This window comes from Deltaproteobacteria bacterium (genome assembly GCA_040223695.1).
GTDB lineage: Bacteria > Desulfobacterota_D > UBA1144 > Nemesobacterales > UBA2774 > JAVKFU01.
On record JAVKFU010000019.1, the window covers coordinates 1 to 115,343 of the forward strand.

A 115,343-nucleotide genomic window follows, 5' to 3' on the forward strand; every position below is an offset into this window, starting at 1 on the left:
ATTGGGATATGACCTCGTGTCGTATCATACGGAAGGAAAACCGGTAAGGGGAGACGGTAATAACCTAGTGGTTTATGAAGGCGTAACCTATTTATTCGCGAATGAGGAGAATAAGAACGCATTCGAGAAGAACCCCGAAAAGTATCTTCCCGCCTACGGGGGATGGTGCGCATTCGGAGTCTCCGTAAACAAGAAGTTTGTTGGCGACCCCCAAGTCTGGAAGATCGTTGACGGAAAGCTCTACCTGAATCTGGATAAAAATATTCAGAAAGAATGGAACAAGGATATACCTGGAAACATAACCAAAGCAGATGCAAACTGGACTGAGATAAAAGACAAGTCCCCTGCCGATTTGTAAAATATCTAGAAACATCAAACGGGCGCAAATGACAGTGGATCTGCGCCCGTTTGAAATCATAATCAGCATGCAGGAAGTATTATCCGAATCTATTGGTTTAATAAAATAAATGGTACGATGTATAAAATCGCATTATTGTAAAGACTCAATCTTGGTATGGTGAATAAAAGTAATAAAGCTAAAGACAAAAGAACATCTGACGACGCTCTAAGAGAAAGTGAGCTACGGCAGTCCTTAATTCTTAAATCAATTCCCGTCGCTATGTATGCAACCAAGGCTTATGGAGACTTTGGCGCCCTCTATATAAGTGAGAACATCAAACATATAACCGGGTTTGAAGCCGATAAATTCATTGCTGACAATAAGTTTTGGCACTCTAGAATACATCCCGAAGATAAGCAACAAGCATTAGACGAGATGCAAGAAGTTCTTTCAAAGGAGAACTTTGAACTTGAATACAGATGGAAATGCGCTGACGGTACATACCGTTGGTTCCTCGACAAAGCCGTCCTGATAACCGCGGAAAACACCGAGCCTAAGGAAATAGTCGGCACTTGGCTTGACATTACAGATCGAAAAGTCGTCGAGCAATCGCTTAAAACACTGGTAGAAAAGACCGCTTCTGTAACAGGCGTTGATTTTTTCCGCGTACTTATAAGGAATATGGCATCCTCCCTGGATGTAAAATACGCGTTCGTTTCCAAATGTATTAATTCAAATAAGAAGAAGGTAAGAACGCTTGCTTTCTGGAGCAAATCCAAATATGGAGAAAATTTTGAATACGACTTAGAAGGAACCCCATGCGAGAAGGTAATTTCGGGTGAATTTTGCTGCTACAACGAAAAAGTTGCCGAACTCTTCCCCGCTGACGAGGACCTGAAGAAATTTGACGCTCAGGGCTACTTAGGGATCCCGCTTAGTAACAGTAAAGGAAGCGTCATAGGTCATCTAGCGGTATTTCATGATAAGCCGTTTAAGGAAATCTCGAAACACTTTTCCATATTACAATTATTCGCGATCCGTGCAGGCTCTGAACTGGAGCGTATGATTGCTGAGGAATCACTCAGGCTCAGTAACAAGCAACTTTCTAAAAAAAGTAAACATGAAGAGATTATAAACTCCGTCACTAAAAGCGTTCACCAATCTATAGATATACAAGAAGTATATGAAAACGCGGTTGAGTCGCTGATAAACAACCTGGAAGACGTGGATAAAGTATCCATCTACAACGTTGAGGGGGACGAGGCCGTAATCAAAGCATCGAGGGGTACACCTGACTGGTATATTCAAAGGGCGGGGAGAGTCCCCTACCCCAAAGGTTTTACCTGGAAAGTGATCATCGACGGTACCCCACGGTATTGCCCTGATACGGAGAAGGACGAGTTCATCGGTCCGTCGGGGAGAGAATTAGGAATAAATAGTTACTTATCTATGCCCATAAAATTCGAGAATAAAAACATAGGAGTTATAAACTTAACCTCACTCAAGAAGAATTCTTTTGATAAAGCAGAACTGGAGTTAATGGAAATAGTATCCAATCAAATCGAAATAGCAGTCAGTAACGCAAAGCAGGCCGACGACCTTGAAAAAGCATTGAACGAGCTGAACAAGCTAAAGAAGAGACTCGAGTCGGAGAATATATACCTTAAAGAAGAGATAAAAACCGAGCATAACTTTGAAGAAATAATTGGTGAGAGTAAAGTTCTAAAAGAGGTTCTGCGTCAAGTCGAGATGGTTGCAAATACTGATTCAACTGTACTAATTAGAGGAGATACAGGAACGGGGAAGGAGCGAATCGCAAGAGCCATCCATAATCTCAGTTCGAGAAAACAAATGACTTTAATTAAAGTGAACTGTCCCGCGATTCCTTCCGGTTTAATTGAAAGTGAATTATTCGGGCATGAAAAGGGCGCGTTCACTGGAGCGCTCACTAGGAAAATAGGGAAATTCGAGCTCGCGGACGGAGGCACTATATTCCTTGATGAGTTGGGGGACCTGCCACTTGATGCGCAGGCCAAACTCCTTAGAGTACTTCAGGAAAGGGAGTTTGAGCGGGTCGGAAGTAATGAGACACGTAAAGTGGATGTCCGGGTAATAGCCGCGACTAACAGAAACCTGGAGACCGCGGTAAAGGAAGGGAAATTTCGTGCGGACCTGTATTACCGTTTAAACGTGTTTCCAATAACTCTTCCGGCGCTCAGTGAACGCAGAGAAGATATTCCCGTTCTTACCATGTACTTCACACAAAAATATGCAAATAAAATGGGTAAAGAAATAAAGTCAGTTAGTGAGGAAGATATCGAGAGTTTGAAGAATTATTCCTGGCCGGGAAACATCAGGGAATTAGAAAATATAGTTGAAAGGGCAGTCATTGTTTCAACGAATGAAACACTCAATATAGATAAAACCCTTGTTGGATCATTACCTGAACCTACATCAAGGGAGGATGAATCTTTATCTTTGGAAAGCCTTGAACGTGAGCATATCATAATGGTATTGAATAAATGCAACTGGCAAATTCACGGAGAGAAGGGAGCCGCTCACATACTGGGTATAAATCCTAGCACGCTCAGAAGCCGGATGGGTAAATTAGGCATAAAAAAGGAAGTAAAACTACTCTAGTAAAACCATATAATTATGAAATAACGCAATTCCTCGATATGTCGTAAGTATCAGTACGCAGAACTTAATACTAACTTGTAAACCTCATCAACAAAATCCTATGATCCCAGCCACTTAAAGCAGGATTGCGCCGCTTTACGATATCTGGCACAGCCCTTGCACATATTAAATTGTAAAAACATTTAAATCACGTGCGAGGTTGCCGAAAGTGCTAAGAATCACATTAACATATCTGGATTTAGAAACTACAAGATTGAGACTGGACGGAAAATTGGTCGGTACATGTGTATCAACTTTAAAAGATGAATGTTTGATCCATAAGGATAAAAAAAACAAGACTGTAATATTGGATTTCGCGGGAGTTTCTTATATTGATCCCAATGGAGTAAAAATGCTGGAGAGTATAAATGACGAGAAGTTGCGGATCGTTAATTGTCCGATGTTTATCGAGAAGCTCCTGGAAAATCTGATATCAGTGAAAAAAGGAGATGTGATATGAGTAATGATAGCTTGATCGATCCTATACAAAATAACCGGCAATTAGCTTACAACTATGACTCGATTAGTAGCGGTGAAGCCTCTATATTCGAATCGTCTGAGAAGGAGTACCCGGATGATATTACATTTATAGATTATAAAGAGTTGTTTGATGAGGAACTTGTTACACGCTATCTCGAAAATGAAGATGAAGAGGCGTTTAATGAAATCGTTGATCGCTATGGCTGGAAGATTCACAGGCTTGCGTTCAGAATTACGCATGATATGAGAAACGCTGACGACGTTCTTCAGGAGGTCTTTCTCACACTAGTGGAAAAGCTCCATACCTTTCGTCAAGAGGCAAGATTCTCCACCTGGCTATATAGAGTTGCTACAACGGTGAGTTTTCTTTATCTCAGGAAAGAAAAAAAATACCAGCAGCAATTAAGTCTGGAGAATTTAGAAACATATGATAAAACCGGATATGCGCATGGAGCAGAACTACAAGATTGGAGCTCTATACCGGATGATATCGTAATGAGAAGAGAGCAGAAGGGAAAAATAGAAAAAGCGATTAGCGAGATGCCTGAAATAAATAGAGTAGTATTTCATCTCAGTGATTTAGAAGGACTTACCAGTGTGGAAATCGGGGAAATATTAGGGATAAGCCTATCCGCAGTTAAATCCAGGATTCGTAGGGCGAGACTGTTTCTTAGAGATAAATTGTCAGACAATTTGTACAGGGTATGAAATTGATTTGGTCAATTCGAAATTGGGAGGGAATAAAGACGAGATGAACTATGAGAAAGGAGTTGCCACTATGAATCCCGACAGGGCCGAGTCGCGTTCAGAGCATTCAAGTGAAGAGCGGGACTTGAAATTATTGCTTGCGCAGATTTCTCTGGGCAACGAAGAAGCTATGAGGAAATTTTATAAAAAAACGGTCAGGCTTGTATATGGAATGTCACACAGGATAATCTTCAACGCCGAAGAAGCTGAAGAAGTAGCGCTTGAGGTATTCATGTATATATGGAAAAACGCGTCTCAATATGACCCTGAGCTGAGTCAACCGTTAAGCTGGCTTCTGATGATCACAAGGAGCCGCTCGATCGACAAAATTAGAAAAAACGCCAGGACGGTCAGTATAAACGAGCATATCGATGAAAATATGATAAAGGGTAAAGGCACCCCCGAGGACTCATGCATTGCCGGCGAGAAAAGAATGCTTGTCCGAGGCGCAATATCTCAGCTTACCCCTAAACAGAAGGAAGTAATCGAGCTATCATATTATCACCAGTTCAGTCACAGCGAGATAGCGGAAAGAGTCGGAATACCCGTAGGATCGGTAAAGAGCACTATCAGAGTTGCAATGGTTAAATTAAAGAATATAATTAAAAATGCGGGAGTGGAGTCGGAACATGTCACAAAAATACACTGACGAAGAAATTCAGAATTTAGCTGCTTCCTACGCTCTAGGCGTGTTGAGTGAAGAGGAAAAAGCAGAGTTCGAAGCCCTGCTAAAAGACGAAGTCGCGGCGAACGCCCATCTTCAATACTTCAAAGATATCGTGAACGACATTTCCTATAACACCGAGCCCTTGAAAGAGCCGGAGGGTTTAGAGAAACGCTTACTCGGTCAAATTGAAAAAAAAAAGAGAGTGAGTGAGGAACAAAGCGGATTTCTATACGTAAGGGCAGACGAAGGAGAGTGGGCCGAAGTCGTCAAAGGAGTTAAGGTAAAACAGCTTTATGAGGACCCTGAACGTAAGTATGCTACAGTGCTTGTAAAAATGGACGCCGGAGCTACTTTTCCCGACCACGTACACACGGAAGCCGAAGAGTGCTATGTAATAGAAGGTGACTTACACACGGGGGGAAAGGCTTTCAGCAAGGGTGATTATATCAGAGCCGAAGCGCACAGCGTTCACGATAGTATATATTCAGAAAACGGTTGCCTTCTCCTTGTCCAGTCTTCCGAAGAAAATGAAATGTTGCCCGCCACATAAGTTCCATTTTGTAAACTCGACATAAATAGATTTTGCATAGTAATATTTTAACTCCCAGACAGTGGGGCTCCCTTTGGTGAAAGTCCTTAATAACCGCCAGGCTCACCTTATATAAATTTCTTTTTTCACCAAAAGAAGTGATCCAAGGCCGGTATATCCACGTAATCTAGGGAAAACATATTCATAACCCGGTCGGACATGAATAAAATTTATAAGGAGGCAAGAAAAATGAGAAAGCTATTAGCAATCGCGGCTTTGAGTCTAGCGCTCGTATTACCGTCTGTATCATTCGCCGACATACATGCTTTTGGTGTAAAAACTCCGGTAGTTAAATCCGAAGTTAGTAGCCAGGCAAAAGGCGGCAAGGTAGAGAAGGATTTTATCAGTTTCTACATTAGCCCTAAAGGCGAGAGTGTTGAATCGAACTCGAAGGTTTCCGATAATTCGAGTGAAGACGACAGTTTTACAGTTTTTGGCGTCAGGCTGTCTTCTACCCAAAAATCATAACCCATACCCCCCGGAGGGAAGCCGCGCCTCTTTTGAGAACCGGCTTCCCGCCCCTCTTTATAAATATCATAATTAAGAATCCGTTCCCATCTTTTATACGCAAGATATATCCGCCATCAAAAATGCCAATGGCAACTTAGCCCTTATTACCCAAATTATTACTCCTTTGGACGATTATTATTTTTAAAGATCCAAATTGTAAAAATCAGCGTATACATATGTGAAAAAAAACAGAGGAGGTGCTTAAATGCACAAGATATTTAAAAAGTTTTTAATGCTGCCTGTAATGGCGGCAGTTTTTACAATAGCCGGATTAACCGCATATGCCGACACTACCGTAATGGTAGGCGGCGAGGCGATGTATCCGACAAAGGACATCGTGGACAATGCCGTTAATTCAGCCGATCACACAACACTTGTAGCCGCGGTTCAGGCTGCGGGATTGGTAGAAACGCTTAAAGGTCCGGGACCGTTCACAGTGTTTGCTCCGACGAATGACGCGTTCGAGAACCTTCCGGACGGAACGGTCGAGACCCTTCTCAAGCCGGAGAATAAGGACACGCTGACCAAGGTGCTTACCTATCATGTCGTGCCCGGTCGTCTTACGTTCGATCAGCTTGCTGAAAAAATTAACGCAAACGACGGAAAGGCCGAGCTGAAAACCGTAAGCGGCGATACGCTGACAGCCTGGATGAACGGTCCTCACAACATCCTTATCAAGGATGAGAAAGGAAACGTGGCGAGTATATCAACCTACGATGTAATTCAGTCAAACGGAGTTATTCAGGTTGTAGATGCTGTTCTTCTGCCAAACTAAAAAATTGGTTCATAAAAAAGGGGCGCTTTCGTTCACATCGAAAGCGCCTTCTTTAAAAACAAAAAATTTCGAGGAGATAAGTTATGAGCAAGAAAGTAATACAGGTAATAGTAGTATCGGTCATTTTTAGCGTTGGCTTAATCTATTTTCTTACACAAAATAAGACTTCGACAGGCTCCGTAAAAGTGGTTGAGGCTACTGCTGAAAATATTGCGGACGATAATCTGCCGGAGGGCGTGATAGGGCTAACGAAAGAAGAATGGAAGAAGAAGCTGACCCCGTCTCAATATAAAGTAATTTGGGAGAAAGGCACGGAGAAGGCTTTCTCAGGCGATCTTATCTATAATGAGAAAAAGGGTGTCTATGTTACGGCCGGTTGTAAAGAGCCTGTATTTCATTCCGACAGTAAGTACGATTCGGGGACCGGATGGCCAAGTTTTTGGAAGCCCGTTTCAGCAGACGCAGTTATACTAAAACCCGACTACGATCTGGGGTTCGAGCGCACGGAGGTTTTAAGCAAATGCGGCGAGCATTTAGGGCATGTGTTCAACGATGGGCCTGAGCCGACGGGCCTCAGATATTGCATAAACTCAGCGGCACTCGAGTTTGTAGAGGAATAATCATATCCAATCGCCACAATATTTAGACTGTTAAACTCAAGCCGAAGCACATAAGTGTATCGTTAACCATCCGCAAGATTCCCCTTCTCATCATAAATTTAATTTGTAAACGGCTGTCCGTCCGGGCAGCCGTTTAATATATTATCAATTAATACTTTCTAATATAGATAGCATATATTAATTAAATTCGTACATGAATGTGCTCCAAGCCTCTTTTGTCTCCGTATATATATGCGAATTTAAAATCAAAGGAGGTAAGAATTATGAGCATTTCACGAGTATTAACAGTGTTTACATTATTAATAGCGGGTTTGTTTATTTCCGCTATATCCTTTCAGCCGATAGCGGAAGGCGCTAATCACAGAGAGGCGCCAATCACCGCAATAGACGACGAGGCTGATATTCCGGATGTGTTTGCATTTGTAAGTTACGATCCGGAAGATCCCAACGCTTCCGATAAAGTTACGATGATCGTAACCTACGACCCTTTTCTGGAGCCGGGAAACGGCCCTACTTATTTCCCGTTCGACCCGGAGATACTTTACGCGATCAGGGTTGATAACGACCATGACGCGGTCGAAGACATAGTCTTTGAGTTCCGGTTTCAGAACGAAATCAGGCTTCCGAACGTTTTTACAGCATACGTAGGCGCTCTTGGCGGTGTTAACGCGCCGGATAATGCTCCCGACGATCTGGACGGGAATCCAACAGCCGGGCAGCCTGTGGTGCCGCCTGCGATAACAGCCCTTGACGGTCCCGGCTCTGAGGGACTCGGCCTGAGACAGTCCTACACCGTAACAATGGTAAGGGGCAAGGAACGCACGGTTCTTAAAAAAGTAACGGGCGGTCCTCTTTTTAAAGTTCCGACAAACGCCGGACCCAGGACAATGCCTGATTATCCTTCACTCTTTGAGCAGGGCGTATATGAAGTTGAGGACGGCATTAGCGTTTTTGCCGGAACGGTTGATGACCCTTTCTGGCTTGACCTCGGAGCCGCGTTTGACTCGTTTAACTTCAGAACACAGGGATTCGTTGTTCAGGGAGTGCTGACAGACGAGCAGGATGCAGACGACTTTAATAATTACGCATCTGACGAATTCTCAGGCTATAACGTAAACGCGATAGCTATCGAAGTTCCTATAGAACTTTTGACGAGCGACGGGGAAAAGCACGCTGCATCCGAACCTGAATCCACAATAGGCATGTGGGGAACAAGCTCCAGACCGACGAGGAAATTTTTCAGAGGTCCGGGAGAAGCACCCCAGCTCTCAAAGAAGTTCACTCAGATTCAGAGAATGGCCAACCCTTTAATCAATGAGCTTATTATAGGGATCGGTTTTAAAGATGAATTCAGCATGTCTCAGCCTGAAAATGATTCAATCTTCCAGGACTTCTTTCTCGATCCGGTGATTGCCCGTGTATTAAACTCCGTATATGAGGCGTTATTCGGCCCTAATATTCTGCCTATACCCGATGTTCCGAGGCTCGATCTTATTCCATTGGTTCAATATGCTCCGCCAATAGCGCCCGAAGGAACGTCTGCGGGACCAATCGCTGACCTGTTGAGATTAAACACTGGCGTTCCCCCGACACCGCCCGACCAGCAGAGCAGGCTGGGCTTTCTCACCGTACTCGACGAAGATGAGACCAACGACGACCCTGCAGGATTCCCTAACGGGCGTCGTGTGGTTGACGATGTTATTGACATAGTATCTCGCGCTGCGGTAGGTGTGCTGAATCCCGACTTCAACACCTTCCCGCATAACAGAATTGGCGACGGGGTTAATGTTAATGATATTCAACCGTACAGAACTTCATTTCCTTACCTGAATTATCCACACGACGGACGGAACAGCCGTCACGTCGATCCGGGTGAGTTCGGATGTACGGGCACCGATGATGGTGTATGCCCTGTAGATTGACAATTCAAATCATGGCGAAGGGAGGGTACGAACCCTCCTTTGCCTGATTCTTTTAAGCGGCAGAATAATAAACAGGAGGTTAGAAATGGTAAGGGCGTTCACATTTTTGCTTTGGTTCTTTATAGCAGTCCCATTCACTACTAATTATTCCCACGCGCACGAAGGCGGACATTCCCTTGAGGCCGTGAATCAGAAAGTCAGAACGAGTCCCGCGGACGCCAAGATTGAGTTCTACAAAGAAAAAATTAAACAAAACCCGGATGATTATTACAACTATGTGAAGCTCGGAGAGGTATATATCCAAAAAGGCAGGGAGGTCGGCCGGATAGCTCCTTACAACGAGGCTGAAGAAGCGCTCAATAAAGCGCTAGAGCTCTATCCCGAGGCTTACGCCTCATACATATATTTGGGGCAGATAAGCTCCTACAAGCACGACTTCCATAGAACGATTGATCACGCGAAAAAAGCAATAGAGTTAAGACCCGAAAAGAGCACGCCGTACGGTGTTCTGGGCGACGCCTATCTGGAGCTCGGAATGTATGAGGGTGCGGATAGGGCTTACGAAATAATGTCCAGACTGGACCCCGGCTTTTACTCATTAAGCCGTATCGCTCAGATAAAAGAACTGAACGGAGACAGAGAAGGGGCAATCAGGGCTATGAAAAAATCCATCGAGCTCGCCCGGAGGCAAAACTTGCCCGAAGAAAATCTAGCCTGGTCCAAAGTCATGCTTGGCTCCATGTATTTAAACACTGGGGAGCTCACAACTGCCGAGGAATATTACAAGGAAGCCCTTCTGATTTACAAAGACTACTATCTCGCGCTCGAGCACCTTGCCGAGGTAAATGCCATAAGAGACAATTTCGATAGGGCCGCCGAACTCTATGAAGAAACACTCACGATGAACCCGAAACCTCAATTTTATATCGCCCTTGGAAATATCTATGAAAATCTGGGCGACCAAGAAAGAGCCGACAGCCTGTACACGAAGGCCGAGAAAAGATATGAGGAGATTATTCACGACGGCATAAAAGGGCATTCAAGAGAGCTCGCCCTCTTCTACGCAGATAATAATAAAAATCTGGATCACGCATTGGAGCTTTCGTTGCACGACTCTGAAAATACTGAAGATATTTATGCCTATGACACTCTGGCCTGGGTCTATTACAAGCTCGGCGAGCTCAACAAGGCTGAAGAAGCTATAAACAAGTCGTTAAGGCTAGGTACCGAGGACGCCCTTCTCTACTACCACGCAGGAATGATTTACTACAAACTGGGGAATATGGAGGAGGCAAAGAAATACTTACAGCTTGTCCTGGTGACGAATCCGAATTTCGATAAGAATAAGACGGGCGAGGTAAAAGCGGTGCTCGCGGAAGTGAACGAATAGATCTCTTAATTTTATTGCCGGAGATTCATCGACTGATAAAACCGGTATACGGAAAGGCTACGAAAGCGCCCGTGAAGCTAATCGTGTTATTTTTTTGTCAGCCCATATAATGTTTCGGCATCCCGTCCTTTTGTAACTGGAGTATACGGGTGCTTCTGTATTATGTCACGCAAAAAACTCACCGGTCAGGGTTTGACAGATCATATCAGTTCATCTGTTCTGAAAAATCCGCAATAACGGGTTTAACAAGCCTCTCCAAATCCTGATAGCTCATCTTTATCGCGTCGGTATGGGTCCCGGCATTAAAAACGATTTCTTCATCTTCCGACAAGGCTTTTGCCACATAAATGGGCAGATCGTACAAATTCCCAAAAGGCGGCATAGCTCCTACCTCACAGTCAGGGAACATTTTTCCAAACTCTTCTTCCTTGGCAAGCTCAACATGTTTTGCAGACATTACGTCTTTAAGGGCTTCTAAGTTTATTTTTCGGGAAGCCGGTAAGACCGCCATTGCATAGCCTTCATCGGCCTTCACAATCACCGTTTTAGCCAACTCCTTACCCGGTACGTGCACCAAAGCAGCTATTTCCTGCGCGGTATAAGCCGGAGAATGAGAAATTACCTTGTACTTTATTCCGTTATCATCCAGATAATCTTTCAAGCTTTTAAGTACGCTCATTTTATTCCCCCCTTAATCCTCTTCCTTATATAAATATTATATCAAATACTGTTCCGGAGTGGAACACAAAATTATAGATGGAATTTAGCATCAATTTCCCGATTGGATGTCAAATATCGTAAAATCCTACGGAATTCGGAATATATTAAAGCGTATGGATGAACCGCTGTTCATGAAAAACTGCGTGTCTGACCTGACTGTGACCCTTAAGCCATTATTGCTCCGGGTTTGGTAGTTTCGATCTTTCTAGGTGCTTTCTTACCGGCGCCAGGAATAAATCCCTGTATGCAGGTTTGCATGAATCTACAATCACAAAGTCTTTACAAAACGAGATACAAGGGTAAAATATGAGTGAGCGCTCACTCATACATGCGGGTATTGCAATGAAACGAATAACCGGTAAGAACGACCAAATTTTTTCGCTGTTTGAATCCGCCTATAGACCGTTTTTTATCCTGGCGACAATATCATCATTATTTTTTATGACAATCTGGACGGCTTTCTATACTTTTCGACTCAACCTGAATTTTGAAAATATATCCCCGGCTATGTGGCACGCCCACGAAATGTTATTCGGCTATACAATGACAGTAATAGCGGGCTTTATATTAACCGTTGAGAAGTACTGGTTAGGGGTGGTTATAAACAAAAAATCGGTACTCATTTCACTGGTGGTTCTCTGGATACTTGCGAGAGTATCGATTTCGCTGACTTTTATTGCCGGTTTCCCCTGGAAAATCGGGGCGGTAGTGGACTGCCTGTTCCTTATTATTCTTACTATAAGAGTAGCGTATCCGATAATAGGCGCTAAAGCCTGGAGCAAAACGGTCCCGTCCGCTCACCTGGCCATCATAACTGCAGGCAATATTATATTTTATCTGGGTCTGTTCGGGATATTATCAAACGGCCAATATTTGGGTGTGTACTCGGCCCTTTTCGCAATCATATCGTTCATTCTAATTATGGGGCGGAGGATGATACCAATATTTATCCGGAACGGACTAAAGTTCAAATTCGACCCCAGGAACTGGCGTGCTATCGATATGCTGGGCATTGTGTTCTTTGTTCTGTTTTTCGTTACGGAGTTATTTTCCCCAAACGGCAAAATCGCTTCAGTAATTTCGGGAATACTGGTTGTAATTTTTTCGATCAGATTATACGGATGGTATTCGGGCAAGATATGGAGCAAGCCTATGCTCTGGGTCCTTTTTGTCGCTTACACCTGGATTGTGATCGGGTTCGGACTTAAATTCCTCTCCCTCTATTTTAATATCCCTGGCTTTCTATCCGTTCACAGTTTTACCTACGGGGGTATAGGCGTTATGACTATCGGATTCATGGCCCGTGTAACGCTGGGACATACGGGAAGAGATGTATTTGACCCTCCGAAAATAGTGTTCTGGATTTTTGCCGCTTTACTTGCCGGAGCAATCGTAAGAGTATTCTTTCCGCTGATTGACAGAGGCCATTATCTGATTTGGATCGGCGTCTCGCAATTATTATGGATATTATCGTTCCTTATTTTCGCGATTGTATTTTTCCCGATGCTCTTTACACCCGCATTAGAGAAAAAGGCATGATTATTATAAAAAACGCAAGCAATTACATTCAAAGTACACCTCTACGCAGCGATTTGTATTTCGGGATTCAGGCATTGAAAGATATTCTCCTAAGCCCTACGTAGTAGATTCTAATCCCGCCTCGCCCGCAATTAGCGTTTCATATTACAAGTGATTTATTTAGAGCTTCCCAGGATGTGCATTTGATTCAACATATGGGATTTATCCGAAGGATTCTGCCATAAGGCTCATGCCCCTTTCCTCCACTCCAGCAGCCGGTTATTGACGGGCATCTCGTGGTCTTTGACGAGTTTTAATCCCTCTCTTTCAGCAAGGGAATTCACCCACTCGAAATCACGGATAGCGCTTTCGGGGTTCTGACTCCGGAGCCAGGCGTCGAACTTTTTATTGCTCTCGCTCGTATATTTGCCGTCGTAGTTAAACGGCCCGTATACGCAGAGCGTCCCGCCGCCCTCAAGTCTCAATCCTATGCCCTCAAGCATACACTTTATCCGGGGCTTCCCCATAATGTGGAGCGTGTTCGCCGAAAAAACCGCGTCCGCCTCCTCTACAGGCCAGAGGGCGTCGGCAACATTAAGGACAACGGGCTCTTTTATGTTGGGGAGATTCGCCTCATCGAACCAAAGCTTCATACCGGAAATATTCTCGGCCAAATCCGAGGGCTGCCATGTGAGGTGTGGGAGATTGGCGGCAAAGTGGACCGCGTGCTGTCCCGTGCCGCTTCCGATTTCAAGCACGAGAGAGGAGTCCCGAAAGGCTTCCTTTAAAACAGCGAGTATCGGGCCCTTATTATTTTCACATGATTGACTGAAAGGCTTTTCCATTATTGTAACGAGGGCTTTACTGACCGAGCTTCTTTTCCCTTTTCGATTCGATTGCCCTCTTCACGGCATCAAGCTCGAATTTACGCAGTCTCGTGCTCGAAGGGGTAATCTCGACAAGCTCGTCCTCGGCTATAAACTCTATAGCCTGGTCGAGTGACAACGGTCTCGGAGGCCTCAATACGACAAGTGTCTCGGCCGTCGAGCTTCTCATGTTGGTGAGTTTCTTCTCTTTTGTGATATTGACGTTCAGGTCGCCGCTCCTGTTCCTCTCACCCACGACCATGCCTTCAAACACTTGAGTGCCGACATCGACAAACAGCTCTCCTCTATCGACCATCGAAAGACAGGCGTAGGTAGTCACCTTCCCGCTTCTGTCCGAGACAAGCGCCCCTGTCGAGCGCTGAGGAATCGGGCCGTACCAAGGCTCGTATCCCTCGAAGAGGGCGTTAATAACACCCGCGCCCTTCGTAATTATTTGAAACTGGCTTCTGAAGCCGATGAGACCCCGTGACGGAATAAGAAACTCGATATCCACTCTTCCGTTTCCGCTGTTGTGAAGGTTGACCATCCGCCCCTTCCTCGAAGATATGGTTTCGGTCACGGCTCCTACATAGGCCTCGGGAACATCGACGAATATGCGCTCTACAGGCTCCGTAACTGTGCCGTTATCGAGCTTCGTCAGCACCCTGGGCTTTGAGACCATAAACTCGTACCCCTCTCTTCTCATCATCTCGATCAGAACGACCATCTGAAGCTCTCCGCGCCCCGAGACCTCGAAGGCGTCGGCCCTTTCCGTATCCTTTACCTGTATGGCGACGTTCCCGAGCATTTCTCTCAAGAGCCTGTCCCTCAGATGACGGGAGGTCAGAAATTTCCCCTCCTTACCGGCAACGGGACCGTTGTTAACATAGAAAATCATCGATATTGTGGGTTCATCCACGGTAATCCGCTTGAGGGGCTCGGGGTTTTCAACGCTCGAAACCGTATCGCCTATCTTCACCTTGTCCTCACCCGCAATTGCGGCTATTTCGCCGGCTTCGACCCTTTCGACGGGTGTTTTCTGCAAACCGCTGAATGTGTAGAGAACCGAAATCCTGATCGGCGTACTTGAGCCCTCTCCGCACAGTGTGTAGCCGCGGTTCGCCTCGAGCGCGCCGTTCGTGAGACGCCCGATCGCGATCCTGCCCACGTAATTATCATACTCAAGGTTTGTAACCAGAAACTGCGTAGTGTTGCCGTCCCCTACCTCGGGACCGGGTATCGCGGATACTATCGTCTCAAAAAGATGAACAAGGTCGCCCGACTCCTCTCCCAGGCTCCGCCTGGCCACACCGGTTTTTGCATTCGTGTATATTATCGGAAATTCGATCTGGTCATCCTCGGCATCGAGCTCGATAAAGAGGTCGTAAACCTCGTTAATCACCTCCTCGGGACGCGCGTCGCTTCTGTCTATCTTATTGATTACGAGTATGATCGGGAGCTTCTGTTGAAGCGCTTTCTTCACGACAAACCGGGTCTGCGGAAGCGGCCCCTCGCTCGCGTCCACAAGCAGGAGCGCCCCGTCAACCATGTTGAGACTCCTTTCCACTTCGCCGCCGAAATCTGCGTGCCCCGGAGTATCCACTATGTTTATCTTGATGCCCTCATAGAGGACTGCCGTATTCTTGGCCATTATGGTTATCCCGCGTTCCTTTTCAAGGTCCATCGAGTCCATGATTCTCTCTTCCACAACCTGGTTCTCGCGGAACACGCCGCTTTGTTTGAGCATCGCATCCACAAGCGTGGTCTTGCCGTGATCGACGTGCGCGATAATAGCTATATTTCTTATATTCTCATTCCTCATAAAACCCTGTTTCTCCCGTGAAATAATTACAGCCTCTATAGCTGTAAGCGCTTAAATATACACTACCTTAAATAATATGCATGAAGATTTGGAATTAAAGCGGATCAGAGCTGCTGCGGTTCCCCCTCCCTGAATCCGCATACAGTAGTTAAGCCTTCTATAGTAAGGAGGCGATATTTAAGTCTGCCCGATAGTTTGCTGTTTTAATTAATTACATTCCCACCCAGACTTACAAAAACAGGACGAAAGTTATAAGCAACATACAAACCAAAGTCCAATTGTATAGAGTCAAATAATAATTTAATTTAAAGATTGTGGATAACGGCAGCTCATTTGAAAAAGATCTGAAGCTGGGACAGCTTACAGAACGTCGCGGCGAATGTATTAACGTTCTGAGGCGTTCTACAAGAATTCCCTATTACAAAAAACTGAAGTACGGGCTTCTGGATTATAAATCCTCCGCCGATTCCCGTATTCTCAGATTCAGCGGTTTTATAGTTAATATTTCCGAGCACGGCGTCGGAATCGAGGGAAGCAGAGGATTTCCCCCGAACTTTCAATTAAGCGTCAGCCTGTACACAGGGGACAAAACTGTGAGATTAGAAGGAACAATTAAGTGGTTATATCACTCCAACCTGGAAAAATGGTACATGGGAATTGAAATTATCAGCCGCCAGGATGAAATAAAAAAGATATACAAAAACATAATGATGACAGAAGGCAGCGAATTATAAATCGTCGCCAGAGCCGCTTATACGCAATACAAGGCCATCAAGAACCCGGCACGCCCTCGCCGATCTCCGCAAACTTGGCTTTTAATTCGGCTACCCGTACCTTGGATTCGGATAATTTCTCTTTTTCCATCTTATAGAAATTCCTGAGAGGGACAAGAGAGTCCATAACCTGTATCTTTATTCCGCTGAAATCCCTTTCGAGCTGTGAGCTCACTCCGGAAATGAGCTCTTCAATCAACGCGTCCACCTTTTGGCTGAACTCTTTCATCGCATCTCCTCTCTTCTTAGGGAGAATGGCAAAAGCGGTGGCCATAAGGGCTACCGTAGCCAGTATCCCGGTTATATCGACAATAAGGGATGAAAAAGCTGAAACCACAGCTGCGCCGACAGCCAGAGAGCCGACCTGAACGCCCAGAACAGACGCAACTGCGCCTCTCGCGGAATCAACCAGATTACCTCCGAGACTTGCCGGGTCTACGGCTTTTCTTTTGCTCTCAAGCTCGGACCTGACAGTGTCCACGAGCCTCGTTCTGTCGTACATAAACCCCGCACTCACACCCGAGGAATCAGGCTTTATCGACTTATTATAAAACTCTATGCTGCTGTCAAGAAGGCTCCTTGCGGACTTTTCAGTCCAGATCACCATGGCGTCGAGGTCCTTTTCAAGCTCCGCCACTGTCTGGCGGGAAACCCGGTACTCGAACTCTTTGGCTATTTTCTTCTTGCTCGTGAGCTTGAGGATGTTGCTGAACCTTATAAGCTCATCTATGTACTCAATACCTCTCGTTTTAAATTCGAGAAGCCTGCTCCTTATCCTCTCTGTAAACTGCGCGGAATTATTCACTATCTCTTCCTTCATCGAATCAAGCTTCTTCTCGAATTCGGCCAGCTTCTGCGTATCTTCGGTTATTTTTTCAATATGCCCGTCGAGAATATTTTCCGCCTCCGCGCATAAATTTATGGCAATATCCGAGGTGCTCCCGATTTTCATCCGTATGCGCTCTTCTTCGCCCAGTGTATTGAATATATACTCCTCAAGCTTCTCAAATCCGCTTCTCTCGTATAAGGCGGAATCGGAAGAGTGCATCGCCTGAGAGGCAAGTCGTGCCGAGACAGGTATAACAAGCGGCTTTATGCCGAACTTTCGCTCCAGTTCCTTTTCGGTGTGTTGTATCAGCGTCTCAAGCTCGTCCCGGTCTCGTGCGATATCGATCTTGTTTAAGAGGAAAACTATATTTTTTAACCAGTCCTCCCTGATAAATTTTATAAGCTTCGCTTCGCTTCCGGTAACCGCACGTTCCGCCCCGATCGTGAAAAACACGATGTCGGCCTTCGGGATAAACTCCTGAGTAAGCTGCTCGTGCTGCTCGATCGTAACGTTTGTGCCGGGGGTGTCAACTATAAAGAGCCCCTTTAACCTGTCCTGAGCGAGAGATATGACACGGTTTCCATTTTCAATGTGTTCTTCCTCATTGTCCCCGTATCTAATTATGATTATTGTATCGGTAGTGGGGGTTATGCCCTCGGGGAGCACCTGCTGTTTAAGAAGGGTATTGATTATGGAAGATTTTCCCGTGCTGAACTCGCCGATGAAAACAAGAGAGAAGAGGTTCTCCACGCTCTCCTGTACCGATTTTAACTTTCCCTCAAGCTCCGGATCGGATAATTCCTTTATTTCAATAAATAAGGACTTGAGCAGTAATTTTTGCTCCAGAATAATTTCTGAGTATTTCTCTTCCAATATTTGCATAGCAATTCAGTACTCAATTATAACCAAGAAACCATATTATTGATATTTAAGGCCAACCGGGAGCGGAAACCCGCTACAACCTCTGGATAATCCATACTTGTAATACTCAAAGCAGGCAGTAAACTGAGTTATATAGGGTAATTGGAAGAACGCGTACCGAGAGCTTGAATACTACAAATATAAAAAATTCAATTTTAATCCTGCTGGCCGGTATAGTTTATATAGCCGCTGTATTCCCTGCGCTCACTATCTTATACAGCTCAACAGCCTATGCTTCCGGGGAAAAAAACATGAGCAATCAAAACCGATTGAAAGACGAGAAGAGCCCCTACCTGCTTCAGCATGCCGATAATCCGGTTGACTGGTATCCGTGGGGAGACGAGGCTTTTGAAAAGGCTCTGAGGGAAGATAAACCGATACTACTGTCAATAGGATATTCGACATGCCACTGGTGCCATGTAATGGAGCACGAGTCGTTCGAAGACCCCGAAGTGGCCAGGCTGATGAATGAAACCTTCGTGTCTATAAAAGTCGACCGGGAGGAAAGACCCGATATAGACAACATCTACATGACGGTATGCCAGATGCTCTCAAAAGGAGGGTGCGGATGGCCGCTGAACATTGTGATGACCCCGGACAAAAAACCCTTTTTTGCGGCTACCTATATACCCAAGGAGGCCCGGTTCGGACGGGTGGGAATGATGGACCTGGTCCCCAGGATTAAAGAAGTCTGGGAGAAACAAAGGGGCGAGGTTCTAAAATCCGCAGACAATATTACGGCTGCGGTAAAAAAAGCGACGGATGTGTCTCGGGACACTCAGGGCAGAGAACTCACCGGAGGAACGCTTACCGTAGGCTATAATCAGCTTTTAAGCAGATTCGATGAGACAAACGGCGGTTTCGGCACCGCTCCCAAGTTTCCCACGCCTCACAATCACCTGTTCCTGCTCCGGTACTGGAAACGCACCGGGGACGAACAGGCGCTTCAAATGGTTGAAAAATCTCTCAGGGAGATGCGTCTCGGCGGAGTATACGACCACATCGGCTTCGGTTTTCACCGATACTCCACCGATCCCAAATGGTTTCTCCCCCATTTTGAAAAGATGCTCTACGACCAGGCGATGCTCGCTATGGCCTACACCGAAGCCTGGCAGGCAACCGGGAAAAAGGAATATGAAAAAACAGCGAGGGAAATATTTGAATACGTGCTGAGGGATATGACTGCGCCGGGAGGAGGTTTTTATTCCGCCGAAGACGCGGACAGCGAGGGCGAAGAAGGCAAGTTCTATGTGTGGACAGCGGAGGAAATCAGGGAAGTTCTGGGGAAAGAAGAAGCGGATTTGATTATCAAAACATACAGTGTCGAGGAGTCCGGAAACTTCAGCGAGGAAGCCTCGGGCGAGAAAACGGGCGAGAACATACTTCACCTCAAAGAACCTCTATCCGAAGCGGCCTCGTCCTACAGCGTCAGTGAAGAGCGGTTCGAAGAAAGAATAGAAACCGCGCGTAAAAAACTGTTCGACGCGAGAGAGAAGAGGGTGCATCCCCACAAGGACGACAAGATTCTTACAGACTGGAACGGCTTGATGATAGCCGCCCTCTCCGGGGGAGCAAGCGCTTTCGACGACCCTCGGTACGCAGAGGCCGCCCGCGGGGCAGCAGACTTTATATTGAAGGACATGCGGGACGAAAACGGCCGGCTTCTTCACCGTTACAGGGAAGGGGAAGCGGGCATTCAGGCAACCATCGATGACTATTCTTTCTTCATATGGGGACTCCTTGAGCTCTACGAGAGCACGTTTGAAATAAGGTATTTAGAAGCCGCCCTGGAGCTTCAAAAAATAATGACGGAACTCTTTTGGGACGATGAAAACGGGGGCTTCTATTTCACATCGGAAGACGCTGAGGAGCTGATTGCAAGACAAAAGGAGATCTATGACGGCGCTATTCCTTCGGGTAATTCAGTAGCCATGCTCAACCTGCTTAAAATTTCGCGTATAACGGGCGACCCCTCTTTTGAAAGTATGGCATCGAAGCTCGGAATCGCTTTTTCGCAACCAATCGAGCAGGCCCCAAGCGCATATACGCAGCTGCTGGCGGGTCTCGACTTCGGAATCGGCCCCTCATACGAAGTAGTTATCGTAGGAGAACCGGGCACGGAAGATACGAAAAAAATGCTGCGAGCTCTGAGAAAGGAGTATGTCCCGAATAAAGTAGTCCTTTTCCGTGAAGCGAATGATAAAAGCGAGATCACTAAAATAGCGGAGTTCACCAAAGGCCAGTCGGCGATGGACGGAAAGTCCACGGCGTACGTTTGTCTGAACCATATCTGCAAGCTCCCTACCGACGACATAAATAAAATGCTCGAGCTCCTGAATGAAACAAATGCCGAAGGGGAAAAATAACTGTCGAAACCCTTTTGATTAAATGTATTGATTTCATGTAAAGCGGCCTTATAATTAGGGCTTCTTTATAGTTGAATTGGAAGCGTTATCGCAAAAAGTCTGTGTTATAGTATAAGTTTGGTAAAGTAAAGAGTAATAACAGATGGAGGATACGTTAATGCCCAAAAGAGGGAAAAGGAAAATTAAGGATTTGGTGGATATGCTCGAAGATCCCGAGAACTCCGGTTACATAGGCGGAGATTATGAAGACATGATGGAGCTTCTGGAGCAGGAGTTGGCAGATTCTGAAGATGAGGACGATCAGGAAGTAATGGAATGACCGACGGCATCCTTTTGAATCTCCCCCCGTTTTAAATAAACCATAAGTACAGAAATGGCCGCAGGAGTGATCCCGGATATTCTGCTTGCCTGCCCTAAAGAGCCCGGACGAACCTTTGAGAGCTTTTGAACTATCTCCTTCGACAATCCGGGGATGTTGTCATAAGAAAAGCTTTCCGGGATGCCGAGGCTTTCGAGTTTCCTGAACTTGTCTATTTGCTCAATCTGCCTTTTAATATACCCCTCGTATTTAACTTCCATTTCAATCTGCGTTACATAGTCTCCATCGGGAATTTCCTGCCCGTTGTTTGCCTGGAGGAATCCCAGCTCCCTATAAGAAATTTCGGGGCGTCTGAGAATTTCTTTCAGGGACTGTGGTTTCTTTAAAGGGGAGGAGCCGAGTTTTCCGAGAATATCGTTTACTTCTGAAGTCGGCATTACCTTTATGCTTTCCAGTCTGAGAAATTCTTTTTCAATAATATCCTTTTTGTTGGAGATCCTTCGGTAATTTCCCTCGTCCAAAAGCCCGAGCTCGTAACCCTTTCTGCCGAGCCTTATATCGGCGTTATCCTCTCTCAGAATCAGACGGTACTCCGCGCGGGAGGTGAACATCCTGTAGGGCTCGTCCACCCCTTTTGTTACAAGGTCGTCGATCATAATGCCTATGTAGGCTTCCGAGCGGTCGAGCACGAAAGGCCCCATTCCCTTTACGCGAAGAGCGGCGTTTATGCCTGCAATCAGCCCCTGGCTGGCGGCTTCTTCATATCCGGTCGTGCCGTTTATCTGTCCGGCGAAATATAGATTCTCCACAATCTTGGTCTCAAGAGTGGGCTTAAGCTGCGTAGGGTCAACGTAGTCGTATTCCACGGCGTAGCCGGGCCTCATGATTTCCACTTTCGACAGCCCCTCAATTGTCCTCACAAGCTCGTACTGGACCTCGAGAGGAAGACTTGTCGAGATGCCGTTGGGATAAATCTCATAGGTGTTCGAGCCCTCGGGCTCGAGAAAGATTTGATGTCTCTCCTTGTCCCTGAATTTGACGACTTTATCCTCAATCGACGGACAGTACCTGGGACCCACTCCCTTTATCTCCCCTGAGTAAAGCGGGGATTTATGGAGATTATCGGTTATCACCTTATGAGTTTTTTCATTGGTATATGTGATGTAGCAGGGTATCTGCTCCCTTTCCATCCGGGCGCTCGAAAATGAAAACGGCTTCGGGTTTTCGTCACCCGGCTGGATCTCCAGCATATCCCAGTCGATCGTTCTCCCGTCGAACCGGGGGGGCGTGCCTGTCTTTAATCTGCCGACCTCGAATCCGAGGCTTCCGAACGAATCCGATATGCCTGTCGCCGCAGCTTCTCCAGCGCGGCCGGAAGAGATCTTCGCCGCACCTATGTGAATCAATCCGTTAGGAAAGGTGCCCGGTGTAACGACGACGGCGTCCGAGAAGAAATGCTCGCCCAGCGTTGTTTTCACACCCGCGACCCTGCCGCCCTCAACCACAAACCCTTCGGCCATCCTCTGTTTAATATCCAAATTCTTCCGGGACTCGAGGGCGGTTTTCATGTAAGTCCTGTAGGCCTGCCTGTCCGCCTGAATTCTTGTCGCCTGCACGGCGGCTCCCTTCCTGGTGTTCAGTCTCCTGAACTGTATCGCGGCATGATCCGCGGCCTTTGCCGTCTCTCCGCCGAGCGCGTCTATCTCCTTTACAAGATGCCCCTTGCCGACGCCCCCGATCGAGGGATTGCAGGACATAAGCCCGATGGTATCTATGTTCGCTGTCAGGACAAGCGTCCGGCATCCCATCCTTGAAGCGGCCAAAGCCGCTTCGCATCCGGCATGACCGGCGCCGATAACTATTACGTCATACTTTGTCGGGTAACTGATACTCAATCTATAAACTCCATTCGACTGGAAACATAGAATTGTAAATACTTAAACGGTGAGCGTCAATTAATTTAATCCTGCTTTGGATTAGACGCATTATAGATGGTAAACTGTTTTTTCTTTTTCACTAGGAGGTAAGGCGGTGGAGCTTTCAAAGACAAGAGAGATATTTGAAAAAGTCGACAGGAAAATCAAGGAGAACCCCCGGGAATACACGGAGCTTGGAGCGGTTTACAAATTTATTTTAGACGGACCTGACGGAGGAACCTGGGTCATAGATCTGAGAAAAGACACAGTAGGGGTGAGAGAAAGCGATGAAGAAGCAAATTGCACCTTTGAGGCTCAGGACATTCATTTTATAGAGCTGTTCAACGGGTCCCTTCCGCCCGAAAACGCCTTCATAACGGGAAAGCTCAAGCTCAGCGGAGACGTCCTTCTTGCAGTGAAATTCGGAGAATTATTAAAAAGGTAGCAGATTCCCCGCTCATAAACCGTTAATTAACCAGTAACGCTAACCAGGGTATTGGATGAAATGGTTTCAGTCCCGAGGGGGCGGCGAGTTAACAACCATGATAGAAAAACCGGACCGAGTCTACATAGAAGAATGCGTAAGAGAGCACCCGGTAACAGAAAAAATACTATCCAGGCTTGAATCCGTACCCGTAACTTTTATTGAAGATCACAGAAATATAGGGAAGGAGAAAACTTTTTCCGAAAGGGCCGGTGAAGATAAAAATTGCCTTGCGCTCGCCTATAAAAAGGGGGAGCTTGTAAAAAGCATCGGCAGAATGGAAGACGGCCAGTTCTACCTTTTTCACGAGACGGACTGCAGATACGACTGCGAATACTGTTACCTCCAGTATTACTTTCAGACGAAAATTCCGGTTATATACGTAAACAGGGACGAGGTGCTGAGCAGAATCGAGGATATACTTAAAACCTGCGAAAGCCCCTATTTTCACGCAGGAGAGGTCTCGGACGCCCTGGCCTTCGATGACCTCACCGGATTTTCGCTCGATGTGGCGGAGCTCTTTTCTAGATACGAAAACGGAACAATAGAATTCAGGACAAAGAGCACTAAAATAGAGAATTTGATATCTATCGACAATCCGCCCCGGAATATTATCCCCTCGTGGACATTCAGCCCCCGGAAAGTAGTGGAAACGATTGAACATAAAACCCCTTCCTTCGAGCAAAGACTCAACGCGGCAAAAAAGTGCCAGGAATCGGGTTATACGATCGGCGTGAGACTCGACCCCGTGGTAAGAGTGGAAGGATGGGAAAGGGATTACAAGCAAATGGTAGAGACACTGCTCACGACGCTCGATCCGGCAAAAATAAACTACATTTCTCTCGGGACGCTCAAGCACAACAAGATGCTTTTCGAAGCAATAAAAAAGCGGTTTCCCGACAGTCCCGCGGTCCTGGGAGAGATATTCCCTTCAAGCGACGGCAAATACAGGTATCTGAAGTTCCTCAGGGTAGAGCTGTATAAGAAAATGATCTCGTGGATCAGGGAGATTGATTCGAATTTAAAAGTAGAGCTCTCTTTGGAGCCAAAGGAAATACATGAGCTTGTCTTTAACACGAAATAGTTGTGCCAACAATAATAAAATACTTAAAACGATATTAAATATCGTTTTAGTATCCGTAACTCTTTAATCTTTCGGCAACCCGAGCCGAGAACGACTTTAGCTCGGGGTTTTTAAGGTATGCAAAGCCCCTTGTCTTGTTAACCTTGCCTGCGGACTTTTGAATTTCCGGTGCGCCTGCGTCAAGTCCGCAAAAATCAACCAAATGGTTGAGTATCGCTACCGGGTTCTCGAGAAAATCCTCATATCTGATCTCAACGGCGCCCTCTTTCAGGCTGGAAACGTGCCTGCGCGCTTCCTCAACATATTCTTCCCACATCAAAAGCCCCTCCTCAAGAGAAGCTCCCCTCAAATCGGTAAACACCCTCTCCGCGCCTATAAATTTGCGTACGAGATAGTACCTGTAGAGAGATTTGAACTTTCTGTGTCTGTCCTTCAGTCTAGAAAGCCCCTTTCTCCTCCGCGTCTTTAGACTGTTCACTATATCGAGCGGGTGGCGAATTATGTGTATTACCTTTGCGTCGGGGAAAATATCGAGCCACAAAGGCAGGATAAAGGTATTCCGGGGGTCCTTCCACCCCCATGGAATATCGAGCTTCAAAGGATTACGGTATTTTATATATTTCCGCAGTCCTAAAAAAGAAATAGCGTCAGGCGTACCCATAGTGAATCTTATAAATTCGCCGTAGAGAGCCCTGGCCTCTTCATCGGCGAGCAGGTACCTGATTGTGCCCGGATTTTCCAGCCCCCCGCTGCATTGTGTTAATAGCCAGTCATTTATATTCCTGAAGAATAAGGCTTCGTGGTTATGTGTAAGGTTGCTGCCTACAAAAAGACCTAGGTCGGCGAGCATCCGGGTCAGCATGCTCGTCCCCGAGCGGCTCATTCCGATTATTATCACTGGCGGGATCGCGTTCATTTCCTAACTGAAATTACACCATATAGCCGGCAATAACAATGCCTGTGAATGGGGAATTTACAAAGTGTGAAGCGAGTGTTTGGGACACGGAGTGCGGCGGTTGGTCCTTTATGAGTAAGATTATAAATTTATCGCGCCAGAAAGCTTCTCAGGATATCTCCCATTTCGGAAGTCGCGAGTTTTTCCAGGGCCCTTTTCTCAATTTGCCTTATACGTTCCCTGGTCAAATCGAATCTCCTGCCTATCTCATCCAGTGTGTAAGTGGAGTCCTGATCTATTCCGAATCTTAGTCTGATAATTTCTTCTTCTCTGGGGGTAAGAACATTGAGCGCGTCCCTTATTTCATGCGTGAGCGCAGTGCTCGCCATTACCGAGTCCGGAGCGGGAGAGCTATCATCGGATATGAAATCAAGCAGTGTCGTTTTTTCTCCGTCAAGAATCGGAGTATCCAGACGAGCCGCGTCATTCGTGGACTCGAGAATTCTTTTTACGCCCTCTACGGATATTCCCGCTTTCGCGGCAACCTCGCTCGGCAGCGGTTTTCTGCCCATCTCCTTATGAAGCATCGAGCTTATTCTATATACCTTGCTCGCCTGCTCAAGGACATATACCGGAACCCTGATGGTTCTTGTCTGATCAAGGAGCGCCCTTGATATGGCCTGATGTATCCACCAGGAGGCGTATGTAGAGAATTTAAACCCCTTGGTGTGATCGAATCTTTCGACCGCTCTCATTAGTCCGACGTTTCCTTCCTGAATAAGGTCTGTAAGCGGAAGCCCTCGTCCCATATACCTTTTTGAAATGCTGACAACGAGCCTTAAATTGGCCTTTACGAACCTCTCCTTTAAATCCATAGCGCGATCCGAGTAAGCCTTGACGAACGCCATCAGGCTTTCGATTCTTCTTCTAAGCCCTTCCTCGGTAAGCTTGGCGGCGCCTTTACTCTTTTTAGCAGTAAACTTATGTTTATTCTTGACTAATTTTTCAATGTTTGAGGTTAATTCCCTCGACCGTGTTTCACATTTTTTGATCTGAGCGGAAACTTCAATTTCCTCTTTCGCCGTGAGGAGCGATTCTACAGCCATGTCCTTGAAATATACGTAGAGAAGCCTGAACTGTTCGTCGGGAGTCCATTCTTGCTCCTGATCCTCAACAGCGGAATTATCTTCTATATCATAGCTGAATCCGGAATGATCGCTTATGTCGTCGTCCGTGATTCCTATGGAGTTAAACGAATCCTCGTCGTGCTGATGAAAGCCGTCAATGTTGTTCATTTCCGAAACGTCATGCTCCACTTCTCTAAATTTTGCCGATTTCATGCTCACACCTTTTTCCACACCCTAAATAGCGCATCCTATGTCTATGTTGTGTGTGGTATATTTTATAAAATGTCCCTCGAAAAAAGAGGTCCTAACCCTATAATTATAAGGATACCATCTCAGCTTGTCAAGTATTTTCTTCGCACATGCAAAAAAACCCCCGCAGGCTAAATTTTACAATGATTTAAGAATATAACAACCGGGTGTTAAGACTTATATACGCATAAGCTAACAAATTTAGGGTGTATCGGGGGTTGTAGCGGGCTGGCCCTGATTTTTGGCTTTCTCCCAGGACTCGTTAACGGCCGTAGACTGGCTTAAAGTTTCGACATACGCCTCTTTTCCCTCTCTCCGCTTAAAAACCGCCGATTGACTCCAGGCCTGCTCTATACTGCTGAATTTACCGATTTTGACAAGGTTCCATTTTTCCCCTTTAGAGTTCTCTACCTGCACAGTGTACGCATTATAACCTTTGTCCTTGTAATGCTTAACAGCCTCCCGGGCGTCTTCGGATCTCGCGAAAGCGGCTATCTGCAGTGTATAGCTGCCGCCGGACCCTTGGGTTTGTGTTTTTTTGTCTGTGTCCGTTTCGGCAGGATCGCTCCCCGGATCTGAAAAGGTTTCCTCCGCGCCCTCTTCCCCGTCACCGATTCTGCCGGTAATCCCCTCCGGATCGAGGGAAGTCAAACCGCTGTCCCCGCCATCGTCCGGATCATCTATATTGCTGGAATTGTTGGACAAACCCGACTCCAGTTTCTCGCTTATAATAACGGCGGGTTCTTTTGTTGCAATACCATCCTGAGCAGGATAGACCTTAACATTTCCCTTCAAAGCTTCTTCTTTTTTTTCACTGTAATCCTTTGGTTTCTCCCCGGTGACTGCCTGTTTAGCCTGATCCCCTCCGCCATTTATAATACCGAAATCGTCTAGCTTCGTTCCGATATAAACCCCTACCCCAAATATGATCAGAAACGAGAGAAAAGACCAGAACCCGCCCGAGCCGCGGCTTCTCCTTCCGGAATCGGTAATTATAAGTTTGGGTTTTAACTTGCTCATATGAGTCTTTGTATCTTCGTGCCGAAGGGGGGATTTGAACCCCCACGAGCTCGCGCCCACTGGATCCTGAATCCAGCGCGTCTACCAAGTTCCGCCACTTCGGCGATTTTAAACGATAATCGCCCCTTAACCCCTTTCAGCCATTATATTATCACACATCCCCAAAACCCGCCAGAGTTTTCACTCGCCGGGGAATGTCAATTCTAAAAACTGTATCGCTCAGGCTGTTCCTCCAATATCGATTGGCTTGAATTTTTTGCTGCTAACCTTAATTTCTCGGTTAAAAGGGCAGATGTTTTCAAGACTCGGGGAGAATACCGGCCAACCAGCTTAGAACTTTTCAGTCATTTATATTGCCCCAGGATAAGATACGCGCCGGAACGATTTTTATGACGGGAAGACCCGCCTGATCAAGCCTCATTTTTCTGTACTGATAGTATTTACCGCAGAGAGCTCTTAGGGAATTCTCGTATTCCTCGCCACTTTCCAATATCGAAGCCCTGCCTTTAATAATAATGTAGAAGAGCCTTTTCCAATCTTCAAAATACCGATCGATAACAACTGACACATTTGGGTTAACGGATATGTTTTTTATTCTCCCGAGCTCCGCAATCCGGGGTGTTTTCGGCTTTTTATCTATCGGCGTGTAAAGACAAAGGCGGTCATAGGCAAAACAAACAGGTATAACGGCCGGCGTTCCCGAATCATCCGCGGTTGCCATTCTGGCAATCCTGCTTGATTGAATAATTTCCTTCTCCCTGTCCGTAGGCTCCGCAATCAAGGTTCTTTTTCTCTACTCGACTTTAAATCTTGAATTATGATTTATCTATTTTATAATACCTTGTTTTTTATATCGAAAGTTACGCTGTTTTTGATTCATGTGAGATCCGATGGACAATGCGAAAATTTTTAGCGGTACTTCGAACGTATTGCTGGCCAATGCGGTATGTGAATACCTTAACGTTCCCATGGGCGAATCCGAATTAAGAAGATTCAGCGACGGGGAGATTGTGACCGAGATATCGGAGAGCGTCAGGGGATCACACGTTTTCATCGTACAGTCAACATGTCCCCCCGCTAATGAAAATATTATGGAGCTTCTTATAATAACCGATGCCCTTAAGAGAGCGTCGGCAAGGGCTATCACAGCTGTAATACCTTATTACGGTTACGCAAGGCAGGATAGAAAAGTCCGGCCGAGAGCCCCCATTTCAGCCAAGCTCGTAGCCGATCTGGTAACTATAGCCGGTATAAGCCGCGTCGTAACGGTTGACCTTCACGCGGGGCAGATTCAGGGGTTTTTTAACATACCCGTTGACCACATTTACGCGACTCCGATATTTATCAAATACATAAAGGAAAAATTCGACAAAGATGATATAGTAATAGTTTCTCCGGACGCAGGTGGAATGGAAAGGGCCAGATCGTATGCAAAAATACTCGATTCAGGACTTGCTATGACGGATAAAAGACGTCCTAACCCCAATGAGGCGGAAATAATGAACGTAATCGGGGATGTTCAGGGCAAATCCGTGATCCTGGTCGATGACCTCGTGGACACCGCCGGAACTGCAATCCAGGCGGGGAAAGCCCTTCTCAGGGAAGGGGCAAAAGGTGTTACGCTGTGCTGTACGCACGGAGTTCTCTCGGGGCAGGCCATAGACAAGATAGACAAATCCGATATCGAGGAAGTAATAATAACAGATACTATTCCACTGACAGAAAAAGCTGCCGGTTGTGAAAAAATTAAAGTAATCAGTATTGCTGACCTTCTCGGTGAGGCAATTAAGAGAATCGCAACAGGGGAATCGATTAGCAGCTTGTTTAATTAAAAATCGAAGGAGCTTGATAATATGGCGCAAAGCAATTTGGAAGTAAAAACAAGAAAAAGAATGGGTAAAAGCGGGGCCAGGGAAATAAGAAAAGAGGGCAATATTCCCGGAATACTTTACGGAAAAAGCACGGAGCCCATTCCGATAGTGGTGAATCCGGCCGCCCTGAAAGAGGCTCTGTCAACGGAAGCCGGGGAAAACACCCTGCTGGAAATTGACATCAAGGACGGCTCTGAGAAAACCAAAAGACTATCGCTTCTTCGCGAGATACAATATGATTTTCTCACAAGCAAGCCGATTCATTTCGATTTCCAGGCGCTCGACATGAACAAAACTATCACCGTGGACGTTCCCGTTCATATCGTCGGAAGGGCAAAGGGAGTCAAGGAAGGAGGCGTTCTAGAAGAAGTAATGAGGGAAATACCGGTGGAGTGTCTGCCGAAAGATATTCCCAACGCATATGAAATAGATGTTACTGATCTGGATATCGGTGATTCGATACATGTGAGCTCGCTCAAGGTCTCCGATGATATCAGTATTTTAAGTGAAGATGAAGAGACAATTGTTACAGTGCTGGCGCCTAAGATGGAAATAGAGATTGAGGCAGAAGAGGCTGCGGCTGAGGCAGAAGAGGCTGCGGCTGCGGCTGAGGCAGAAGAAGGAGAAGAGGGAGAGGCTGAGGAAGAGGCTGAAGAGGCAGGCAGTGAAGAATAATTAGCGGAAATGATATTAGTAGCGGGTCTGGGAAATCCGGGAAGCGAATACGCTTCCACAAAACATAATATCGGTTTTCTGGCTGTGGACGAAATAGGAAGTAGGGTAGGGATAGAATTAAACAAGAAAAAGTTCTACGGCAGTTACGGGAAGGGTTTTTTCAACAAAGAAAAATTGATTCTTCTTAAACCGGAGACATATATGAACCGGAGCGGAGAATCAGTTTCCAGCGCTGCTAACTTCTACCACATTCCGAGTGAAAAGATCATTGTCGTACACGATGAGATGGACCTGCCGACCGGCTCTGTCAGAATAAAGGCCGGCGGAGGGAGCGCAGGACACAAGGGGATTAACTCTATAATTCAAAGGATCGGAGACAGGGAATTTATCCGTGTCAGAATCGGCATCGGCAAGCCGGAGGAGAAATCCGGGGGAGCCAGTCATGTGCTTGCGCGGTTCGAAAAAAACAAAAGGGATATTGTTCAGGACTCAATATTAAGAGCAGCCGACGCAGTGCTTGACATTATTGAGAACGGCGTAGAAAGAGCGATGAACAAATTCAATACAAAAGCGGATAAACCGGAAAACGAAAATAATGAATAAAAATATTCTCATTAAATTAAAGGAGGTATGACCAAATGGGAGAAGTAATCGCAGCCCTCTTGGGGATTGTGCTTGGCGTCATAGTTTTAGGTTACGCCTTTATCGTATACAGGGAGATTAAAACCCTTCCGGAGGGCAATGAAAAAATGAAGGAGATCTCCTCTGCAATACACGAGGGGGCAATGGTTTTTCTAAACAGGGAATACAGGATAATAGGGATATTTGTACTCGTCGTTTTTATTCTATTAGGATTCTTTATAGGCTGGAAAGCGGGTATCGCTTATCTCGGCGGTGCTGTCTGCTCGGTTCTTGCAGGATTTTTCGGCATGAAATCAGCAACTAAAGCAAACGTCAGAACAGCGCAGGCCGCGGCTACTGAAGGGCAGGGAAAAGCCCTTGCTGTAGCGTTCAAGGGTGGAAACGTAATGGGCCTTTCCGTTGCGGGCCTCGGTTTGCTCGGTCTTTCGATTGCCTTTACCTTTGGTATCGGATTCCCGGACAACCCGGATGACGCTCTGGGACTCGCGGCTTTCGCCCAGAGATTCGCGGGAGTAATCGGAGGCTTTGCCATGGGCGCGAGCTCAGTGGCTCTCTTTGCCAGAATAGGCGGCGGTATTTTCACGAAGGGCGCCGACGTAGGCGCCGACCTTGTCGGGAAAGTCGAAGCCGGAATACCGGAAGACGATCCCAGAAACCCCGCCACCATAGCGGATAATGTCGGTGATAACGTGGGAGACGTCGCGGGAATGGGAGCAGACCTGTTCGAATCCTATGTGGGTGCTGTTATCGCGACTATTGTTATCGCCGCGGGTTACGGCAGAAACGAAATAGCGCTTATGTCGATCCCGATAATTCTTATAGCGGTCGGAAGTTTAGCCTCGATAATCGGCTCCAAGAGCGTTGAGTGGATGAAAGACCTGGAGCCACAGCTCGTCCTCAGACGCGCCACCTTCTACGCAGGGGGTATCTATCTGGCCCTTTCGCTGATCGTACTGCTCATAGTCGGTCTCGTTGACGGTATAGGCGGTTACATCATCTGGATCTGGCTGGCTTCGGTTCTCGGACTGCTTGCGGGTATCGCTATAGGATTATTGACTGAATACTACACGTCGGGCTCGCCGGTAAGAAAAATCGCCGAGGCGTCCCAGACAGGTGTCGCAACAAACATTATTGAAGGGCTTTCAGTCGGAATGGTAAGCACGACGCTCCCCGTAATCACAATCGCCATAGCAATCGGTCTTTCATACGCGTTCGCAGGCCTCTACGGCATAGGTATCGCGGCTGTCAGCATGCTTGCCACGATCGGAATAACGATGTCGGTTGACGCTTACGGGCCTGTTGCGGACAACGCGGGCGGAATTACGGAAATGGCAGAGCTTGGCACGGACGTAAGAAAAATCACCGACAAGCTCGACTCTCTCGGAAACACGACAGCGGCTATAGGAAAAGGTTTTGCAATCGGCTCCGCGGCTCTCGCGGCGCTTGCTCTTTTCGCCGCCTTCACTAAAGCGGTCGGACTCCAGTCCATAGACCTTACCAACAGTCATGTTGTTACAGGCTTACTCCTGGGCGGAACGGTTCCGTTCCTACTCGGCGCGCTCACGATGGGAGCCGTGGGTAGAACCGCGCAAAAGATGGTTGAAGAAGTAAGAAGGCAGTTCAGAGAGATCACCGGACTCCTCGAAGGGGAAGCAAAGGCAGACTACGCGTCATGTGTTGCAATCAGCACTGACGCCGCGCTCAAGGAGATGATTATTCCGGGAATTATAGCGGTTGTGGCGCCTCTTGTCATAGGCCTGATTTTAGGGGCTGAAGGACTGGGAGGATTCCTCGCGGGGGCAATCGTAACCGGCGTAATGCTCGCGCTTATGATGGCGAACTCAGGCGGTGCCTGGGACAACGCCAAGAAATATATAGAGGAAGGCAATCTGGGTGGAAAGGGATCGGACGCTCACAAGGCGGCGGTCGTGGGCGATACGGTAGGCGATCCGTTCAAAGACACATCCGGACCTGCAATGAATATTTTAATCAAGCTCATGTCTATTGTATCGCTTGTCATTGCACCGCTATTAATTTGAGTAGAACAGCAAAGGGCACGGCTGCGCATACGGCAATATCCGTGCCCTTGAATTTAAATTAACAATTGGAATATTGCAGGTAAAATATTGCGGGTTACAAAATCTGTCGCTTTGAGTTTAAAAGACGTTAATAAGCTCAGGGCCGCAAAAGACCAGGACAGGAGGTAAGAAACATGGCGGTCAAGCCAAAGTTTTACGAAACTCTTTATGTAGTAAGACCCGATATCAAAGAAGAAGAGCTCTCCAAGATACAGCCAAAAATTGAGGATTTAATCTCATCGAACGAGGGTGAAATTTACAAATCCGATAAATGGGCTCAAAGAGAGCTTGCATACGAGATTAAGGATCACACGAGGGGCACTTATTATATAGTGGTTTATAAAGCGCTTCCCGGCGTGGTAGCAGATGTAGAAAAACATCTGAGGTTCTATAATAATGATGTTCTAAGATTTATGACTGTGAGCATAACCGAGGATGCGGCGAACAAGGGGAAACCATCCCCGGAGGAGAAAAGTCAGGAAGAAGAGGAAGAAGCAGCTTCCGAGGAAAAAGCCTCCGAAACTGAAGCCGAGGAAGGAGGAGCCAGCTAATGGAATCACCGAGAGACAGAAGATATTTTGCGAGAAAGAAAATATGCAGATTCTGCACGGAACCGATTGAGATGGACTATAAAAATACCGACTTAATGTCGAGGTTTATAACTGATAGAAAAAAGATAGTGCCCAGAAGAAACTCCGGCCTCTGCGCGCGTCATCAAAGACAGCTGGCAACAGCGATTAAAAGGGCTCGTTTTATGGCGCTTTTGCCTTATACCGTGCTTCATTAATCATCTTGGCTCGATAGTTACAGAACGGATTAGCGGTTTTTATCAGAATGATCTGGAGGTTTAACAACTATGAAAGTCATACTAACTTCCGATGTGCAGGCAGTGGGAAAAGAGGGGGAAATTAAGGAAGTCAAGGACGGACTGGCGAGAAATTTCCTCCTGCCCAAAAAGCTCGCAGTAAAAGCCACGCCGGGAAATATCAAAACCTGGGAACAAAAAAGCATAAAGCTCAGGAAAAAGGAAGATCAGGTCAAATCCGAGGCAGAAGCCTTCGCGTCCAAACTCGAGGGAAACAAAGTTACAATCCCGGTTAAAGTGGGAGAGGAAGAGAAAATATTCGGTTCCGTCACGACGCAAAGCATTTCCGATGCCCTGGGGGAGCTTGGTTACGAAGTCCCTAAGAAGCACGTAGACCTTGAGAGTCCTATAAAAGCTCTCGGATCACATGAAGTAGTTATTAAGCTCTATCAGGACGTGAGCGCAAAGATAACGGTAGAAGTTGTGGAAGAGAGCCCGTAGCTCGAACCCGCACAGCACGATTTTTCAGAAAACAATTACGCTTCACGGCTGCCGCTTATTCCCTGATATAAAGCAACTTACTGCTGACTCAGTATATCCTGATAGGTTATTTTTTCATATCCTGCCGGCGGCTGAAACTCGCCCGACGGTATATCCTGCTTTTTAACGCTGACAATTTCCTCGATGACAACGGTATCGCTATCGGCTGAGCGGTATACGGTCTTCATCGGATAACCGTCCTCATAGATTTCCTGAATGATCTTATATTCATTATCCGAAATAGTAGCGGAGCCGCCTATATTCTGGCTGATTGCTTTCACGTCGTTCATGAGCTTCGACATTTTTTCCATATCGACCTCATCCCCGAATCCCGGCTCCTTGCTCACCCAGTACTCGGTTTGAATCTTGCCGTTATCGTATATTTCATATTTGTTGGAATCGTACCCTGCAATTTTTTGGGTATCGCTTGTTTTCTTAAGTTTTATATTTCGAGCCGATTTCGTATCGTCTTTTGTTTCCGTCATAAAAGACTCAATGTACCTTAGATACTCATCCCTGCTCAGAATTATATATAGTTTTTTCTCATCATTTACGAAAATGATATGCCCGGTATTCAGATCAAAAATTACGGCGGGAGAATAAGGCTGGCCGTTTTCAACCTGTTTCAACTTATTATCCTGAACGTACAACGTCATTTTCTGCTTATCCGGAGCCCCCTCCTCGTATATGATTTGCTCCATTACAAGACCTGAATACGCTTTTTCCACCAACCCTCCAAGAGTAAAAAAAGCCGCCAACACAAATAATTTGAGAAATTTCATATGCCCACGCATTCAAATTACCTCCACTGAAATTGTAAATAAATCCCCTCGCCAGCTCAAAATAAGATAACCTATAAATCTTTACATAGCTACAGAAACCTCGGCCCTACTGCGCGTTTACTCCGATATTGTATATAATAATTTCTATTGACGCTCAATGAATCTGTGATAGAGTAAACGGGTCAAGCGAGCGATCGCAATTTTTACGGAGGTAAACCATTTATGGCTGAAATTAAAAGCAAATTTGCGCCGATCGGGGAAAAAGAAGTCACAAAAGCGATCGTAGAAGGCTTTGCAAAGGAATTCAACGAGTATATCGAGAGCGACGTCATAGTCGTTGGCGCGGGTCCGAGCGGTCTTGTCGCTGCGAAGGACATTGCCAAGCACAAATACAAAGTTCTTCTGGTCGAAAGGATGAATTACCTGGGCGGCGGATTCTGGATCGGCGGGTATCTTATGAATAAGGTTACGGTCAGAGAGCCCGGCAATGAAGTTCTGGATGAAATCGAGGTCCCGTACGAAGAAGTAGAAAAGGGTCTTTACGTAGCCGACGGGCCTTATGCGTGCTCCAAACTCATAGCGATGACATGCGAGGCAGGGGCCAGAATACGCAATATGACCATGTTCGACGACCTCGTGTACAGAGAAAACGGCAGGGTTGCGGGCATCGTAATGAACTGGACGCCTATTGCCAACATGCCCAAGGAGATCACGTGTCTCGACCCCATTGCTATAGAGTCGAAACTCGTCATCGACGCGACAGGTCATGACGCATATCTCGTTTCAAGACTTTCTCAGCAGGGACTATACAAGAAACTGCCCGGACACGGCTCGATGTGGGTCGAGAAATCGGAAGAAGCGCTGGTGGAGTACACGGGGGAGGTCCATCCCGGCCTTATCGCATGCGGAATGGCGGTTAACAGCGTTTACGGACTGCCGAGGATGGGGCCCACCTTCGGTGGAATGCTCCTCTCGGGCAAAAAAGCGGCGCAGGTAGCAGTCGATATTCTCGAGAAACAGCAGCAGGCAAGAGCTTAAGCTAAATCATAAAAGGGGGGAGTAATTACCGCTTCCCCTCCGATACTTCATCCGGTCAATTTCTGAAACTCGTTAAGACATTTACCACATAACCTGCCCTTGAGCTGAACCTTCAAGACCTCTTCCTGCCAGTGTGAATTGTACAGACAGCACGAGGGGTTATCACAGAATTCAGCCCCGGTAGCTTCGTAGAAAACCGCCTGAAGAGCGTAAGAGCAAATGATGGGTGTTATTTTGGGGTCTCCGTACTCGACAAACCTCCCCTCATACATGCGGTCGAGCTCATCCGTATCTTTACCGCTTTGTATTAAAGCGCCTTTAATAAAATAATACTCCCTCGGCTTTGCCGGAGCCTCCACCACGCCGGAGGTTGAAATAAGGGCCGGATTGCCTCCGAGCAGAACCCTTGCATGATATCTCCTGCTCTCGAATGTACCGAATAGACGGCCTGTGAATATAACATGCAAGAATCCTTTCCCCCATTCATCGGGGACTTTATCGGCCAGGGCTTTATGGAAAATTCTCTGAAGCCAGAGGCCGTCGTAGAACTCACCGAGATTACTTTTCTTACCCGTAATTTTGTCTATTTCAGATAATGCCTGCTCCCTGGCCGCACGTCCGATCTCATCTTGCGGTGCGGAGATATCATGAATCCTGGAAGCGGCAAGCAATTCAGCCACGCGGTAGGAACTCTCCTCAGAAAGAAGAAGGAAATCGAAAAAATTCCCGCGGCTAAAAGCGGGAACCCCGAACCTTTCCAGATGATCCAGAGTGTTTTGTATATTAAGCGGCGCTGAGGGGAAATCGGTATAGATATATACTTTCGGTACTCGATTCATCGGGGAAACATCACTCTTGGTTGCGAAATAATTAATCGCCCTGAGATATTTCTGCAATGAGCTCTATTTCCACAGGGGAGTTCATGGGCAGCTCGGAAACACCGACGGCAGCCCGGGCATGGCGCCCGTCGTCACCGAATACCTGAAAGAAAAAATCCGATGCTCCGTTAAGCACATTTGCCTGGTTATGAAATCCGGGAGCGCTGGCTACATAACCTGTAATCTTGACTATCCTTTTTATACTTTCCAAACCGCCCAACTCCATGCTCATTACCGAGAGGGCATTTATCGAGCAAACCCTCGCGGCCCTCATGCCATCCTCAATCGATACTTCCGCCCCTACTTTTCCCTCTAATATAAGCTCTCCGTCCGCAAGCGGGAGCTGACCGGACACAAATATCAGGTTGCCGGTAACCGAGGCGGTTTTGTACGAGCCGAGCGGGGTCGGCACATCGGGTATTTGAACGCCCAGCTCGCGCAGTCGATCCTCAACCTTCGCCATCTTGCTCCTCAAACTTAAGAGCAACGTAAATTGTACTGGATCCTCGCTTTACCAGGAACAGAACATTCTGCCCCGCGCTTACGGAATCCATGACTTTTCTGTAATTATCGAGGTTTGCTATCCTCTTTTTATTTATTTCTAGAATAATGTCACCCTGTTGAAGCCCCGCCTCCGCGGCAACGCTTCCCCTTTGGACATTCGTAATGATAACGCCTTCAGAAAGCTCTGTCCTGAACATACGCTGGACCTCAGGCGTTATTTCCTGGACTATGAGTCCGAGGTTCTGTTCAACGGCTCTTTCCTTCAGCCGGCTTGAGCTCTGGGCGACTTCGTCAGGCAGCTCGCCGAGCTCGATTTTCAGGGTCTTTTCTCTCCCGTTTCTAAGCACTTTCAGTTTGGTCTTCGTGCCGGGAGCATATGACGCTACAGACTTTGGAAGCTCGGGCATATTCTGAATTTGACTTCCGTTAAACTCGACAATTACGTCCCCTCTTTTAAGCCCCGCCTTTTCAGCCGGCCCCCCAGGAGTAACATCAGCCACCAGGGCGCCTCTTGGCTCATCCAGGTCTATGCTTTCCGCAATCTCAGGCGTAACCTGCTGTACATACACGCCGATCCAGCCGCGAACCACCTTACCGCTCGACCTGAGCTGAGCAACGACGTCTTTTGCCATATTGATAGGAATCGCAAAACCGATACCCTGCCCGCCCGCTATAATCGCGGTGTTTACACCTATGACCTCGCCGTTAAAGTTGAACAGAGGCCCGCCGCTGTTTCCGGGGTTGATGGCCGCGTCTGTCTGCAGGAAATCGTCATAGGAACCCAGCCCGAGCGATCTTCCCTTTGCGCTGATAATTCCCGCCGTTACAGTGTGCCCGAGTCCGAAGGGATTACCAATGGCGAGCACCCAGTCTCCGATTTCGAGTCCGTCCGAGTCGCCGAAGCTAACAGCCGGCAGCTTGGCTTTTGGTTCTATTTTGAGAAGAGCCAGGTCCGTTTTAGGATCAGTTCCTATTACTTCCGCTTCATAGCTGTCTCCGTTCTCAAATATAACCTTGATATCCGTCGCCCTCTCTACCACATGGTTATTAGTAATAACGTAACCGTCTTCGCTGAATATAAATCCCGAGCCGAGCCCCCTGCCCTTGAATTCCCTCTCGGGTATATCTCCGAAGAATTTCTCGAAGAATTCATTGAAAGGATCGTTCTCTCTGCCCGGAAAGGGGGATTCGGAAGAAAAGCTTCTTCCTTTAGAAACGCTTGTTGTGCTTATATTTACTACTGAAGGACTCAGCTTCTTAACCAGCGGCGATAGAGAATTAAAACCGTTCTGCTGACCGTCCGCCGATTGCTGAAACCCCAGAAAAGATAATGTCACAAGAATCGAGACTATTAATATTCTTGCCGATCTTATCATGGCTTGAATACCTCCGACCATAAAAATTGATAGTTTGTTCGGGGGAACAATGTTCTCCTTTATTCCCTCGATTTTTGTATGAACCCCGGGGTGGATAAAATTCGAATTCCCCGAATTATTTTTAAAATTATAACTGAAGATTCATTTTCATGTGGAATTAACTTAAGTAGCTGCAGGTGTGTAATGACAATAATAATCCGGCGGCAAAGCTACGGTTCTATATCGGTTCCTTGAGCATGCTGTCCCAGTACTTTAAATGCAGCTTATTCGAGTAAAAACGCATCACAAAATTTCTCAACGAAGAAATTACCCTGCTGTCGGCGAAAGCTACTTTGCCCATCATGCGTGATTGATCCTGGATTTTTTTAACACGCGGCTTCCTCCTCGAAACATAACTTTCAAGCGCGTGAGCGACATACCTGGAATCGGTCCTTGCCAGCTCTTCAGCCAATACGGCGGCGGATTCAATCGCCATAGAAACACCGCCTCCCGCTGTGGGCAATACCGCATGCGCCGAATCCCCCACTAGAACGACCCTGCCCCTGTACCACTCCTCCATTCTCAAATCATTGTACTCCGTGTGATAAATAGCGTCAGGATCATCTATCTCTGCGAGCAAATCGGGGACTATTCCCCCGAAGTCCTTAAAATTCTCCTCGATGCGTCCTACACGGTTTTCAACAGGATCAGGCACGCCCCTAGGGCTGCGGATACTCGTAAAAACGGACAGGCGACCCCTGGTGGGCCAGATGCCTAAAAATTTACCCGTCCCCCAGTACTCCGCTATCTGCGCGGATTTAAGAAGGCCGGATTTTACCCAGAAACTCCATCCCGTCATGCCGCTGTATGAAAGCGGTACCTCTCCAAATATCATATTTCTTGTTTCGGACCGCACACCGTCGCATCCGACTACAAGGTCGTAAATCTCTTCAGTCCCGTCGCTGAAGACTGCAAAAACTTCCTCGCCCATTTGCTCGATTTTCTCAACTGTCGTGTTCATGCGTATGGCCGAGGGATCGACAGCTTCCCTCAAAACGTTAATCAGCTCAGGCCTGTATATGCTTATCATCGGCCCGTATTTCTCAGTGACCTTCTGAACGGAATAAGAGTGAAGCATTTCGCCCTTCTCGTTCCTGACGTTATAAGTCGAAAACGGGAGGCCCGCGTCGATAAGGTTTCTGTAGACCCCGAGCCCCTTCAGCACTCGGCTGCCCGAAGGCCAAAGGACTATAATATATCCGACATTCCCGTATTCCGGGATACGTTCCACTACGGTGGGCTTGAATCCCCTCTGCTGCAGCAAGCCCGCCAGGGTTAGACCGGCTATACCGCCGCCGATTATTAGAATGCGCATTTCGGGCCCGTACCGTACAGCAGGGCCACTTCCTTTGAGCTCGTTTAATTTCATTTATAACTTCCGTTAGACGGGCGTAATCGCCATCTCCATTGTATTCGTAAAATTCAAATTTTGAATTAAGACTGAGACTTAATTATACCAGCAAATTATTTTTTTAGTATCAATACTGCGGCACCTCGCCTCGTGTATCGCCGCAGATTTCAAGCTCCAGCCCGTCCGGATCAAGAAAGTGGTATGCCTGCACCTTCCCGTCTTCACCTATCTTTTCTTCTATGAAATTAACGCCCCTTTCCTTCAAAATATTGCCGGCCTTCTCAACATCGTCAACGCCGAAAGCGATATGATTCACGCCTCCTGCGGATCCGCCATCCGAGGCTTTTCTGTTTTTATCCTCGGTCATCGCCAGAATAACTTTCGACTTTGTCCCTATAAAGGTTTTTTTCTCGCCCCCTTCCGTGCGCCCGTCCCTGATTAGCCTCAAACCGAGGACTCCGGTATAAAACTCAACCGCAACGTCCATATCACTGACTACAATCGCTATGTGATCTATATCCTTGACGATATCATTTCCGCCTATTATGTTACGAAGCCATTTCATTTTTACACCCGGATGCGGCCGGAATATATTATCTTACACCGAATTTTTTTACCAGAATCAGGCCGATCCCAATCACTACAATGACAATGAAAACACCCATAACCAGATAACTTCTCGTTACCGAGTAAATAAAACTGGAATTGACTTCCACTACTTTTTCAAAAATCTCGTGTTCGTTTACCACTTCATTGTGCTCGGCATCCTCTAATACAATCTGAACGGAGAGGAGAAGAGACTGAAACCCGCTCTCAAGCGGCGTAACCGTCCATGCCCATTTCGTACTCAATTCTTCCCCTGAAACCTCTTTAATCTCCAGACCTTCGAACATAGCTTGCCCACCACCGTCGACGGCGGAAGAGGAATCCGAAAGGGACCTGACGTCGAACTCCTTGCCTCTTAACCGCACCCCGACGTCCCGCCCCAATTTAAAATGATTAAATCCTTCGGTGCCGTTCTCCTTGATGCTTTCCGACAAATCACTTATGAACGAGTAAGGAAAGTCCGCCTCTATGATATAAGTCTTGCCGACGCCCATTTTCCCGGGCACTTCAAAAATAATGCGTCCCGGAGCCAGTTTTCTCATGACGCTTCTAATATTTTTGGCCAGACCCGGAGGGGGCGTCGCAAGGTCCCTTACCGCCGGGGGCAGTGGTTCGGAAACGGTTTCAACGGTTTCAACCGCTTCAATTGTCTCTTCCACTCTCTCTTCTTTTTCCTCCGCCGCGGTTTCCCGCCCCTCAGGCGAAGCATCTTCAATACCGGTAACCGGCGTTGGCAAAACGGGCTGATCGGTTTGAATTATAATGCGTACCCTTCTGTTCTCTCTCAGGGACTGCTCGTCGAGACCACCTGCGAATTTATCAGTTTTCCCCCTTCCACTTGCTGTGATCCTTCCGGATTCTATCCCCCGATCAATCAAAACCCTCTTTACCGACTGCGCCCTTCTCTCTGAAAGGCCGAGATTGTATTCAGCTTCCCCCGTAATGTCCGAATAACCTTCCACGACTATGTCGAGCCCGGGATTGTTCTTTAATTCATCGATTTTTAATTTGAGAGCCTCTTCGTCCGCAGGGGGAAAATCATCTTCATTAGAGTCAAAATATATATCGATAGCCCCCCGGGCGCTCTCCGCCGAAGCATACGGCACAGCGGTTATGAGCCCTGTCTTCACTAGATATATGCATAAAAGCACAACCAATAAGAAGACAATTTTGAAACCCTGTGATTTAAAAAATTGTATTGATGGACTGTCCATCCCCCGCCTCGATCGAACCGGATATTTTTCATATCGGGCAAAAAAATAATCCTTACCATTATCTCACTTTAAGTCGTCTATTGTCAATAAAGCCGCCCTGTTCTCTCGATCAGTTTACACTCGTCCTGTGAATTATCCCGACGAGCATGGAGCGATTCCCTTGACAGGCAAATCCAAATACGCACCCCGCGGAGTCAAGCCGGTATTAAGAAAAGCGCATGACGAATCTAAATAATATGTATGAGCTGAATTAAAATCCAGCTACAATTACAGGTGTTATACTACTATTAATTACATATTATCATGCTTAGGCATATATAAAGATTGGTTGAAACATTATGGGAACCGAGTACCACCTGACCGTACATGATTCCATCTCCGGGATAGACAAAGATCAGTATAACGCTATAGCCGACGCCCGGAATCCTTTTCTCGAATACGAATTTTTGGAAGCGCTGGAAATATCGGGCTCTGTCGGGCCGCACACTACCTGGGACCCGCGCCACATCATTCTGAGGGATAAAGACAGGATAATAGGAGCCATTTCAGCATACATCAAGCTTGACTCCTACGGCGAGTATATTTTCGACTGGGAATGGGCCAGGGCATTCGAGAACGCGGGGATCAGCTATTACCCCAAAATAGTCGTGGCCATCCCGTTCACACCGGCTACGGGTGCGCGGATACTCGTCCATCCCGAATACCCCTTTAACCAATGCGCCGAAACCATGGTCAAGAGCCTGATCAGCCTCTGCGCTCAGGAGAACTGCTCATCGATTCATGTGCTTTTTCTAACCGAGGACGAGCGTGTGTTTCTGGAAAAAAGGGGATTTCTTACAAGAAAGACGCATCAGTACCACTGGAAAAACCGTAACTATAAATTATTCGAGGATTTTCTCTCCGATATCCGTTCCGGGAGAAAAAAACAGATAAGAAAAGAGAGAAAATCCCTGGCTGAAGAGGGTCTGGATATCCGCATCATTGAAAAGGACGACATCACAGAGGAGCACATGAATGCGATCTGGGATTTCTATAGCGATACGCATTCGAGAAAATGGGGAAGCGCGTATCTCAACAGAGAATTCTTCGACCTCATGTACGAAAACTACCGGCACCGCATAGTTCTGCTTATGGCGAAATCCGGCAATAAATGGGTGGGCGGCACCTTTAACATAGTTAAGAACGACAGACTATTCGGACGCTACTGGGGGACGCTTTATAACTACAGGAATCTCCATTTCGAGTGTTGTTTCTATGGATTAATAGATTATTCTATAAAGAAGGGGATAAATGTTTTTGAGGCCGGGGCTCAGGGGGAGCATAAATTTTTAAGGGGTTTTGCGGCGGTGCCGACTTACAGCTCACATTTAATCATGGATGAGACGGCAAACAAGGCTATCGGAGATTATCTGCTGCGGGAAAGGGAATACACGGACAACCTGATAAGGAAATACAACATGCAGTCGCCCCTTAAGTACTTGTACGGCAAGTAGAAAAATTAAAATGCGTGCATAGATTACATATTGTGAATTTAAAAGCACGTTAAGGCGATAATATCAGGATAGTAAGGAATGGGAGACAAAAAAATAACGCCGGAGGATCTCGAGGGAGAACTTCTTACTGAAGAGCGGGTCAGATTAAAGCGACCCGACATGTATAGAATTTTGCTGTTAAACGACGATTATACGCCCAGAGAGTTTGTAGTCTGGGTTTTGATGAGGGTATTTTACAAGGGCCAGGAGGAATCGACGAGAATAATGCTTGAAGCACATACTTCCGGTAAAAGCGTAATTGGAGTTTATACATACGACGTCGCGACCACAAAAATAGTGCAGGTTGACAAGCTGGCCAAACAATACGAGCATCCGCTCCAGTGCATACTGGAAGTAGAGAGCGGCGGTGAGGAAGAATGACGCTTTCAAAAGAACTTGAGGAAACACTCAAAAGGGCATACGAGCAGGCCAAGGTAAGAAGGCATGAGTTTATAACTCTTGAGCATATATTGCTGGAGCTGACCTACGACCCCGACGCGTCGGACGTACTGGCCGGATGCGGGGTCGATCTGGAAAGGTTAAGGTCGAACCTTGAGCAGTTCATAGAGGAAAACATGCCCCCTGTCGATTCCGAATACCTGTCGGACCCGCAGTACTCGGCGGGAAGCCAGTTCGTTCTCAGGCTGGCCGCGATGCACGCCGAGTCGGCGGACAAGTCCCAGATAAACGGCGGCAACATTCTGGTCGCGATGTTCAGGGTCGATGAATCCCATGCTGTGTATTTATTGAACGAGCAGGGCATAAACCGCTATGATATCGTAAGGTACATATCGCACGGGGGCGCGACATACGGCCAGCAGGAAAAATCCACGAGCATAGCAAAAACCGACGCACAGACCGAGCAGATACCCAAAGACCCTCTGTCCGAATACTGCTCGAATCTCGTTAAAAAGGCCAGAGACGGTAAGCTCGACCCCCTGATCGGCCGCGAATCGGAGATCGACCGCACGATTCACATACTGGCCAGAAGGCGCAAGAACAATCCGATCTTTGTCGGTGACGCAGGAGTGGGAAAAACCGCTATCGCCGAAGGGCTCGCGCTGAGAATAGCCGAGAATACAGTCCCGAACGCGCTTGAGGGCACGGATATATACGCCCTCGACATGGGCTCGCTGACTGCCGGCACCCGTTACAGAGGCGACTTCGAGGAGAGGCTCAAAGCCATAATCGACAATGTGAAGGGCGATGAGAAAAAAGTACTGTTCATCGATGAAATACATACCGTAATAGGCGCGGGAGCCGTTTCGGGAGGTACTCTCGACGCTTCAAACATGCTCAAGCCCGCTCTGGCGAACGGCGAAATACGCTGTATCGGAACGACCACGCTCAAGGAATACAGGAGCGTTTTTGAGAAAGACCACGCGCTCGCGAGGAGATTTCAGCGGATAGACGTCTATGAGCCGAGCCAGGATGAATGCGTCAAAATACTGCAGGGGCTCAAGAAATACTACGAGGATTTTCACAAGGTCAAATATTCCACCCCCGCGCTCAAGGCGGCCGTCGAGCTATCCGCAAAATACATGAACGACAGGAGGCTCCCCGATAAGGCGATTGATTTAATCGACGAAGCCGGGGCCGACGTAAAACTCAGAGACTACGAGTCGGAGATAAAGCAGGTAACGGTCAAGGACATAGAAGCCCTTGTTTCAAAGATAGCCAAGATTCCTTCACGCACCGTAAAGGTCGATGACAGAAACAGGCTCAGGACGCTGGCCGCCGATCTCAAGAAGGTTATTTTCGGTCAGGATAATGCTGTCGATAAACTGGTCACCGCTATTCAGATGTCGCGCTCGGGTCTGAGCGAGCCCAATAAGCCAGTCGGGAATTTCATGTTCGCCGGCCCTACAGGGGTAGGCAAAACGGAGCTTGCGAAGCAGCTCGCCGAGGCGCTCGGCATAGAGTTTATACGCTTCGACATGAGCGAGTACATGGAGAAGCATACCGTCTCCCGGCTCATCGGCTCTCCTCCGGGGTACGTCGGGTACGACGAGGGCGGGCAGCTCACTGAAGCGGTCCATCAAAACCCGCACGCGGTTCTGCTACTGGATGAAATCGAAAAGGCGCATGAGGACATCTACAATGTACTGCTTCAGGTAATGGACCACGCGACGCTTACGGACTCTAACGGAAGGAAAGTGGACTTCAGGCAGATAGTGCTCATTCTCACGACCAACACCGGTTCGAGGGAGAGCAGCCAGAGAACAGTCGGATTCGAGAAGGATGAATATGAAGACAAGAGTGTCCAGGCTATAGAGCGCTACTTCAGTCCCGAATTCAGAAACCGTCTCAACGCCACGCTCCATTTCAACGCGCTCACCAAAGGGGTGGTTGAAAAGATTGTGGACAAAATGGTCGGGCAGCTCGCGGACAGGCTCAAGGCAAAGAAGGTCACTCTCGAGCTTACGCCCGAGGCGAGGTCGTACATCGCGGACAAGGGCTACGACAGGCAGCTCGGCGCGAGGCCGATCCAGCGTCTCATAGACAGCGAAATCACTCAGAAGCTAACTCACGAAATCCTGTTCGGCAACCTCTCCACCGGCGGAGGAGAGGTGAGGATTGTAGTTAAAGACAACGAGCTTGGGTTTGAGTTTGGGGAATAAATATTAAAAATGAATAAAATCAGAGTAATACCGAAAGAGACTATGGAAGCTAAAGAGTGTATATCTATACTCAGAAAAGAAAATGGAAAAATAATAGGATTTTCAGAATCCGAACGCCAAGGTACAGAATCATCTGCAATGCTTGAAAAAGATGGCACTATCTCTTCATCATTGAAAGGAAAAAGCCCACAAGGCGAGCAGGATACCCTACTTGCAGGTCAGATATTAATTAATGTGTTAAACCGTTCTGGCGACAATTGGTCACAACCAGAGCGCGTTGGCGATGATGATGTTGCAGATTGTGTGGCATACGATCTAGATAATCCCAAAAAAATAATTGAGATACAGGTTGTTAGAGTTGTAATAGAGCAAAAATTCTGGAAAAAATTATCAACTAAAGGGGAAGTAAACAAAAAAGGAAAACCATTACTATTCGAGTCGGATATAAAAACTTCGATTGAAATGAAAGCATCTGAAGCCAAAATTCCAAGCAGCTACCGTAAAAATATCGTGCTAGCACTGGATGCTACCCGATTAGCAGGCCACACATTCCGCCCGGTTGTCAACCAATTCTGTGATAACTTTTCGGAATATGCAAAATCACTAGGCTTTCACTCCATTTGGATTGTCGGGCTTTGGGAGGTTTTAACTTTCCGATTAGACCTAAACCCATCCAATAACTCAACAGAGAATCTTGAACAAATCAACAAAGGAAAATCAGCCAATGAACCTAGCAAATTCAAGGTTTAAAACTAGCCCTGTCATTTTTCTTTTTTCATTGATCTTATTCTTAATAATTTTCAATCACACTTTCGCCCTCGAAAGCCCGATTGAAATAGCCCAAGGCTCCAAATCGAGCGGCAATGCGGTTATGAAAGAGATCGAGAACGGCCGCGACTTTAAAGGCATGAGCAAAGAGGAAGTAATTGAGGCGATAGGGGAGCCGTGGCAAAAAGACACTACGCCCGAGAAGGCCAGATATGACGAAAAATGGATTTACAGCTGCGAGACGCAAATGGGGCTGAACTATGACTGCGTTTACCTCTATTTCATGGGCGGCCGGGTGGTTAAAGCCGACGTTCTCTAGCTAAAAGAATTACTTTCCGCATGAGCCGGTTGCCAAACCGGACTTCATTCCGTATTGCATACGGAATATAGCAGCCTGAGCCTCAGCCGGGCAATTGCAATAATTACCAGAAATGGCATTCTAATCTATATATTATGTTCGTATTTTCAAGATTTAACTTGTACCGGGAGAAATCATGAAAAAATGTCCGAAGTGCGGTATTGAATTAAAAGAGAAGGTCATAGGGCCGGTAAATGTGGATGAATGCGAGTCGTGCAAGGGAATCTGGTTCGAGAAAGGCGAGCTGCACGAAGCCGAAGAGGCCGTAGATGAAAACCTGAACTGGTTCGACTTCGACATATGGAAGCACCCTGAAAATTTCAAGTCCAAAGAGACCGACCTCAAATGCCCGGTTTGCGACCTTAATACCCTCAACATCGAATACGGGCACACAGGAGTCGAGGTAAATTACTGCCGGAGCTGCCACGGCATCTGGCTCGAAAAGGGCGAATTCCCCAAAATCATAGAGTCTTTCGAGGACGAGATCGCGAATAAGACCTTTTCCGATTATCTCCACGCGAGCATAGACGAAGCCAAGGAAATCGTGACGGGTCATGAATCATTTATGTCGGAATGGAAAGACCTGTCCTCGATACTAAAGTTAATGCAATACCGACTCTTCGTAGAGAAGCCGAAATTAATCGAAACATTGACCGAGCTCAACACCTTGAATCCATTCAAATGACCGAATCGGCTAAACGGAAAACTGCTATATCGTTCCGGACCGGTTAATTTTCGAAAATGGAAGGTACAGCCTTGGGACAACGAAGCGGAGTTTCGCGCCAACAATAAAAATAAGACCCTGCTGAATACAAAGTAATCTCCTTAAATCTACCGGTATATGTACCTGAACAAATTAGACAGAAATCGGTGTATAGTTTTTTAAGACTAAAATCAGGGAGGAAAGCTATGAAAATCGACCTTTACACGAAAGTAATGCTCACGCTCATCGCGATAGGGCTCTGGGGAGTCCTCCTAAAGCCGCTTTTTATAACCGAGCCTGTAATTGCGTCAAACGGCATAACGGATGTGAACATACAGAGAATTGGCGGGAAGAGCGTCGATAAAAGAACCCTCAACGTCAATATCAGGAAAGTGGGAGGATTCGACGTAACAACGCCGAATCTGCCCGTGAAAACGAAATAAGCAGTCTAGAGCAGCGGATCTAATACACCGGACATTTTATCGTTGCTTACTTCCCCGCTCCCGTCGTAAACGACTTTGCCTTCTTTATCATATAGCGTTACGTGGGGTATGTAATTTTTATAATGACGGTCGCGCAGGTCTTTCTGCTCTTTGGAAAGCGGGGAGTTCAGATCGACAACAATAAAATCCACCTCGCCGTTGTATTTTTGATACAGCTCGACTGTCCTTCTGGCCTGACGCTTGGAGTTATAACACTCGCGGTGATAAAAAATCACATAGGCCGGTTTGCCATTTTTAATCTCGCCGTCAGACATATTGTCCCCGGTTATAAGCGGGCCGTCGTCGGAATCGCTTGAGTAATTCAGGTCGGGGTTCAGTTTGAGGCCGGTAGCCGGGAATCCGTTCGGTACGAATGCAAATAACGCAACGACCACCAATACTGCCGGGAAGACCTCCGCGAGTTTCATGATATTCATCTGTTTTCCCCCCGTCAGTTAAAGTTTGTTTACAAATAATATACGCCAGGAATCCTGGCACGGTTTCATTCGGTTATCTATTACTTACTTAGAATTCTTTATGTTTACGATAAATTCATGAGAGTAGAGCAGTATTCCAACTTTATGTTATTCTATTGATTCCTTTAAATTCCTGCGTATTATCAATCAATCTGACTATGAAAAACAAGAGCGGAGCAACAGACTCAAAGACCCGGATAGCCTCCAATATAAAGGATAAGGACCTTATAAGCGTCAGAAGGCAGGAGCTGGTGAACGCCGCTGTCGAATTATTCGTGAAGAAGGGGTTTCACAAAACCACCGTGCGCGAGATAGCGAAAGAATTCGGCATGAGCATGGGCGCTCTCTACGACTATATCAGGACCAAAGAGGATATATTATTTCTCGTCTGCGATTATATATTTAAAAGCGTAAGCGAAAAACTGGAAAGCTCTCTTGTAGGCAAAAAGGACCCCAGAGAAAATCTTAAAAACGCCATACGAGATTATTTTACGATTATCGATGAAATCCAGGATTACTCGCTGCTTTTATATCAGGAAACGAAATCTCTGAACCGCAAGGAAAGAAACTATATACTCTCCGCTGAAAACGATTTAACCGGGATATTCGAGAACATCATCGTGCAGGGAATCGAGGAAAAAGTATTCAATATCGACAGAAGCACCGCAAAGATAGTTGCTCATGACATAATGGTACAGGGGCAGATGTGGGCATTCAGGCGCTGGGCGATCCAGAAGGACTACACACTCAAACGCTACATCAAGATTCAGACCGAGCTTATACTGAGAGCGATTCAATAAAAATTTGTTGACTTTTTTCATGTATGTTTTTATAATGTATAAGCGAGCAAGCGCTCGGTCGGCCAACTTAACCCGGGGAGGTGTCTTAAGATGTCCATAATAAATCTTTCTGAAGAACAGGAGCTGATTCAAAAAACCGCACGGGATTTCTCAATCAATAAAATTAAGCCCGTCGCCGCAAAAAATGACCGCGAAGGCAAATTCCCCAAAGACATAGTCGCTGAAATGGGGGAGCTCGGCTTCATGGGAATGATAGTGCCTGAAAAATACGGGGGGAGTGAGTTCGACTGCCTATCCTACGTTATAGCGCTTGAGGAAATATGCGGGGCGTGCGCCTCTACAGGGATTATCATGTCCGTTAATAATTCCCTCGTATGCGATCCCGTTATCACCTACGGCACAGGAGAGCAAAAGAACTCTTATCTGCCCGATTTATCGAGCGGGGCGAAGCTCGGATGTTTCGCGCTGAGCGAGCCCGAGGCGGGCTCGGACCCGGCGGGCATGAGAACACTCGTTGTGAAAAAAGGAAAAAGCTACATAATAAACGGCACGAAATCCTGGATAACCAACGGCGCCGAGGCCGACGTCATGATACTGATAGCCGCAACCGATCCTTCCAAGAAACACCATGGAATTTCAGCATTCATAATAGACATGGACACACCGGGGGTAAAAGTCGGAAAACTTGAGCACAAACTGGGAATCAAAGCCTCAAGCACGGCGCAAATATTCTTTGAGGATTGCGAGGTACCGGAAAGCGCAATGCTCGGAACGGAAGGGCAAGGATTCAAAATCGCCATGAATACCCTTAACGGCGGCAGGATCGGGGTTGCAGCGCAAGCAGTGGGTATCGCCCGGGCGGCGTTTGAGGAATCCGTCAGATATTCAAAGGAACGTAAGGCATTCGGCAAGAGTATCTCCGACTTTCAGGGGCTTCAGTTCATGATTGCCGATATGGCGACGAGAATCGAGGCATCGAGGCTTCTCACGTGGCAGGCTGCTGTAATGAAGGATAAAGAGGTTAATTACTCGAAACAGTCCGCAATGGCGAAACTCTTCGCTTCGGAAACCGCAATGTGGGTCACGACGAAGGCGATACAAATCCACGGAGGCTACGGTTACACGGTCGACTACCCTGTCGAAAGGTACTTCCGCGACGCCAAGATAACCGAGATATACGAAGGCACTTCCGAGATACAAAGGAATATAATAGCCAGAGAAGCACTCGGAGAGACAAAATAGACAAGGGTCATCCCGCCTACTCACGCGCAATCGTTTTGGGACATAAAAACCTGAGCACAACTCCAATATACTCACACCCGGGCGAAACGGCATGGGACGGAGCCCTTCTTAGATGAGGCAATGTAGCAATAAACATTATGAACAACTAAGCTTGAAATATATTTAATAATTACAACAGCTTAAATAAAAAGAGGCCCTCGATAATCTGAGGGCCTCTTTTCCTCAAGGAGGATGGTATAGGATGTGCTTTTGTTTATCGATGTGCTTCTTATTCTATTTATTAGGATACCAAACGGGATAAAAAGGATTCAGACTTTTTTCATCCGGTTGCACTTCACCCTGATTATGCTAGAAAAGCCGGGCCTGATTGTTCTGCTCTCGGCCTGGCGGAGATTAATTTTAATGACCCGCTTTAATTCAGCTGCCCTCTTTTTTACTGACTTTTTGGGCCCAGCCCTTTACAATCTTAACGGTAATGTAATTACCCACGCTGACGCCTTTTAATTTCTCATTGGACACCGCAACGTTAAACACCTTGTCGTTAGACATCTTAATTCCTATCAGGCTGTCGGTCGCGCCTTCCTCTATGGTTACGACTTCACCCGCCACCCACTGAGCGCCGCTGTCCTTCTTTTCAGGCCTGGGCGTTTGCGGCGTATTATCTTCTGCGATTTCCACCAATTCCGCCCATCCCTTGATTATTTGTACAGTGACCACATCACCCACGTTTACTCCCTCCAGGAGGTCGTTAGTTACGGCGACATTAAAAGCCTCACCATCAGCCATCCTTAAACTCATTAGGCTCTCGTTCCGACCTTCTTCCATCGACACCACTTCCCCGGTTATCCACTGCGGCCCTCCCTCTTCCTGGGCCTGAGCCAAGCCCACAGAAGCAATAACTGCAAGAATAAAAGCACAGCTTAAAATTTTTCTTATCATTGCAATGCCCTCCTGATATTGTTTTTTATTGCTGAAACCGGAATACGACCAGCACGTTTTACCTAAGTGTAAATTTTATAAAACTTCGATGCAACCAAAACTTTATCAGGACTGATATCCGCTCTTGCCATCCCGAATCATCTGATTTATAGTGAGTGTTGAAGATCCGGGTTTGAATTTAACACCTGGGGAAACCCGCGAGGGGGGGTCGCATGTTATGTTAATGTACAACAAATTAAGCTGGTGGTACTGACTCCTAACGGTTGTCTTTTTAACACTGGGAGTAGCAGGCTGGTTCGCGGGTTTCTATTTCGCAATCGCCCTGTCAGCCGTTCAGGTCGTACATTTTAGTATAAGGGAAGGCGAAATCACGGCATTCCCCGTGCAGATTCGCATCGCCTTTTTAATATGGATGATAGTCGCTCTATGGGAGCCTCTCCGTTTTTTATACTGGATTCCCGTTGTCGGCACATGGGCGATGGTGCTTACCGGATACTGCTTTCTCGCCAGATGCATGTCGATAATGCCGTGGAACCTGAGAGAACCAATATCGGCCTCACTTCTCAAACGTACATTTTTTTCGCCGCCCGTTAAAGGAAACATTAAGCAGGGACTACCGGAAGAATCTGTTTCAGAAGGTCAGGCTTGATGCCCATACTGATCGAAAAGCCCACAATTATAGAAGCGGCGGGGAATAAACCGAAAAAGATCGAAGAATATGCGGGCAGGGTCAATTCCAATCATACGGATGTCAGCGTCGCTCGGATGACGTCACCCGAGGGATGGCTTGAGCCGGGGCAGAGTCCGGAATTCCGGGAAATAACCGTGGTGCTTGAGGGCACGCTCATAGTCGAGCACGAAGGCGGGGCTCTGGAAGTAGGCGCGGGGCAGGCAGTGGTCACAAACCCCGGCGAGTGGGTGCGGTACAGCACGCCTGAACCAGGGGGCGCTAAGTATATAGCCGTTTGCCTTCCGGCATTTTCCCCCGAAACCGTAAACCGCGATCCGGATTAAAGAACAGGAGAGAGCATGAAAAACCGGTGCGAATGGCCGGGTACGGATCCTCTGTATCTGGATTATCACGATAACGAATGGGGCGTGCCGGTGCACGATGACCGCCAGCTTTTCGAAATGATAGTGCTCGACGGCGCCCAGGCCGGGCTTAGCTGGATAACCATTTTAAGGCGGAGAGACTCGTACAGGAAGGCTTTTGACAATTTCGATGCCGGTAAAGTCGCGCTGTATGACGACAAAAAAATCGAGTGGCTCCTGAAAGACCCGGGGATTATAAGAAACCGTCTTAAGGTAAACTCCGCTGTTAGTAACGCGAAGGCGTTTCTCCGTGTGGTCGAGGAGTTCGGTACGTTCGACGAATATATATGGCAATTCGTAGGTCACCGTACTATACACAATAAATGGAAATCTTTAAATGAACTGCCCGCGAAAACACCTGAGTCGGACGCCATGAGCAAGGACCTTAAGAAAAGGGGGTTCAGCTTCGTAGGCTCCACGATATGTTACGCATTCATGCAGGCAGCGGGAATGGTGAACGACCACGTCACCGACTGTTTCAGATATAGTGAAATAAAGAAGATGCCCTCTGCTAAATAAATAATGACCGAAGATAGCCGAGACGCAGTCATGTACCGCCCTGCTGAAAAGGCCGACTGCAGAACAATCGCAAAGCTCTTCAGTATCGCTTCTGACGGCGTGGCGGACTATGTCTGGACAAAGCTTGCCGAGCCGGGGGAAGATATTCTGGAAGTCGCGGAGAGGCGTTATTCCAGAGATGATCTACTCTTCGGTTATAAAAACTGTGTCGTTGCGGAGTTGGGCGGGGAGGTAATCGGAATGATGGTTTCATTTCCAATGTACTCTACTGAAAATGCCGAGCCGGAAGCGGAGGCGGACCCGGTTCTGGCGCCCTACAGCAAACTCGAGCAGCACGACAGCTACTACATTAGCGGAATTGCCGTTTTTCCCGACTATCGAGGAATGGGGATAGGTACTAAATTCCTGGAGATTGCAGAGCGGAAAGCAAGAGAAAACAAGCTTTCCCGGATAAGCCTGATTGTCTTCGAGCAGAACGAGGGAGCAAAGAGACTCTACGAGCGTCACGCCTTTTATGAAACCGCACGTGAAAAGGTCGTACCGCATGAGCTGATACATTACACAGGATATGCTTTACTTATGGTCAAAGATATCAATTAGACGATCTCGAACCCGTCCGGCAGTAAACTGTTAAAAATATTCAAGAAACCATTTTAAATGGGGCAACGCGGACTTAGGCGTATTTCCGGGTTTTTTTGGCCTTTGTGATATAAGGCTCGGAACCTTTTTTCTTTCCCCTGAAGTATGACAATAATACTTCCGCTTCGTGAAAAGGAAGGGTTACAAAAGAGAATTTTTCGAGTATTTGGATGTCTTTAATTTCACTGCTTTTTATGTGGCATTTTTTCTTTATGAAATTCACGAGCTTCTTTCGTGTGAAATCGTCCCTTTTTCCCTGAGCCACAAAGAGCCTCGTTTTACCCTTGAGGTCGGGGGCGGTATCGCCGATCTCGTTATAATCATTCTCGGCGAGCTTATCCCTGAAGGAGTTCTGAATAAGAGCCGCTACAATATGCTCCGGCTTTTCATCTTTTAAGAGCTCTTTGGACATCTCGACGTACTCACTATCGGGATGGATTTTCACTATATTTTCCAATTCGGTTTTAATCTTGTTTTTTCTCGTTTTAATGACGTCGGCAACCTTCGGCAGAGAGGCTTTTCTAATATCGGTTTTTGTTTCTTTGACTATGTACTGAAGTTTTCTGTACTCCTCAGGCGTAATAAACGTTATGGCGTTTCCTTCCCTCCCGGCGCGTCCGGTGCGCCCGATCCTGTGGACGTAGGACTTTGAGTCCTGAGGAAGCGCGTAATTGATGACGTGCGTCAGATTTTCCACATCTATTCCCCTCGCTGCAACGTCGGTCGCCACAAGAACGTTCAGCATACGCTTTTTAAATTTGTTCAGTATCTTTTCTCTCTGGTTTTGGGACAGGTCGCCATGCAGGGCGTCCGCGTCATAGCCCCTCTTGCTCAGACGGCTGGCGACCTTATCGGCATCCACCTTCGTCCTGCAAAATATGAGGCCGAAGAAATCTTCTTCAACGTCTATTATTCTGCAAAGGGCTTCAAACTTGTCGGACGCCGAAACTTCAAAATAAATCTGATCGGTCTGGCTTACTGTAAGCGGCTCATTTTGTACCTTTAGCGTCTCGTATTCACGCATGTATTTCTTTGCGATCTGCAAAACCTCTCTGGGCATGGTAGCCGAAAAAAGCATTGTCCGCTTTTCGCTTGCGGTGTGGTCCATTATTTTTCTCACATCATCGATAAAACCCATGTTCAACATCTCGTCGGCTTCATCCAGAACCAGATAAGAGATGTTATCTAGCTTCAGCGCGCGGCTTCCCAGGTGATCGAGTATCCTTCCGGGTGTCCCCACAACAACGTCAACGCCTTTCCTCAAGCTTCTCAGCTGAAGGTTTATAGACTGTCCGCCGTAAACGGGAACAATACTCAAGTTCTTATTTCCTTTTAAAGAATTAATCTCCTCCGCCACCTGAATAGCCAGCTCCCTCGTCGGAGTAAGGACAAGCGCCTGTACCGTGCCCGAGTTTTCCCGAAGCAGCTCAATCAAGGGAATCCCGAACGCGGCGGTTTTACCCGTACCGGTCTGAGCCTGTGCGACAATATCGCTCTCACTTTCGAGAACCGCGGGTATGGTTAACTCCTGAATGCTGGTGGGCACTTCATAGCCCTTTTGCTCAAGGACTTTTAACGTATCACCCGACAAACTTAAATCTTCAAACGATTTCATAAAATAATACGCTCCTTTATATTTCTTCCCATTTGGAACCTGACAGAATCAAATATCAAAATTTTACGTGGAATGGTTGAATTATTGACTAAGTGTTTTCTCAAATTGGTAGTGAAAAGTATTATACTCTAAAATACGCAACTTTCACTAGTACCAGATTTATTATAGGCACGTAGAAATGATTGAGGAATTATATGTGCAAAATTGACAGCCTAAGTATAAATGCTTATAATTGAGAATCTTTCTCAATTAGAGATCGCCTAACGCATAATAAACTGGAAAAATGAAAAAGACATCGTTCAATATAGAAAATGCGGACAGTTTGAGAGCTATTTTTCACAAGAAGAGCTTAAAGTGCACTCCTCAGAGGCTCGCCGTACTTAAAGTCCTTCAGGATAACGCGGCTTATCTGTCCATAAATAATATACATTTGAAAGTGAAGGACCTTCTTCCGGAGACAGGACTCGCCACTGTTTACCGCTCGCTTGAGACCCTGGTCGAGCTCGATCTGGCCGTGAAGGTGCATCTGGAGGACGGGTGTCACAGCTATGCCATAGCGCCCGAGGGGCACCGCCACCCGGTAGTCTGCACGGAATGCAATAAGGTCATCGAATTCGCCGACTGCCCGCTCGACAAATTATCCGAAAAGCTGTCCCGGGATACGGGCGTGCTTATACAGAATCATTTCCTTCAGTTATTCGGCAAGTGCAGGGAATGTCAGGCTTGAGAAGAGGGAAATAATAAATGTCTCACATGCATATACCCGACGGCGTGCTTCCTATTTGGATCGTTTTGATCGGATGGGTAGCCACGGCGCTGATTCTGTCTTTCTGCATAAGACGGGTCAGCAGAATCGACATCAGGCGCAAGGTCCCCCTTATCGGCATCGTCTCCGCCCTTATGATCGTAGGGATGACGCTTGAGATCGTCCCCATCGCTTACCATATAAATTTAGGCGTCGTAGCGGGAATCATACTGGGGCCGGCTCTCGCGTTTATCTCCGTATTTATAGTCGATTTGATAATCGCGATGTTCGGCCACGGCGGAATAACGGTCGTCGGACTCAACACTATTGTAACGGGCGCTGAAGCCGTATTCGGTTATTACCTCTTTCAATTATTCCTGGCGCTATTGGGCAAACAATCTCCCGGCTGGGCCTCCTCTCTTGCGGTAATAGTAGGCCTTTTTTTAAGCACGAACGTTATGCTGGGAATAGTTTACGCCTCTCATATAGACCCGGTAAAGACCTTTGAGGCAGAGCATGACATTAAAGATGCCGATCATGAGGACGGTGTAAATCGGATTACGAATAAAGGGATTAACTTCGTCAGGTTCGCCAAAACCGTCTTTATTCTCGCGCCTCTCGGGTGGCTGCTTGAAGCGGTGATAACGGGACTCGTCATAAAATATATATCGCGGGTCAGGCCTGACCTGATCGCGGTGGAGAGGACTTAGAGGCTCAACCATGGACGTTGCAATAATAGATTATTACGCGAACAGCGGGTCGAGTTTTCTCCACAGAGCGAAGGCTCTGTCCAAGCTCATCTTCGCGGCCCTCGTTATCACATCCGTTGTAATCTCAAGCGATATGTACCTCCTGCTCGGAATCTACCTCTCCCTCGCCTCGCTTGTCATATGGAGCAGGCTCCCTTTGATAAAGGTCATTAGCATTGCCGCATACCCGGCGATATTTGCCCTGATTTTCGCCGTGGCAAGCTGGAACGGAAGCTGGATAAGGGCGGGCGTTATAATCCTTAAAGCGCTTACGGCGGCGCTGACAATGGTAATTCTGATAGTTACCACGCCCTACCCGGATATCTTTTCATCAATCAGGCCTGTGCTCCCCAAAATTATCGCCGAAGGCATGGTACTTACGTACAGATCGGTTTTCATCCTTCTCGAGCTCACAGACAATCTCGTTAAAGCGCTCAGGGTCAGGGGCGGGCTCACGCGGAGAAGATACCTGAAAAATATCGTGAATTTTTCATCCGGAATCGGTCTGCTTCTGGTAAGGGGGCTCGACATGTCGGAAAAATTTTACGGCGTAATGAATGTAAGGGGCTACGGAGGAAAAATGCTGGAAGGCCAGAGGGAAGAAAAAGCCGGCAGGAACGACTTCGCTGCGGTTATATTAGGCGGCTTGATTCTCACCGTCTCACTCATGATACGTTTTGAAGCCGGGCCTGTTCAATACGGCGCGTATCTGACTGCCTTCTCCGTTCTGGCGTTTATAGCTTCGGCTTTATATATCCTGCTGGAAAAACACAGGGTGATATTTTGGAAGAGTTAGTAAAGGTCAGAAATCTTAATTTTAAATATCCCGACGGGACGGCGCTTCTTTTCGACGGCGAGGAGTTTACCGTAAGGAAGGGTGAGCGCGTAGTCATGCTCGGGCCCAACGGGAGCGGTAAATCAACACTGCTGTCGCTTCTTCTGGGGCTTCTCAAGGCTTCCGGCGGTGAAATAGAGGTCCTGGGTATAGACCCCTCAAAAGACTACGAAAAGATAAGGGAGAGGGTCGGAGCGCTGCTTCAGAATGTGGACCTTCAGATTATAGCTCCCCGGGTTTGGGACGACGTATCGTTCTCCCCGAGGAATTACGGCTACAGGAAAGAAGAGACCGAAATGCTGGTCGGTGATATTCTGAAAAAACTCGACATAGAGCATCTCAAGGATAAAGTCCCGCATTACCTGAGCGGGGGTGAGAAAACGAAGGTGGGAATCGCGGGGGCGCTCGTTACCAAACCCGAGCTTCTGATACTGGATGAGCCGTTCGAGCACATAGACCCTACTTGCAGAAGCGAGCTCATCAAGCTTCTGAACACCGTAAACAGCGAAAACGGGACCGCCATTATACTATCGACTCATAATATGAATACAGTCCCGCTTATAGCGGACACGGTTTATTTAATCGCCGAAGGGGGCAGGATTGTTGGCAAGGGAACGCCGAAGGAGATATTTTCGCAGATGAAAACACTTTCACAGTGTCATATCGAGCCCCCGGTCCTGGGAGAGCTTTTTTCCGAGCTGAAGAAACGCGGCATCGAGCTTGACGTTTCGCTAACCGTCGAGGAAGCGGCTTGTACAATAGCCAACGAAATGGTAATATCGAAAAATAAGTCAGGTGTCGGATGAAACCGGTAAGAGAAATTAACAAAAGAGCGGCATCAAAGCTCTTCATCCCTTTTCTAGCCTTCCTATTCGTATTTTCGGTAAGCATTCATACCCATAGAATCAGCGTAAGCCCGGACTCTTCCATACTTATCGCGGGTTCAATACCTGCCGGCAATCACTCGGCTGCAGATTGCTCAGCCTGTTTACTACATGGGAATATTAAGCTTTCAGGCACAAGTTCTGTAATTGAGCTTATTGATTCAGGACAATCAGTTACTTTTATAGGTTCAGGCTATTTAATTCCCGATCCATTTTTAAAACTAAACAAACCGTCCCGGTCACCTCCGACCATCTAACTTAATATCCTTAATTGCGGGCTTTCTACCCTCAATCTCCTAATACGGATTTATATATCCGCTAACCGATTAGTCCCGATCTAAATGGGCTATATCGCGGATTATCCCGTCTGCCCGGCTAATCCTCCGGAATAAAATATTAAGCCCCGCGAATGAGGATATATGCCCTCGTTTATAAATTCGAGAACATTTCTGGAGGTGAATAATGAATTTGAGAAGAACTACTATTGTCCTCTTTGCCTTATCAATAGTCTCCTCCCCATTAATTAATCATAAGGCTCACGGTCAGGAGAGAGATGAAATAAAGCAGGAGCTAAAAGAGCTTAAACAGATGATGGAAAAGATGCAGGAAAGAATAGACGACCTGGAGGAAAGGAATCACGTTCTGGAGCAGCAGGCTAAAGATGAAGCTGAAACAATTGAAGTTGAAGAGGAAACGGATTTAACCGTAATAGAGCCGCCCTCAGAGGAGGGACAGACATTTCTGGGTAAAGCATTAAACACACTCAACCCCGAGATCAGCGTTACAGGAATTTTCGCGGGGGCATGGTATTCACAGGACGATCCATTTGTTTTTGCCGAGATCGATCCGCAAAACACAGGGGTAAATGTTCAGGAAATCGAGCTGGGGTTCCAGGCAAATGTCGACCCTTACTTCAGATTCGACAGCTTTTTTCCAATTACGGAAGAAGGAATAGAGATAGAAGAGGCATATGGAACCACACTTTTTAGTCTCCCTCTGAACTCACAATTCAGAGTGGGAAAGATGAGAGCCAAGTTCGGAAGGATCAACCAGATACACAGGCATAGCCAGAATTTTGTAACCCTGCCGCTCCCTGCGGCGCAGTTCCTGGGAGAGCACCTGAACCCGACCAGTATAGAGGCAAACTTTCTTGTCCCCGTGCCCTGGTATATGGAGTTAAGCGCCTCAGGCGGGAGCCCCGAGGTTGAGACCCCCACTTTTGCGAGGGACGAGGACGCTAACGATCTGGGAAGGCTGCTTTACATTTTCCATATAGCCAACTTCTTCGAGCTCTCTGAATCTCTCGGCGTAAGTCTGGGCGGCTCATTCGCAACCGGCTCCAACGGAACCGCTCCGGGTGCAAGGTCGAACCTCTACGGAATCGACCTGTTCGCCAAATACCGCCCGCTCAGAAACAATCCGTATCAGGAAATAATGCTCCAATCCGAGTTTATGTATCTGGATGCCGAAACCCCGGAAGAAAACCTGGAGAACTGGGGATGGTACGGTCAGCTTGTCTACAGATTCGCCAAGAGATGGAACTCAGGATTCAGATTCGGCATAATCGACACCAACACCCCTGTCGAAGAGGAAAAAGAAGGTCTCCTGGTAGAGCCCGCCGGTACTTTCAGTCTGCTGCGGGACGAAGAAGGAGAGGAGGAAGGCATGCTGGGCCTTTTGGGAAGAACTTACCGAATTTCACCCATGCTGACATTCAATCCGAGCGAATTTTCACGAATGCGGCTCGAATACGATTATCTGAACCAGAGCTTCGGCCCCAATCAGCACGCGATCTTTCTCCAGTTCCAGTACGCGATCGGCGCGCACGGGGCACACCGGTATTAACACGCAAATATAGGAGGTAATTTTTATGAAAATATATACGAATATTCGATTCCTGACACTGGTTTTTGCCTTTGCGTCGATTTCCATCTTTTCAGAAGGAAGAGACGCATCCGCGGAGGTGAAGATAGTTACATCGATTCCCGATTTCGCAGCCATCGCGAAAGAGATAGGGGGCGATAAAGTCGTAGTGGAAAGCCTTGCGAAGGGTTATCAGGACCCTCATTTTGTAGACGCAAAGCCGATTTTTATTACCAGATTAAACCAGGCGGATCTTCTGGTCTATAACGGTCTGGATCTTGAAATAGGCTGGCTCCCGATACTCATCACGGGAGCTCGAAATTCGGACATCGCCGCGCCTGCGGCTCTCGGCCATTACAACGCATCGACATCGATTAAAAACGTTCTCGAAATCCCGACCGCTCCTGTTGACAGATCCATAGGAGACGTGCACCCGGGTGGTAATCCTCACTATATGCTCGACCCCCGGAACGGCATTCCGGTCGCCCGAGGAATCGCGGCCAGGTTAATACGTATGGACCCTGAAAACGCCTCTTATTACGAGGAGAATTTCAAAAATTTCGCCAGTACCCTGAGGCTCAAAATAAGTGAGTGGGAGACGGAGCTGAAGCCGTTTAAAGGCACTAAAGTAGTAACTTACCACAAGATGTGGATCTATTTCACCAAGTGGGCAGGCCTTACGGAAGCGGGATACATAGAACCCAAGCCCGGCATACCCCCTTCGCCCTCCCACGTTGCAAATCTCATAAAAAGTATGGAGAAACTGCAGGTAAAGCTGATTATTGCCGCCAACTTCTATCCCGAAAAAACCGCCTCACTCGTTGCCGAAAAAACAGGGGCTGCTTTTCTTTCCCTGCCTGTACTGGTTGAGGGCAGGGACGGAATAAACACTTACACCGAGCTATTCGACGCGATCGTGGGTGAGGTTACTTCAGCGCTCAAAGATAAAACCGGGTCAGTAAAAGATTCGGTATACCGGCATAAGGAATAGGCGGGCGCTGGAAGAAGGGAAATTGCCCCCGGACAGATAATGCCAGGGGTTATCAGAAGGCCGAGAACGAATGTCAGACTTGATAAAACTCGAAGACTTAGTAATCGGATACGAGAAAAACGGTATTACGGGACCGCTTAACCTCTCGATTAAAAAAGACCAGTTCTGGGGGATTATAGGTCCGAACGGGGGAGGTAAATCCACACTGCTGAAAACCCTTACGGGTTTAATCCCTCCTGTTTCGGGAAATGTCCGGGCGGAAAAGGAATTAATTTTCGGATATGTGCCTCAGAAAGAAGGTTTCGACCCTATATATCCCATCTCTGTCAACGAGGTCGTGTCCATGGGGAGATACAGCCGGGTCTCCGCCGGAAAGAAATTAAATAAAGCAGATAAGGAAAGTGTAAGTAAAGCCATGAATAAAGTCGGCATATTTCATCTTAAGGACCGTCCTTACAGATCACTTTCAGGAGGGGAAAGGCAGCGCACGCTACTCGCCCGTGCAGTGGCGGGAGAGCCAGACATCCTTGTGCTCGACGAACCGACGGCTTTTGTAGATATAAAGGGAGAAGCCCAGATGATGGACCTAGTACGCAACATTAAAACTGAAAACAGACTGGCGATATTAATGGTAAGCCATTTCTTAAATACCGTGATGAAATATTCAGACCACATGATTTTAATAGACAAGGACAGAGGTCTTTTTCAGGCCGGAATTAAAACCGACATGCTTGAAAGCGTAAGTGTACTCAGGTTCTTCGGTAAAAACCCAGGTATGGAACAAATAGACTAGATATGCGGGAGCTTAATGGAAGTCTTCAATGAATTCTTAAACAGCTATTTCCTCTGGCGCGACCCTATGATTGCAGGGGCGTTTGCGGGAGCTGTATGCGGATTTCTCGGTGTGTATGTGGTGCTGAGAAGAATAATCTTCGTAAGCGCGGCGCTCACTCAAATCTCGAGCTTCGGCGTAGCGCTTGCGTTTTATCTGGAAGCCTACGGCACAGGCCTAGCCGTGTCGCTATTTCATCCGTTTGCGCTCTCGATAATTCTCACAGCGCTTGCGGCGCTATTCTTCGCGCTAAAAAGGGATTTCTTACGTATAAGCCGGGAAGGAGTAATAGGCTTCGGTTTTTTGATCGCCTCGGGAGGGGTAATAATACTCGGCGACAGGATTACCAAAGGCGCCCATGATATAGCGAATATTCTTTTCGGCAGCGCTGTCGTCGTCGACCCGAAAGACGTGTACATAGTGCCCGCAGCGGCGGCAATTGTTTTCATCCTGCACCGTATCTTTTTTAAAGACTTTATATTCGTTTCATTCGATGAAGAATCAGCAAGATTGTTTAAATATCCGGTCAGACTGCTCAACACCGCCTTACTCATTTCTATAGCGGTAATTGTAGCAGTCGGCACACGGGCTATGGGCGCCCTCCCCGTTTTTGCGTTCTTGGCTCTTCCGCCGCTGACATCACTTTTATTAACAGAAAAGCTCAGACTAGTTTTTCTGCTCTCGGTGATATTCGGAATATTATCCGCCGCGCTCGGATACTTTTTTTCGTTTATATTATCCATCCCAACAGGGGCCTCGATGACGGTGTGTGCCTCTGTCTTTTTTCTCATAGGTCTGGGGTGGCGGCAAGCTAAACAGCTGCTTAGATAGATAACGGGGAACAAATGATGAAAAAGTTGAGACTCGCAAACATAAAATATCTAACAACGCTATTAATAAATGCGATTATGCTGTTTAGCGGGTGTGGCAATTATGAGAATCTGACCGGGAACCTCGATTTTTTGAGATTCGAAAGCTTCAACTGTGATGTAGTCAGGGTTGAGGGCGGCGACAGCTTTTTGTGCCAGCTCCCCGACAGGGAGATTGAAAAGATAAGGCTTACAGGAATAGCTATTCTCCCGGATAAGGAAAAGGAGGCTAAAAAATATTCGGAGTCGATTCTCAGAAGGGGTACGCTCGTAAAAGTAGAACCGGCTGGAGAAGGAATAGATGAAGACGGGAGCATCGCGGCCTATGTATTCGTACCCGGTGGGGAAATGCTCAATTTGCTAATTATAGAGCGGGGGGATGCGAATCCGGTAAAAGAGGAATTGAGTGAGAAGTACATGGAAGACTTCACCGGATTAAAAAGAGAAAAGAATTGACGATGGGGGCTGAGTACGTTATCCCGGGGATGGAATATATATTCTTATAATCAATTATATGTTCAGGATACTTCATCCAGTGAAATGGACTCGTCCTTGAGCAAGATCGGTATATCGTCTCTTACCGGATATAAATACTTCCTGTCATCTTTTTGAACGAGCCCAGCGTCGATCCTTTCGGTTATCTTCTGTTTCGACCGATTGAGCAACTCCCCTTTTTCGATTAAAAGATTTATTTTTTCAACAACCTCAGGCTCCGCAAGCACAAGCTCCTGCCTCGTTTCGGGGCACACTATTATCTCCAGTAAATCTTTGTTAATCATATTAAATCTCCGGACAACTTGTGAGGATCGAAAGAAATTTTCTTTGGATTGGAGCATCCAATCAATTAGAATACATATATAGTTATTAAAAGCAAAAGGGGTGGTCGATATGAAAAAAAGTCTTTTAATGTTACCAATTTTCACAGTCGTTCTAGCGGCTTCCGCACTGATTATAGGGTGTGAGCAGCGCAACGAAAGTGTAAATGAGGAAGTGGTCGAGGAAGAAACAGTAGTAGTTGAAGAAACCGAGCCAAGCCCGGAGCCGACAGCTCCCGCGCATGAGGTGAAAATCGAAACCGGGGAGAGATCGCCAGCTTTCCCGGGAGCGAAGACCAGGTTCACTTCTCTTAAGGACGGCGACGTTCTGGAAGACCCTAATGTGTCTGTCGTATTAAATGTCGAGAGCTATCAGCTCGGCGTTCAGACGGATACGGACAGAGCTAAGGAAATCGCCAATTCGGAGAAGGGCCAGCACGCACACATAATTCTGGATAACGATCCCTACATGGCCGACTATGAAGCCGGTAAGCCCTTTGAGATCGGGGTGCTCGAAGAGGGCCCTCACACTCTGGTTGTATTCCCCAGCCGCTCATATCACGAGAGCGTCAAATCGTCCGAAGCGGCTCAGATAGTCAATTTCTACGTGGGAAAAGAAGCCGGAGAGTTCATGCTGGACAATACCAAACCTACTATAATCTACAGCAGGCCCAAAGGAGAGTACAAGGGGGATGACTCGAAGAAAATCATGCTCGACTTCTATCTGAATAACGTTGAGCTTGGTGATGACGGCTACAAAGCGAAATACACGATCACAAGAAAGGATTCAGATGACCAGCTCGGGACTATCACTATGACTGAGTGGACTCCCGCATTCGTGACAGGACTTACGAGCGGAGAGTATGTGATAACCCTTCAGCTTCTGGACAAGGACGGAAATGTGGTCGAAGGCTCCTTCAATAATACTGAAAGGGTTATTACTGTGGAGACTGAATAACCGATAAATAAGCTGGTAATAAGCAATTAAAAAGGGGGATAGTCTCTTATCCCCCTTTTTCGTATTTCAAATCCAAGATCAGTTTACAAATTAGTTCACGAAAAGAACCCAGGCACCCTGATCGCCCTGAATTTTACCCTGAAGCTCAACATCGTTTCTGTCAGACATTTCTTCAAGCTTTTTGATAGCGTCTTCCGATCCGGAGAGGGCATATACCTGGCCGCTCTTGGTTCTTACGACATGAGCATGAGGCTCAAGCTCGGTGCATGGTCCTGTAGCCACTACTTGCTTGACCGTTCCGGCTTGATAATCGGGCAGCAGGCAAACAATAGTTCCGGTTACCGTAGCAGTCTGATCGTCTTTTAACGCATTTGCGGAAGCGAGAATCCAGCCTCTTGTGTTCCCGGCAAGCTCTCCGCTAACTGTCTGCTTTTCTCCGGCGCCTTTCATGCTCTTAACTTCTTCCCCTTTCCCCGCCAGGGCATACATTTTACCGTCCGCTCCCATTTGAAGCATTGTCCCCTTACATTCCTCGAACTCTGTCATCGTCTGCATGCTACCCTCCTCGTCAACCTCTACACAGACAATAGTCCCTTCCACAGCGTCCTCTGCAAAACCGGGTATTGCCGCAGCCACAACAAACGCAAACGCTGCAAATAATAACGACAATGATAAGTCTCTTTTTAACATTTTACACACCTCCCAATGTGATTTGTTTCGTGTACTATATATAAACACAAGAAATTATTGATTACAAGTACACACCATTGCTATCAAAACAGAGGCTTTATTCCATTCAATACGCCTAAAAACCACATTCCCCGGCCCATAACTGTATCAGAATATTAGTTATAAAGAATCAGGCGCATATTTTTTTCATATTTACAAAATAATACTTTATGGGATACTATTTACGAAAGAGGGAATACAGGGAGGTAGTAATGTCTCAGAAATGCATGATTACAGGAAAGAAACCGCTCGTGGGAAACCACGTTTCACATGCGAACAACAAGGTAAAACGCCGTCAGAATCCCAACCTGCAGTGGAAACGCATTTATGTGCCGGAGTATGACCGTTTTGTCAGGGTCAGGGTATCCACCCGTGCTCTGAGAACAATAAATAAAAAGGGCTTTTTGTCCTTCCTCAAAGATAACAGGCTCACCCTGAAGGATTTAACATAAAAAACTCAAAAAGTGGAATTTCAAGCGGTTATGATTATATTTTATATTGAATATGATCAGAGCGTTTAAAAGCAAATTACATCCTTTCATTTCGGAAGCGCTGGCTGCTTCCGACTCAATCCTGCAAGATAGAGAGAAGCTGAGAGAACTAATCGGGACCGCGTCTGTCAAGATGGCTTCCTGTAGCAATAAGATCAAGTCCGTAAAAAACGACCTGTCTACGCTTCTTGACTTGATAAAGGCATGGGCGCGGGGCAGCTACACACAAATGCCCTGGAGCACGCTGCTGCTGTCAACCGGAGCCGTAATCTATTTCATAAATCCCTTCGACGCGATCCCCGACATTCTACCCGCAGCCGGGCTCGTAGACGACGCGACCGTAATAGGCTTCGTTGCTGCCTCTGTAAAGGAGGACATCGAACGGTTCAAGCAGTGGCAATCGAGCGGGGACAGCCCCCCGGATCCTGCTACCGCCTGAATATGCAATACGTAGTTATCGATTAACCTTCCAAGTGTTCGTACTGTTCCTTCAAACCTTTCACGACGGCGGGGTCAGCAAGCGTGGTCGTATCACCGAGAATAGTCCCTTCGGCAATGTTTCTGAGGAGCCTTCTCATTATCTTGCCGCTTCTCGTTTTCGGCAGCTCGGCGGTGAATATGATTTCATCGGGCCTTGCTATCGCGCCGATCTTTTTGGATACGTGTTTTTTCAACTCATCTATCAGCTTTTCGCTATGTTTTACGTTTTCTCTTAATGTTACGAACGCCACGATTGCCTGTCCCTTGATTTCATGCGCCCTCCCAATTACGGCCGCTTCTACAACGTGAGGGTGAGCTACATGCGCGCTTTCGACTTCCATAGTGCTTATCCTGTGCCCGGCGACATTCATAACGTCGTCAACCCTTCCCAGAACCCATATGTATCCGTCCTTGTCCCTCTTCGCCCCGTCTCCAGTAAAATATATACCGGGGAATCTGCTCCAGTACGTATCCACATAGCGCTTCAGGTCTCTGTAAATCGTTCTCAGCATAGAAGGCCAGGGGGTTTTGATAACGAGGTATCCGGCCCCCTCCTTCACTCTCTTCCCGTTTTCGTCGACTATGTCGGCTTCAATACCGGGAAAGGGCAGGGTCGCGGAGCCCGGTTTTAATTTGGTAATCCCCGGAAGGGGGGTTATAAGGATAGACCCCGTTTCGGTCTGCCACCAGGTATCCACTATCGGACACTTTTTATTTCCGATGTTGATGTAGTACCACATCCAGGCTTCGGGATTTATCGGCTCGCCTACGGAGCCGAGAAGGCGGAGAGAGCTCAAATCATGTTTTTTGGGATACTCCTCGCCCCATCTCATAAAAGCCCTGATGGCAGTGGGTGCGGTGTAAAAAATAGTTACGCCGTACTTTTCGACAATTGCCCAGAACCTTCCGATGTCAGGATAGTCGGGCGCTCCTTCGTACATTATAGATGTAGCTCCGTTCGCCAGGGGACCGTAGATTATGTAGCTGTGACCCGTTATCCAGCCTATATCCGCTGTACACCAGTAAGTATCTTCCTCCTTCAGATCAAACACCAATTTTGTAGTCGCGTATACTCCGGTCAGGTATCCGCCGGTCGTGTGCACTATTCCCTTGGGCTTTCCGGTAGTTCCGCTTGTGTACAGCATGAAAAGCATATCTTCGCTGTCCATTTTCTCAGGCTCGCAGTAGGCGGGAGCGTCATCCATTAATTCATGCCACCAGTAATCCCTTCCTTTTTTCATCTTTATTTTGGCCCTGCTTCCAACCCTCTTTACAACAACGACTTTTCGGACGCTCTTGGTTTTCTTAAGAGCCTCGTCCGCGTTCTTCTTCAGAGGAACTACACCGCCTCTCCTGTAACCGCCGTCCGAGGCAATAAGGACTTTGGCCTTGGAATCATTGATCCTGTCACTGAGACTCTCGGCGCTGAACCCGCCGAAAACTATGCTGTGAGGGGCGCCTATCCTGGCGCATGCCAGCATCGCTATTGCAAGCTCGGGGATCATGGGAAGATATATCGTAACACGGTCGCCTTTTTTGACTCCCAGGCTCTTGAGGACGTTGGCGAATTTGTTTACCTCCCTGTATAGCTCCCGATAGGTAAGTGTGACGCTTTCCCCGGATTCGGCTTCCCAGATTATCGCAGCCTTGTTCTTTCTCCAGGTATTTAAGTGACGGTCGAGACAGTTGTAGGAAACGTTCAGCTTCCCGCCGATAAACCACTTGGCGTGAGGCGGTTTCCAGCTCAGCACTTTCCTCCATTTTTTAAACCAGTGGAGCTCCTTGGCAAAATCCTCCCAGAATTTCTCCCCCTGCCGTTTTGCCTTCCTGTATATGGAATCGTCCTTTACATTCGCCTGCTCCCTGAATTTCTTGCTCGGCAAGAAGGTGCGTCTTTCCTTTAGAAGAGCCTCTATTGTTTTTTCAGTAGTTTTTGTAGTTTTTGCCATTCGGTTCCCCCTTCGTATATATTCGGCAACAGTGAGATACTCCAATACTAACTAATATTGCAGGTGATTTGAAGATTATTTAAATGGGGAGCTCTAATATCTATCTATCAATAACCGAGAATGTAGGGAAAGGAGACTTAATCTTAAAAAGTTGTTAGAGAAACAACACATTCGACCATTATAATCAAATGTGTGGATATCTAATTACCCCTGTCAAAAACGGGCGGGGGCAGAAGCGGTGGTTTTTCCTTTTTTGAAGACTCGCGCTGAAATTCCATCTCCGAGACCACTATGCTCGGAGCTACGGTCGAGACCGGGACATAGCCTGACTCGGCTCCGCAGAACCCGTTAAACACCGCATAGTCGTCACCGGTGGCAACGATATTGTTTATCGTCACAAGAGGGGTCCCGACAATCTCTATATCCCTCACCGGCGTCTCTTCACCGGTTCTGGGGTCAACCTTGTATAAAACCAGTGGTGTCCCTCTAAAGGCCTGGAAATTATAAGAAGAGGTATTGGTCTCCCCCCCTCTCATGCTTTTAATTATGAGGCCGAAGGGCTTATTCTGACGCTTTACCTCATCTAGGAGCAGCTCCTTCAATTTCACACGGGACAGCTCCTTGCCGGATTCGATAATCGTGTTGCTCATCCTGGCCATCGGGGGCTGTCCGTATGACGCTCTTCCGTGGCCGTTGGACCTCTGAAACCCCTCGACAGGGGTCCTGGATAACAGGAAATTCCTGAGAATCCCCTCTTCCACCAGCACCACCCTCTCTCCGGGAACGCCCTGGTCGTCAAAGGGGTAATAACCCATCAAATCCACCCCCTCGTAGCTTCTGAGTGTCGGGTCGTCGATGATGGACAGAAAGGCGGGGATTATTTTCTTGCCCACCTTCTCCTTAAACGTCTGGCCTTCGTCGTCATCGATCTGTCTCTCCCCCTCGAGCCTGTGCCCGACGGCTTCGTGGAATACGACCCCCGCGGCCTCGGGTTCGAGCAGCGCCGGAACGCTTAGCGGAGGAAGCGCTTCGGCCTTTCTCATTTCCAGGGCCTCCTCGACCATCTCCTTTACCTGATTCTTTATCTCCTCGACCGGAGGTACATCGTCGGGAGTCACATAGTAAAGATTCCTGTAATTCTCCACTATTCTTCCGTCATCGGCCCTGCTTTTTACCTGAGCGTCCAGGGAGTAGAGAATTTCATCCCTTATGTACCGAGTCCCTTCCGAATTCACGAAATAAACCGTTTCTTTCTGCGCAGTTACTACAAGATCTGCATTGAGCAACTCCTTGTAGTCTTTATAAACGGAGGAGACTTCCCTTACCGCATCCTCCCATTTTTGGGGGTCGAATGACAATGTAAGCTCCGGGCCGTAATAAGCATGGCTTTTTTCCCTGGAGAAGCTTTTGATATCGTCCTTTTTTACTTCCTGCACTTTTTCCGCTTTTTTATTCAGGTACTGAGAAAGAGCCTCCTTGTAAGCATGGTCCGTAACCTGCCATAGCGCGGTTCTTATAGCATCAGGGTCGTTATCCAGCGGAACGGACGATGAGTCATGGAACGGCATTCTGCCCCCTGATCTGCCCTTGACAGAGTTATCGAATTCGTAACTCCCTACGCGCACATCCACGAAAAGCCGCCTGACCCTGCTTTTTTCCGAAGAAATAATCGCCCCGTACTTACCGCGAATATTGTAATAGGTATTGTCCTTTATCTGGTAGCTGATGAAGTAGGGGTCTTCGTAACCCTCGAGCCTGAGCTTTTGCTGCGAGCGTTCGAGCTCGTCTCTCATTGCCCGGAGAACGACCGTGTCGTCTCTTTGAGCTTCCTCCTGTCCCGGCTCAGCGACCGCGGTAAAGGAAAAAATGGGAATCAACAGGAGGAGCAGAGCCATAACCCCGGGTAATGGACTTTTGATACACATATATTAAAAAGATTAGCTATGAGATCCATATATGTAAAGGAGAGATAGACAGGCAGAGTAATTAAGACAGATAATGGCAGGTTTAGGTTTCAGCCGCCGCAATATTAAATAAAGAGATATGAGGGTGAGACTCTAATTTACCCTGGCTCCGGGTTCGTCTAAATTCTCTACAAGAACGGCAAGAAATTTGTTAAGGGACTCGACCGCTCTTCTATAATTTCTCACTCTGAATCTTAAGTAAGGGGTGAGGAGAGCGGGATGAGATAAAAAATACGGCACGGATTTCCCCCAGTCAAACCTCCCCGAGCTGCCATATATCGCTCCCATATCGGGCAGGCGCTCCCATGATTCGTCCGAGACCGTACGAACGGACATTACAGGTGTACTGCTCTGTCGGGCAGCCTCGGCGATTCCCCAGGTTTCCATATCGACTATTATTGCCCCGGTTTTCTCGTAGAGTCGCTTTTTTATTTCAGGGTCGTTCAGGAATCTGTTCTCGGTAAGAATATCGGCCTTTCTGTAATCGTGTTGCAATTCCGGATATTCGCCGTTCAATTTTATCTTCTCACCTTTTTTCAAGCTGATTACATTTTCTCCCAGAACGACGTCGCCCACAGACATTTCAGGGCTGAGTCCGCCGCCGAGTCCCGCGCTTATAATAAGCCCGGGCCTGAGCTTCTGAATCACTGAACTCGATCCCTTCCTCGCCCTCTTTATACCGATTCCCGTCGCCCCAAGAGCTATCCGTTCCCCGGAGAGGTAGCCGATTTTATAGTGCAATTCATCTACGATTTTCTCTTCCTCGGTAAGGAATACCCTGCTCAAATGCTCAAGCTCATCCCATGTGGCCGACAGTAGAGCGATCAAATTATATGGCCCCTCTTTCCCTGAAAAACAAATACAGGTCCGTTTCTCTAGTTTCTGCCCAGGTACATGAACACAATCAGGGCGGCGAGTATCAGACGGTATATCACGAACACAGTGTAGCTTTCCCTTCTAACGAACCTCAAAAGATACTTGATTGCGAAAAATGCAAACACGGCGGATGCTATGATTCCGGCAATGAACGGCGCGCTCATTACGGAAGAGTACTCCAAGTGTCTGGATTCGAAGACGCCCGCACCCGCTATGAGCGGAGCCGCCATGAGGAAGGAAAATTTGGCTGCTTCGTCCCTCTTGAAATCTCTTAACATGGCCCCCGTGATCGTTATCCCCGATCTGGAAACCCCGGGTATAATGGCAAATGCCTGAGCGACGCCGATAACGAGACAGTCCGTTATATTCATCTCAATTATTGATTTGCGCCGGGCCGAGAACCTGTCGGAAAAATAAAGCAGCAAACCGAAAAACGACAATGAGAAGGCTATATACAGGGGATGTCTCAGAAGCCCCGCCGCCTGCTCCTCGAACAGGAACCCGAACACCGCCCCGGGTACGGTAGCTATAATGATATACATTCCTATCTTTCCGCCCGGACGTCCCTCAAAGCTCCTTTCCATAACCCCTTTCAGGAACTCGCTTATAATCAGCATCCAGTCCCGCCAGAAATAAAAGATAATTGCAATCAGGCTCCCTACGTGGAGGGCGACATTAAAAGGAAGCCCCTGATCCCGCCAGGAGAAGAACCAGGGCAGGAGAACCAGGTGCGCTGTGCTGCTGATGGGGAAGAATTCCGTAATTCCCTGTATCGCGCCCAGAATTATCGACTGTATGAGGTCCAATTTAATTTATTCCCTTCTTCCGGCGTTTCCCGTTTTTAAGGACATGTTTCAAGAACGTTGCCGTATGGGATCCCCTCGTCTGCGAGATTTTTTCAGGTGTCCCGTGCTCAACGATGTATCCGCCGTTCTCGCCCCCTTCGGGTCCCATATCGATCACATAATCGGCGCATTTTATCACATCGAGATTATGCTCAATAACGATTACGGTGTTTCCCGTATCAGTGAGCTGCTGAAGCACGTGAATAAGCTTCTTTACATCGTCGAAATGAAGCCCGATGGTAGGCTCGTCGAGGATGTATAGCGTTCTCCCGGTCGAACGCCTGGAGAGCTCTTTTGAAAGCTTTATTCGCTGCGCCTCGCCCCCCGAAAGTGTTGTCGCCGGCTGGCCGAGCCTTATGTACTCGAGCCCCACCGCCTCAAGGACATCCAGTCTGGATTTGACCTGAGGGATGTTTTTAAAAAAACCGGCCGCTTCCCTTACCGTCATATCAAGTACGTCTGCGATACTCTTGCCGTTGTATTTGACCTCAAGGGTCTCCGAATTATACCTGCTTCCCCCGCATCTTTCGCACGTAACATATACATCCGGAAGAAAGTGCATCTCTATCTTCACCGTCCCGTGTCCGAGGCAGACGCTGCACCTCCCTTCCTTTACGTTGAAGCTGAATCTCCCCGGTTTGTATCCCCGCATATTGGCCTGTGGGAGCATTGCGAAAAGGTCCCTGATCGGCGTAAAAAGGCCGGTGTATGTCGCGGGATTGGACCTCGGCGTCCTTCCTATAGGGGTCTGCTCCACATTTACGACCTTATCGATCTCTCCGTCGCCGGACAGCATTTCATGCTTTCCGACCCTTTCCTTGCTCCTGTAGAGCTTCCGGCTTAGCGCGTTATACAAGGTATCGATCACGAGGGTGCTTTTCCCCGAACCCGATACACCCGTGACGCATGTAAAAACTCCGATCGGAAAGGAAACGTCAATGTCCTTCAAATTATGCTCGGAGGCCCCTTTTATTTCTATGAACCCCCTGGGCTCCCTTCTTACTTTGGGGACAGGTATCGTGAAATTTCCAGTGAGATAATTGGCGGTCAGGGATTCACCGTGTCTTATCAGCTCCTTTAAATCCCCTTCGGCTACGATCCTCCCGCCTTTTTCACCCGCTCCGGGACCTATATCCACAATAAAATCGGCGTTTCTTATCGTATCTTCGTCATGCTCGACAACGATTACCGTATTTCCGCTGTCTCTCAGGGATTTGAGCGTGGATATGAGCCTTTTATTGTCCCGGGAGTGAAGCCCGATAGTCGGCTCATCAAGTACGTAGGTAATACCCGTAAGTTTCGATCCGACCTGAGTCGCGAGTCTTATCCTCTGCGCTTCGCCGCCCGACAGAGTCGGGGCGGAACGGTCAAGGGTAAGATAACCGAGCCCCACGTCCGTCAAAAAAGTCAAACGCGAGTCGATCTCTTTTAGTATTCTCTCTCCAATCTGAAATTCCCTCGGGGTGAACTTCAAGCCCTTAAAGAATTCGAGACTCACAGCCGCTGACATCGTAGCCACATCGTGTATCGACTTGCCGTCAATAAGTATGGAAAGGGCCTCTGTTCTGAGCCTCGACCCTTTGCACACCGGACACTCTACAGTCCTCATAAACTGCGAAAGCTTCTCGCGGACGGGAGCGGATTCGGTTTCCTGATACCACTCCCTGACTATGCCTACAACTCCCTTATAGGTATCCCGGTACTTAAGCACCCTGCCCCGTCTCTCCCTGTAAAATATGATCTCCTCGTCACCCGAGCCGTTTATAATCGTTTTCCTGGCCTTGGGGGGAAGTTTGCCGAAAGGAACGGTCATGCTGATGCCGTAATACTCGGCTACGTTTTCTATAAGCCGCTTGAAGTAACTGGAGTTTCTCCATGGTATTATCGCCCCGTCTTCGATGGAAAGCTCATCGTCGATCAGGAGCTCCGGATCGCAAAACCAGATTTCTCCGATCCCGTGACACTCGGGGCATGATCCATAAGGGCTGTTGAAAGAAAAGAGCCTCGGGGATATCTCGGGATAGCTCATGCCGCACCCGGGACAGGCGAATTTGTCGCTAAGCGTGAGAACCTCCCCTTTTTCCGTCTCTACCCTGACAATCCCGCCCGAGCGCTTAAGCGCGATTTGGAGTGAATCTCCTACCCTGTCCTGAACGTTTTCAGGGCGGATGACGATAACGTCCACCAGGAGCTCTATCGTATGTTTTTTCTGCCTGCCGAGTTTTATTTCGTCATCGAGATCATGGACCCTTCCGTCTATTCTGACCCTTAGAAAACCCTCCCTCCTCAGCTCATCCAGCTCCTTTCTGTACTCGCCCTTTCTTCCCTGCACTATGGGGGAGTAAATCGTTACCTTCTCGCCCGCTCCGAGACCCGTGACGCGCTCGACCATTTTATCGAGGCTCTGCGCCGTTATCTCCAAACCGCATTTGTGACAGTAGGGCTTGCCGAGCCTGGCGTAGAGGAGTCTCATGAAATCATAGATCTCCGTTATTGTGCCCACGGTAGAGCGCGGGTTCCTCTGAAAAGTCTTCTGATCGACGGAGATCGACGGAGAAAGCCCTTCGATCGAATCCACGTCCGGCTTATCTATCTTCTCGACGAACTGCCTCGCATAGGCGGAAAGGGATTCCATGTACCTCCGCTGCCCCTCGGCAAAAAGGGTATCGAAGGCGAGGGAAGACTTCCCCGAGCCGCTTACACCGGTTATTACAACTAATTTTCTTCTGGGAAGGCTCAAGGAGACGTCTTTAAGATTGTGCTCCCTTGCTCCCGTGATTTTAATTGAATCCAAAGTGGGTTTAAGTTTACCAGTTATTTGGTCTTAGCCGATATTAAGTTTTAAAACCTATCATAGAATATATTTTCCGCTATGCAAAAGACTTGATTTTCTCTACGGTTTTTTTGTCCAGCTTTTCTATTACCGCCTTCAGCAGCTTGACCGTATTATCGAAATCAGCTCTGTGAATTATCGAGTTGTGGCTGTGAATGTGACGTGTGGGCACTCCGAGCACAACCGTGGGAACGCCCTCTTTATGGAGGTGTATTACGGAGCCGTCCGTAGCGCCGCCTTCCATCGTAGTGAACTGAAGCGGTATTTTTGATTTCCTGGCGGTATCGATCACGAGGTCCCTCAGCTTGAGGTTGGGTATCATCCGCGCGTCATAGAGAAGAAGTGAGGGGCCTCCGGCAAGCTTGGTTGAGGATTCATCGGCCTTTATGCCGGGCACGTCGCCCGCAATATCGGACTCGAGTATTATTGCTATGTCGGGGCTGACGATTTCAACGCTCGTGCTCGCACCGCGCACGCCGACTTCTTCCTGAACCGTCGCCACGCCGTAGAGGGTATTGGGCTGCCTGTTTTTAGTAATGGACTGAAGGGCGGATATGAGTACTCCGCAGCCCACGCGGTCATCGAAAGCCTTGGACATATACGTTTTGGGATTGGACAGGATCGTGAATTCGCTTACGGGGACTATGGGATCGCCGGCGCGGACACCCGCTTTTTCCACTTCTTTCTCGGATGTAGACCCGATATCTATATACATATTTTTTCTCTGCACGAGCTTGCCCCTTTCATCCTGGGACAGGAGGTGGGGAGGCTTCGCCCCTATTACTCCTACGACATCACCCTTGTTAGTCTTGATTACCACTCTCTGGCCGAGAAGCACGTGGTCCCACCATCCGCCGAGGGTGGTAAATTTTATGAACCCCTCGGACGAGATGTGTTTAACCATAAATCCGATTTCATCCATATGGCCCGCAAGCATTATCCCGGGTTCGGAAAACTTTCCCGCCCTCTTGCAGATAAGGCTCCCCATGTTGTCCTGGCTTAACTCGCCCAGTGGTTTCAGGTGGTTTCGTATCACACCGCGTATCTCGGTTTCATATCCCGGAATACCGTGCGCCTCGGTCAATTCCTTCAACAGCTTTTCGGTTTTATCCATCCGTGTCGCTCCCTTTAAAAATTACAGTCATCCAGAAGTATGGATAATCAGCGGATACCAAAGTTAGAATTATCACTGTTACGACATTTCCTTGTCAATATAAAGTGTATATTCTCGAACTCCGGTAGAATGACTTTTATAAGCCGGGCGGCGTTTCTTAACCCGCGCTTGCAAATCCCCTCTCCCGCAGTACACTAAGAATCCCGTTTGAGAATGATAGAATACGATCAAGGGATTCATCTAAAAGGCACCGACCTCTGGTTTGACTCAAGAAAGAAAACCAAATTATCTTTTATATCCAGCGCTAATGTTGACAGATTCGTCTCCCCTGAAAAAGTTATTTCCACCCCGGAGACAATTAAGCTCATAGAAAAGAGGATAAAGAAATCGGTTGTTCTGGCCTGTCCCTATCACAGACCTTTTACGCTCGGGAACCTGCAGGTGGAGCTGATCCCTTCCGGGTGCATGCCGGGCTCCTCGCAGATAGTTATCAATAACGGGAGCAAGTTGATCATTTATACGGGAGACTTGAACCTCCGGCAGTCGCTTACTTCTGTGCCGGCGCATGTCAAAAGGTGTCAGATACTAGTCCTAAAGTGCACCTATGGTGCACCGAAATATACTTTTTCGCCGTCCGAGGAGGTCATAGGCTCGTTGATCGAATTTATAGACGTGTCTCTTTCCTCGGGCTCAAGCCCAGTAATGCTGGCGGAAACTCCGGGAAAGGCCCAGGAAGTGATGAAGATACTTTCCGGGAACGGGTATAAAATGAGCGTCCACAAATCGATTTACAAAGCCGCTAAAATATACGAGCAGTCAGGTATTGAGCTTTCAAACTACGAGCCATTCAGACCAAAGAGGCTCGAAGGAAAGGTGCTGATATTTCCGCCGCTCAAAGGGGAATCCAGGAATCTGGAGAAAATTAAAAATAAAAGAGTGGCGCTGATAATTGAAGCGGCGAATGATGAAATATCCTACATGAAAAGGATATTCAACGCGGACGAGATATTTCCGCTGAGCACTCACGCAGGTTATGACGAGCTTTTGGAGTTTGTGGAATTCGTCGGGCCGGAAACCGTTTACCTCACCCACGGCTACGCAACCGGGTTTGCCCGGACTCTTCAAAAGAGAGGGTACGAGGCGATACCGCTCGAGAAACCCGTTCAATTAAAACTATTATAGGAGGGACGAATTGGCAGTCATTACGAAAAGCCTGAGTTTACAGACTCAGGGAGAAACGGACTTAATCGATATAACAGGCGCCGTCGCGGAGGGCGTAAGGGAGTCGGGTTTATCTTCGGGGACGGTAACTGTCTTTATACCGGGATCAACCGCCGGGGTTACAACAATAGAGTACGAAAGCGGCGCCATAAGGGACTATAGTGAAGCCATAGACAGGATCGCGCCCAGGGGAATTCACTATCATCATGACGAGAGGTGGGGCGACGGCAACGGCTATTCCCACGTCAGGGCCGCGCTCCAGGGGGCGTCGCTAACCGTGCCTTTCTCGTCTTCGCAATTACTTCTGGGGACATGGCAGCAGATAATACTCGTTGATTTCGACAACAGACCGAGGTCAAGGAAGATAATTCTCCAGATCATGGGCGAATAATAGAAGCTCGAGAGGCGGCTTGACAAGCCGCCTCTCGAATAATCAAACGAACTTTACGGAAAAATGCTGCGGTTTATACCTGACATTCAGGTTGACGATCAGAGGGGTCATCGCCTCTATCATTGATGACACTTCCAGAGGTCCAGCATCAAGCACCCTGAGGTTCCGCATCTCTTCTGTAAGATTCTTTACAACATCCTTGGCACCTTCATCGTCGCCGCAAATGACCACGTCATAATCCAGCTCCCTGTCTATCTCGCTCAGCTCCTTCGCAGGAAGGTTATGATAGGCCGATACAAGCCTTGCGGTCTCCGGGAGTGCCTCTTTAATCTCGAGCGCCGAGGAGCCCTGTGCCGGGGGATTAAATAAAAAGGCCTTACCTTCCCTTTTCATCGATACGACCGGAGTTACGACTATCTGATCCGAAATACTATCGCCGATCTGACTCACGGTGGAGGCCGCGTACTCCGGCGGGATGCTTATGATTATTATTTCGGATTCTTTAGCCGCGTCCGCATTCGGCATGCCATGAATTTTGGGTTCGACACCCAGGGCCTTCAATTTTTCTATGTACTCGGACGCTATGCCCTTGGCTTTCTCATCGCTCCTAGAGCCTATGAAGATCTCGTGCCCGGCCTTGGACCATCTGAGAACAAGCCCCTCGGCAATATCCCCTGTTCCGCCTAATAAAGATATTTTCATTTTTTCTTTCTCCCTTTAAAAAAGTTGCATCTATTTTAACAAAATAGAGGTTCTAGTAAAGGGAGAGAGGAGGGGCTTGGCATATTTCTCTATAAATAACCTTTATATTTGGGCAAATGTGAATGGTACGAGAGGAGACGGGCAGGATAAAACCACGGGGTTAAAACTTCCTTTTGAAATAAAGAAAGAGGGAAAAACTTTCCTCATTAAAAAAATGATCCTCTGTCGCCAGATCGCTGTCGGGAATAGCCACGAACGGCAGTAACCCGCCGTAAAATATCGTTTCCCTGGACCGGAACTCTTCAAAATCAAGCGTGCCGTCTTCTACAAATCCGACTGCCGGATTGGGCGACAAGGAATAGTTCGCCGATGATAGCCCGTATTCAGGAGATTGATCCCCGGTAGCGGCTGACTGTTGCAAGGCGGCCATTAATTTCTTTTCGGGTATACAGAGGTTCTTTCCCTCATTGTATGAAATATTATTCCAATTATCCCGGGCAGCGTCCATTTCTTCCTGTTCGAGCAGAGTTCCTCTGAGTGTGCCGCTATCTATAAAGGTGTAATTGTAGCAGGAGGTTGCCGGAACCGGGCCGAAAATATCTTCAATATTGTTGAAGTCATAATCAGCCGCTTCGGAGGTTGCAAAAAACCCGAATAAGAATATTAACGCAATAATTAAAAGTAATACCCGCACCCTAACATACCTCAATCCCTTGTTTATTCCCGTCAAAACGGGCTCCCAGGGTCTATTCACCCGCACATTATAATATAAATATACGATATTACATTTTCAATAGATGAGTTTGCCGAGTAACGGGATTCAAAAAGCCGGGCGGGTTCATCTACTTCAGCGCCGATATAAAGCTTATTAAAACCCGATTGAATTCTTCAGGACTTTCCTGCATAACGAAGTGCCCCGCTTTCTCAATAACTTTAAAACTCGACCCTTTAATGTTCTTATTTAGATACTCTCCGTATTTCACCGGGGTCAGGATGTCCTCCGAGCCTGAAACAATGAGCGCGGGAACACCGATTTCGCCTACACGGGCCGTGATATCGAATTCGTCGCAGGCGACTAAATCCCAATAACAGACATCCTGAGAGGTATTGAGCAATCCCTCGCGGAACTCCTTTTTTAGCTCCTCGGATGAATTTTCCGCAAACGCTCTCGTTGGGGAAATATCGCAAAACAGCCGATAGTTATTTTTAACGGCCTTCAAGGTTTCTTCCGCGACCCGCAGCCTCGCCCCTGTGTCAACCAGAACGCATGCCCTTACCTTCTCAGCGTGCTCCAGCGCGAAAAGCATAGCCGCACCCCCGCCCATAGAGTGGCCTACGAGTATGAGATCATCCAGGCCCAGTGTACCGGCGAATTCCTCTATGAATTCTTTGTACCCGTCCACACTCCGGTGTCCTTCACCGCCGGACTTGCCGTGCCCCGGCAGATCGGGCGCAATGAAATTAAAACCGGGCGTTTTTCCTAAAAGGTCAATCTGAAATCTCCAGGTAGCGCTCCTCTGCCCGGCGCCGTGTATCATTAAAACCGTAGCACGGCTCCTGTCTATTTCACTGTCCGATATATAGTGAATCCTGTTTCCGTTCAGAAGAATTTCAGACATGATTGAAAATCCGGAATTTATTCCGACCTGTACTTTGATATGAATGAATCATAGGCTTGCTTATCGATTCCCGTTACTTTCAGGATTTTTATTCTTGAGGATTTTCCCTTAATTATATCCACGCTCGATTTGGGTACTCCAAAATCTTCGAAGTGAATCCGATCAGCCGTTTATTAGCCTCCCCGCGGGCAGGCGGGGCGGAAATCCTTATTTTCAGCCTCCCGTCATGAAATCCGGTAATTTCATCTTTCGAGGACCCGGGTTGAATCAGGATCTCTATATGTACCGATGACTCTTCCAATATTTTATCGCAAGCCTAACTTTAGCTGAGTACCGTAATCTATAATTGACTGCACCGCCACCTGGTCGATGAAGAAAAGCGCAACCATCACTATAATCGGCGATAAATCTATTCCGCCCATTACCGGAAGAAGCCGTCTGGCGTACCTCAAGACAGGCTCGGTTGCTTTATAAAGAAATTGAACTATCGGATTATAAGGATCGGGATTTACCCATGATATTATAGCTCTGCCGACAATTATGAATAAATAGATAGTGATCATATAATGGAGTGTTTGACCTATTCCGATGATAAGGTTGGCGACAATAAACATTATTTATTCTCCTTGGATAATTCTCTCGAACGATACGCGGCGGCTTCCACAGCCGATATGACGTTCGCCCTGAACCCTCCGGATTCAAGCTCGTGTATTCCCTCGATCGTAGTGCCCCCGGGAGATGATACTTTGTCTTTGAGCTCCGCGGGGTGCGTCTTTTCCTCAATAATCATTTTTGCCGTGCCGTAAACCGTCTGAGCCGCGAGTTTGAGCGCTATATCCCGCGGGAGACCCATCTTTACTCCTCCGTCCGAAAGGGCCTCTACGAACATAGATACGAAAGCGGGCCCGCTGCCGCTGAGTCCCGTGACCGCATCCATCAGGCTTTCGTCTTCCACAATATACGCAAGGCCGACAGATTCGAAAATCTTCCTCACCTCCTCCCGCTCTTTATGATTCAGATTGGAATTGCAGTAAAGCACTGACGCGCCGGCCTGAACCAGGGCAGGGGTATTCGGCATAACGCGGACGATTTTCACCTTCTTTTTTCCAAGAGCGCCCGCGATTGTCCGAACCGGAATACCGGCAGCTATGGAAACAATAATCTTTTCGAGTGTAATTTGGGATTTTATTTCATTTACAACCTTTCCAGTCGAATTCGGCTTTACGGACAAAATTATCAGCTCAGATTTCCCGGTCAGCTCTCTATTGTCCGCGGTCGTTTTAACTCCGAAAACTGATTTAACATGATCCAGTCTTTTGGCGACAGTATCGCTAACCAGAATTTCGGTATTACCTACAACGCCCGATGAAATAAGCCCTTTTAAAAGGGCCTCGGCCATGTTCCCCGCGCCTATGAATCCTATTTTCGCCATATCTATTCCCTACCGTCCGAATTTCAGGCTCTCGCTCCGAAAATCGCCGAGCCTATTCTTACCATCGTAGCCCCTTCTTCTATAGCGACCTCAAAATCGCCGCTCATTCCCATGGATAGCTCTGTGAGTCCGGGAAACTTCTCCCTGAGATTATCCCTCAATTCCCTGAGCTCCACGAAATAGGGCCTCGCCCTTTCGGGCTCGTCGAAAAAAGGCGGCATCGTCATAAGCCCCTTAACCTCGATATGATCATAATCCCCGAGACGGTTAATGAATCCCTGGACTTCATCCCTCCCGACCCCCCCCTTGGCCTCCTCCCCTCCAGTGTCCACCTCTATGAGAACAGGCATCCTGATACACGCTTTTCCAGCTCTTTTATCTATCTCCATGGCGACTGACACAGAATCCAGCGAATGAACAAGCTCTACGTTCCCGATCAGGTACTTGACCTTGTTACGCTGAAGGCGGCCTATGAAATGCCATTTTACACCGCTCTTTACCGCTTTTTCCACGGTTTTATGCTTGTCCCTTAACTCCTGCGCGTAGTTCTCTCCGAATGTATCGACGCCTAACCCCGCCGCCTCTATGATTCTTTGGGCTTCCACCTGCTTGGTCACCGCTACCAGTCTTATATCGCTGATATTTCTTCCCGACCTTTTAGCGGCTTTTTCTATCCTCTCGGTTACATTTTTTATATTACTTGCCAAATCCATACTTACCGAACGGCTCGACTATTCCGAGTTTTTTTAAAGCCTCAAGCAGCTCTACCACCGGGAGACCTACGACATTCGTGTATGAACCCTCGATTCCCGTTACCATAAAGGCGCCTATTCCCTGAATACCGTACGCCCCCGCTTTATCCATCGGCTCTCCGGTCTTAATGTAACCTTCTATCTCGTACGCCGCAAGCGGCTTGATGCCGACCCTGGTTCGCACGATTTCACTGTGGAGAACTTCCCGCTTTGGCTTAACAATTGAGAAAGCCGTGTATACATTATGCTCCTTTCCCGATATTTTTTGAAGCATAAGCGCCGCTTCCCCTTTACCCGACGGCTTTCCGAGTACCTCGCCATCCACGACCACGATTGTATCGGCTCCGATAACCATATTGCCGTTTTCCAAATTCCGGGAAACGGATGAGGCTTTATCCAGGGATACCCTGAGCGCGAACTCTTGAGGGGTTTCATCTCCTTTGAGGGACTCGTCCGCGGACGGGCTCACAACCTCAAATTCAATCCCGGTATTTCCAAGAAGCTCTTTTCTTCTGGGGGAGGATGAGGCCAGGATAATTTTATATTTCATGACAATAAATTACCCGACTGTGATGTATGTGTGACGCGCCGAATCAAGTTTATTCAGCGGTAACGAGAATATAACAATAATAAGATGCGCCCTGAGAGGATCATATGCCCATCGCGGGAGGACGTTAGGCCCTGAGTAAAAAATTCCCGGAGGTCCGTATCTCATTCACGAAAGAGTCGGGCTGTAAGTGCATATTTGAATTTATCGATTAGCGATCAATAATAATTCAGCTCGCTGTCAATCCAGTATTTCTCGGCGCCGACATTCGTACGAAGCGCTATGCCCTGATCGGTAATTTGATAGATAATTATGTCGGAGTCAAACGGGATTTCTCCGCTTGCCGCAGCGCCCCTGGTTTTCGATTTCAACGCAGCGTCGCCCTGGACGCCGAAATCCCATCCCTTCCTGATAAACTCGTTGAGAACGACAGGGCTGTTGAATATAATCACCTCTCTCTTATCCGTAACTCCCACTCCGAGGCCTATACCTCCTTCGGCCATCTTCATAAACGTCTCTTTGCCATTGGAGCTATTTACCACGACGCCGTAGCCATTCCCTGAACCGACGACCAGAAACTGGGTGCTGATATTGCTGAAGACACCGTAGCCCGCGGCATGTTCTATCAATTCCCTCGTTACGGGCTCTTTCGCGTAAAGCTCGGCAAGGGTATTGTCCTTCATCTGCAGGATATACGCTCTTTTGGACGCAGGGCTGTTGCCTTTGGGCTTTGCGCACGCGTAGACAAAACCTACCGTAAAAATCAGGGAAAGAATCATAATGTAGAATTTCATTTCTATCTCCTTCTGTTCTCTACAGAATTCTTACTCTCTGTCCGTAGAAAAATCAGTTTGCATGTATTACAGAATACAATGTTACGAGGTCAAAGTCTCTATATTTTTTCATTACGCCACGCATACAGCGGGTGAACGAAATAGAATCATTCAGGATGTATATACGGTCTAGGACTTTCCGTCCAGCTCCTGGAATACCTCTTTAGCCAGCCTGAGACCCGTGAGGGCGGCCGGGAAACCGGCGTAAACGAGCGTCTGCATTAAAACCTCTACAATCTCTTCTCTGGTGCAGCCGCAGTTGAGCGCGCCCTTGATATGCACCTTGAGCTGATTGGGCGCAGTACCCAGAGCCGTAAGAGCGGCGACAGCGGTGATTTCACGCGACTTCATGTCCAGACCCGGCCGGGAGGATATCTCGCCGAACACGAACTCCATGAGGTAGCGCACCATGTCGGGCGCTATATCGTTAAGACTGGCCGCCGTCCTTTCCGCGGCTCCGGGAGAGATCTCCTCAAGCTTTTTTAAACCCTGCTCGTATTTATCGCTCGGCATATTTACCCCCTCTATCTTACTTGAAATCAAAATACGCAATGCCTATACTACGGCTTTTAATCAATTTGTAAAGGAGCGCTCATGCTGATTCTGATCGCCAGGTTCAGGATCAAACCCGGATATAGAGAGAAAATGATAAGCACGGAGAGAATACAATCGCCTGAGTGCAATCATATTGGACAATGAGAAACTCATTCTTTAAGATAGTGCGATTATGAACACTAAGATAATTCTATTATTTGTAAGCACATTCCTGATCTTCGGCTGCGGCAATAATAGCGGCAATGACATCGATTGGAGCCAGAAAGACACGCTCAATATAAATATCGGCAACGAGCCGCCCACGCTCGACCCGTCCCGCGCGACCGACACGACGTCATATACGGTGCTGAATAACCTGATGGAGGGTCTTACGCAGTTCGACGAAGAGTTCAAGCCCCGTCCCGCCCTTGCGGAGAGCTGGGAAATGAGCGACGACGGCAAGACATATATCTTTAAAATCAGGGAAAACGTTAAGTGGACAGACGGAAAGCCCTTGAGGGCGCAGGACTTCGAATACTCATGGAAAAGGATTTTGAGTCCCGAGACGGGGGGAGACTACGCATACTTCCTTTATGACATAGAGAACGCCGAGGAATATAACACGGGGAAAATCAATGACGTAAACAAGGTTGGGGTAAGGGCTCTCGACGATAACACGCTCGAGGTAAAACTGAAAAGGCCGGCCTCTTATTTCCCGAGCCTCTTATCGTTTATGTCGACCTATCCGATTCGTAAGGACGTAGTGGAGAAGCACGGGCTTAAATGGACCGAGCCCGCAAATATCGTTACACTGGGTCCCTACACTCTCACGTCGTGGAAGCACCACGACCACATATTGCTGACTAAAAACCCCGATTACCGGGGGGAGCCGCCGAAGATAGAAAAGGTAAAGCTTATTATGAACGAAAACCCGTCCTCGGCGCTGGCCCAGTACGAAGCGGGACAGCTCGACTACGCGGACAGCAAGAGCATCCCTCCTCTCGAAGTGCCGAGGCTAAAAGACCTGGATGACTTTACGACGACCCTTCAGTTCAGGGGCAACTACATAGCGTTCAACGTCGGGAAGCCCCCGTTCGATAACCCTCTCGTGAGAAAGGCGTTTGCGGCGTCCATAGACAGGCAGAGCATAGTCGGCCTGATACAGGGGGCCGGTATAACGACAAAATCCTGGATTCCGAAGAACATGCTCGGCTACAACCCGGACATCGGGATCGAGTTTGACCCGGAGCAGGCAAAAAAGTGGCTGGCGGAGGCCGGATACCCAGGCGGCAAGGGGTTCCCGGAGGTGTCTTTCCTCTGGCCCGACGTGAGCAATAACAGGGTCATTGCCGAGGCGCTACAGAGCATGTGGAAAGAGTATCTGGGAATTAAAGTCGAGCTCACGAACCAAGAATGGAAGGTCTATCTCAGCACTATCAATACGGACCCGCCCGAGATTCACCGAGCGGGATGGGGCGCCGACTTCCCCGACCCTCATAACTTCATGACGCTGTTCACCTGCAATTCCGGAAATAACAGGACGAGGTGGTGCAATCCCGAATACGACAGGCTGGTCGAGGAGGCGGCTCAGGAAACAGAGCGAGGAAAAAGGAAGGAGCTTTACGATAAGGCGCAGAAGATATTGACTGAAGACGACGCCCCGATCGCGCCTTTCTATATATCGAACCAGCAGAATATGATTAAGCCCTACGTAAAGGGCCTGAAACCCAATCCGCTTGACCTTTTGCTGTTCAAGAAAGCGTACTTTGAAGATAACAGTATGAAGAACGCGGGAGAGCCTGCGAATTAGGCACTTCTTCTATCTATCACAAATCTTTCCCTCTACCTTCCATAGGAATGAAATAGAAGAAATGATAAGATTGCCGCGAGTGCTTCGCACTCTCGCAATGACGCGCCGGGCGGGCTCGCAGCTGGAAGCCACTCCTACTGTCATTTTAGTTTCAATAACAATACTCAGTCTGGTACACGGATTGAACCGTCTTCTCCGATCTGGAATGAGGGGTTCAATGCGACTTCCCATAGGTAGCCGTCCGGGTCACTGAAATTTCATCAGTCCTTAAAATATGGGATGATGTCTTTGGCGTAGGTTTTAAGGGCCTTCTCCGGGTCGGGGCTGAACCTGTAGAAGAGCACGAAATGCCTGACTCCCTTCTTTATATATTTCTCGATCTTGTTTATACAGTCCTTTTTGGAACCCGTTATAGTGAAGTCGATTATGGCCTCCCTCGGGAAGAACTGCCCCAGCTGTCTGAACTTCTGCCTGCCCTCCTCATCCTGAGGGACGACGTTGAAATAGTTAAGACCGTGATACTCCTCGGGGATTTCGACATCGTACCCCGCTTTTTTGAGCTGGTCCTGCATGACTAGCACGTACTTAAACGGCTCAAGCGTTTTGTAGGCCTCGTCCTCATCTTTACCGAGCGATGTGAAGACCCAGAGAGCGGGGTCAATTTCCTTCATTTTTCTTCCCGCGGACTTTGCGCTTTCCTTGATTGTTCCCAGATATTCGGCATAAAGACCGGGATTCAAGTCGATGGGGAGCCAGCCGTCCCCGAGCTCTCCCGCAAGCTTCAGACCTTTGGGCGTATGAGTCGCTATATAGGTTGGAATCCTGTTCCTCTTGTAAGGCCTCACCTGAAGGAAAGCGTCCTTCATCTCGAAAAACTCACCCTTGTAATCGATCGGACTGTCCGAGGCCCACAGTTTCTGCATAATCTCCATCGATTCCCTCAGTCTCTTAAGGGGCTTGTTCCATTTAATGCCGTAAGCGTCGAGATTCATCGACTCGCCGACGCCTAATGTCAGTGTGACTCTGCCCTTCGATATGTGGTCGATGGAAGCGAGTCTCTGAGCAAACACCGCAGGGTGCATTCTGTGCGGGTCAGAGACGGTGCCGAGACTGATATTACTGGTCTTCATCGCAGCCGCGGTAGCTATTGTCCATGCTTCGTGTGCTTCTGTGGGGGAGACGAAAACAAGGTGGTCGGGATACCAGACGGTATCGAATCCAAGTTTGTCCGCCATAACCGAAAATTTTAAAAGTCCATCCATATCAGCCCCGGGCATGGGGGCCGAAAGTCCGAATTTAATCTCATTTGCCATTCTTACACCTCGCTATTAATTGTAGTTTCATTATAAACGGAATAGCGGACAAAACACAATATAATAAGCGCAAATAAGCGGCAGACGGTTCGCTAGTGGTTCTATAGTCCATAGAAACCAGATGTTATAATAAGCACAGACAGCAAAAAGAAGGAGGAAAATAAATGAAATTCGGTATCGGACTGTTCGGCATGCAGAGCCATGAGGAGCTTCCCTACACTCATCCGGAGCTATACAAAAACGCGCTCGAGCAGGTGAAGCTGGCTGAAGATGTGAATTTCGACTCCGCGTGGATCTCGGAGCACCATTTCCTCGAAGACGGTTACTGTCCGTCGCCCGCAGTAATTGCGGCAGCTATGGCAGCTATGACTGGAAGGATAAAGATCGGCTCCGCGGGAATTATCCTACCACTGCACAATCCGGTGAGGGTGGCGGAGGATGCCGCCGTGGTCGATAATATTTCAGGCGGAAGGTTTAATCTCGGCGTGGTGCTCGGATACAGAAAAGAGGAATACGAGGGGATGGGAGTGCCGATGAAGCAAAGACCCTCGAGGATGGACGAGGGGATAGAGGTGCTGGAGAAGGCGCTTGCGGGAGAAAAATTCTCCTACGAAGGCGAAAGGTATAAACTGGAGAATACCGTGGTCACACCGAAGCCGGTACAAAAGCCGATACCCCTTTACGTGGGGGCTTTCGAGGAGCCCGCGATCAGGCGCGCGGGCAGGTACGGATACCCGCTCCTGATAGGCCCCGGGAGAACAGTGGATATGGTAAGGGATACGCTCGGCTACTACAACGATGAGGCGAAGAAGGCGGGGAAAAACCCGGACGACGTGGAGCACATACTCCTTAGAGAAACATTCGTATCCGCGGACAGGGACCGGGCCATAGAAGGCGGGAACAAGTACATAATAAGCATGTATAAGTATTACTTCTCGCTCGGAGTGAAGATGTTCGTAAGGGGTAAGCAGCTTACCGGACTGGACGATCCGCTTTTCGAGCACCTTGCGGAGCAAAGGTTTATAATCGGGACGCCTGAAGACTGCATCGATGAAATAAAGATGTACCGGGACACGCTCGGAATCAATTATATAGCCTGCAGAATGGTGTTCCCTCAGGCTACTCACGAAGTTATCTCAAACTGTATTGAGCTATTCGGAAAAGAGGTAATCCCTAATATTGACTGAGGCAATATTCAGGAACCACTTGTTTTATAGCACCGCCAGAAAGAAATGACGGGCGGCGACTTGAATCCTGAGAATTGAGACGTTATGATGTATGTGTTGTTTATAAGGTTCTTTTAAAATTTATAGTGGTAAGGAGCTTTCAGCTTAATAGGGAAATCCGGTGAGAATCCGGTACAGCCCGCTCGCTGCTGTAAGTAGTCCGTAAAGTCCCCCGCAGAATGCCACTGGAATCAAAGATTCCGGGAAGGCGCCGGGGAGTCCCGAGGCTACAAGTCAGAACACCTGCCTTACAACTGTGAAATTACTTTTCTTCGGGGGGAGAAAGTAAATGGTTTTAAGATACAAACAGTCTCCCGGTTTCAGTACGAAGAACCGGGGGCTCAAGTGATAAAGCATTTCCTGTCAGCATTTCTTGTTCTAACAACTTTTCAGGCAATAGCCCAGGAGAGCGGGGTGGAAACCCTTGAGACAATAGTCGTCGAGGATGCTCCCATAGAGCCTCCTCTAAACTACCCGTCCGCTTTTTCGACCGTCATAGAGCTTGAGGATTTTAAGGGCGAATACAATACCGCCTCCGATATACTCTCATTCTCGCCGGGGGTGGTCGTAAGAGATTTCGGCGGATTCGGGCAGCTCAAAACCCTGTCCATCAGGGGCTCGTCCAACGACCAGGTAGTGATTCTGCTGGACGGCGTGAGGCTCAATAATCCCATCGGCGGCGGAGTAGATCTTTCGACGATCCCGGTTCACTATGTGGACAGATTCGAGATCGTGAGGGGCGGGGCGTCCGCGCTTGCGGGAAGCGACGCGATAGGCGGCGTCGTAAACATCGTAACAAAAGAAACCGACGAGCCGTTTACATTCGGCTCCGCCACGTACGGCTCGTACGAGACATTCGAATTGAATTTATCAAGGGCCCAGAAAATCGGGGATTTCAGCTATCTGGTGTCATTTACGCACGCGCAGAGCGAGGGTGATTTCAAATTCAAATCCGTAAACGACCTCACACTCAAAAGGATAAACAACGAGTTCCACTCCGAAAGTTTTCTGGGGAAAGTCAACTACGACCCGGGGAACGGCTGGGAGATAGGGCTTCTCAACGAATTCTTCTACGACGACAGGGGGGTGCCGGGTCTAGGGGAGTTTCAGCAGCCGAATTCAAGCCAGAAAGATTTGAGAAACCTGACCAGCCTGAACATATCAAAAGATGGCTTTATAAAACCTGAACTGGACCTCAACATAATACTGTTCAACAGGTTCGACTATCTGAAATTTACCAACCCGACCCCTACGGTAGGCGTGCCCATAGATACTCTGAGCGAGACCTACTCGTTCGGTATAAACCCGCGGCTCACGTGGTTCGCTCCCTATAATCAGATAGTGACATTCGCGACGGAGGCGAGGGGGGATATTTTGAGGGACGAGGATTTCGACAACCCGAAGCGGTTTACGTACAGCGTGTTTGCGGGCGACGAGATAAGCTTGTGGGACGAAAAGGTGCTCATAAATCCGGTGATCCGTTATGACCTGTGGACAACAAGGGAGGACGAGACGACTACCGATTCTGGATTCTCCCCCAAGCTCGGCGTAATTGTTTCACCGTTTAATTACCTGTCATTCAAGGGAAACGTAGGCCGGTCGTTCAGGGCCCCGAGCTTCGGGGAGCTCTTCTTCCCGGAAGAGGGATTCATAGGGGGGAACCCCGACCTCAAACCGGAGACATCCTACGACTTCGATATAGGATTCGTACTGTCACACCCCCGCGCCGCGCTCGAATTCAACTATTTCAGAAACCACATTAACGATCTTATCGCATTCGTATTCATAAGCGCCCTCAGGATCGAGCCGAGGAATATAGGGGATGTGGTCGAGCAGGGCATTGAAACGAGTCTCGTATTGAGACCGTTTGATTTCCTGGAGCTATTCGCCGGTTACACGTTTCTCGACGGCGAGGTGGAAGAAACGGGGGCGCAGCTTCCGGGAAGACCGAGAAACAAGTTCGACCTGAGAGCCGTCCTTACGTACAACCTGCTCACGCTGTTCTGGGAGACTCATTACGTGGACAGCATACCGCTGAGCGCCTTCCCAAACTCCAAAACGACAGACCCCCGGACGACTTACGACATAGGGGCGAAGGCGGAATGGAAAAAACTGTTCGTAACGTTCGAGATAAAGAACCTGACCGACAATCTGGACGTAAGGGACGCGCTCGATTTCCCGCTTCCCGGCAGGACATATTTCGCCACGGCAGGAATAAATTTTTAGCGGACAAAACATTAAAAAAGATATATCAACAAGGAGGTATTGTTTATGAAATTACTAGTATCCATGTTTTTATTGGCCGTATCGGCATTAGCCCTTAGCGGATGCGATGAGACAGGCGGAGGCGGAGGCGGTTTTATACCGACGGGCAGCATTCTGGCGGTTGCGGAGAAAGCGGGGTCCGAGGAAACAATAAAAGTAGGCGGCCTTCAGGGCGCGGTGCCTCCGGGAAGCACTGTGGAGGTTACGAATCTCGATACGGGGAAGACGAAGACCACAACAGGGGCGCCAGACGGGAGCTTCGACCCCACATTTATCGGTGACACCGATGACACATTCAATGTGCTGGTAACGAATAACGGAAATATAGTGGAAGATACGGTAATAGGGGTCACTCTGCTTTCGGATGCGGTTGAGGAAAACCTTGCCAATCTCGGGAGCGTTCCTGCGGATATTGAGATACGCGGAGACAGGGCATATGTGATAAATGGGTTTTCCAATAATATACAGGTCTTTGATTTAGATCAGGATCCCCCTGGACTTATAGGGACTATTGTTCTTCCACCCGGCTCAAATCCCACAGATATGGCATTTCTCGACAATACGCGTGCCTACGTCGCGAATAATATCGGTCAGAGCGTAGCCGTCGTAAACGTCCAGACCAGGGTTTGTGAAACCCTTATTGTAAGAGCCGGACAAGGGGGAGACACACAGCCTTGCCAGGAAGTCCTCACGGTTGCGGGAACACCCTTTGAAGACCCGGCAGGGGTTGCTGTAGCGAACGGGAAGGTCTATGTATCGAACAATAATCTGGCAGGCTTTTCCGATCCAAACGGCAACGGCTTTATATCCGTGATTAACGCTGAGACCAACCAGTTTATTACAACGATAGAGGCTACAGGCGCGAACAGCACCAGCATGATAGTGTTTGACGGGAATATCTTCGTAGTCAATGCAGGTAACATTACATCCACACCGGATTTCTCGGAATTCTTCTGTGATGAAGAATTTCCTCCGTCGATCGACGTAATCGACCCGCAAACAGATATTATAATCGATACGATTCCTATTCCATTGAGCGCTGAAAACGCGTTAGTCTGTCTGCCTAACGCTATAGCAGCGACAGGCGACGGGTTCGGTTACACGGGACTGGGACTGGTAGGGGCTTTATTAAAGGTTGATCTCCTGACCGGCGATGTAATAAACGGTACGGACAATCCTATTATAATTACGGGTCTATCCGGATTGAATAACACAGCGGATGTAGCAATCAGGGGAAACCTGCTGTTTACGACCCTGTTTAATTCCGACCAAATCGCGGTTGTCGATACCGACACGGATGAGGTTGACCCGTTTCCGTATATAGCTCCTTTTCCGGCGGGCATAAGGGCTTTTAATCCCGGCTCTCAACTCTTTGACGGCGTACAGTCGCTCGCTATAAGACCCGGCGCGCCGGGGGTCGATTTCAACGGGGCCGACATATATTTTATTACGGGGATAAGCGAGCAGCTGGGGTCTGTGGATTCCACTCTGGGAACTCAGTGATCTCACAGTTTGCATATACATATAAAGTCGATAATGATAATTACAGGGAAGAGGCGCGTCGATTGCCCCCTCTTCCCCAAATTATCAACGGAGGCAAATGACAATGCGCATATGTTCATTCCTTCCCAGCACTACCGAGATAGTCTATGAGCTCGGGCTCGGGGACAAAATCACAGGCGTCACGCACGAATGCGATTATCCTCCCGAGGCCCGGGACAAGAAAAGGGTGATTATGAGCTTCATAGACCCTGAAAAACTGTCGAGCAGGGAAATAGACGAGCTTGTCTCAACGAACGCCCGGGAGGGAAAGAGCACATATCTCATAGACAAAGACGCGCTCGTGGAAGCCGACCCCGATATAATCCTGACTCAGGAGCTATGCGAGGTGTGCGCGGTTTCGGGAAACGAGGTGACAGAGGCGGCAGAAGCTCTGGGGCACGAACCCGAGATTATAACCCTTGAGCCGAAAACCCTGAGCGAGATTCTGGACACTATTCTCATAATAGGAGAGGCTACCGGCACTATTGACACCGCGCGGGAAATTACAGACAGGCTTCGACAGAGAATAGAGAAGATCCGGTCACTCCTGAGCGGCGAAAGGGACCGTCCCAGGGTATTCTGCCTCGAATGGCTCGACCCTCCTTATGTCGCGGGACACTGGGTGCCCGAGATGGTGGAGACCGCGGGGGGAGAGTGCGGGATAGGCAGGCCGGGCGAGCCCTCGTTCAAGGTATCATGGAAGGATATCGTGAATTTCGCCCCGCAGATGCTGTTCATCATGCCGTGCGGCTACGATATAGAAAAAACGCTAGATGAAATCGACACACTGACCTCGCACGAGGAGTGGTTCTCGCTGCCGTCCACCAACAAGGGGCAGATATACCTTTTCGACGCAAACTCTTACTTCAGCAGGCCCGGACCGAGGATAGTGGACGGCCTTGAAATACTGGCCAAGACAATCCACCCCGAGCTGATGAAGGGCTACGATCCTCCGACCGACTCGGTTCTCAATTTAAGGAACTATATGCAGTTCGAACTGTTTCTCGGATAAAAAATGAACAGAAGAATTTTAACGATATTATTAACTTTATTAATGCTGTTTTCTACGGGACTCAACGCGCGCCCGGACGACACGCCTGAAAGAATCGTCTCTCTTTCCCCGAACCTGACCCATATAATTTACGCCCTCGGAGAGCTCGATAAAGTGGTAGGCGTCACCATCTATTCGGATTTCCCTCCCGAGGCGTACAAATTACCCAAGGTCGGGGGGTGGGTGAATCCCAGCTTCGAGGCCATAGTAGCGCTCAAACCCGATCTCGTCATGCTCATGAGGGATCAGGACACTATATTCGGAAAAAAAATCAGGGACCTGGGACTTAAAACGCTCGTTACGGACAGCAATAATTCGGTTGACGATATACTGAAAACGATTACAAATTTAGGCGGCGTACTCGGTAAAGAGGAGAAGGCGGCGAGTGTGACCTCCGACATCGAAACCAGACTGAACGAAATAGGGAATAACACCCGGAACCTGCCGAGGAAGAGTATTTTGTTAGTAGTGGGAAGGAATCCGGGAACACTTGAAGACATATACGTTATCGGAAGAAATAACTATATTAATGAGCTGATCGAGCTTGCGGGGGGGGAGAATGTAGTACAGAACACGAGGCTATCAATAAAAATCACAAAAGAGGCGATACTGACGTTCGACCCCGATGTGATAATCGAAATCAATCACGAACAACTGGACAGGGAAAAGGAAATACTGGACACCTGGAGCGAGCTGAGGCAGTCAAGAGCCGTACAAAACGGTCAGGTTTATATACTCCCCAGCACCGTGCTCCTTCATCCGAGCCAGACTATCGTTCAGGGCGCAGAGGTTCTGACCCGGATACTTCATCCAGAAACAGTGGAAAAATATGGCAACAATAATTGAATGCGAGGAACTCGGCTTTTCATACGACGGTTCCGAGGTCCTGAGCGACATAAACCTGTCGTTTGGCGAAGGGAAGATGCTCGGTATTCTGGGGGCGAACGGGGCGGGGAAATCAACCCTGCTCAAGCTCCTTTCGGGAATATTGAAGCCAGGGAAGGGTAACGTCCTATTTAAAGATAAACCGTTACGGAACCTTGACCGGAGGGAGATTGCAAAGAGAATCGCATATATACCGCAGGACCCCGTATTCGCGTTCCCCTTCACCGTCATGGAGATGATACTGATGGGGAGAGCCCCCTACATAGGCCGCTTCGATTTCGAGAGGGAGGCCGACAGGGAAATCGCGGAAGCCGCGCTGAAGAAGGTCGGAATCAATCATCTGAAAAACCGCCTGATTACGGAGATTTCCTCGGGGGAGAGACAGCTCGCCTCAATAGGACGCGCGCTCGTCCAGGAGCCCGAGGTAATGATGCTCGACGAGCCCGCCACCTTCCTGGATATAAAACACCGAAACGAAATAATGAAAATCCTGAGGAGGCTCAAGGATGAAAACAATATCCTCATTGTAGCGGCGACTCACGATATCTTCAGCGCCTTATTTTACTTCGACGAAATAATAATGATAAAAGACGGCAGGCTGTTTACGCAGGGGCAGACAGCGGAGGTAGTCAGTCAGGAGAACCTCAGCTCTCTCTACGGAACCCGGGTATCGGTAAGGAAGGACGGGGGGAAGGTCTTCGTCTATCCGAGCGACTGATCGCTCAGCCGGAATACAAATCATATTTTTTATCCTACGACAATGAGCACAAAGAAGAAATTTATTATTTCGATCTCTCTGTTACTGATACTCTGGGCCTTGATATCACTTGTAAGCATATTTACGGGCACGTACGGGATGCTGACCCCCGGCGAGATAATGGGCGGAGACGAGCTGGTCAGTACGATTTTTTTCAAGATCAGGGTTCCCAGGGTTTTAATGGCTTCTGTCGCGGGCGGAACCCTGGCAATCACCGGGGCCGCGCTCCAGGCGTTATTCAGAAACCCTCTGGCCTCCCCTTTCACGCTCGGAATATCGGGAGGGGCTTCTCTGGGGGCCCTTATAGCTATCAGATTGGGACTGGCAGCGGGCGTGCTGGGGTTCTCGATGGTCTCGATTATGGCCTTTCTGTTTTCATTACTGACGATGATATTCGTATATTCGATATCTAAGGTCGGGGGAGTAATAGCTACGGGAAGACTTCTTCTTGCCGGGGTTGTAATGAACTTCCTTTACTCCGCGTTCGTGCTCTTTATTCAGTTCTTCTCCAGTTTTACGGAGTCGCTTCAGACTATGCGCTGGATTATGGGGAGTCTGGATATAGTGGGTTTCGATGACGTCTGGAAAACGCTGATATTCGTAGTGCCCGGAGTCATTATTCTACTGTCGATAACAAAGGATATGAATCTGTTCGGGCTTGGGGACGATGTGGCATCGTCCCTCGGCGTGAATGTAAAGAGGATGGAAAAATTAATCTACTTCGCGACCTCACTTGCCGCAAGCGCCGTAATCTCCGTAACGGGGCCTATAGGGTTCGTGGGATTAATCATTCCTCATATACTCAGGATGATTCTGGGAGTGGATAACAGGATTATTCTTCCGTGCTCATTCCTGCTGGGGGCCTCTTTTCTCACGGCCGCCGACACGGTGTCCAGAACCCTGATTTCCCCGGTAGAGATACCCGTGGGAATTATCACGGCGTCTGTAGGGGGGTTGTTCTTTCTTTGGCTCCTGATCAGAACCAAAAAAGAAGTGATAGTTTAAAAACGACTCGGACCCGTTTAAACGATACTGCCGGCCCTTCGGGCCCTCAGAGTAGCTAAAAATACCAGCTACAAAATGATACTATGAGCCCGGAGCCTTAAACGGATCGGCTTCGCCGCTCCCTCCGCCGCTCGTAGATTCAGCCTGAGGGGGTTCGGATGGTGGTGGTGGCGGTGGTGGCGCCTCCGTAGCCGCAGCCGGAGTATCTACCGCAGGCTGCATAAAACGCCAGATTACAAAAGCCAAAGCTATAATAATGAGTGTCCACATCATCTCTTTGTTTCCTCCAATTTCAAATTATCAAGCACTCAAAATATTACCGCGAAAGAATCCCTGCTCAGAATTTCAAATCCCGGCTTCTTGAATGTGCCTAGAATAATTTCATCTATCGGGCATTAATACCTTGATACTAATAAATTTTATATGCTCATGTCAAGAAAAAATTTTTAAAACCACTAAAACCGTGCTTTTTCGCCTCATCGGAACCGAAAAGGGCTATTTTTTGTGTAAATTAAGATTATATTAGAATTAACCAGGCGCGGAGGGGAATTTTTTGCTATCCATACTGCTTAAAAACTTGTTCAACAAAAGCGGGCTCAAGATAGACCTTCCCGAGCTGAATCCCGATACAGAGCTTTCACTCTCGCTTATAGAATCGGGCTGTGTTTTCGTATCGGTAGGCAACAAAACCGCGCTAATAATAAAAAGCGCTGCAGACGACTTAAAAATCTTGCAGCAATCAAACCGTATATACATTGATTTCGAGCTTATAAAAAGACCGGAATTCCCTACACTGGGCGCGTATGTGATTTTTGAAACCGGCACAGGTGCTGCGCTTCGTTTTGAATACTTCTTCAATATAGAATCATCAGAAGAAATGGAGCTTCTTGAAACGCTGGTCGATCAGGACAACTTTGATATCATTCTTTACGACGGAGCTATAAAGCACCTTAAAAGGACAACAATAAGCGGTGACAAAAAAAAAGAGCTCGCTTCGCTGCTGACCGGGGCGGGAGAGAAGTTTGACAAGTAGATTTGTTCTCAGATACTATTCCCCCACGAGTACCGATAAGGAGTAGAGATAAAATTGAGTTTTGTAAGGTTCTTAGGAACTGGTTCGGCGGCACCCGACAAAGTCTTAACCAACTTTGATCTGGAGAGAATTGTCGATACCTCGGACGAGTGGATTCAAACGAGGACCGGGATACGCGAAAGAAGGGTAGCCGAGCCGGATGTCGCGACATCCGATATAGCCTATGAAGCCGCGATCAAAGCCCTTAAAAGCGCCTCTGTCGAAGCGGAGGAGCTTGACGGAATCATAGTGGGCACCATATCGCCCGATTACATGTTTCCCTCCACAGCGTGCGTTCTTCAAAGCCGTCTCGGCGCGAAAAATGCCTTCGGTTTCGATGTGCTCGCAGGGTGCTCGGGGTTCCTGTTCGCTCTACAGGCGGGCAAGGGCATTATCGACGGAGGCGGCGCGAAGAAGCTTCTTATAGTGGGAGCCGAGACTCTTTCCAAAATTATGGATTTTGAGGACAGAACGACTTGCATACTGTTCGGCGACGGCGCCGGGGCAGCCGTGATCTCACACTCCGACAGACCCGGTATTCTTTCCTGCTGTCTCGGATCCAACGGTGATTTCGGAGACTTGCTTTACATGCCCGGCGGAGGCTCCCGAATGCCGGCCTCGGAGGAGAGCGTGAAGAACAAGTGCCATTATTTAAAGATGGAAGGCAAAGAGGTTTTTAAGGAAGCGGTAAAAGCTATTGAGTCTTCTTCGCTGGAAGCGATTAAAAAAGCGGATCTTACGACCGACGAAATCGATCTTTTCATCCCCCATCAGGCAAATTACAGAATACTCGAAGCCGTCAGAAAGCGGCTCGGCATGCCGAAGGAGAAGGTATTCAGCAATTTGGACAGGTACGGAAACACTTCATCCGCATCTGTGCCCATAGCACTCGATGAAGCCGTAACAAACGGCAGAATCAAAGAGGGAGACAACGTACTGTTTTCGGTATTCGGCGCCGGGTTTACATGGGGCGCGGCTGTAGTGAGGTGGTAGGGGAATCCACAGTTCCCCGTTTTCGTCTATTCTCTTATTTACACGCGCTTATTTCCCGCAACATTAATCATGCAAATCTAATTTCATTTCCAAGCAAAACCCCGGATTGAAAAAGGGAGACAGCAAGCCATAGTTAATCAGATCATAAACATAGTGCTGCCCGTTTTCCTCATTGCCGGTATAGGATATTTGTTCGGCAGGCGCAAAAAGATAAGCCTCTCATCCGTAAACGACTTTATAATTTATCTGGCGACCCCGGCCCTGATTCTTTCATCCCTTTCCAAAGACCCGATAGACATAAACATCGCGGGGAAGGTATTCGTTTCAGTCTGCGTTATTATCGGGGTGTCTTTAATCCTAGGCGTTCTCGTTATAAGAGCGCTTAAAATACCCATCAAGGTCTATCTGCCCCCGGTGCTTTTTGCCAATACGGGAAATATGGGGCTTCCGCTCGTGCTGTTCGCATTCGGCGAGACCGGTTTTAATGTGGCGATACTGTATATGGTGTCAACGACGATGCTTCACTATACGCTCGGCATTTTAATCCTGAATTATGACGAGAGCCCGCTTGAAATTTTCAAGCTCCCGCTCGTCTATTCCGCAATCGCCGGTGTGTTGCTGAGCGTATCGGGCCTGACGCTGCCTACCCCTGTTTTCAGGGCGGTCGACCTGCTCGGAGAGGCGAGCATACCGACAATGATATTCGCCCTCGGGTACAAGCTGTCCGAAGTGAGCCTGAACGACGTGAATAAATCTTTTCTGATCGGGGCCATGAGAATTTTTTTCGGCGTGAGTCTGGGAGTTCTGGCAGTATCTATTTTCAAGCTCGACGGAGTGGCCGCAAAAGTCGTAATCCTGGAGTCCGCCATGCCTCCCGCGATTTTCAACTTCGTACTGGCAGAAAAATACAAACAGGACTCTCAGACGGTAGCCTCGATTATTCTGGCCGGGACGCTGATTTCCATAATCACCACGCCGGCGATTATCGCTTTTCTTATAAATGGATAGTCATTTTTGCCCGTTAAGACACCTGACCTTCATAATCGGCGCTCCGAACAGGTGGTATTCGGTATCGTAGAGAAATTCTTTTCCGCCGTTCACATAGGTAATACTCTCCTGCTGGAGGAGGGAATCGAGCTCTATAACACTGTAATCAATGCCTTTTTTCATTTCTCCCGCAGGCTTGAGCGCGGACTCGGAAAGGTCGATATTGAACTCGTAGGCGTTTTCATAGGTCAGCACAAGGAAGCTCTTGCCGTCAGGCGCTATGTCGAATGAAGACACTATTTTGCCGTATACTGAGTCGGATGAGCCGAGCACGGTAAAATCTATATCGCCCACGTAGTCGAGCTTTAAAGGTCCCTCGCCCGCGCTCTCCCATCTAGCTTTTTCGAGCCTGTAAAGCCTCGCGGGATAAGCCTCCGATCTGTCGAGGTCTTCCTCTTTGGTGAGTATGTAAATATCGCCGTTCGGATGGAGTGCCATCCCCTCGGCATTTCGCGGACCGTCAGGATATACAACTTTAAGCCTCTTTACCGGGGTAACGGACCCGTTGTAGTTTTCGAGCTCCTGAATAACCAGGATTTCCGTAAATTTTCTCTTCCGTCCGTTGTCACCGATGTCGGCGATGAAAAGGCACGATTTCGAGGACAAACATTCCCCAACATCAACGTCTTCGAAATCACTGCTCCGTGCATCGAAACCGTTTATTCTTATCTTGCCCGCGTTCTTCCCGCGTACATCCGTAGTAAAGAAATAAGGCCCCCCTCCGGAATCGTTAATATGGTAAAGCCTCCCCGGAAATATGGAGGATGCGGCAATACCGCTCGCCTCATCTATCATTGTATAGTCAAGCGAACCCGTCTTTTCACCCGCGCTCCACCTGCCGCAAAATTCCGCCCGGCTCTCTGGCATAACCCATAGAAATCCTGAGAACAGTATTATTAAGACGAGTATATGTTTCAGGAGACTTTTCATTTTATGCCTTCCCTTGTTTCAAAAACTTAAATAAAATATTACCCACGAAGTTAATCAGGCAAAATACTTTTTTATTTCTTCCGAAAGTATTATTATCTTGAACAATATGTCCACACGGATCATAAAAGGAAATTCCGCCCCGCTCAGAGGGGAATTCACCCCGCCCGGAGACAAATCGGTCTCTCACAGGTCGCTCATGATAGGCTCACTGGCCAGAGGCAAATCCAGGGTCACAGGATTTCTTAATTGCGACGACACTATCTCGACCGCAGACGCGATGAGCAGGCTCGGAATTCCCCTGAAAATCCGGGGAAGCAATGTGGAGATAAACGGAAACGGGCTTTCGGGGCTGAACGAGCCTCAGGATATTATCGACGCCGGAAATTCGGGAACGACTACGAGGCTACTGAGCGGGCTCCTGTGCGCACAGGATTTTTTCACCGTCGTTACAGGCGACAAATATCTGAGGGCAAGGCCCATGAAGAGGGTAGTGGACCCTCTGAGACTAATGGGCGCCAGTATTACGGGGAGAGAGGGCGGCAACAGGCTGCCCCTTGCAATAACGGGCGGCAAGCTCACGGGTATCTCTTACGAATTACCCGTCGCGAGTGCTCAGGTCAAGTCGGCGCTCCTGCTCGCGGGACTTTACGCGGACGGCATAACGGAGGTCATTGAAACAGAGCCTACCAGAGACCATACCGAAAGGATGCTCAACTATTTCGGCGCCGAAGTAACCAGAGACGGAAAGAGCATAAAGATAGACAGGCAGGAGGATTTTAAAGGGAGAGACATTTCAGTGCCCGCGGATATTTCCTCGGCGGCGTTTTTCATAGTCGCGGCACTGATAAACCCGGGCAGCGAAATCCTGATCAGGAACGTCGGATTAAACCCCCTTAGAACGGGGGTTCTGGATATACTGGAGCATATGGGCGGAAACATAGAAATACTTCACAGTAAGGAGGAATCGGGAGAGCCCGTAGGGGACATCCTGGTCAGGTCGAGCGAGCTACGCTCGGTTGAGGTCAAGGGCGATATGATACCCAAAGCAATAGACGAGCTTCCCGTAATCGCGGTAGCGGCCTCTTTTGCCGAGGGAGAAACGGTAATCAAAGACGCGGCCGAGCTCAGGGTGAAGGAAACGGACAGGATAAAGGCAATGACCGCGGAGCTGGGCAAAATGGGCGCAGGGGTTAAAGAATTTCAGGACGGCATGTCCATAGCCGGAAAGGAATCCCTGAGCGGGGCCGCCTGCTCAAGCTGGGGCGATCACAGAGTCGCGATGGCGGTCGCAGTGGCCGCGACACGCGCCCGGGGAGAAACCGAAATAGAAGGCGCAGAGAGTGTTTCGGTATCGTACCCCGAATTCTTCGATGTAATCGGACGGCTCAGAAGTTAATTGAGATTAAGTTACCGCGAATGAGCGAAGCGCCTCCGAATAATTCGCCTCGAATAAAGCTAGATATGATTATAACGATAGACGGCCCTTCCGGCGCCGGAAAAAGTACGGTTTCTAAATCGGTCGCGCTCCTGCTGGGTTATACGTACCTGGACACAGGGGCGATGTACCGCGCCGCCGCGCTCGAGGTAAGAAGAAAGGCGGTCGATATTAACGACGCGAGTGGGCTCGAATCCCTTCTCCGAAATACGGATATAAGAATTGAAAACACCCGCGGCGATAATCTCAGGGTCATACTGAACGGCGAGGATATTACGGATAAAATCAGAACCCCGGAGATTTCCCGCCTCTCTTCCGATATAGCTACCAGGAGGGCAGTGAGAGAGAAGCTCGTCGAGCTTCAGAGGAATACAGGCAGAGCCGGGAACATAGTGGCTGAGGGAAGGGATATGGGCACATATGTGTTCCCGGACGCGGACTTCAAGTTCTTCCTTGAGGCCTCCCTCGACGAGAGGGCGCGAAGGCGCTGTAAACAACTCCTTGAATCCGGGAGTAAATCCGACATCCGTGAAGTGAAAAATGAACTCGAAATCAGAGACAGACAGGACAGGGAACGGTCAGAATCTCCCTTGCATCCCTCACCGAATGCGGTCATAATAGATACTACGAATCTATTGGCTGACGAAGTTATAAGCATGATAATTAAAGAAGTTCAAGGTTAGTAAATATATCTGCGCTACCTAATTCTACTTCTTAGAGTGATAACCGACAGTTACTATAATAGATAATACCGTACAAGAAGGCAGGTCTATGGAAGACGAGAAAAATTTTGCGCAACTTGTTGACGAGAGCATGAACGTCCCTGACAAAGGCGTCGTATTTACCGGTCATGTGGTCCGGATCGACCAGGATGACGTATTCATCGATTTCGGATCCAAATCCGAAGGCGTCGTTCCGGTTCAGGAATTTTACAATAAAAATAAAGAGCTCGATGTGAATATCGGGGATGAAGTCGAAGTCGTTCTGGACAACTGGGCGAGCGAAGGATTGCCCAGGCTGTCGAAAATCAAAGCCGCCAAGCTCAAAGAAGATGAAATAATACAGGAACACTTCGAAAAGGGTGAGCTGATAAAAGCCAAAATACTACACAAGGTCAAGGGCGGATTAATCGCAGACATCGGGGATAAAACCGAGATAAGAGCTTTTATACCGGGATCCCAGATCGATATAGTGCCTAGGCCGGATTTGGACAGCCTGACAGGGGAGACGCTTGAAGCGAGAATAATCAAGCTAACGGGGAATGACATTGTTCTATCGAGAAGGGTGCATCTGGAAGAGGAGCGCGAGGTGCTCAAAAAGGAAACACTTTCCAAAATCGAAGAAGGAATGGAGGTTACGGGAAGGGTTCTCAATATTATTAACCAGGGTGCATTTGTAGATATCGGGGGCGTAGAGGGATTCATACCCGTAAGCGAGCTCGCGTGGGGCAGAGTTTCGCACCCGAGCGATGTTCTTGCAAGGGATCAGGAAATAGCGACAAAAATTATTAAATTTGAAGAGCCGGAAAAAATAACGCTCAGCCTGAAAGAAACGATGCCCGATCCCTGGAATTTCGTCAGGGAAAAATACAGACCTGGTTCCCGGATCAGGGGCAGGGCGGTTTCCCTGATGGATTTCGGCGTATTTGTCGAACTCGAACCGGGCGTCGAAGGACTCGTGCACGTTTCAGAAATCGCCTGGACTAAAAGATTCCGTCACCCCAAAGAAGTGGTCAAAGTAGACAGCACGCTTGAAGCGGTTGTGCTCGATGTGGACCCTGAGAACAGACGAATATCGCTCAGCTTAAAGCAAATCGAACCGAGCCCCTGGGAGATATTCAAGGAAAAGAACCCGCCCGGCACCAGAATAAAAGGCGTAATCAGAAATGTTACTGATAAAGGGCTTTTCGTGGAGGTCTCGGAAAATATAGTCGGCCTCCTGAGACCGGACAACATATCCTGGAAGGGAAGGGTAAATCCTGAAGAATCTTTTGAAAAGGGAAGCGAGATAGAGGTTGTAGTTTTAAATGTCGATGAGAACAATCAAAGAATCGCGCTCGGATTAAAACAACTTACAGCCGACCCCTGGGAGGAAGTTCAGCAGAAGTACAAAGCCGGCAAATCCGTTGCAACAGGGACTGTAAAAGAGATTAAGGACAGGGGGATTGTAGTACAGCTCGATGATGATATCGAGGGCTACATCCGCTCAAGCGAGCTTAACCGTGAAAGAGGCGACAGGGACAGGGACATAACGAAAAGCTTCAATATCGGAGACGAGATAACCGCTCAGGTAACGGGTTTCGATAAAAGAAGCCGGCAGGTGAATCTCAGCAAACGGAGATACGACGAGAGGCTCGAGAAAGAGCGCGTTTCGGATTTCATGACTTCCCAGGGAGAGCCTTCGGCAAAGCTGGGTGACGTGCTGAAAGATAAATTAAAATCCATTAATAACGACGAGGTTGTCTGATAGTGCGCGGGTTTTTACTTGCGATAGTGGCGCTTGTGCTTCTGTTTTTTACCTTTATCGCCGGACTCGGCTGCGGACTGCTCATTTCGGGCGACGACAGCCTGACAAGCGGTGAAAAAGTCGCCGTCCTGAGAGTGGACGACGTAATCATGGACGATCAAATCTATCTCGAAAGCATCTCCAAAATAAGAGATGACGATCAGATAAAAGCGGTCGTGGTCAGAATCAATTCCCCGGGCGGAGCAGTGGGGCCTTCCCAGGAAATATACAGCGAGCTTCTGAAACTTGGCGGGGAAATGCCTGTTGTAGCAAGCATCGGAAGCGTGGGCGCGTCAGGCGGATACTACATCGCGTGCGCCGCCGAGAAGATTTACGCCAATCCCGGGTCCGTCACGGGGAGTATCGGCGTAATCGCTCAGTTCGCCAGCTACGAAAAGCTGCTCGAATGGGCCAAGGTGGATGTCGAAGTCATAAAGAGCGGTAAATTCAAAGACATAGGCTCCCCTTTCAGGGATATGTCGGAAACCGACCGCGAATACATACAGGAACTCATAAACAACGTACATTCACAATTTAAATCCGCAGTCGCCGAATCCAGAAACCTGAGTACGGCACAGGTTGACAGGATTGCCGACGGAAAAATATTCTCGGGGGAGCAGGCGAAAGAACTGAACCTGGTAGACGAATTGGGAACTATAAACGACGCTATAAATTTTGCGGGCAGCATGGCCGGGATAGAAGGGGAGCCTAGCTTGAAATATTTTCCCAAAAAGAAATCCCCGCTAATGGATTTACTCTCGGCAAAGATCGGTATTCCTCAATTAACCGGCGTCCCGACAAAATCCAGCTTTGGACTTTTCTATCTGGTTGATATAATAAATTGAATATGAAACTGCTCTGGGCGCCCTGGAGGCTTGAATACATAACGGGGGAGAAAGAAGGGAAATGTATTTTTTGCGATAAACCCAAAGAAGGAAATGACAAAGAGAATCTCATATTATATAATGGTGAGACGGGTTTTATTATAATGAATCGTTATCCCTACTCGAACGGGCATCTTATGACAGTTCCTTATAAGCACACGAACGATTTTTCCGAGCTCAGTCAGGAAGAGAGACTAGAGCTGATGAATCTCAACGTCAAGTGTATCGATATACTTAGAGCCATTAAGCCCGAAGGTTTTAACATCGGTATGAACCTCGGAAAGGTCGGGGGGGCCGGCATCGACGACCACCTGCATTTTCATATCGTTCCGCGGTGGAACGGGGATACAAACTTCATGCCCGTTATCGGTGATGTCAGGGTGATGCCGGAGTACCTTCAAGATACCTATGAAACGCTTAGCCGACAACTAAAAACATTGGAGAGGTGAGAAAAATGCGGTTTATTAAAATATTATTCATAGTTCTGGTAATAGTTTTATTTGCAGTATTTTATAGTCAAAATGAAGGTGTCTTTACCTATAATTTCGAACTTAAACTGGACTTATGGAAATATATGATAGGTCCTTACTTAACCAAAAACATAGTAATTATTCTAGCCGCATTCGTTATGGGCGCGCTCGTAACTGTAATTTACGGCGCTCTTCAGTCAATAGGAGCGAGCGCTGAATCCAGACAAAAAAGCAGAAGGATAAAGGAACTCGAGGCAAGGGTGCAGGAATTATCCGAGGAAAAGAGACAAAAAGAACAGGAGACCTCGCCGTTTGCCCCCACAGTGACCCGGGAACACGGTACGTCACAGGACGGCTAACGTACTGACGAATTAAACATATTGTGCTAATCCTGTCTTTTTGATTAAACTATCTAGAGTATGAGAAACTCAGGAAAGCCCGGCTGGATAAAGGCCAAAATACCGCAGGGTCCGAACTACAAACACCTTAAAAACCTGATGAGGACGCTCAACCTCAACACGGTTTGTGAAGAGGCAAAATGTCCCAACATAGGAGAGTGCTGGGGAGCCGGGACTCTAACGTTCATGATCCTGGGCGATACGTGTACGAGGAGCTGCGGCTTCTGCCATGTAAAGACCGGAAAGGGCGGGGAAATCGACCGGGACGAGCCCGGGAGGGTCGCCAGGGCTGTACGGAGTCTCACGGAAAATAACGCTTATATAAGCCACATAGTGATAACCTCTGTTAACAGGGATGACAGGAACCTGGAGAGCGCCCGTGTTTTTGCCGAGACGATAAGAGAGGTAAGAAACAGCAGCCCCGGGGTGAAAATAGAGGTGCTCATACCGGATTTCAAAGGCGAGAGAGAGGCGCTGGATGAAATACTGGCCGCCGCTCCGGATGTGCTCAACCACAATATAGAAACGGTTCCGAGGCTCTACCGCCACCCGCAGCTTACGCCGAGCGGGAGGAAAAGATCCGTGCGCCCGCAGGCGAACTACGAGTGGTCTCTCAGGCTCCTTGAAGATAGCAAGAAATACGGTCACGAAGGCATGCTCACGAAGTCGGGAATCATGCTTGGCCTGGGGGAGGAGATGGACGAGATAATCGAAACGCTGAAGGACCTGAAAAACACGGGCTGTGATATCGTCACCATAGGGCAGTACCTGCAGCCGACAATAGACCACCTTCCGGTATCCAAATTCTATCACCCGATGGAGTTCGACTCGTTAAAGGCGTACGGGGAGAACGTCATCGGCATACCCCACATAGAAGCGGGCCCTCTCGTAAGGAGCTCCTATCATGCCGAGAAGCAGGTGGTTAAACTCTCCCAGCATCAGGCGGCTTGAAAAAATATATAGACTATAGCTATAACCCACATACTTAAAATCAACTATAATTTAAATAACCGATACGGAGCAATCCCTAAAATCTCCACCCTTCTTGTTCCATAAATTGCTTTAAATTTAAGCAAGGCACAGAAAAATGTTGACAGATATTAGGAATTTTTGCAGAGTTAGGTTTAAATACCTCACCTGTTACAACATGAGCACCTCTTACCGCAGCTTTTGCAATAACGAAAGGATCAGCGTTCAATCCCCCTTTGAGTAATTTTTGCTGTTGAATGTTATGTTGAAATAGAGGAACGCCATAAATCTGCCTAATGAATTTTCCTTCATCTATGGATATTTCCTCAAAGATATTACCATTATCGTTTGCCCATTCTTGAAGATCATCCGTACGAACATTAATCTCTCTAAGATTTTCGCGTGTAGAAATAATACTGCCATTATCTACTAACCCATTGAAGTTATCCCACAATGTAGGAAATAAATCGGGATAATAATGACGAAAAAGATCGATTAGGGGTGAGGTATCAAATATATACATTAAATATCTCTTTCGAATTTGCTAATAGAATTAAATTTGTCTTCGAATTTGCTAACGTATTTTGGTTTGATATTCAAATACTCGCCTAGTTGAACAACATCAATTTTATTCTGGTGATAATTTTTTAGTACTAGATTAATATAGTGCGGGCCTAAATAAGCTATTTGTGTGAAATAATAATCGCCACCATCGCCGCCCCTTCCTTTAGCTTGTTTTGCCCATTCATCTGATTTTTGCTCATAATATTCCTTAGTGATTGCATCCTTAGATAGAAACTTACGAAGAATAACCTCTCTGCTGACGTTATATCTTTGTGCCAGCTTGTATATGCTTCGTTCATCTATTTCTAGATCCTGTATGGACTCTAAGAAATCTGAATCTGGAACAAGAAATGCGGCTGTAAATTCATTGCAGAATATTTCAATTCTTTTTGCGTCTTTTTGAAGATTATAGATGTAATCATCTCTAATCTTATCAATTCCACTAGTGTGCAATAACAGGTGTGTCAGTTCATGAATTAGGGTGAATATTTGTCTACTTTTAGAATTTGTATTATTTATATAAATTATAGGAAACTCTGCATGATAAAGACAGAATCCCGAAAAGCCACTATCTTTGAAAGCATCCTTGAATACATATACGCCATGATCCGTAATTACATTTCTCCATTTCTCGAAGGCTTCATCAACACCACTCCAAGAAATCTGGTCATTTAGCGTCACTGATAGATATGATCTAACCTCATAGGTCAATTCGCTTATCGGGCGATTCAGGTCAAGATGAATATTTCGAATAATATATTTTTCTGATGGATTGTCATTGTCATTCAACTCCATAAGATTCAACTGCATTGCTTTGGCTTTTCTAAGTAACATGCGGACGCTTCGTGGCATATATTCAAATTCAATGTCAGGCAATGTTCTGAATGACTTCTCTAAGGGTTCAATTTCAGGCGGTTCGGGAAAGAAAAATACCGCCATTGGACATTTGAATTTATCCGATAGAGATTCAAGTTGGCTGTACGTAGGAAAGGAATTACCGACTTCCCAATCTGAATAGAGCTTGAAGTGTTTGGATAGGTCATCAACGGTGTAACCCGCACGTTCCCGGGCCCATTTTAATACGGATGGTGTGATTGGCATCCGTTCAGGCATTAATATTCACCTCTATTAATACTATAGTTTGTAGTTCTGAGTTTTTATTTTAATCATACATCACGTTTAAGTATTATATAAATTTCACAACTTCGCTAGCTGCAAATTTCCATTTAGCATCGTAAATTAAAATGGTTATTCAAACTGTTTTCATCTTGATAATTACAGAAAAGCATATAACATCATATCCTCATGAAATACGTGATACTGCAGGGCGACGGGATGCCCGACCACCGGCTTCCGGAGCTAGACGGAAAGACCCCGCTCGAGGCCGCCAACACCCCCAATCTGGACAGAATAGCGAAATCCGCAATTAAATTCGGGATGGTGAAAACAATCCCCGAGAACCTGCCGCCCGGAAGCGACGTAGGCAATCTGACAGTCCTCGGATACGACCCAAACGTTTACTACACGGGTAGGTCCCCCCTTGAGGCCGCGAGCATAGGCGTCAAACTCGGAGAGAATGACGTGACGCTCAGGTGCAATCTGGTAACTCTCGCTCCCGGAAACGGGAGCCACGTGATGGAGGACTACAGCGCCGGACACATATCGACCGAAGAGGCGAGGGAAATAATACTCGATCTCAAAAAAGAGCTTGAGGAAGACGGTCTTACATTCCATCCGGGTGTAAGCTACCGCCACCTGCTCGTATGGACGGGAGGGAACAGGGACATCCACACGACCCCGCCGCACGACATCTCGGGTAAGGAGATAGGCCCTTATGTTCCGACGGGGGAAGGGACCGACATGCTTAACCGGCTGATCGAGAGGTCGCGCGAAATTCTGCCGGACCACCCGGTTAATAAAAAGAGAATAGAGGAAGGGAAAAACCCCGCTACGAGCATATGGCTCTGGGGCGAGGGGGTAGCCCCCGATATGCCTTCTTTTAAAGAGCTGTACGGCCTGACGGGCTCAGTTATCTCCGCAGTGGATCTCGTTAAGGGCATAGGGCATTACGCGAAGCTCAAGGTAATAGACGTTCCCGGAGCCACCGGATACCTGGATACCAATTACGAGGGGAAGGTGGAGTACGCGCTCAATTCTCTTGACGAGGTGGATCTCACGATGATACATATTGAGTCCACGGACGAGACGGGACATATGGGGAAAGCGGAGCTTAAGATACAGGCGATCGAAGACTTCGACGGCCGCGTCGTGGGGCCGGTTCTGGAAGGGATAAAGAGATTCGGCGATTACAAAATTTTGGTCATGTCGGACCATCCCACGCCGATTGATCTCAGGACGCACGTAAACGAGCCCGTGCCGTTCGCTATATACAGCTCAGAAGACGAAAGCGTGAAAAACGACAGGTTCGTGTACACGGAAAAATCCGCTGCGGAATCAGATATATATATTCATGACGGCTGGAAACTGCTGGGGATGCTGATAGGGAACGATACTTGAAACGTCAGAATACTACTTTCCAAACCCCTATGCTTCTGTTTCTATCATATTAAAAAAAGATAGATTCTCCCGGCGTTTATACTGAGCTTATCGAAGGGTTCGAAATGACAATAAAAGGCGAGAACCTGAAACAAGCCTGCCCTGAACTCGATTCAGGGTTCAGGTTGACGGAAATGTTATAAGATTTACCAGCTCTATTATTTATCTTCCCTCTTCACTTCTTCCCAGAGCTCATCCATTTCTTCGAGCGTCAGCTCTGAGAGCTGTTTTCCCAGGGCCTCGGCTTTATCCTCGATCCTCCCGAAACGGTCTATGAACCCGTTGATCGCCTTGTGAGCGGCCCCCTCGGCGTCGATCTTCAAATGCCTGCCCAAATTGACGAGAGAAAAAATGAGATCGCCCCACTCTTTTTCTATCCCCTCCCTGTCGCCGCTTTTTATCTCCGCCTCAAGCTCAGAAAGCTCTTCTCTCACTTTGGAAATAACCTCGCCCGCATCGCTCCAGTCAAATCCCACCTGCGATGCCTTCTCTCCGACCCTCTGCGCTCTCAGCAGCGAAGGCATTGTGCGGGGAATATGGAGAAGCCTTCTCTTTCTCGATTTCTCCTTCAGCTTCTGCGCGTGCCATGTTTTTACCGCCTCCTCCGCATTTGCCGCTTTATCCTCGCCGAACACGTGAGGGTGCCTTCTTACGAGCTTAGTGTGGAGCCTGTCGATTACCTCATAAATATCGAACTCCCCGCTTTCGTCCGCGATCTGAGACGCGAAAAGCACCTCGAAGAAGAGATCGCCGAGCTCCTCGATAAGCTCGTCTTTATCCCGCGCCTCAATCGCCTGAACGACCTCGTAAGCCTCCTCGATAATATAGGGTCTCAGGGTTTCAAGCGTCTGCTCCCTGTCCCAGGGACACCCCTCGGGGCTTCTCAAGTGCCTGGAAAGCTTTACCAGATCATCAAAAGATTTTTTCATAATCGCTCCTGTTTTTCATTCAAATTACGGTGAGCTAAACGACCGTACGAGTACATGCCAATATTAAATCTGAAGGGTATGCGATATGTAATTCAGACTCAATATTAATCAAGTTAGCAGAAAAAGGCACGAACGCAAAAAACCGTGTTGAGATTGTATCTCCTCAATTCAGTATATTCCACAGTCAAGTTTTATCTACAAATATTTCAAACTGGTGATAAGATTATATAAGTCAATTCATAACTATACAAAATAAAAGGAGATGGAGGATGGTGTTTAAAAATAGCCTGCCAACACTTGTAGTCACTTTTCTTACGTCCGGTTCTTTTCACCGGTTAATTCTGAGATTTGCCCTGTTGTTTGTTCTTCTAGCTTGCGTACCTGCTGTAATATCCTGCGACTCAGGAGATAATGAGTCAAAACAACTAAGCGGTTTTGTTCTAAGCGGTGATGAACCGATAGAGTCGGTTGAAGTAACTCTTTTCTCGACGGGGACGCCCAGGGGAGTGGAGTTACTGGGCACAGGCCTCACAGACGACACAGGGTTTTTCGAAATATCATTTGACCTTCCTTCAGAAGAAAACGCAGTAATATACGTAACCGCACAAAGCCCTATTCTGGCATTATCAGGGCAGACAAGGCTTCTTATCAATGATTCCGTCAGGCTTGCAACGGTACTCGGCAGAAAGCCAATTGAGGACGAAATCGTGATAAACGAGAGGACTACCGTAGCAACAGCCTACGCTATGGCGCAGTTTTTTGAGGACGGCGAAATAGACGGCCCCTCGCCGGGACTACAAAACGCCGCGGACATTCTTACTAAGCTGGTTGAGCTCGACACTGGCGATACTACCTTTTTCCTGAATACATTTCCAAACGGCGGCAGCACTACGACGCGGGGGACATTTAATTCCCTGGCCAATATGCTTGCCGCTTGCGTACGCTCCGGGAATGAGTGTGACGAGCTTTTTGACCTTGCTACAACACCCGGGGGAGATGAGCCCGATGATACTTTGGAAGCGGCTCATAATATAGCCCTATTCCCGTGGCAGAACGTGGATGAGCTATTCGATTTTTCACTTATGGAGCAGGTATACGGGCCCGCGCTCGATTCGACGGAGGATATAACGGCATGGATCCTTGCTGTAAGGTACATCGGGAACGGTATGGAGTTTAACGGCCCGGGGAACGTCGCTTTTGACCCCGAGGGTAACGCATGGATCACCAATAACTTTGTGTTTCAAGACAATCCACTTAATGTAGCATGCGGAGACGACCATGTGCTGAGGCTCACGCCGACGGGCGAGGACGCTCCAGGCGCACCTTATCAGGGCGGCGGTCTTTACGGAGCTGGCTACGGCATTACGCTCGATCCTGACGGGAACGTATGGATAGGTAACTTCGCTTTTCAAGGCGAAGGATGCCCGCTCGACCCAGACGCCCGTGCTCAATCAGTATCGAAGTTCTCGCCCAACGGGACTCCGCTATCACCGGATACGCTTGGCGAAGATATTGGAGGATTTAAAGGGGCCGATAACACGCTCTTCTTTCCTCAAGGCACGGTTTCAGACAAAGACAGTAACATCTGGATCGCAAGCTGTAGCGCAGATCATGTAACGCAGTTTCCGGGAGGAGACCCCGACCAGGCTTTTGTAATACAAGAGACGGATGATTCAGATGAGAAAATTGTAGTCGCGCCGTTTGATATTGCAATAGACGTCGACGGGAATGCATGGGTAACCGGGAACGAGAGCGCAAATGTAGCGAAGTTCGATCCCGATGGCAACCTCATACTAAACGTTTCAGGTGAAGATGCGGCTGAGGCCGGGTTCAAACTGCCGATGGGCATAGCGACTGACGGATTCGGAAATGTGTGGATCGCGAACTCAGGCTTTGTGACCGCTCCATGCGACGGTAACTCAGTACCTAATTTGATAGATTTTATAGCACTCACTTTTGACCCGGACTTCATGAACCCGGATGCGTCGGTAATTAAGGTAACGTCAGACGGATCGGAGATAGGGTCATTCAAAGGCGGCGGCTTGCTCATGCCGTGGGGCATATCTGTGGACGGCGGCGGGAATGTCTGGGTATCGAACTTTGACGGAAGCACTATTTCATACTTGTGCGGAGAGGATACATCTAACTGTCCACCCGGCCTGGAGACAGGAGACCCGATAGCTCCCATGGGCTATTTCTTTAACGGCCTTACGCGCAGCACGGCCGTGGAAATCGACCCATCCGGAAACGTCTGGGCTACAAACAACTTTGAAATATTGGCCATTCCGGAGAACCCGGGCGGAGACGCAATGGTGGTTTTTATAGGTGTTGCAAGTCCGGTTGCCGCTCCGCTGATCGGGCCGCCTCAATCAATAGGGCCATAGGATTTCAAGCGTCTGCTCCCTGTCCCACGGTCATCCCTCACGGCCTCTTAAGTGCCTGGAAAGCATTATCAGATCCTCAAAGGATTTTTTCATAATCGCTCCCCTGTCAATTCAAATGATCACGGGTGAAACGGCTACAAATACATGCTATATTAAACCTACGGGGAATTTGAAATGTAAAGAATACTCAGTATTGATCAAGGTAGCGGAAAACCGCATGAACCTAAAAACCGGTAACGCAAAGGGCTTAATATTCATCAATATCAGAGAGTATATAGTAAAAACATACGGTCACGATATATGGGACAAGGTAATTAATGAGCTGCCCGCATCAGACAGGGAGACACTCAAAAAGGATTTTTTAAGAACCGGCTGGTACTCCGCTCCCCTTTTAAACCGCCTGATAAAGAGCTATGATCTCGCGGTCGGCAACGGCGATTTCAACTCGGTCATACCGCTTGCGGAATATATAGCGAAAAAAGACCTTATTCCCATGTTCGATATTTTTGTGGATCTGAATAACCCCGTATTTGTTCTCAACAACGCGCCTTCACTCTGGAGCAGGTATTTCGACAGCGGCGTAATGGATGTAAATGTGCTGGATATCGAAAAAAAACACTCTGTTGTCGAGCTCTTTGAAAACGCGGATGAAAACGCGGCTTCAGGGGCCGCAATCTGCAATTACGCGGTTCCAGAGTGGTTTAAAATCGGACTCATGAAGGCGGGCGCGGAATCTGTAAAAATCATGCAAACAATTTGCCGCTACCAGGGCGCCGAATCATGTAAATACGAGATCTGGTGGGAATAAGAATTTCTGAACGAAGCAGGACGCGCGTTAAATCTTGACTCTTAACCTCTTCGGATACTTCGTCAAATTAGTACAGCCGTTTTTTTCTACCAGCACTACGTCTTCAATCCTTACGCCGCCCGTTTTCTCGTAATAAAGCCCCGGCTCGACCGTTACCACATTGCCCTCTTCGAGCACTTCATCGCCGAGCCCGACCCTGGGAGGCTCATGAATCTCGAGTCCCAAGCCATGCCCGGTTGAGTGAATGAAGCCTTGACTTTTACCGTCGATGTTTCCCGTCTCAAAACCGCAGTTGTTAAAATAATCGACTACGGCGGAATGAACGTCCCTCACCCTTACGCCGTCCCTGATCATGCCGATCGCGAGCTTTTGCCCCTTCAGCACCGTGTTATACATCCTGACCAGCTTCTCGGAGGGCTCCCCCCTTATTACGGTTCTTGTCATGTCTCCGAAATAACCGCTCTTCTGGGATCTGGGAAATATATCAATGACCACAGGCTTATCGGCGGAAAGGGGACCTTCCCCCGTGTGGTGGGGCATCGATGAATGGATACCGCAGGCGACTATGGTATGGGACGCGGTAAATCCCATCCTGGAAAGCTCCGCGTTTATCTCACCCTTTATCCTTTCGGAGCTTAGCACCTGTCCGTCGAGGTATAGCTTCTTCTTTCTTATCTCGGAAGAGGCTATCATCTTTATTGCCACATCCATCGCTCTTGCGGTTTTTCTGAGCGCGTCTTTTATCAGCTCGACTTCCCGGGGGGTTTTCCTGAGCCTTTCCACGAAGAATGGGTCCCTTTCTTCCGTGATAACGGTAAAACCCCTTTTCCTCAACTCATCGGCATATTTTAAGGGGAACATTCCGGGGACTTTTAACCT

At 47.9% G+C, this 115,343-nt stretch carries 116 protein-coding genes, 1 tRNA gene and 1 riboswitch (1 of these 118 running past the window's edge); of the genes, 72 read left to right on the top strand and 45 right to left on the bottom strand.

All coding sequences use genetic code 11. From position 1 onward, the window contains the following. The 11 genes from RIG61_11985 to RIG61_12035 form a co-directional block, all read left to right on the top strand. Window positions 1-358: YHS domain-containing (seleno)protein (locus RIG61_11985; GenBank protein MEQ9619876.1), on the top strand; the 358-nt coding region annotated here is incomplete at its 5' end. Window positions 359-514: 156 nt separating this feature from the next. Continuing rightward, entirely contained in the window at window positions 515-2,980 is a 2,466-nt protein-coding gene (locus RIG61_11990; GenBank protein ID MEQ9619877.1) for a sigma 54-interacting transcriptional regulator, read from the top strand. A gap of 208 nt (window positions 2,981-3,188) precedes the next feature. Beyond that, complete coding sequence (locus RIG61_11995; GenBank protein MEQ9619878.1) at window positions 3,189-3,479, top strand: STAS domain-containing protein; 291 nt, start codon at window positions 3,189-3,191, stop codon at window positions 3,477-3,479. After that, window positions 3,476-4,207, top strand: coding sequence for a sigma-70 family RNA polymerase sigma factor (locus RIG61_12000; protein ID MEQ9619879.1), 732 nt, complete (start codon window positions 3,476-3,478; stop codon window positions 4,205-4,207). The genes RIG61_11995 and RIG61_12000 overlap by 4 nt, the downstream gene beginning before the upstream one ends. Before the next feature lie 43 nt (window positions 4,208-4,250). Further along, window positions 4,251-4,895, top strand: a complete 645-nt coding sequence (locus RIG61_12005; GenBank protein MEQ9619880.1) for a sigma-70 family RNA polymerase sigma factor — start codon at window positions 4,251-4,253, stop codon at window positions 4,893-4,895. Next, window positions 4,876-5,463, top strand: coding sequence for a cupin domain-containing protein (locus RIG61_12010; GenBank protein ID MEQ9619881.1), 588 nt, complete (start codon window positions 4,876-4,878; stop codon window positions 5,461-5,463). The genes RIG61_12005 and RIG61_12010 overlap by 20 nt, the downstream gene beginning before the upstream one ends. Before the next feature lie 228 nt (window positions 5,464-5,691). Beyond that, a complete protein-coding gene (locus RIG61_12015; GenBank protein MEQ9619882.1) occupies window positions 5,692-5,970 on the top strand; it encodes a hypothetical protein in 279 nt (92 codons plus the stop codon). 286 nt (window positions 5,971-6,256) lie between these two features. Beyond that, complete coding sequence (locus RIG61_12020) at window positions 6,257-6,787, top strand: fasciclin domain-containing protein (GenBank protein MEQ9619883.1); 531 nt, start codon at window positions 6,257-6,259, stop codon at window positions 6,785-6,787. Between the two features lie 83 nt (window positions 6,788-6,870). Further along, window positions 6,871-7,407 carry a peptide-methionine (R)-S-oxide reductase MsrB gene (gene msrB, locus RIG61_12025; GenBank protein MEQ9619884.1) on the top strand — a complete coding sequence of 179 codons (537 nt, stop codon included), beginning with the start codon at window positions 6,871-6,873 and terminating at the stop codon, window positions 7,405-7,407. 263 nt (window positions 7,408-7,670) lie between these two features. Continuing rightward, window positions 7,671-9,329 (top strand): DUF4331 domain-containing protein, encoded by a 1,659-nt coding sequence (locus RIG61_12030; protein MEQ9619885.1) that lies wholly within the window; start codon window positions 7,671-7,673, stop codon window positions 9,327-9,329. An 85-nt stretch (window positions 9,330-9,414) separates the two neighbouring features. Then, a complete protein-coding gene (locus tag RIG61_12035; GenBank protein MEQ9619886.1) occupies window positions 9,415-10,719 on the top strand; it encodes a tetratricopeptide repeat protein in 1,305 nt (434 codons plus the stop codon). Window positions 10,720-10,924: 205 nt separating this feature from the next. On the opposite strand, the gene RIG61_12040 is transcribed toward RIG61_12035, so the two are convergent. Continuing rightward, complete coding sequence (locus RIG61_12040) at window positions 10,925-11,398, bottom strand: YbaK/EbsC family protein (protein ID MEQ9619887.1); 474 nt, start codon at window positions 11,396-11,398, stop codon at window positions 10,925-10,927. Between the two features lie 383 nt (window positions 11,399-11,781). On the opposite strand from RIG61_12040, the gene RIG61_12045 reads away from it, so the two are divergent. After that, the gene (locus RIG61_12045) at window positions 11,782-12,978 is read left to right on the top strand and encodes an NnrS family protein (GenBank protein ID MEQ9619888.1); all 1,197 of its coding nucleotides are present in this window, start codon (window positions 11,782-11,784) and stop codon (window positions 12,976-12,978) included. A 227-nt stretch (window positions 12,979-13,205) separates the two neighbouring features. On the opposite strand, the gene RIG61_12050 is transcribed toward RIG61_12045, so the two are convergent. Together RIG61_12050 and typA are read right to left on the bottom strand one after the other, a co-directional pair. Beyond that, a complete protein-coding gene (locus RIG61_12050) occupies window positions 13,206-13,802 on the bottom strand; it encodes a DUF938 domain-containing protein (GenBank protein MEQ9619889.1) in 597 nt (198 codons plus the stop codon). A 16-nt stretch (window positions 13,803-13,818) separates the two neighbouring features. Then, window positions 13,819-15,645, bottom strand: a complete 1,827-nt coding sequence (gene typA / locus RIG61_12055; GenBank protein MEQ9619890.1) for a translational GTPase TypA — start codon at window positions 15,643-15,645, stop codon at window positions 13,819-13,821. A 314-nt stretch (window positions 15,646-15,959) separates the two neighbouring features. Between typA and RIG61_12060 the strand changes: the two genes are divergently transcribed. Further along, window positions 15,960-16,379 (top strand): PilZ domain-containing protein, encoded by a 420-nt coding sequence (locus tag RIG61_12060; GenBank protein ID MEQ9619891.1) that lies wholly within the window; start codon window positions 15,960-15,962, stop codon window positions 16,377-16,379. A 37-nt stretch (window positions 16,380-16,416) separates the two neighbouring features. On the opposite strand, the gene RIG61_12065 is transcribed toward RIG61_12060, so the two are convergent. Beyond that, a complete protein-coding gene (locus RIG61_12065; protein MEQ9619892.1) occupies window positions 16,417-18,129 on the bottom strand; it encodes a dynamin family protein in 1,713 nt (570 codons plus the stop codon). 290 nt (window positions 18,130-18,419) lie between these two features. Between RIG61_12065 and RIG61_12070 the strand changes: the two genes are divergently transcribed. Both RIG61_12070 and RIG61_12075 read left to right on the top strand, forming a co-directional pair. Further along, window positions 18,420-20,534 carry a thioredoxin domain-containing protein gene (locus RIG61_12070; GenBank protein MEQ9619893.1) on the top strand — a complete coding sequence of 705 codons (2,115 nt, stop codon included), beginning with the start codon at window positions 18,420-18,422 and terminating at the stop codon, window positions 20,532-20,534. A 157-nt stretch (window positions 20,535-20,691) separates the two neighbouring features. Next, a complete protein-coding gene (locus RIG61_12075) occupies window positions 20,692-20,853 on the top strand; it encodes a hypothetical protein (GenBank protein MEQ9619894.1) in 162 nt (53 codons plus the stop codon). Here the strand turns inward: RIG61_12075 and mnmG are convergent. After that, window positions 20,835-22,748, bottom strand: a complete 1,914-nt coding sequence (mnmG, locus tag RIG61_12080; GenBank protein ID MEQ9619895.1) for a tRNA uridine-5-carboxymethylaminomethyl(34) synthesis enzyme MnmG — start codon at window positions 22,746-22,748, stop codon at window positions 20,835-20,837. The two genes, RIG61_12075 and mnmG, sit on opposite strands and share 19 nt — an antisense overlap. A 136-nt stretch (window positions 22,749-22,884) precedes the next feature. On the opposite strand from mnmG, the gene RIG61_12085 reads away from it, so the two are divergent. Continuing rightward, the gene (locus RIG61_12085) at window positions 22,885-23,214 is read left to right on the top strand and encodes an SCP2 sterol-binding domain-containing protein (protein MEQ9619896.1); all 330 of its coding nucleotides are present in this window, start codon (window positions 22,885-22,887) and stop codon (window positions 23,212-23,214) included. A 97-nt stretch (window positions 23,215-23,311) separates the two neighbouring features. Then, the gene (locus tag RIG61_12090) at window positions 23,312-24,337 is read left to right on the top strand and encodes a hypothetical protein (GenBank protein ID MEQ9619897.1); all 1,026 of its coding nucleotides are present in this window, start codon (window positions 23,312-23,314) and stop codon (window positions 24,335-24,337) included. A 46-nt stretch (window positions 24,338-24,383) separates the two neighbouring features. Here the strand turns inward: RIG61_12090 and RIG61_12095 are convergent, their stop codons facing one another. From RIG61_12095 to RIG61_12115, 5 genes are all read right to left on the bottom strand, one after another. Next, window positions 24,384-25,235 (bottom strand): sulfotransferase, encoded by an 852-nt coding sequence (locus RIG61_12095; GenBank protein ID MEQ9619898.1) that lies wholly within the window; start codon window positions 25,233-25,235, stop codon window positions 24,384-24,386. A 146-nt stretch (window positions 25,236-25,381) separates the two neighbouring features. Beyond that, entirely contained in the window at window positions 25,382-26,572 is a 1,191-nt protein-coding gene (locus RIG61_12100) for a sigma-70 family RNA polymerase sigma factor (protein ID MEQ9619899.1), read from the bottom strand. Between the two features lie 237 nt (window positions 26,573-26,809). Beyond that, window positions 26,810-27,628 (bottom strand): SPOR domain-containing protein, encoded by an 819-nt coding sequence (locus RIG61_12105; GenBank protein ID MEQ9619900.1) that lies wholly within the window; start codon window positions 27,626-27,628, stop codon window positions 26,810-26,812. Window positions 27,629-27,647: 19 nt separating this feature from the next. After that, window positions 27,648-27,732 (bottom strand) — tRNA-Leu (locus tag RIG61_12110). Window positions 27,733-27,968: 236 nt separating this feature from the next. Then, window positions 27,969-28,409: a TIGR03668 family PPOX class F420-dependent oxidoreductase gene (locus tag RIG61_12115; protein MEQ9619901.1), complete on the bottom strand. Its 441-nt coding sequence runs from the start codon at window positions 28,407-28,409 to the stop codon at window positions 27,969-27,971. Between the two features lie 109 nt (window positions 28,410-28,518). Here RIG61_12115 and RIG61_12120 point away from each other — a divergent pair, with 109 nt between their 5' ends. From RIG61_12120 to rplI, 7 genes are all read left to right on the top strand, one after another. After that, complete coding sequence (locus tag RIG61_12120) at window positions 28,519-29,460, top strand: ribose-phosphate pyrophosphokinase (GenBank protein MEQ9619902.1); 942 nt, start codon at window positions 28,519-28,521, stop codon at window positions 29,458-29,460. Between the two features lie 21 nt (window positions 29,461-29,481). Further along, window positions 29,482-30,174: a 50S ribosomal protein L25/general stress protein Ctc gene (locus RIG61_12125; protein ID MEQ9619903.1), complete on the top strand. Its 693-nt coding sequence runs from the start codon at window positions 29,482-29,484 to the stop codon at window positions 30,172-30,174. A 9-nt stretch (window positions 30,175-30,183) separates the two neighbouring features. Continuing rightward, window positions 30,184-30,777: an aminoacyl-tRNA hydrolase gene (gene pth / locus RIG61_12130; protein ID MEQ9619904.1), complete on the top strand. Its 594-nt coding sequence runs from the start codon at window positions 30,184-30,186 to the stop codon at window positions 30,775-30,777. A gap of 35 nt (window positions 30,778-30,812) precedes the next feature. Then, window positions 30,813-32,855 (top strand): sodium-translocating pyrophosphatase, encoded by a 2,043-nt coding sequence (locus RIG61_12135; protein MEQ9619905.1) that lies wholly within the window; start codon window positions 30,813-30,815, stop codon window positions 32,853-32,855. 173 nt (window positions 32,856-33,028) lie between these two features. Beyond that, window positions 33,029-33,445 (top strand): 30S ribosomal protein S6, encoded by a 417-nt coding sequence (gene rpsF / locus RIG61_12140; protein ID MEQ9619906.1) that lies wholly within the window; start codon window positions 33,029-33,031, stop codon window positions 33,443-33,445. Next, window positions 33,445-33,681, top strand: a complete 237-nt coding sequence (rpsR, locus tag RIG61_12145; protein MEQ9619907.1) for a 30S ribosomal protein S18 — start codon at window positions 33,445-33,447, stop codon at window positions 33,679-33,681. Before rpsF ends, rpsR begins: the two co-directional genes overlap by 1 nt. A gap of 69 nt (window positions 33,682-33,750) precedes the next feature. Continuing rightward, the gene (rplI, locus tag RIG61_12150) at window positions 33,751-34,200 is read left to right on the top strand and encodes a 50S ribosomal protein L9 (protein MEQ9619908.1); all 450 of its coding nucleotides are present in this window, start codon (window positions 33,751-33,753) and stop codon (window positions 34,198-34,200) included. Between the two features lie 77 nt (window positions 34,201-34,277). Here rplI and RIG61_12155 read toward each other — a convergent pair whose 3' ends face one another. Next, entirely contained in the window at window positions 34,278-34,967 is a 690-nt protein-coding gene (locus RIG61_12155; GenBank protein ID MEQ9619909.1) for a DUF4412 domain-containing protein, read from the bottom strand. A 276-nt stretch (window positions 34,968-35,243) separates the two neighbouring features. Here RIG61_12155 and RIG61_12160 point away from each other — a divergent pair, with 276 nt between their 5' ends. Then, a complete protein-coding gene (locus RIG61_12160) occupies window positions 35,244-36,059 on the top strand; it encodes a sulfide-dependent adenosine diphosphate thiazole synthase (protein MEQ9619910.1) in 816 nt (271 codons plus the stop codon). A gap of 47 nt (window positions 36,060-36,106) precedes the next feature. On the opposite strand, the gene RIG61_12165 is transcribed toward RIG61_12160, so the two are convergent. The 6 genes from RIG61_12165 to RIG61_12190 all read right to left on the bottom strand — a co-directional run bounded on the left by RIG61_12165 (window position 36,107) and on the right by RIG61_12190 (window position 41,943). Next, the gene (locus RIG61_12165) at window positions 36,107-36,898 is read right to left on the bottom strand and encodes a hypothetical protein (GenBank protein MEQ9619911.1); all 792 of its coding nucleotides are present in this window, start codon (window positions 36,896-36,898) and stop codon (window positions 36,107-36,109) included. Between the two features lie 31 nt (window positions 36,899-36,929). Further along, window positions 36,930-37,400 carry a RidA family protein gene (locus tag RIG61_12170; protein ID MEQ9619912.1) on the bottom strand — a complete coding sequence of 157 codons (471 nt, stop codon included), beginning with the start codon at window positions 37,398-37,400 and terminating at the stop codon, window positions 36,930-36,932. Next, window positions 37,387-38,817, bottom strand: a complete 1,431-nt coding sequence (locus tag RIG61_12175) for a DegQ family serine endoprotease (protein ID MEQ9619913.1) — start codon at window positions 38,815-38,817, stop codon at window positions 37,387-37,389. The genes RIG61_12170 and RIG61_12175 overlap by 14 nt, the downstream gene beginning before the upstream one ends. Window positions 38,818-39,034: 217 nt before the next feature. Further along, the gene (locus RIG61_12180) at window positions 39,035-40,225 is read right to left on the bottom strand and encodes an FAD-dependent monooxygenase (protein MEQ9619914.1); all 1,191 of its coding nucleotides are present in this window, start codon (window positions 40,223-40,225) and stop codon (window positions 39,035-39,037) included. A gap of 109 nt (window positions 40,226-40,334) precedes the next feature. After that, entirely contained in the window at window positions 40,335-40,772 is a 438-nt protein-coding gene (locus tag RIG61_12185) for a VOC family protein (protein ID MEQ9619915.1), read from the bottom strand. 28 nt (window positions 40,773-40,800) lie between these two features. Beyond that, window positions 40,801-41,943 (bottom strand): OmpA family protein, encoded by a 1,143-nt coding sequence (locus RIG61_12190; GenBank protein MEQ9619916.1) that lies wholly within the window; start codon window positions 41,941-41,943, stop codon window positions 40,801-40,803. Window positions 41,944-42,365: 422 nt separating this feature from the next. On the opposite strand from RIG61_12190, the gene RIG61_12195 reads away from it, so the two are divergent. From RIG61_12195 to RIG61_12225, 7 genes are all read left to right on the top strand, one after another. Further along, entirely contained in the window at window positions 42,366-43,520 is a 1,155-nt protein-coding gene (locus RIG61_12195) for a GNAT family N-acetyltransferase (GenBank protein ID MEQ9619917.1), read from the top strand. Between the two features lie 78 nt (window positions 43,521-43,598). Then, entirely contained in the window at window positions 43,599-43,940 is a 342-nt protein-coding gene (gene clpS, locus RIG61_12200) for an ATP-dependent Clp protease adapter ClpS (protein ID MEQ9619918.1), read from the top strand. After that, the gene (gene clpA, locus RIG61_12205) at window positions 43,937-46,180 is read left to right on the top strand and encodes an ATP-dependent Clp protease ATP-binding subunit ClpA (GenBank protein MEQ9619919.1); all 2,244 of its coding nucleotides are present in this window, start codon (window positions 43,937-43,939) and stop codon (window positions 46,178-46,180) included. The genes clpS and clpA overlap by 4 nt, the downstream gene beginning before the upstream one ends. Before the next feature lie 9 nt (window positions 46,181-46,189). Continuing rightward, complete coding sequence (locus RIG61_12210; GenBank protein MEQ9619920.1) at window positions 46,190-46,930, top strand: hypothetical protein; 741 nt, start codon at window positions 46,190-46,192, stop codon at window positions 46,928-46,930. A gap of 121 nt (window positions 46,931-47,051) precedes the next feature. Continuing rightward, window positions 47,052-47,267 (top strand): hypothetical protein, encoded by a 216-nt coding sequence (locus tag RIG61_12215; GenBank protein ID MEQ9619921.1) that lies wholly within the window; start codon window positions 47,052-47,054, stop codon window positions 47,265-47,267. 175 nt (window positions 47,268-47,442) lie between these two features. After that, window positions 47,443-47,991: a zf-TFIIB domain-containing protein gene (locus RIG61_12220; GenBank protein MEQ9619922.1), complete on the top strand. Its 549-nt coding sequence runs from the start codon at window positions 47,443-47,445 to the stop codon at window positions 47,989-47,991. A gap of 224 nt (window positions 47,992-48,215) precedes the next feature. Next, entirely contained in the window at window positions 48,216-48,452 is a 237-nt protein-coding gene (locus RIG61_12225) for a hypothetical protein (GenBank protein ID MEQ9619923.1), read from the top strand. Window positions 48,453-48,457: 5 nt separating this feature from the next. Here the strand turns inward: RIG61_12225 and RIG61_12230 are convergent, their stop codons facing one another. Then, window positions 48,458-48,928: a hypothetical protein gene (locus RIG61_12230; protein MEQ9619924.1), complete on the bottom strand. Its 471-nt coding sequence runs from the start codon at window positions 48,926-48,928 to the stop codon at window positions 48,458-48,460. A gap of 197 nt (window positions 48,929-49,125) precedes the next feature. Here RIG61_12230 and RIG61_12235 point away from each other — a divergent pair, with 197 nt between their 5' ends. Both RIG61_12235 and RIG61_12240 read left to right on the top strand, forming a co-directional pair. Beyond that, window positions 49,126-49,767, top strand: a complete 642-nt coding sequence (locus RIG61_12235) for a TetR/AcrR family transcriptional regulator (GenBank protein MEQ9619925.1) — start codon at window positions 49,126-49,128, stop codon at window positions 49,765-49,767. Window positions 49,768-49,857: 90 nt separating this feature from the next. After that, window positions 49,858-51,009: an acyl-CoA dehydrogenase gene (locus tag RIG61_12240; GenBank protein ID MEQ9619926.1), complete on the top strand. Its 1,152-nt coding sequence runs from the start codon at window positions 49,858-49,860 to the stop codon at window positions 51,007-51,009. 417 nt (window positions 51,010-51,426) lie between these two features. Here the strand turns inward: RIG61_12240 and RIG61_12245 are convergent, their stop codons facing one another. Continuing rightward, a complete protein-coding gene (locus tag RIG61_12245; protein MEQ9619927.1) occupies window positions 51,427-51,948 on the bottom strand; it encodes a hypothetical protein in 522 nt (173 codons plus the stop codon). A 333-nt stretch (window positions 51,949-52,281) separates the two neighbouring features. Continuing rightward, on the bottom strand, window positions 52,282-52,551 hold the full coding sequence (locus tag RIG61_12250) for a hypothetical protein (GenBank protein ID MEQ9619928.1): 270 nt from the start codon (window positions 52,549-52,551) through the stop codon (window positions 52,282-52,284). Window positions 52,552-52,596: 45 nt separating this feature from the next. Between RIG61_12250 and RIG61_12255 the strand changes: the two genes are divergently transcribed. From RIG61_12255 to RIG61_12265, 3 genes are read left to right on the top strand one after another with little or no spacing between them, the layout of a single operon-like run. After that, a complete protein-coding gene (locus RIG61_12255) occupies window positions 52,597-52,962 on the top strand; it encodes an AraC family ligand binding domain-containing protein (GenBank protein ID MEQ9619929.1) in 366 nt (121 codons plus the stop codon). A gap of 15 nt (window positions 52,963-52,977) precedes the next feature. After that, window positions 52,978-53,559, top strand: a complete 582-nt coding sequence (locus RIG61_12260; GenBank protein ID MEQ9619930.1) for a DNA-3-methyladenine glycosylase I — start codon at window positions 52,978-52,980, stop codon at window positions 53,557-53,559. A gap of 30 nt (window positions 53,560-53,589) precedes the next feature. Next, window positions 53,590-54,159 carry a GNAT family N-acetyltransferase gene (locus RIG61_12265; protein ID MEQ9619931.1) on the top strand — a complete coding sequence of 190 codons (570 nt, stop codon included), beginning with the start codon at window positions 53,590-53,592 and terminating at the stop codon, window positions 54,157-54,159. 73 nt (window positions 54,160-54,232) lie between these two features. On the opposite strand, the gene RIG61_12270 is transcribed toward RIG61_12265, so the two are convergent. Next, window positions 54,233-55,813 (bottom strand): DEAD/DEAH box helicase, encoded by a 1,581-nt coding sequence (locus RIG61_12270; protein ID MEQ9619932.1) that lies wholly within the window; start codon window positions 55,811-55,813, stop codon window positions 54,233-54,235. Between the two features lie 283 nt (window positions 55,814-56,096). Between RIG61_12270 and RIG61_12275 the strand changes: the two genes are divergently transcribed. The 9 genes from RIG61_12275 (at window position 56,097) to RIG61_12315 (ending at window position 64,037) form a co-directional block, all read left to right on the top strand. Next, window positions 56,097-56,540 carry a transcriptional repressor gene (locus RIG61_12275; protein ID MEQ9619933.1) on the top strand — a complete coding sequence of 148 codons (444 nt, stop codon included), beginning with the start codon at window positions 56,097-56,099 and terminating at the stop codon, window positions 56,538-56,540. A gap of 17 nt (window positions 56,541-56,557) precedes the next feature. Continuing rightward, window positions 56,558-57,268: an energy-coupling factor ABC transporter permease gene (locus tag RIG61_12280; protein ID MEQ9619934.1), complete on the top strand. Its 711-nt coding sequence runs from the start codon at window positions 56,558-56,560 to the stop codon at window positions 57,266-57,268. 10 nt (window positions 57,269-57,278) lie between these two features. Further along, window positions 57,279-58,103, top strand: coding sequence for an energy-coupling factor transporter transmembrane component T (locus RIG61_12285; GenBank protein ID MEQ9619935.1), 825 nt, complete (start codon window positions 57,279-57,281; stop codon window positions 58,101-58,103). Further along, entirely contained in the window at window positions 58,091-58,948 is an 858-nt protein-coding gene (locus tag RIG61_12290) for an ATP-binding cassette domain-containing protein (GenBank protein MEQ9619936.1), read from the top strand. The genes RIG61_12285 and RIG61_12290 overlap by 13 nt, the downstream gene beginning before the upstream one ends. A gap of 540 nt (window positions 58,949-59,488) precedes the next feature. Next, window positions 59,489-60,871 (top strand): hypothetical protein, encoded by a 1,383-nt coding sequence (locus tag RIG61_12295; protein MEQ9619937.1) that lies wholly within the window; start codon window positions 59,489-59,491, stop codon window positions 60,869-60,871. Window positions 60,872-60,896: 25 nt separating this feature from the next. Next, window positions 60,897-61,880, top strand: coding sequence for a metal ABC transporter substrate-binding protein (locus RIG61_12300; GenBank protein MEQ9619938.1), 984 nt, complete (start codon window positions 60,897-60,899; stop codon window positions 61,878-61,880). Window positions 61,881-61,950: 70 nt separating this feature from the next. Beyond that, window positions 61,951-62,673 carry an ABC transporter ATP-binding protein gene (locus RIG61_12305; protein ID MEQ9619939.1) on the top strand — a complete coding sequence of 241 codons (723 nt, stop codon included), beginning with the start codon at window positions 61,951-61,953 and terminating at the stop codon, window positions 62,671-62,673. A gap of 15 nt (window positions 62,674-62,688) precedes the next feature. Then, the gene (locus tag RIG61_12310; protein ID MEQ9619940.1) at window positions 62,689-63,543 is read left to right on the top strand and encodes a metal ABC transporter permease; all 855 of its coding nucleotides are present in this window, start codon (window positions 62,689-62,691) and stop codon (window positions 63,541-63,543) included. Between the two features lie 14 nt (window positions 63,544-63,557). Continuing rightward, a complete protein-coding gene (locus RIG61_12315) occupies window positions 63,558-64,037 on the top strand; it encodes a hypothetical protein (GenBank protein MEQ9619941.1) in 480 nt (159 codons plus the stop codon). Between the two features lie 62 nt (window positions 64,038-64,099). On the opposite strand, the gene RIG61_12320 is transcribed toward RIG61_12315, so the two are convergent. Further along, the gene (locus tag RIG61_12320) at window positions 64,100-64,360 is read right to left on the bottom strand and encodes a Trm112 family protein (GenBank protein ID MEQ9619942.1); all 261 of its coding nucleotides are present in this window, start codon (window positions 64,358-64,360) and stop codon (window positions 64,100-64,102) included. Window positions 64,361-64,469: 109 nt separating this feature from the next. Here RIG61_12320 and RIG61_12325 point away from each other — a divergent pair, with 109 nt between their 5' ends. Next, entirely contained in the window at window positions 64,470-65,354 is an 885-nt protein-coding gene (locus RIG61_12325) for a hypothetical protein (GenBank protein ID MEQ9619943.1), read from the top strand. A gap of 90 nt (window positions 65,355-65,444) precedes the next feature. Here RIG61_12325 and RIG61_12330 read toward each other — a convergent pair whose 3' ends face one another. Beyond that, window positions 65,445-66,044, bottom strand: coding sequence for a hypothetical protein (locus RIG61_12330; GenBank protein ID MEQ9619944.1), 600 nt, complete (start codon window positions 66,042-66,044; stop codon window positions 65,445-65,447). Window positions 66,045-66,295: 251 nt separating this feature from the next. On the opposite strand from RIG61_12330, the gene rpmB reads away from it, so the two are divergent. Beyond that, window positions 66,296-66,535 carry a 50S ribosomal protein L28 gene (rpmB, locus tag RIG61_12335; protein ID MEQ9619945.1) on the top strand — a complete coding sequence of 80 codons (240 nt, stop codon included), beginning with the start codon at window positions 66,296-66,298 and terminating at the stop codon, window positions 66,533-66,535. A 52-nt stretch (window positions 66,536-66,587) separates the two neighbouring features. Then, entirely contained in the window at window positions 66,588-67,013 is a 426-nt protein-coding gene (locus RIG61_12340) for a DUF1232 domain-containing protein (GenBank protein MEQ9619946.1), read from the top strand. 22 nt (window positions 67,014-67,035) lie between these two features. Here the strand turns inward: RIG61_12340 and acs are convergent, their stop codons facing one another. The 6 genes from acs to RIG61_12370 all read right to left on the bottom strand — a co-directional run bounded on the left by acs (window position 67,036) and on the right by RIG61_12370 (window position 76,635). After that, window positions 67,036-69,003: an acetate--CoA ligase gene (acs, locus tag RIG61_12345; GenBank protein MEQ9619947.1), complete on the bottom strand. Its 1,968-nt coding sequence runs from the start codon at window positions 69,001-69,003 to the stop codon at window positions 67,036-67,038. Between the two features lie 200 nt (window positions 69,004-69,203). Further along, window positions 69,204-70,898, bottom strand: coding sequence for a TldD/PmbA family protein (locus tag RIG61_12350; GenBank protein MEQ9619948.1), 1,695 nt, complete (start codon window positions 70,896-70,898; stop codon window positions 69,204-69,206). Between the two features lie 162 nt (window positions 70,899-71,060). Further along, window positions 71,061-71,795: a hypothetical protein gene (locus tag RIG61_12355; protein MEQ9619949.1), complete on the bottom strand. Its 735-nt coding sequence runs from the start codon at window positions 71,793-71,795 to the stop codon at window positions 71,061-71,063. 47 nt (window positions 71,796-71,842) lie between these two features. Continuing rightward, entirely contained in the window at window positions 71,843-72,649 is an 807-nt protein-coding gene (locus tag RIG61_12360; protein ID MEQ9619950.1) for an undecaprenyl-diphosphate phosphatase, read from the bottom strand. A gap of 1 nt (window position 72,650) precedes the next feature. After that, window positions 72,651-75,482 (bottom strand): excinuclease ABC subunit UvrA, encoded by a 2,832-nt coding sequence (gene uvrA / locus RIG61_12365; protein ID MEQ9619951.1) that lies wholly within the window; start codon window positions 75,480-75,482, stop codon window positions 72,651-72,653. A 76-nt stretch (window positions 75,483-75,558) separates the two neighbouring features. After that, window positions 75,559-76,635 (bottom strand): M42 family metallopeptidase, encoded by a 1,077-nt coding sequence (locus RIG61_12370; protein MEQ9619952.1) that lies wholly within the window; start codon window positions 76,633-76,635, stop codon window positions 75,559-75,561. A 213-nt stretch (window positions 76,636-76,848) separates the two neighbouring features. On the opposite strand from RIG61_12370, the gene RIG61_12375 reads away from it, so the two are divergent. Together RIG61_12375 and RIG61_12380 are read left to right on the top strand one after the other, a co-directional pair. Continuing rightward, window positions 76,849-77,817 carry an MBL fold metallo-hydrolase gene (locus RIG61_12375; GenBank protein MEQ9619953.1) on the top strand — a complete coding sequence of 323 codons (969 nt, stop codon included), beginning with the start codon at window positions 76,849-76,851 and terminating at the stop codon, window positions 77,815-77,817. A 10-nt stretch (window positions 77,818-77,827) separates the two neighbouring features. Beyond that, window positions 77,828-78,247, top strand: a complete 420-nt coding sequence (locus tag RIG61_12380; GenBank protein ID MEQ9619954.1) for a secondary thiamine-phosphate synthase enzyme YjbQ — start codon at window positions 77,828-77,830, stop codon at window positions 78,245-78,247. Between the two features lie 42 nt (window positions 78,248-78,289). Here the strand turns inward: RIG61_12380 and npdG are convergent, their stop codons facing one another. The 9 genes from npdG to RIG61_12425 all read right to left on the bottom strand — a co-directional run bounded on the left by npdG (window position 78,290) and on the right by RIG61_12425 (window position 84,645). Further along, window positions 78,290-78,949, bottom strand: coding sequence for an NADPH-dependent F420 reductase (gene npdG / locus RIG61_12385; protein MEQ9619955.1), 660 nt, complete (start codon window positions 78,947-78,949; stop codon window positions 78,290-78,292). A 160-nt stretch (window positions 78,950-79,109) separates the two neighbouring features. Continuing rightward, window positions 79,110-79,679 carry a hypothetical protein gene (locus RIG61_12390; GenBank protein ID MEQ9619956.1) on the bottom strand — a complete coding sequence of 190 codons (570 nt, stop codon included), beginning with the start codon at window positions 79,677-79,679 and terminating at the stop codon, window positions 79,110-79,112. 112 nt (window positions 79,680-79,791) lie between these two features. Continuing rightward, on the bottom strand, window positions 79,792-80,568 hold the full coding sequence (locus RIG61_12395) for an alpha/beta hydrolase (protein MEQ9619957.1): 777 nt from the start codon (window positions 80,566-80,568) through the stop codon (window positions 79,792-79,794). A gap of 305 nt (window positions 80,569-80,873) precedes the next feature. Further along, window positions 80,874-81,182: a YggT family protein gene (locus RIG61_12400; GenBank protein MEQ9619958.1), complete on the bottom strand. Its 309-nt coding sequence runs from the start codon at window positions 81,180-81,182 to the stop codon at window positions 80,874-80,876. Continuing rightward, the gene (gene proC / locus RIG61_12405) at window positions 81,182-82,000 is read right to left on the bottom strand and encodes a pyrroline-5-carboxylate reductase (protein MEQ9619959.1); all 819 of its coding nucleotides are present in this window, start codon (window positions 81,998-82,000) and stop codon (window positions 81,182-81,184) included. Before proC ends, RIG61_12400 begins: the two co-directional genes overlap by 1 nt. 23 nt (window positions 82,001-82,023) lie before the next feature. After that, complete coding sequence (locus RIG61_12410; protein ID MEQ9619960.1) at window positions 82,024-82,713, bottom strand: YggS family pyridoxal phosphate-dependent enzyme; 690 nt, start codon at window positions 82,711-82,713, stop codon at window positions 82,024-82,026. Further along, window positions 82,697-83,302: a nucleoside triphosphate pyrophosphatase gene (locus RIG61_12415; GenBank protein MEQ9619961.1), complete on the bottom strand. Its 606-nt coding sequence runs from the start codon at window positions 83,300-83,302 to the stop codon at window positions 82,697-82,699. Before RIG61_12415 ends, RIG61_12410 begins: the two co-directional genes overlap by 17 nt. 215 nt (window positions 83,303-83,517) lie before the next feature. Next, window positions 83,518-84,093, bottom strand: a complete 576-nt coding sequence (locus RIG61_12420; protein MEQ9619962.1) for a hypothetical protein — start codon at window positions 84,091-84,093, stop codon at window positions 83,518-83,520. Window positions 84,094-84,261: 168 nt separating this feature from the next. After that, complete coding sequence (locus RIG61_12425; protein MEQ9619963.1) at window positions 84,262-84,645, bottom strand: carboxymuconolactone decarboxylase family protein; 384 nt, start codon at window positions 84,643-84,645, stop codon at window positions 84,262-84,264. Between the two features lie 214 nt (window positions 84,646-84,859). Here RIG61_12425 and RIG61_12430 point away from each other — a divergent pair, with 214 nt between their 5' ends. After that, a complete protein-coding gene (locus RIG61_12430; GenBank protein MEQ9619964.1) occupies window positions 84,860-86,476 on the top strand; it encodes a peptide ABC transporter substrate-binding protein in 1,617 nt (538 codons plus the stop codon). 260 nt (window positions 86,477-86,736) lie between these two features. On the opposite strand, the gene RIG61_12435 is transcribed toward RIG61_12430, so the two are convergent. Beyond that, window positions 86,737-87,789 (bottom strand): LLM class flavin-dependent oxidoreductase, encoded by a 1,053-nt coding sequence (locus RIG61_12435; protein MEQ9619965.1) that lies wholly within the window; start codon window positions 87,787-87,789, stop codon window positions 86,737-86,739. Between the two features lie 164 nt (window positions 87,790-87,953). On the opposite strand from RIG61_12435, the gene RIG61_12440 reads away from it, so the two are divergent. From RIG61_12440 to RIG61_12470, 7 genes are all read left to right on the top strand, one after another. Next, window positions 87,954-88,976, top strand: a complete 1,023-nt coding sequence (locus RIG61_12440; protein ID MEQ9619966.1) for an LLM class flavin-dependent oxidoreductase — start codon at window positions 87,954-87,956, stop codon at window positions 88,974-88,976. A gap of 114 nt (window positions 88,977-89,090) precedes the next feature. Beyond that, a riboswitch (cobalamin riboswitch) is annotated at window positions 89,091-89,281 on the top strand. Window positions 89,282-89,360: 79 nt separating this feature from the next. Beyond that, window positions 89,361-91,241 carry a TonB-dependent receptor gene (locus RIG61_12445; protein MEQ9619967.1) on the top strand — a complete coding sequence of 627 codons (1,881 nt, stop codon included), beginning with the start codon at window positions 89,361-89,363 and terminating at the stop codon, window positions 91,239-91,241. Window positions 91,242-91,286: 45 nt separating this feature from the next. Continuing rightward, window positions 91,287-92,783, top strand: a complete 1,497-nt coding sequence (locus tag RIG61_12450; protein ID MEQ9619968.1) for a hypothetical protein — start codon at window positions 91,287-91,289, stop codon at window positions 92,781-92,783. A gap of 103 nt (window positions 92,784-92,886) precedes the next feature. Beyond that, entirely contained in the window at window positions 92,887-93,834 is a 948-nt protein-coding gene (locus RIG61_12455; protein ID MEQ9619969.1) for a cobalamin-binding protein, read from the top strand. Window positions 93,835-93,837: 3 nt separating this feature from the next. Continuing rightward, complete coding sequence (locus RIG61_12460) at window positions 93,838-94,719, top strand: ABC transporter substrate-binding protein (protein ID MEQ9619970.1); 882 nt, start codon at window positions 93,838-93,840, stop codon at window positions 94,717-94,719. After that, the gene (locus RIG61_12465; GenBank protein MEQ9619971.1) at window positions 94,703-95,476 is read left to right on the top strand and encodes an ABC transporter ATP-binding protein; all 774 of its coding nucleotides are present in this window, start codon (window positions 94,703-94,705) and stop codon (window positions 95,474-95,476) included. Before RIG61_12460 ends, RIG61_12465 begins: the two co-directional genes overlap by 17 nt. Window positions 95,477-95,518: 42 nt before the next feature. Then, window positions 95,519-96,520, top strand: coding sequence for an iron ABC transporter permease (locus RIG61_12470; protein MEQ9619972.1), 1,002 nt, complete (start codon window positions 95,519-95,521; stop codon window positions 96,518-96,520). Window positions 96,521-96,601: 81 nt separating this feature from the next. Here RIG61_12470 and RIG61_12475 read toward each other — a convergent pair whose 3' ends face one another. Beyond that, complete coding sequence (locus RIG61_12475) at window positions 96,602-96,793, bottom strand: hypothetical protein (GenBank protein ID MEQ9619973.1); 192 nt, start codon at window positions 96,791-96,793, stop codon at window positions 96,602-96,604. Window positions 96,794-97,073: 280 nt separating this feature from the next. On the opposite strand from RIG61_12475, the gene RIG61_12480 reads away from it, so the two are divergent. From RIG61_12480 to RIG61_12490, 3 genes are all read left to right on the top strand, one after another. After that, the gene (locus RIG61_12480; protein ID MEQ9619974.1) at window positions 97,074-97,553 is read left to right on the top strand and encodes a hypothetical protein; all 480 of its coding nucleotides are present in this window, start codon (window positions 97,074-97,076) and stop codon (window positions 97,551-97,553) included. Window positions 97,554-97,607: 54 nt separating this feature from the next. Continuing rightward, window positions 97,608-98,585 (top strand): beta-ketoacyl-ACP synthase III, encoded by a 978-nt coding sequence (locus tag RIG61_12485; protein ID MEQ9619975.1) that lies wholly within the window; start codon window positions 97,608-97,610, stop codon window positions 98,583-98,585. A 153-nt stretch (window positions 98,586-98,738) separates the two neighbouring features. Next, window positions 98,739-99,593 carry an AEC family transporter gene (locus RIG61_12490; GenBank protein MEQ9619976.1) on the top strand — a complete coding sequence of 285 codons (855 nt, stop codon included), beginning with the start codon at window positions 98,739-98,741 and terminating at the stop codon, window positions 99,591-99,593. Here RIG61_12490 and RIG61_12495 read toward each other — a convergent pair whose 3' ends face one another. After that, window positions 99,594-100,562, bottom strand: coding sequence for a hypothetical protein (locus tag RIG61_12495; GenBank protein ID MEQ9619977.1), 969 nt, complete (start codon window positions 100,560-100,562; stop codon window positions 99,594-99,596). Between the two features lie 106 nt (window positions 100,563-100,668). On the opposite strand from RIG61_12495, the gene aroA reads away from it, so the two are divergent. The 7 genes from aroA (at window position 100,669) to lipA (ending at window position 107,205) form a co-directional block, all read left to right on the top strand. After that, window positions 100,669-101,958, top strand: coding sequence for a 3-phosphoshikimate 1-carboxyvinyltransferase (gene aroA / locus RIG61_12500; protein ID MEQ9619978.1), 1,290 nt, complete (start codon window positions 100,669-100,671; stop codon window positions 101,956-101,958). Window positions 101,959-101,978: 20 nt separating this feature from the next. Beyond that, complete coding sequence (gene cmk / locus RIG61_12505; GenBank protein ID MEQ9619979.1) at window positions 101,979-102,680, top strand: (d)CMP kinase; 702 nt, start codon at window positions 101,979-101,981, stop codon at window positions 102,678-102,680. 88 nt (window positions 102,681-102,768) lie between these two features. Continuing rightward, window positions 102,769-104,463, top strand: a complete 1,695-nt coding sequence (locus RIG61_12510) for a 30S ribosomal protein S1 (protein ID MEQ9619980.1) — start codon at window positions 102,769-102,771, stop codon at window positions 104,461-104,463. A 2-nt stretch (window positions 104,464-104,465) separates the two neighbouring features. Next, window positions 104,466-105,347: a signal peptide peptidase SppA gene (sppA, locus tag RIG61_12515; GenBank protein ID MEQ9619981.1), complete on the top strand. Its 882-nt coding sequence runs from the start codon at window positions 104,466-104,468 to the stop codon at window positions 105,345-105,347. Window positions 105,348-105,349: 2 nt separating this feature from the next. Next, on the top strand, window positions 105,350-105,835 hold the full coding sequence (locus RIG61_12520; GenBank protein ID MEQ9619982.1) for an HIT domain-containing protein: 486 nt from the start codon (window positions 105,350-105,352) through the stop codon (window positions 105,833-105,835). A 5-nt stretch (window positions 105,836-105,840) separates the two neighbouring features. After that, window positions 105,841-106,215, top strand: coding sequence for a LapA family protein (locus tag RIG61_12525; protein ID MEQ9619983.1), 375 nt, complete (start codon window positions 105,841-105,843; stop codon window positions 106,213-106,215). Window positions 106,216-106,275: 60 nt separating this feature from the next. Continuing rightward, a complete protein-coding gene (gene lipA, locus RIG61_12530; GenBank protein MEQ9619984.1) occupies window positions 106,276-107,205 on the top strand; it encodes a lipoyl synthase in 930 nt (309 codons plus the stop codon). Window positions 107,206-107,281: 76 nt separating this feature from the next. Here lipA and RIG61_12535 read toward each other — a convergent pair whose 3' ends face one another. Both RIG61_12535 and RIG61_12540 read right to left on the bottom strand, forming a co-directional pair. After that, window positions 107,282-107,746: a DUF4411 family protein gene (locus tag RIG61_12535; GenBank protein MEQ9619985.1), complete on the bottom strand. Its 465-nt coding sequence runs from the start codon at window positions 107,744-107,746 to the stop codon at window positions 107,282-107,284. After that, the gene (locus RIG61_12540; protein ID MEQ9619986.1) at window positions 107,746-108,900 is read right to left on the bottom strand and encodes an ImmA/IrrE family metallo-endopeptidase; all 1,155 of its coding nucleotides are present in this window, start codon (window positions 108,898-108,900) and stop codon (window positions 107,746-107,748) included. Before RIG61_12540 ends, RIG61_12535 begins: the two co-directional genes overlap by 1 nt. Before the next feature lie 192 nt (window positions 108,901-109,092). Between RIG61_12540 and RIG61_12545 the strand changes: the two genes are divergently transcribed. Then, a complete protein-coding gene (locus RIG61_12545; GenBank protein ID MEQ9619987.1) occupies window positions 109,093-110,304 on the top strand; it encodes a cofactor-independent phosphoglycerate mutase in 1,212 nt (403 codons plus the stop codon). A 197-nt stretch (window positions 110,305-110,501) separates the two neighbouring features. Here RIG61_12545 and mazG read toward each other — a convergent pair whose 3' ends face one another. Beyond that, complete coding sequence (gene mazG, locus RIG61_12550) at window positions 110,502-111,272, bottom strand: nucleoside triphosphate pyrophosphohydrolase (GenBank protein ID MEQ9619988.1); 771 nt, start codon at window positions 111,270-111,272, stop codon at window positions 110,502-110,504. 269 nt (window positions 111,273-111,541) lie between these two features. On the opposite strand from mazG, the gene RIG61_12555 reads away from it, so the two are divergent. Both RIG61_12555 and RIG61_12560 read left to right on the top strand, forming a co-directional pair. Continuing rightward, complete coding sequence (locus tag RIG61_12555) at window positions 111,542-113,656, top strand: NHL repeat-containing protein (GenBank protein MEQ9619989.1); 2,115 nt, start codon at window positions 111,542-111,544, stop codon at window positions 113,654-113,656. A 217-nt stretch (window positions 113,657-113,873) separates the two neighbouring features. Next, complete coding sequence (locus RIG61_12560) at window positions 113,874-114,464, top strand: hypothetical protein (GenBank protein MEQ9619990.1); 591 nt, start codon at window positions 113,874-113,876, stop codon at window positions 114,462-114,464. A gap of 27 nt (window positions 114,465-114,491) precedes the next feature. Here RIG61_12560 and RIG61_12565 read toward each other — a convergent pair whose 3' ends face one another. Further along, on the bottom strand, window positions 114,492-115,343 hold the 3' portion of the coding sequence (locus RIG61_12565; GenBank protein MEQ9619991.1) for a Xaa-Pro peptidase family protein. 330 nt of this gene lie beyond the right edge of the window; only the last 852 of its 1,182 coding nucleotides appear in the window; its start codon lies off the right edge, out of view; the stop codon is at window positions 114,492-114,494.

What these genes read in the sequence shown, in the direction of transcription:
- RIG61_11990 (MEQ9619877.1), top strand. Translation starts at nt 515, where the DNA reads ATGGTGAATAAAAGTAATAAAGCTAAAGACAAAAGAACATCTGACGAC.
- RIG61_12000 (MEQ9619879.1), top strand. Translation starts at nt 3,476, where the DNA reads ATGAGTAATGATAGCTTGATCGATCCTATACAAAATAACCGGCAATTA.
- RIG61_12005 (MEQ9619880.1), top strand. Translation starts at nt 4,251, where the DNA reads ATGAACTATGAGAAAGGAGTTGCCACTATGAATCCCGACAGGGCCGAG.
- RIG61_12010 (MEQ9619881.1), top strand. Translation starts at nt 4,876, where the DNA reads ATGTCACAAAAATACACTGACGAAGAAATTCAGAATTTAGCTGCTTCC.
- RIG61_12015 (MEQ9619882.1), top strand. Translation starts at nt 5,692, where the DNA reads ATGAGAAAGCTATTAGCAATCGCGGCTTTGAGTCTAGCGCTCGTATTA.
- RIG61_12020 (MEQ9619883.1), top strand. Translation starts at nt 6,257, where the DNA reads ATGGCGGCAGTTTTTACAATAGCCGGATTAACCGCATATGCCGACACT.
- msrB (MEQ9619884.1), top strand. Translation starts at nt 6,871, where the DNA reads ATGAGCAAGAAAGTAATACAGGTAATAGTAGTATCGGTCATTTTTAGC.
- RIG61_12030 (MEQ9619885.1), top strand. Translation starts at nt 7,671, where the DNA reads ATGAGCATTTCACGAGTATTAACAGTGTTTACATTATTAATAGCGGGT.
- RIG61_12035 (MEQ9619886.1), top strand. Translation starts at nt 9,415, where the DNA reads ATGGTAAGGGCGTTCACATTTTTGCTTTGGTTCTTTATAGCAGTCCCA.
- RIG61_12040 (MEQ9619887.1), bottom strand. Translation starts at nt 11,398, where the DNA reads ATGAGCGTACTTAAAAGCTTGAAAGATTATCTGGATGATAACGGAATA.
- RIG61_12045 (MEQ9619888.1), top strand. Translation starts at nt 11,782, where the DNA reads ATGAAACGAATAACCGGTAAGAACGACCAAATTTTTTCGCTGTTTGAA.
- RIG61_12050 (MEQ9619889.1), bottom strand. Translation starts at nt 13,802, where the DNA reads ATGGAAAAGCCTTTCAGTCAATCATGTGAAAATAATAAGGGCCCGATA.
- typA (MEQ9619890.1), bottom strand. Translation starts at nt 15,645, where the DNA reads ATGAGGAATGAGAATATAAGAAATATAGCTATTATCGCGCACGTCGAT.
- RIG61_12065 (MEQ9619892.1), bottom strand. Translation starts at nt 18,129, where the DNA reads ATGCAAATATTGGAAGAGAAATACTCAGAAATTATTCTGGAGCAAAAA.
- RIG61_12070 (MEQ9619893.1), top strand. Translation starts at nt 18,420, where the DNA reads ATGAGCAATCAAAACCGATTGAAAGACGAGAAGAGCCCCTACCTGCTT.
- RIG61_12075 (MEQ9619894.1), top strand. Translation starts at nt 20,692, where the DNA reads ATGCCCAAAAGAGGGAAAAGGAAAATTAAGGATTTGGTGGATATGCTC.
- RIG61_12090 (MEQ9619897.1), top strand. Translation starts at nt 23,312, where the DNA reads ATGATAGAAAAACCGGACCGAGTCTACATAGAAGAATGCGTAAGAGAG.
- RIG61_12100 (MEQ9619899.1), bottom strand. Translation starts at nt 26,572, where the DNA reads ATGAAATCGGCAAAATTTAGAGAAGTGGAGCATGACGTTTCGGAAATG.
- RIG61_12105 (MEQ9619900.1), bottom strand. Translation starts at nt 27,628, where the DNA reads ATGAGCAAGTTAAAACCCAAACTTATAATTACCGATTCCGGAAGGAGA.
- RIG61_12120 (MEQ9619902.1), top strand. Translation starts at nt 28,519, where the DNA reads ATGGACAATGCGAAAATTTTTAGCGGTACTTCGAACGTATTGCTGGCC.
- RIG61_12125 (MEQ9619903.1), top strand. Translation starts at nt 29,482, where the DNA reads ATGGCGCAAAGCAATTTGGAAGTAAAAACAAGAAAAAGAATGGGTAAA.
- pth (MEQ9619904.1), top strand. Translation starts at nt 30,184, where the DNA reads ATGATATTAGTAGCGGGTCTGGGAAATCCGGGAAGCGAATACGCTTCC.
- RIG61_12135 (MEQ9619905.1), top strand. Translation starts at nt 30,813, where the DNA reads ATGGGAGAAGTAATCGCAGCCCTCTTGGGGATTGTGCTTGGCGTCATA.
- rpsF (MEQ9619906.1), top strand. Translation starts at nt 33,029, where the DNA reads ATGGCGGTCAAGCCAAAGTTTTACGAAACTCTTTATGTAGTAAGACCC.
- rpsR (MEQ9619907.1), top strand. Translation starts at nt 33,445, where the DNA reads ATGGAATCACCGAGAGACAGAAGATATTTTGCGAGAAAGAAAATATGC.
- rplI (MEQ9619908.1), top strand. Translation starts at nt 33,751, where the DNA reads ATGAAAGTCATACTAACTTCCGATGTGCAGGCAGTGGGAAAAGAGGGG.
- RIG61_12160 (MEQ9619910.1), top strand. Translation starts at nt 35,244, where the DNA reads ATGGCTGAAATTAAAAGCAAATTTGCGCCGATCGGGGAAAAAGAAGTC.
- RIG61_12165 (MEQ9619911.1), bottom strand. Translation starts at nt 36,898, where the DNA reads ATGAATCGAGTACCGAAAGTATATATCTATACCGATTTCCCCTCAGCG.
- RIG61_12170 (MEQ9619912.1), bottom strand. Translation starts at nt 37,400, where the DNA reads ATGGCGAAGGTTGAGGATCGACTGCGCGAGCTGGGCGTTCAAATACCC.
- RIG61_12175 (MEQ9619913.1), bottom strand. Translation starts at nt 38,817, where the DNA reads ATGATAAGATCGGCAAGAATATTAATAGTCTCGATTCTTGTGACATTA.
- RIG61_12180 (MEQ9619914.1), bottom strand. Translation starts at nt 40,225, where the DNA reads ATGAAATTAAACGAGCTCAAAGGAAGTGGCCCTGCTGTACGGTACGGG.
- RIG61_12185 (MEQ9619915.1), bottom strand. Translation starts at nt 40,772, where the DNA reads ATGAAATGGCTTCGTAACATAATAGGCGGAAATGATATCGTCAAGGAT.
- RIG61_12195 (MEQ9619917.1), top strand. Translation starts at nt 42,366, where the DNA reads ATGGGAACCGAGTACCACCTGACCGTACATGATTCCATCTCCGGGATA.
- clpS (MEQ9619918.1), top strand. Translation starts at nt 43,599, where the DNA reads ATGGGAGACAAAAAAATAACGCCGGAGGATCTCGAGGGAGAACTTCTT.
- clpA (MEQ9619919.1), top strand. Translation starts at nt 43,937, where the DNA reads ATGACGCTTTCAAAAGAACTTGAGGAAACACTCAAAAGGGCATACGAG.
- RIG61_12210 (MEQ9619920.1), top strand. Translation starts at nt 46,190, where the DNA reads ATGAATAAAATCAGAGTAATACCGAAAGAGACTATGGAAGCTAAAGAG.
- RIG61_12215 (MEQ9619921.1), top strand. Translation starts at nt 47,052, where the DNA reads ATGAAAGAGATCGAGAACGGCCGCGACTTTAAAGGCATGAGCAAAGAG.
- RIG61_12220 (MEQ9619922.1), top strand. Translation starts at nt 47,443, where the DNA reads ATGAAAAAATGTCCGAAGTGCGGTATTGAATTAAAAGAGAAGGTCATA.
- RIG61_12225 (MEQ9619923.1), top strand. Translation starts at nt 48,216, where the DNA reads ATGAAAATCGACCTTTACACGAAAGTAATGCTCACGCTCATCGCGATA.
- RIG61_12230 (MEQ9619924.1), bottom strand. Translation starts at nt 48,928, where the DNA reads ATGAATATCATGAAACTCGCGGAGGTCTTCCCGGCAGTATTGGTGGTC.
- RIG61_12235 (MEQ9619925.1), top strand. Translation starts at nt 49,126, where the DNA reads ATGAAAAACAAGAGCGGAGCAACAGACTCAAAGACCCGGATAGCCTCC.
- RIG61_12240 (MEQ9619926.1), top strand. Translation starts at nt 49,858, where the DNA reads ATGTCCATAATAAATCTTTCTGAAGAACAGGAGCTGATTCAAAAAACC.
- RIG61_12245 (MEQ9619927.1), bottom strand. Translation starts at nt 51,948, where the DNA reads ATGATAAGAAAAATTTTAAGCTGTGCTTTTATTCTTGCAGTTATTGCT.
- RIG61_12250 (MEQ9619928.1), bottom strand. Translation starts at nt 52,551, where the DNA reads ATGTTTCCTTTAACGGGCGGCGAAAAAAATGTACGTTTGAGAAGTGAG.
- RIG61_12255 (MEQ9619929.1), top strand. Translation starts at nt 52,597, where the DNA reads ATGCCCATACTGATCGAAAAGCCCACAATTATAGAAGCGGCGGGGAAT.
- RIG61_12260 (MEQ9619930.1), top strand. Translation starts at nt 52,978, where the DNA reads ATGAAAAACCGGTGCGAATGGCCGGGTACGGATCCTCTGTATCTGGAT.
- RIG61_12265 (MEQ9619931.1), top strand. Translation starts at nt 53,590, where the DNA reads ATGTACCGCCCTGCTGAAAAGGCCGACTGCAGAACAATCGCAAAGCTC.
- RIG61_12270 (MEQ9619932.1), bottom strand. Translation starts at nt 55,813, where the DNA reads ATGAAATCGTTTGAAGATTTAAGTTTGTCGGGTGATACGTTAAAAGTC.
- RIG61_12275 (MEQ9619933.1), top strand. Translation starts at nt 56,097, where the DNA reads ATGAAAAAGACATCGTTCAATATAGAAAATGCGGACAGTTTGAGAGCT.
- RIG61_12280 (MEQ9619934.1), top strand. Translation starts at nt 56,558, where the DNA reads ATGTCTCACATGCATATACCCGACGGCGTGCTTCCTATTTGGATCGTT.
- RIG61_12285 (MEQ9619935.1), top strand. Translation starts at nt 57,279, where the DNA reads ATGGACGTTGCAATAATAGATTATTACGCGAACAGCGGGTCGAGTTTT.
- RIG61_12295 (MEQ9619937.1), top strand. Translation starts at nt 59,489, where the DNA reads ATGAATTTGAGAAGAACTACTATTGTCCTCTTTGCCTTATCAATAGTC.
- RIG61_12300 (MEQ9619938.1), top strand. Translation starts at nt 60,897, where the DNA reads ATGAAAATATATACGAATATTCGATTCCTGACACTGGTTTTTGCCTTT.
- RIG61_12305 (MEQ9619939.1), top strand. Translation starts at nt 61,951, where the DNA reads ATGTCAGACTTGATAAAACTCGAAGACTTAGTAATCGGATACGAGAAA.
- RIG61_12310 (MEQ9619940.1), top strand. Translation starts at nt 62,689, where the DNA reads ATGGAAGTCTTCAATGAATTCTTAAACAGCTATTTCCTCTGGCGCGAC.
- RIG61_12315 (MEQ9619941.1), top strand. Translation starts at nt 63,558, where the DNA reads ATGATGAAAAAGTTGAGACTCGCAAACATAAAATATCTAACAACGCTA.
- RIG61_12320 (MEQ9619942.1), bottom strand. Translation starts at nt 64,360, where the DNA reads ATGATTAACAAAGATTTACTGGAGATAATAGTGTGCCCCGAAACGAGG.
- RIG61_12325 (MEQ9619943.1), top strand. Translation starts at nt 64,470, where the DNA reads ATGAAAAAAAGTCTTTTAATGTTACCAATTTTCACAGTCGTTCTAGCG.
- RIG61_12330 (MEQ9619944.1), bottom strand. Translation starts at nt 66,044, where the DNA reads ATGTTAAAAAGAGACTTATCATTGTCGTTATTATTTGCAGCGTTTGCG.
- rpmB (MEQ9619945.1), top strand. Translation starts at nt 66,296, where the DNA reads ATGTCTCAGAAATGCATGATTACAGGAAAGAAACCGCTCGTGGGAAAC.
- RIG61_12340 (MEQ9619946.1), top strand. Translation starts at nt 66,588, where the DNA reads ATGATCAGAGCGTTTAAAAGCAAATTACATCCTTTCATTTCGGAAGCG.
- acs (MEQ9619947.1), bottom strand. Translation starts at nt 69,003, where the DNA reads ATGGCAAAAACTACAAAAACTACTGAAAAAACAATAGAGGCTCTTCTA.
- RIG61_12350 (MEQ9619948.1), bottom strand. Translation starts at nt 70,898, where the DNA reads ATGGCTCTGCTCCTCCTGTTGATTCCCATTTTTTCCTTTACCGCGGTC.
- RIG61_12370 (MEQ9619952.1), bottom strand. Translation starts at nt 76,635, where the DNA reads ATGGATAAAACCGAAAAGCTGTTGAAGGAATTGACCGAGGCGCACGGT.
- RIG61_12375 (MEQ9619953.1), top strand. Translation starts at nt 76,849, where the DNA reads ATGATAGAATACGATCAAGGGATTCATCTAAAAGGCACCGACCTCTGG.
- npdG (MEQ9619955.1), bottom strand. Translation starts at nt 78,949, where the DNA reads ATGAAAATATCTTTATTAGGCGGAACAGGGGATATTGCCGAGGGGCTT.
- RIG61_12395 (MEQ9619957.1), bottom strand. Translation starts at nt 80,568, where the DNA reads ATGTCTGAAATTCTTCTGAACGGAAACAGGATTCACTATATATCGGAC.
- RIG61_12400 (MEQ9619958.1), bottom strand. Translation starts at nt 81,182, where the DNA reads ATGTTTATTGTCGCCAACCTTATCATCGGAATAGGTCAAACACTCCAT.
- proC (MEQ9619959.1), bottom strand. Translation starts at nt 82,000, where the DNA reads ATGGCGAAAATAGGATTCATAGGCGCGGGGAACATGGCCGAGGCCCTT.
- RIG61_12410 (MEQ9619960.1), bottom strand. Translation starts at nt 82,713, where the DNA reads ATGGATTTGGCAAGTAATATAAAAAATGTAACCGAGAGGATAGAAAAA.
- RIG61_12415 (MEQ9619961.1), bottom strand. Translation starts at nt 83,302, where the DNA reads ATGAAATATAAAATTATCCTGGCCTCATCCTCCCCCAGAAGAAAAGAG.
- RIG61_12420 (MEQ9619962.1), bottom strand. Translation starts at nt 84,093, where the DNA reads ATGAAATTCTACATTATGATTCTTTCCCTGATTTTTACGGTAGGTTTT.
- RIG61_12425 (MEQ9619963.1), bottom strand. Translation starts at nt 84,645, where the DNA reads ATGCCGAGCGATAAATACGAGCAGGGTTTAAAAAAGCTTGAGGAGATC.
- RIG61_12430 (MEQ9619964.1), top strand. Translation starts at nt 84,860, where the DNA reads ATGAACACTAAGATAATTCTATTATTTGTAAGCACATTCCTGATCTTC.
- RIG61_12435 (MEQ9619965.1), bottom strand. Translation starts at nt 87,789, where the DNA reads ATGGCAAATGAGATTAAATTCGGACTTTCGGCCCCCATGCCCGGGGCT.
- RIG61_12440 (MEQ9619966.1), top strand. Translation starts at nt 87,954, where the DNA reads ATGAAATTCGGTATCGGACTGTTCGGCATGCAGAGCCATGAGGAGCTT.
- RIG61_12450 (MEQ9619968.1), top strand. Translation starts at nt 91,287, where the DNA reads ATGAAATTACTAGTATCCATGTTTTTATTGGCCGTATCGGCATTAGCC.
- RIG61_12455 (MEQ9619969.1), top strand. Translation starts at nt 92,887, where the DNA reads ATGCGCATATGTTCATTCCTTCCCAGCACTACCGAGATAGTCTATGAG.
- RIG61_12460 (MEQ9619970.1), top strand. Translation starts at nt 93,838, where the DNA reads ATGAACAGAAGAATTTTAACGATATTATTAACTTTATTAATGCTGTTT.
- RIG61_12465 (MEQ9619971.1), top strand. Translation starts at nt 94,703, where the DNA reads ATGGCAACAATAATTGAATGCGAGGAACTCGGCTTTTCATACGACGGT.
- RIG61_12470 (MEQ9619972.1), top strand. Translation starts at nt 95,519, where the DNA reads ATGAGCACAAAGAAGAAATTTATTATTTCGATCTCTCTGTTACTGATA.
- RIG61_12475 (MEQ9619973.1), bottom strand. Translation starts at nt 96,793, where the DNA reads ATGATGTGGACACTCATTATTATAGCTTTGGCTTTTGTAATCTGGCGT.
- RIG61_12495 (MEQ9619977.1), bottom strand. Translation starts at nt 100,562, where the DNA reads ATGAAAAGTCTCCTGAAACATATACTCGTCTTAATAATACTGTTCTCA.
- aroA (MEQ9619978.1), top strand. Translation starts at nt 100,669, where the DNA reads ATGTCCACACGGATCATAAAAGGAAATTCCGCCCCGCTCAGAGGGGAA.
- cmk (MEQ9619979.1), top strand. Translation starts at nt 101,979, where the DNA reads ATGAGCGAAGCGCCTCCGAATAATTCGCCTCGAATAAAGCTAGATATG.
- RIG61_12510 (MEQ9619980.1), top strand. Translation starts at nt 102,769, where the DNA reads ATGGAAGACGAGAAAAATTTTGCGCAACTTGTTGACGAGAGCATGAAC.
- RIG61_12520 (MEQ9619982.1), top strand. Translation starts at nt 105,350, where the DNA reads ATGAAACTGCTCTGGGCGCCCTGGAGGCTTGAATACATAACGGGGGAG.
- RIG61_12525 (MEQ9619983.1), top strand. Translation starts at nt 105,841, where the DNA reads ATGCGGTTTATTAAAATATTATTCATAGTTCTGGTAATAGTTTTATTT.
- lipA (MEQ9619984.1), top strand. Translation starts at nt 106,276, where the DNA reads ATGAGAAACTCAGGAAAGCCCGGCTGGATAAAGGCCAAAATACCGCAG.
- RIG61_12535 (MEQ9619985.1), bottom strand. Translation starts at nt 107,746, where the DNA reads ATGTATATATTTGATACCTCACCCCTAATCGATCTTTTTCGTCATTAT.
- RIG61_12540 (MEQ9619986.1), bottom strand. Translation starts at nt 108,900, where the DNA reads ATGCCTGAACGGATGCCAATCACACCATCCGTATTAAAATGGGCCCGG.
- RIG61_12545 (MEQ9619987.1), top strand. Translation starts at nt 109,093, where the DNA reads ATGAAATACGTGATACTGCAGGGCGACGGGATGCCCGACCACCGGCTT.
- mazG (MEQ9619988.1), bottom strand. Translation starts at nt 111,272, where the DNA reads ATGAAAAAATCTTTTGATGATCTGGTAAAGCTTTCCAGGCACTTGAGA.
- RIG61_12555 (MEQ9619989.1), top strand. Translation starts at nt 111,542, where the DNA reads ATGGTGTTTAAAAATAGCCTGCCAACACTTGTAGTCACTTTTCTTACG.
- RIG61_12560 (MEQ9619990.1), top strand. Translation starts at nt 113,874, where the DNA reads ATGAACCTAAAAACCGGTAACGCAAAGGGCTTAATATTCATCAATATC.